The 115,343-nt window shown below is 35.4% G+C and carries 116 protein-coding genes and 1 other annotated feature (2 of these 117 cut by a window edge); of the genes, 102 read left to right on the top strand and 14 right to left on the bottom strand.

Annotation, left to right across the window (positions count from 1 at the left end; translation table 11 throughout):
• On the bottom strand, window positions 1–113 hold the start of the coding sequence (locus tag AXY_RS08315) for a YkyB family protein (protein WP_015010359.1). Its footprint begins 346 nt before the window's first position; the window shows 113 of its 459 coding nt (coding positions 1–113); its start codon is at window positions 111–113; the stop codon falls past the left edge of the window.
• Between the two features lie 203 nt (window positions 114–316).
• On the opposite strand from AXY_RS08315, the gene cbpB reads away from it, so the two are divergent.
• Entirely contained in the window at window positions 317–790 is a 474-nt protein-coding gene (gene cbpB, locus AXY_RS08310) for a cyclic-di-AMP-binding protein CbpB (RefSeq protein ID WP_015010358.1), read from the top strand.
• A gap of 148 nt (window positions 791–938) precedes the next feature.
• Here the strand turns inward: cbpB and AXY_RS08305 are convergent, their stop codons facing one another.
• Entirely contained in the window at window positions 939–1,760 is an 822-nt protein-coding gene (locus AXY_RS08305) for a mechanosensitive ion channel family protein (RefSeq protein ID WP_015010357.1), read from the bottom strand.
• 265 nt (window positions 1,761–2,025) lie between these two features.
• On the opposite strand from AXY_RS08305, the gene AXY_RS08300 reads away from it, so the two are divergent.
• The 3 genes from AXY_RS08300 (at window position 2,026) to AXY_RS08290 (ending at window position 6,424) form a co-directional block, all read left to right on the top strand.
• A complete protein-coding gene (locus tag AXY_RS08300; protein WP_015010356.1) occupies window positions 2,026–3,774 on the top strand; it encodes an ABC transporter ATP-binding protein in 1,749 nt (582 codons plus the stop codon).
• Window positions 3,775–3,794: 20 nt separating this feature from the next.
• Window positions 3,795–5,624 carry an ABC transporter ATP-binding protein gene (locus tag AXY_RS08295; RefSeq protein WP_015010355.1) on the top strand — a complete coding sequence of 610 codons (1,830 nt, stop codon included), beginning with the start codon at window positions 3,795–3,797 and terminating at the stop codon, window positions 5,622–5,624.
• 128 nt (window positions 5,625–5,752) lie between these two features.
• Window positions 5,753–6,424 (top strand): potassium channel family protein, encoded by a 672-nt coding sequence (locus AXY_RS08290; RefSeq protein ID WP_015010354.1) that lies wholly within the window; start codon window positions 5,753–5,755, stop codon window positions 6,422–6,424.
• Between the two features lie 39 nt (window positions 6,425–6,463).
• On the opposite strand, the gene rnjA is transcribed toward AXY_RS08290, so the two are convergent.
• The 3 genes from rnjA to def all read right to left on the bottom strand — a co-directional run bounded on the left by rnjA (window position 6,464) and on the right by def (window position 9,244).
• Entirely contained in the window at window positions 6,464–8,131 is a 1,668-nt protein-coding gene (gene rnjA, locus AXY_RS08285) for a ribonuclease J1 (RefSeq protein WP_015010353.1), read from the bottom strand.
• A 2-nt stretch (window positions 8,132–8,133) separates the two neighbouring features.
• Window positions 8,134–8,343, bottom strand: coding sequence for a DNA-dependent RNA polymerase subunit epsilon (locus tag AXY_RS08280; protein ID WP_015010352.1), 210 nt, complete (start codon window positions 8,341–8,343; stop codon window positions 8,134–8,136).
• Between the two features lie 334 nt (window positions 8,344–8,677).
• Window positions 8,678–9,244, bottom strand: a complete 567-nt coding sequence (def, locus tag AXY_RS08275; RefSeq protein WP_015010351.1) for a peptide deformylase — start codon at window positions 9,242–9,244, stop codon at window positions 8,678–8,680.
• Between the two features lie 208 nt (window positions 9,245–9,452).
• Here def and AXY_RS08270 point away from each other — a divergent pair, with 208 nt between their 5' ends.
• The 8 genes from AXY_RS08270 to AXY_RS08235 all read left to right on the top strand — a co-directional run bounded on the left by AXY_RS08270 (window position 9,453) and on the right by AXY_RS08235 (window position 17,700).
• Window positions 9,453–10,103, top strand: coding sequence for a YkyA family protein (locus AXY_RS08270; RefSeq protein WP_015010350.1), 651 nt, complete (start codon window positions 9,453–9,455; stop codon window positions 10,101–10,103).
• A gap of 514 nt (window positions 10,104–10,617) precedes the next feature.
• Window positions 10,618–11,700 carry a pyruvate dehydrogenase (acetyl-transferring) E1 component subunit alpha gene (pdhA, locus tag AXY_RS08265; RefSeq protein WP_015010349.1) on the top strand — a complete coding sequence of 361 codons (1,083 nt, stop codon included), beginning with the start codon at window positions 10,618–10,620 and terminating at the stop codon, window positions 11,698–11,700.
• A gap of 3 nt (window positions 11,701–11,703) precedes the next feature.
• Window positions 11,704–12,681 (top strand): alpha-ketoacid dehydrogenase subunit beta, encoded by a 978-nt coding sequence (locus AXY_RS08260; RefSeq protein WP_015010348.1) that lies wholly within the window; start codon window positions 11,704–11,706, stop codon window positions 12,679–12,681.
• Between the two features lie 28 nt (window positions 12,682–12,709).
• On the top strand, window positions 12,710–13,993 hold the full coding sequence (locus AXY_RS08255) for a dihydrolipoamide acetyltransferase family protein (protein WP_015010347.1): 1,284 nt from the start codon (window positions 12,710–12,712) through the stop codon (window positions 13,991–13,993).
• Between the two features lie 5 nt (window positions 13,994–13,998).
• Window positions 13,999–15,405 carry a dihydrolipoyl dehydrogenase gene (lpdA, locus tag AXY_RS08250; RefSeq protein WP_015010346.1) on the top strand — a complete coding sequence of 469 codons (1,407 nt, stop codon included), beginning with the start codon at window positions 13,999–14,001 and terminating at the stop codon, window positions 15,403–15,405.
• A 103-nt stretch (window positions 15,406–15,508) separates the two neighbouring features.
• Entirely contained in the window at window positions 15,509–16,384 is an 876-nt protein-coding gene (locus tag AXY_RS08245) for a polysaccharide deacetylase family protein (protein ID WP_015010345.1), read from the top strand.
• A 21-nt stretch (window positions 16,385–16,405) separates the two neighbouring features.
• Window positions 16,406–16,675: a UPF0223 family protein gene (locus tag AXY_RS08240; protein ID WP_015010344.1), complete on the top strand. Its 270-nt coding sequence runs from the start codon at window positions 16,406–16,408 to the stop codon at window positions 16,673–16,675.
• A gap of 221 nt (window positions 16,676–16,896) precedes the next feature.
• On the top strand, window positions 16,897–17,700 hold the full coding sequence (locus AXY_RS08235; protein ID WP_015010343.1) for an inositol monophosphatase family protein: 804 nt from the start codon (window positions 16,897–16,899) through the stop codon (window positions 17,698–17,700).
• Window positions 17,701–17,713: 13 nt separating this feature from the next.
• Here the strand turns inward: AXY_RS08235 and AXY_RS08230 are convergent, their stop codons facing one another.
• Window positions 17,714–17,920 carry a YlaI family protein gene (locus AXY_RS08230; protein ID WP_015010342.1) on the bottom strand — a complete coding sequence of 69 codons (207 nt, stop codon included), beginning with the start codon at window positions 17,918–17,920 and terminating at the stop codon, window positions 17,714–17,716.
• 146 nt (window positions 17,921–18,066) lie between these two features.
• Here AXY_RS08230 and AXY_RS08225 point away from each other — a divergent pair, with 146 nt between their 5' ends.
• Both AXY_RS08225 and AXY_RS08220 read left to right on the top strand, forming a co-directional pair.
• Window positions 18,067–18,309, top strand: coding sequence for a hypothetical protein (locus AXY_RS08225; protein WP_015010341.1), 243 nt, complete (start codon window positions 18,067–18,069; stop codon window positions 18,307–18,309).
• A gap of 179 nt (window positions 18,310–18,488) precedes the next feature.
• Window positions 18,489–18,785, top strand: a complete 297-nt coding sequence (locus tag AXY_RS08220) for a YlaN family protein (protein WP_015010340.1) — start codon at window positions 18,489–18,491, stop codon at window positions 18,783–18,785.
• A 120-nt stretch (window positions 18,786–18,905) separates the two neighbouring features.
• On the opposite strand, the gene ytvI is transcribed toward AXY_RS08220, so the two are convergent.
• Entirely contained in the window at window positions 18,906–19,970 is a 1,065-nt protein-coding gene (gene ytvI, locus AXY_RS08215) for a sporulation integral membrane protein YtvI (protein ID WP_015010339.1), read from the bottom strand.
• Window positions 19,971–20,187: 217 nt separating this feature from the next.
• Here ytvI and AXY_RS08210 point away from each other — a divergent pair, with 217 nt between their 5' ends.
• From AXY_RS08210 to coaD, 6 genes are all read left to right on the top strand, one after another.
• A complete protein-coding gene (locus tag AXY_RS08210; RefSeq protein ID WP_015010338.1) occupies window positions 20,188–20,616 on the top strand; it encodes a CBS domain-containing protein in 429 nt (142 codons plus the stop codon).
• Between the two features lie 118 nt (window positions 20,617–20,734).
• The gene (gene ylbD / locus AXY_RS08205; protein WP_015010337.1) at window positions 20,735–21,166 is read left to right on the top strand and encodes a YlbD family protein; all 432 of its coding nucleotides are present in this window, start codon (window positions 20,735–20,737) and stop codon (window positions 21,164–21,166) included.
• A 58-nt stretch (window positions 21,167–21,224) separates the two neighbouring features.
• A complete protein-coding gene (locus AXY_RS08200; protein WP_015010336.1) occupies window positions 21,225–21,659 on the top strand; it encodes a YlbF family regulator in 435 nt (144 codons plus the stop codon).
• Between the two features lie 39 nt (window positions 21,660–21,698).
• Window positions 21,699–21,977, top strand: a complete 279-nt coding sequence (locus AXY_RS08195) for a YlbG family protein (RefSeq protein WP_015010335.1) — start codon at window positions 21,699–21,701, stop codon at window positions 21,975–21,977.
• A gap of 331 nt (window positions 21,978–22,308) precedes the next feature.
• Window positions 22,309–22,878, top strand: a complete 570-nt coding sequence (gene rsmD, locus AXY_RS08190) for a 16S rRNA (guanine(966)-N(2))-methyltransferase RsmD (protein WP_015010334.1) — start codon at window positions 22,309–22,311, stop codon at window positions 22,876–22,878.
• Window positions 22,871–23,359 carry a pantetheine-phosphate adenylyltransferase gene (gene coaD / locus AXY_RS08185; protein ID WP_015010333.1) on the top strand — a complete coding sequence of 163 codons (489 nt, stop codon included), beginning with the start codon at window positions 22,871–22,873 and terminating at the stop codon, window positions 23,357–23,359. Before rsmD ends, coaD begins: the two co-directional genes overlap by 8 nt.
• A gap of 24 nt (window positions 23,360–23,383) precedes the next feature.
• Here coaD and ylbJ read toward each other — a convergent pair whose 3' ends face one another.
• The gene (ylbJ, locus tag AXY_RS08180) at window positions 23,384–24,604 is read right to left on the bottom strand and encodes a sporulation integral membrane protein YlbJ (protein WP_015010332.1); all 1,221 of its coding nucleotides are present in this window, start codon (window positions 24,602–24,604) and stop codon (window positions 23,384–23,386) included.
• 203 nt (window positions 24,605–24,807) lie between these two features.
• Here ylbJ and AXY_RS08175 point away from each other — a divergent pair, with 203 nt between their 5' ends.
• Window positions 24,808–25,812, top strand: a complete 1,005-nt coding sequence (locus tag AXY_RS08175) for a SepM family pheromone-processing serine protease (RefSeq protein ID WP_015010331.1) — start codon at window positions 24,808–24,810, stop codon at window positions 25,810–25,812.
• 181 nt (window positions 25,813–25,993) lie between these two features.
• Here AXY_RS08175 and AXY_RS08170 read toward each other — a convergent pair whose 3' ends face one another.
• Window positions 25,994–27,205 carry a nucleotidyltransferase gene (locus AXY_RS08170; RefSeq protein ID WP_015010330.1) on the bottom strand — a complete coding sequence of 404 codons (1,212 nt, stop codon included), beginning with the start codon at window positions 27,203–27,205 and terminating at the stop codon, window positions 25,994–25,996.
• 139 nt (window positions 27,206–27,344) lie between these two features.
• On the opposite strand from AXY_RS08170, the gene AXY_RS08165 reads away from it, so the two are divergent.
• The 15 genes from AXY_RS08165 to AXY_RS08095 all read left to right on the top strand — a co-directional run bounded on the left by AXY_RS08165 (window position 27,345) and on the right by AXY_RS08095 (window position 44,712).
• Entirely contained in the window at window positions 27,345–27,866 is a 522-nt protein-coding gene (locus AXY_RS08165; RefSeq protein WP_015010329.1) for a YceD family protein, read from the top strand.
• A 75-nt stretch (window positions 27,867–27,941) separates the two neighbouring features.
• Complete coding sequence (rpmF, locus tag AXY_RS08160) at window positions 27,942–28,115, top strand: 50S ribosomal protein L32 (protein ID WP_015010328.1); 174 nt, start codon at window positions 27,942–27,944, stop codon at window positions 28,113–28,115.
• Window positions 28,116–28,363: 248 nt separating this feature from the next.
• Window positions 28,364–28,849, top strand: a complete 486-nt coding sequence (locus tag AXY_RS08155) for a Myb-like DNA-binding domain-containing protein (protein WP_015010327.1) — start codon at window positions 28,364–28,366, stop codon at window positions 28,847–28,849.
• An 83-nt stretch (window positions 28,850–28,932) separates the two neighbouring features.
• Window positions 28,933–29,343 (top strand): DUF3397 domain-containing protein, encoded by a 411-nt coding sequence (locus tag AXY_RS08150; RefSeq protein WP_155835484.1) that lies wholly within the window; start codon window positions 28,933–28,935, stop codon window positions 29,341–29,343.
• A gap of 196 nt (window positions 29,344–29,539) precedes the next feature.
• Window positions 29,540–29,971 (top strand): division/cell wall cluster transcriptional repressor MraZ, encoded by a 432-nt coding sequence (mraZ, locus tag AXY_RS08145; protein ID WP_015010325.1) that lies wholly within the window; start codon window positions 29,540–29,542, stop codon window positions 29,969–29,971.
• Window positions 29,972–29,991: 20 nt separating this feature from the next.
• Window positions 29,992–30,969, top strand: a complete 978-nt coding sequence (rsmH, locus tag AXY_RS08140) for a 16S rRNA (cytosine(1402)-N(4))-methyltransferase RsmH (protein ID WP_015010324.1) — start codon at window positions 29,992–29,994, stop codon at window positions 30,967–30,969.
• On the top strand, window positions 30,966–31,349 hold the full coding sequence (gene ftsL / locus AXY_RS08135) for a cell division protein FtsL (protein WP_015010323.1): 384 nt from the start codon (window positions 30,966–30,968) through the stop codon (window positions 31,347–31,349). Before rsmH ends, ftsL begins: the two co-directional genes overlap by 4 nt.
• A gap of 15 nt (window positions 31,350–31,364) precedes the next feature.
• Window positions 31,365–33,506, top strand: coding sequence for a penicillin-binding transpeptidase domain-containing protein (locus AXY_RS08130; protein WP_015010322.1), 2,142 nt, complete (start codon window positions 31,365–31,367; stop codon window positions 33,504–33,506).
• Window positions 33,507–33,607: 101 nt separating this feature from the next.
• The gene (locus AXY_RS08125; protein ID WP_015010321.1) at window positions 33,608–35,542 is read left to right on the top strand and encodes a stage V sporulation protein D; all 1,935 of its coding nucleotides are present in this window, start codon (window positions 33,608–33,610) and stop codon (window positions 35,540–35,542) included.
• Window positions 35,543–35,668: 126 nt separating this feature from the next.
• Window positions 35,669–37,144, top strand: coding sequence for a UDP-N-acetylmuramoyl-L-alanyl-D-glutamate--2,6-diaminopimelate ligase (locus AXY_RS08120; RefSeq protein WP_015010320.1), 1,476 nt, complete (start codon window positions 35,669–35,671; stop codon window positions 37,142–37,144).
• 17 nt (window positions 37,145–37,161) lie between these two features.
• Window positions 37,162–38,511, top strand: a complete 1,350-nt coding sequence (locus AXY_RS08115; RefSeq protein ID WP_015010319.1) for a UDP-N-acetylmuramoyl-tripeptide--D-alanyl-D-alanine ligase — start codon at window positions 37,162–37,164, stop codon at window positions 38,509–38,511.
• A gap of 55 nt (window positions 38,512–38,566) precedes the next feature.
• Window positions 38,567–39,550, top strand: a complete 984-nt coding sequence (mraY, locus tag AXY_RS08110) for a phospho-N-acetylmuramoyl-pentapeptide-transferase (protein WP_015010318.1) — start codon at window positions 38,567–38,569, stop codon at window positions 39,548–39,550.
• A 1-nt stretch (window position 39,551) separates the two neighbouring features.
• Window positions 39,552–40,898: a UDP-N-acetylmuramoyl-L-alanine--D-glutamate ligase gene (gene murD, locus AXY_RS08105; protein ID WP_015010317.1), complete on the top strand. Its 1,347-nt coding sequence runs from the start codon at window positions 39,552–39,554 to the stop codon at window positions 40,896–40,898.
• Between the two features lie 47 nt (window positions 40,899–40,945).
• Complete coding sequence (gene spoVE / locus AXY_RS08100; protein ID WP_015010316.1) at window positions 40,946–42,043, top strand: stage V sporulation protein E; 1,098 nt, start codon at window positions 40,946–40,948, stop codon at window positions 42,041–42,043.
• 296 nt (window positions 42,044–42,339) lie between these two features.
• Window positions 42,340–44,712: an ABC transporter ATP-binding protein/permease gene (locus tag AXY_RS08095; protein ID WP_015010315.1), complete on the top strand. Its 2,373-nt coding sequence runs from the start codon at window positions 42,340–42,342 to the stop codon at window positions 44,710–44,712.
• Window positions 44,713–45,018: 306 nt separating this feature from the next.
• On the opposite strand, the gene AXY_RS08090 is transcribed toward AXY_RS08095, so the two are convergent.
• Together AXY_RS08090 and AXY_RS12585 are read right to left on the bottom strand one after the other, a co-directional pair.
• Window positions 45,019–46,239, bottom strand: coding sequence for an IS110 family RNA-guided transposase (locus AXY_RS08090; RefSeq protein ID WP_015009078.1), 1,221 nt, complete (start codon window positions 46,237–46,239; stop codon window positions 45,019–45,021).
• Between the two features lie 376 nt (window positions 46,240–46,615).
• On the bottom strand, window positions 46,616–46,822 hold the full coding sequence (locus AXY_RS12585; RefSeq protein ID WP_081585442.1) for a transposase: 207 nt from the start codon (window positions 46,820–46,822) through the stop codon (window positions 46,616–46,618).
• Between the two features lie 274 nt (window positions 46,823–47,096).
• Between AXY_RS12585 and AXY_RS08085 the strand changes: the two genes are divergently transcribed.
• The 29 genes from AXY_RS08085 to AXY_RS07945 all read left to right on the top strand — a co-directional run bounded on the left by AXY_RS08085 (window position 47,097) and on the right by AXY_RS07945 (window position 74,811).
• On the top strand, window positions 47,097–47,936 hold the full coding sequence (locus AXY_RS08085; RefSeq protein ID WP_015010314.1) for a cell division protein FtsQ/DivIB: 840 nt from the start codon (window positions 47,097–47,099) through the stop codon (window positions 47,934–47,936).
• Complete coding sequence (locus tag AXY_RS08080) at window positions 47,917–48,612, top strand: DUF881 domain-containing protein (protein WP_015010313.1); 696 nt, start codon at window positions 47,917–47,919, stop codon at window positions 48,610–48,612. Before AXY_RS08085 ends, AXY_RS08080 begins: the two co-directional genes overlap by 20 nt.
• A 12-nt stretch (window positions 48,613–48,624) precedes the next feature.
• Window positions 48,625–49,341: a DUF881 domain-containing protein gene (locus AXY_RS08075; RefSeq protein ID WP_015010312.1), complete on the top strand. Its 717-nt coding sequence runs from the start codon at window positions 48,625–48,627 to the stop codon at window positions 49,339–49,341.
• Window positions 49,341–49,682 (top strand): small basic family protein, encoded by a 342-nt coding sequence (locus AXY_RS08070; RefSeq protein ID WP_015010311.1) that lies wholly within the window; start codon window positions 49,341–49,343, stop codon window positions 49,680–49,682. Before AXY_RS08075 ends, AXY_RS08070 begins: the two co-directional genes overlap by 1 nt.
• 191 nt (window positions 49,683–49,873) lie before the next feature.
• A complete protein-coding gene (gene ftsA / locus AXY_RS08065; protein ID WP_015010310.1) occupies window positions 49,874–51,163 on the top strand; it encodes a cell division protein FtsA in 1,290 nt (429 codons plus the stop codon).
• Window positions 51,164–51,232: 69 nt separating this feature from the next.
• Window positions 51,233–52,360: a cell division protein FtsZ gene (ftsZ, locus tag AXY_RS08060; protein WP_015010309.1), complete on the top strand. Its 1,128-nt coding sequence runs from the start codon at window positions 51,233–51,235 to the stop codon at window positions 52,358–52,360.
• A 446-nt stretch (window positions 52,361–52,806) separates the two neighbouring features.
• Window positions 52,807–53,721 carry a sigma-E processing peptidase SpoIIGA gene (gene spoIIGA / locus AXY_RS08055; protein ID WP_015010308.1) on the top strand — a complete coding sequence of 305 codons (915 nt, stop codon included), beginning with the start codon at window positions 52,807–52,809 and terminating at the stop codon, window positions 53,719–53,721.
• Window positions 53,722–53,745: 24 nt separating this feature from the next.
• Window positions 53,746–54,465, top strand: coding sequence for an RNA polymerase sporulation sigma factor SigE (gene sigE / locus AXY_RS08050; RefSeq protein ID WP_015010307.1), 720 nt, complete (start codon window positions 53,746–53,748; stop codon window positions 54,463–54,465).
• A 145-nt stretch (window positions 54,466–54,610) separates the two neighbouring features.
• Window positions 54,611–55,393 (top strand): RNA polymerase sporulation sigma factor SigG, encoded by a 783-nt coding sequence (gene sigG / locus AXY_RS08045; RefSeq protein WP_015010306.1) that lies wholly within the window; start codon window positions 54,611–54,613, stop codon window positions 55,391–55,393.
• A 662-nt stretch (window positions 55,394–56,055) separates the two neighbouring features.
• Window positions 56,056–56,283: a YlmC/YmxH family sporulation protein gene (locus tag AXY_RS08040; RefSeq protein WP_015010305.1), complete on the top strand. Its 228-nt coding sequence runs from the start codon at window positions 56,056–56,058 to the stop codon at window positions 56,281–56,283.
• 159 nt (window positions 56,284–56,442) lie between these two features.
• Window positions 56,443–57,255 (top strand): peptidoglycan editing factor PgeF, encoded by an 813-nt coding sequence (gene pgeF, locus AXY_RS08035; protein WP_015010304.1) that lies wholly within the window; start codon window positions 56,443–56,445, stop codon window positions 57,253–57,255.
• Window positions 57,256–57,280: 25 nt separating this feature from the next.
• A complete protein-coding gene (locus tag AXY_RS08030) occupies window positions 57,281–57,961 on the top strand; it encodes a YggS family pyridoxal phosphate-dependent enzyme (RefSeq protein ID WP_015010303.1) in 681 nt (226 codons plus the stop codon).
• An 11-nt stretch (window positions 57,962–57,972) separates the two neighbouring features.
• Window positions 57,973–58,410: a cell division protein SepF gene (locus AXY_RS08025; RefSeq protein ID WP_015010302.1), complete on the top strand. Its 438-nt coding sequence runs from the start codon at window positions 57,973–57,975 to the stop codon at window positions 58,408–58,410.
• Window positions 58,411–58,423: 13 nt separating this feature from the next.
• Entirely contained in the window at window positions 58,424–58,687 is a 264-nt protein-coding gene (locus tag AXY_RS08020; protein WP_015010301.1) for a YggT family protein, read from the top strand.
• Window positions 58,688–58,697: 10 nt separating this feature from the next.
• Window positions 58,698–59,480 carry a YlmH family RNA-binding protein gene (locus tag AXY_RS08015; RefSeq protein WP_015010300.1) on the top strand — a complete coding sequence of 261 codons (783 nt, stop codon included), beginning with the start codon at window positions 58,698–58,700 and terminating at the stop codon, window positions 59,478–59,480.
• Window positions 59,481–59,569: 89 nt separating this feature from the next.
• Window positions 59,570–60,067, top strand: coding sequence for a DivIVA domain-containing protein (locus AXY_RS08010; RefSeq protein ID WP_015010299.1), 498 nt, complete (start codon window positions 59,570–59,572; stop codon window positions 60,065–60,067).
• Window positions 60,068–60,156: 89 nt separating this feature from the next.
• Window positions 60,157–60,385, top strand: a binding site (T-box leader).
• An 86-nt stretch (window positions 60,386–60,471) separates the two neighbouring features.
• Complete coding sequence (gene ileS / locus AXY_RS08005; protein WP_015010298.1) at window positions 60,472–63,222, top strand: isoleucine--tRNA ligase; 2,751 nt, start codon at window positions 60,472–60,474, stop codon at window positions 63,220–63,222.
• 132 nt (window positions 63,223–63,354) lie between these two features.
• On the top strand, window positions 63,355–63,822 hold the full coding sequence (gene lspA / locus AXY_RS08000; protein WP_015010297.1) for a signal peptidase II: 468 nt from the start codon (window positions 63,355–63,357) through the stop codon (window positions 63,820–63,822).
• Window positions 63,819–64,733, top strand: a complete 915-nt coding sequence (locus tag AXY_RS07995) for an RluA family pseudouridine synthase (RefSeq protein ID WP_015010296.1) — start codon at window positions 63,819–63,821, stop codon at window positions 64,731–64,733. Before lspA ends, AXY_RS07995 begins: the two co-directional genes overlap by 4 nt.
• A gap of 216 nt (window positions 64,734–64,949) precedes the next feature.
• Window positions 64,950–65,504, top strand: coding sequence for a bifunctional pyr operon transcriptional regulator/uracil phosphoribosyltransferase PyrR (gene pyrR, locus AXY_RS07990; RefSeq protein WP_015010295.1), 555 nt, complete (start codon window positions 64,950–64,952; stop codon window positions 65,502–65,504).
• Between the two features lie 143 nt (window positions 65,505–65,647).
• A complete protein-coding gene (locus AXY_RS07985) occupies window positions 65,648–67,009 on the top strand; it encodes a solute carrier family 23 protein (RefSeq protein WP_015010294.1) in 1,362 nt (453 codons plus the stop codon).
• 88 nt (window positions 67,010–67,097) lie between these two features.
• Window positions 67,098–68,033, top strand: a complete 936-nt coding sequence (locus AXY_RS07980) for an aspartate carbamoyltransferase catalytic subunit (RefSeq protein WP_015010293.1) — start codon at window positions 67,098–67,100, stop codon at window positions 68,031–68,033.
• Entirely contained in the window at window positions 67,993–69,279 is a 1,287-nt protein-coding gene (locus tag AXY_RS07975; RefSeq protein ID WP_015010292.1) for a dihydroorotase, read from the top strand. Before AXY_RS07980 ends, AXY_RS07975 begins: the two co-directional genes overlap by 41 nt.
• A gap of 30 nt (window positions 69,280–69,309) precedes the next feature.
• Window positions 69,310–70,077: a dihydroorotate dehydrogenase electron transfer subunit gene (locus AXY_RS07970; protein WP_015010291.1), complete on the top strand. Its 768-nt coding sequence runs from the start codon at window positions 69,310–69,312 to the stop codon at window positions 70,075–70,077.
• Window positions 70,077–70,991: a dihydroorotate dehydrogenase gene (locus tag AXY_RS07965; RefSeq protein WP_015010290.1), complete on the top strand. Its 915-nt coding sequence runs from the start codon at window positions 70,077–70,079 to the stop codon at window positions 70,989–70,991. Before AXY_RS07970 ends, AXY_RS07965 begins: the two co-directional genes overlap by 1 nt.
• Entirely contained in the window at window positions 70,984–71,688 is a 705-nt protein-coding gene (gene pyrF, locus AXY_RS07960) for an orotidine-5'-phosphate decarboxylase (RefSeq protein WP_015010289.1), read from the top strand. The genes AXY_RS07965 and pyrF overlap by 8 nt, the downstream gene beginning before the upstream one ends.
• On the top strand, window positions 71,685–72,305 hold the full coding sequence (pyrE, locus tag AXY_RS07955) for an orotate phosphoribosyltransferase (protein WP_015010288.1): 621 nt from the start codon (window positions 71,685–71,687) through the stop codon (window positions 72,303–72,305). The genes pyrF and pyrE overlap by 4 nt, the downstream gene beginning before the upstream one ends.
• A gap of 676 nt (window positions 72,306–72,981) precedes the next feature.
• Window positions 72,982–73,917: a hypothetical protein gene (locus AXY_RS07950; protein ID WP_041450144.1), complete on the top strand. Its 936-nt coding sequence runs from the start codon at window positions 72,982–72,984 to the stop codon at window positions 73,915–73,917.
• 306 nt (window positions 73,918–74,223) lie between these two features.
• A complete protein-coding gene (locus tag AXY_RS07945; protein WP_015010285.1) occupies window positions 74,224–74,811 on the top strand; it encodes a hypothetical protein in 588 nt (195 codons plus the stop codon).
• 162 nt (window positions 74,812–74,973) lie between these two features.
• On the opposite strand, the gene AXY_RS07940 is transcribed toward AXY_RS07945, so the two are convergent.
• The gene (locus AXY_RS07940) at window positions 74,974–76,680 is read right to left on the bottom strand and encodes an Rqc2 family fibronectin-binding protein (RefSeq protein WP_015010284.1); all 1,707 of its coding nucleotides are present in this window, start codon (window positions 76,678–76,680) and stop codon (window positions 74,974–74,976) included.
• Window positions 76,681–76,767: 87 nt separating this feature from the next.
• On the opposite strand from AXY_RS07940, the gene AXY_RS07935 reads away from it, so the two are divergent.
• The 15 genes from AXY_RS07935 to spoVM all read left to right on the top strand — a co-directional run bounded on the left by AXY_RS07935 (window position 76,768) and on the right by spoVM (window position 92,857).
• Complete coding sequence (locus AXY_RS07935) at window positions 76,768–79,410, top strand: cation-translocating P-type ATPase (RefSeq protein WP_041450143.1); 2,643 nt, start codon at window positions 76,768–76,770, stop codon at window positions 79,408–79,410.
• A 101-nt stretch (window positions 79,411–79,511) separates the two neighbouring features.
• Window positions 79,512–80,393, top strand: coding sequence for a YicC/YloC family endoribonuclease (locus AXY_RS07930; RefSeq protein WP_015010282.1), 882 nt, complete (start codon window positions 79,512–79,514; stop codon window positions 80,391–80,393).
• A 106-nt stretch (window positions 80,394–80,499) separates the two neighbouring features.
• Entirely contained in the window at window positions 80,500–80,760 is a 261-nt protein-coding gene (gene remA, locus AXY_RS07925) for an extracellular matrix/biofilm regulator RemA (RefSeq protein ID WP_015010281.1), read from the top strand.
• Window positions 80,761–80,802: 42 nt separating this feature from the next.
• On the top strand, window positions 80,803–81,423 hold the full coding sequence (gene gmk, locus AXY_RS07920) for a guanylate kinase (RefSeq protein ID WP_015010280.1): 621 nt from the start codon (window positions 80,803–80,805) through the stop codon (window positions 81,421–81,423).
• Window positions 81,423–81,635, top strand: coding sequence for a DNA-directed RNA polymerase subunit omega (gene rpoZ / locus AXY_RS07915; protein WP_015010279.1), 213 nt, complete (start codon window positions 81,423–81,425; stop codon window positions 81,633–81,635). The genes gmk and rpoZ overlap by 1 nt, the downstream gene beginning before the upstream one ends.
• A gap of 109 nt (window positions 81,636–81,744) precedes the next feature.
• On the top strand, window positions 81,745–82,950 hold the full coding sequence (coaBC, locus tag AXY_RS07910; protein WP_015010278.1) for a bifunctional phosphopantothenoylcysteine decarboxylase/phosphopantothenate--cysteine ligase CoaBC: 1,206 nt from the start codon (window positions 81,745–81,747) through the stop codon (window positions 82,948–82,950).
• Window positions 82,947–85,355, top strand: a complete 2,409-nt coding sequence (priA, locus tag AXY_RS07905; RefSeq protein WP_015010277.1) for a primosomal protein N' — start codon at window positions 82,947–82,949, stop codon at window positions 85,353–85,355. The genes coaBC and priA overlap by 4 nt, the downstream gene beginning before the upstream one ends.
• Before the next feature lie 14 nt (window positions 85,356–85,369).
• On the top strand, window positions 85,370–86,323 hold the full coding sequence (gene fmt, locus AXY_RS07900; RefSeq protein ID WP_015010276.1) for a methionyl-tRNA formyltransferase: 954 nt from the start codon (window positions 85,370–85,372) through the stop codon (window positions 86,321–86,323).
• Window positions 86,316–87,674 (top strand): 16S rRNA (cytosine(967)-C(5))-methyltransferase RsmB, encoded by a 1,359-nt coding sequence (gene rsmB / locus AXY_RS07895; protein ID WP_015010275.1) that lies wholly within the window; start codon window positions 86,316–86,318, stop codon window positions 87,672–87,674. Before fmt ends, rsmB begins: the two co-directional genes overlap by 8 nt.
• A 48-nt stretch (window positions 87,675–87,722) precedes the next feature.
• Complete coding sequence (locus AXY_RS07890) at window positions 87,723–88,478, top strand: Stp1/IreP family PP2C-type Ser/Thr phosphatase (protein WP_015010274.1); 756 nt, start codon at window positions 87,723–87,725, stop codon at window positions 88,476–88,478.
• A complete protein-coding gene (gene pknB, locus AXY_RS07885) occupies window positions 88,472–90,526 on the top strand; it encodes a Stk1 family PASTA domain-containing Ser/Thr kinase (protein ID WP_015010273.1) in 2,055 nt (684 codons plus the stop codon). The genes AXY_RS07890 and pknB overlap by 7 nt, the downstream gene beginning before the upstream one ends.
• Window positions 90,527–90,528: 2 nt before the next feature.
• Window positions 90,529–91,410: a ribosome small subunit-dependent GTPase A gene (gene rsgA, locus AXY_RS07880; RefSeq protein WP_015010272.1), complete on the top strand. Its 882-nt coding sequence runs from the start codon at window positions 90,529–90,531 to the stop codon at window positions 91,408–91,410.
• Window position 91,411: 1 nt separating this feature from the next.
• Window positions 91,412–92,077: a ribulose-phosphate 3-epimerase gene (gene rpe, locus AXY_RS07875; RefSeq protein WP_015010271.1), complete on the top strand. Its 666-nt coding sequence runs from the start codon at window positions 91,412–91,414 to the stop codon at window positions 92,075–92,077.
• Window positions 92,061–92,726: a thiamine diphosphokinase gene (locus tag AXY_RS07870; protein WP_015010270.1), complete on the top strand. Its 666-nt coding sequence runs from the start codon at window positions 92,061–92,063 to the stop codon at window positions 92,724–92,726. The genes rpe and AXY_RS07870 overlap by 17 nt, the downstream gene beginning before the upstream one ends.
• 41 nt (window positions 92,727–92,767) lie before the next feature.
• Window positions 92,768–92,857: a stage V sporulation protein SpoVM gene (gene spoVM / locus AXY_RS07865; RefSeq protein ID WP_041450142.1), complete on the top strand. Its 90-nt coding sequence runs from the start codon at window positions 92,768–92,770 to the stop codon at window positions 92,855–92,857.
• Between the two features lie 694 nt (window positions 92,858–93,551).
• On the opposite strand, the gene rpmB is transcribed toward spoVM, so the two are convergent.
• On the bottom strand, window positions 93,552–93,740 hold the full coding sequence (rpmB, locus tag AXY_RS07860) for a 50S ribosomal protein L28 (protein WP_015010269.1): 189 nt from the start codon (window positions 93,738–93,740) through the stop codon (window positions 93,552–93,554).
• 315 nt (window positions 93,741–94,055) lie between these two features.
• Between rpmB and AXY_RS07855 the strand changes: the two genes are divergently transcribed.
• From AXY_RS07855 to rnc, 9 genes are all read left to right on the top strand, one after another.
• Window positions 94,056–94,421 (top strand): Asp23/Gls24 family envelope stress response protein, encoded by a 366-nt coding sequence (locus tag AXY_RS07855; RefSeq protein ID WP_015010268.1) that lies wholly within the window; start codon window positions 94,056–94,058, stop codon window positions 94,419–94,421.
• 50 nt (window positions 94,422–94,471) lie between these two features.
• Window positions 94,472–96,133: a DAK2 domain-containing protein gene (locus AXY_RS07850; RefSeq protein ID WP_015010267.1), complete on the top strand. Its 1,662-nt coding sequence runs from the start codon at window positions 94,472–94,474 to the stop codon at window positions 96,131–96,133.
• Between the two features lie 141 nt (window positions 96,134–96,274).
• Complete coding sequence (gene recG, locus AXY_RS07845; RefSeq protein ID WP_051007552.1) at window positions 96,275–98,341, top strand: ATP-dependent DNA helicase RecG; 2,067 nt, start codon at window positions 96,275–96,277, stop codon at window positions 98,339–98,341.
• Window positions 98,342–98,434: 93 nt separating this feature from the next.
• Entirely contained in the window at window positions 98,435–98,995 is a 561-nt protein-coding gene (fapR, locus tag AXY_RS07840; RefSeq protein ID WP_015010265.1) for a transcription factor FapR, read from the top strand.
• A gap of 17 nt (window positions 98,996–99,012) precedes the next feature.
• A complete protein-coding gene (gene plsX, locus AXY_RS07835) occupies window positions 99,013–100,023 on the top strand; it encodes a phosphate acyltransferase PlsX (protein ID WP_015010264.1) in 1,011 nt (336 codons plus the stop codon).
• A complete protein-coding gene (gene fabD, locus AXY_RS07830; protein ID WP_015010263.1) occupies window positions 100,020–100,955 on the top strand; it encodes an ACP S-malonyltransferase in 936 nt (311 codons plus the stop codon). Before plsX ends, fabD begins: the two co-directional genes overlap by 4 nt.
• Window positions 100,948–101,694 carry a 3-oxoacyl-[acyl-carrier-protein] reductase gene (gene fabG, locus AXY_RS07825; protein ID WP_015010262.1) on the top strand — a complete coding sequence of 249 codons (747 nt, stop codon included), beginning with the start codon at window positions 100,948–100,950 and terminating at the stop codon, window positions 101,692–101,694. The genes fabD and fabG overlap by 8 nt, the downstream gene beginning before the upstream one ends.
• 32 nt (window positions 101,695–101,726) lie before the next feature.
• Window positions 101,727–101,960, top strand: a complete 234-nt coding sequence (locus tag AXY_RS07820; RefSeq protein WP_015010261.1) for an acyl carrier protein — start codon at window positions 101,727–101,729, stop codon at window positions 101,958–101,960.
• Between the two features lie 95 nt (window positions 101,961–102,055).
• Window positions 102,056–102,745: a ribonuclease III gene (gene rnc, locus AXY_RS07815; protein ID WP_015010260.1), complete on the top strand. Its 690-nt coding sequence runs from the start codon at window positions 102,056–102,058 to the stop codon at window positions 102,743–102,745.
• Between the two features lie 108 nt (window positions 102,746–102,853).
• Here the strand turns inward: rnc and AXY_RS07810 are convergent, their stop codons facing one another.
• Window positions 102,854–103,075 (bottom strand): DUF1128 domain-containing protein, encoded by a 222-nt coding sequence (locus AXY_RS07810; protein WP_015010259.1) that lies wholly within the window; start codon window positions 103,073–103,075, stop codon window positions 102,854–102,856.
• A gap of 110 nt (window positions 103,076–103,185) precedes the next feature.
• Here AXY_RS07810 and smc point away from each other — a divergent pair, with 110 nt between their 5' ends.
• The 13 genes from smc to AXY_RS07745 all read left to right on the top strand — a co-directional run.
• Window positions 103,186–106,758, top strand: a complete 3,573-nt coding sequence (smc, locus tag AXY_RS07805) for a chromosome segregation protein SMC (RefSeq protein ID WP_015010258.1) — start codon at window positions 103,186–103,188, stop codon at window positions 106,756–106,758.
• Between the two features lie 12 nt (window positions 106,759–106,770).
• Window positions 106,771–107,754 (top strand): signal recognition particle-docking protein FtsY, encoded by a 984-nt coding sequence (ftsY, locus tag AXY_RS07800; protein ID WP_015010257.1) that lies wholly within the window; start codon window positions 106,771–106,773, stop codon window positions 107,752–107,754.
• Window positions 107,755–107,840: 86 nt separating this feature from the next.
• Window positions 107,841–108,167: a putative DNA-binding protein gene (locus AXY_RS07795; RefSeq protein ID WP_015010256.1), complete on the top strand. Its 327-nt coding sequence runs from the start codon at window positions 107,841–107,843 to the stop codon at window positions 108,165–108,167.
• A gap of 13 nt (window positions 108,168–108,180) precedes the next feature.
• A complete protein-coding gene (ffh, locus tag AXY_RS07790) occupies window positions 108,181–109,533 on the top strand; it encodes a signal recognition particle protein (RefSeq protein ID WP_015010255.1) in 1,353 nt (450 codons plus the stop codon).
• Between the two features lie 79 nt (window positions 109,534–109,612).
• Window positions 109,613–109,885 carry a 30S ribosomal protein S16 gene (gene rpsP / locus AXY_RS07785; RefSeq protein ID WP_015010254.1) on the top strand — a complete coding sequence of 91 codons (273 nt, stop codon included), beginning with the start codon at window positions 109,613–109,615 and terminating at the stop codon, window positions 109,883–109,885.
• A 14-nt stretch (window positions 109,886–109,899) separates the two neighbouring features.
• Complete coding sequence (locus tag AXY_RS07780) at window positions 109,900–110,127, top strand: KH domain-containing protein (RefSeq protein WP_015010253.1); 228 nt, start codon at window positions 109,900–109,902, stop codon at window positions 110,125–110,127.
• A gap of 105 nt (window positions 110,128–110,232) precedes the next feature.
• The gene (gene rimM / locus AXY_RS07775) at window positions 110,233–110,745 is read left to right on the top strand and encodes a ribosome maturation factor RimM (protein WP_015010252.1); all 513 of its coding nucleotides are present in this window, start codon (window positions 110,233–110,235) and stop codon (window positions 110,743–110,745) included.
• Complete coding sequence (trmD, locus tag AXY_RS07770; protein ID WP_015010251.1) at window positions 110,745–111,470, top strand: tRNA (guanosine(37)-N1)-methyltransferase TrmD; 726 nt, start codon at window positions 110,745–110,747, stop codon at window positions 111,468–111,470. Before rimM ends, trmD begins: the two co-directional genes overlap by 1 nt.
• A 138-nt stretch (window positions 111,471–111,608) precedes the next feature.
• Window positions 111,609–111,953 carry a 50S ribosomal protein L19 gene (gene rplS / locus AXY_RS07765; protein WP_015010250.1) on the top strand — a complete coding sequence of 115 codons (345 nt, stop codon included), beginning with the start codon at window positions 111,609–111,611 and terminating at the stop codon, window positions 111,951–111,953.
• A gap of 137 nt (window positions 111,954–112,090) precedes the next feature.
• Window positions 112,091–112,660 carry a signal peptidase I gene (gene lepB / locus AXY_RS07760; protein WP_015010249.1) on the top strand — a complete coding sequence of 190 codons (570 nt, stop codon included), beginning with the start codon at window positions 112,091–112,093 and terminating at the stop codon, window positions 112,658–112,660.
• Between the two features lie 10 nt (window positions 112,661–112,670).
• Entirely contained in the window at window positions 112,671–113,522 is an 852-nt protein-coding gene (gene ylqF / locus AXY_RS07755; RefSeq protein WP_015010248.1) for a ribosome biogenesis GTPase YlqF, read from the top strand.
• Window positions 113,523–113,625: 103 nt separating this feature from the next.
• Complete coding sequence (locus AXY_RS07750; RefSeq protein WP_015010247.1) at window positions 113,626–114,426, top strand: ribonuclease HII; 801 nt, start codon at window positions 113,626–113,628, stop codon at window positions 114,424–114,426.
• On the top strand, window positions 114,407–115,343 hold the 5' portion of the coding sequence (locus AXY_RS07745; protein ID WP_015010246.1) for a hypothetical protein. The gene runs 845 nt beyond the window's last position; the window shows 937 of its 1,782 coding nt (coding positions 1–937); the start codon lies at window positions 114,407–114,409; its stop codon lies off the right edge, out of view. The genes AXY_RS07750 and AXY_RS07745 overlap by 20 nt, the downstream gene beginning before the upstream one ends.

Genomic DNA, 115,343 nt, shown 5'->3' with positions numbered 1-115,343 from the left:
TTTTCGATTGCTTGTTTCTTCATTGAATAGAGTTCTTCAGGTTCAAGCGCTGTTTTTGCATGACGATTAATTACGAACAATGCTTTGGCAATTTCTTTAATTTCTTCACTCATAATATTTTACCTCCTTTCACTAAAAAAATGTCAATATAAAACTATTTTAGCATGAAAAATGGTTTTTAACTACATCTCTTTTATCAAGCGGACTAGAAAGCTCTATAACTGATTTCATTTCGCTAAACTGCTTTTTTATGGTAGACTAATAGATAGAGTGACGCATGAGCGCTGTCATATTTGTTAGACAAGGGGAGTGAAGTATGAAACTGACTAAAAATGATCATCTCTTATATAATTTGACTGCTGAGGATTTAATGATTTCTTCTGAAAAAGTGGCACATGTTCAATTGAATAACCCATTAGAGCATGCTTTGTTAATATTAGTGAAGTCTGGATATTCGGCCGTGCCAGTCTTAGATTCAAAATATAGATTTAAAGGGATTATTGGAAAAAGTATTATATTAAATGAAATTCTTGGCCTAGAACGGTTTGAGATAGAAAACTTGTCTACAACTACAGTTGAAAATGCTATGCAAACGAATGTACCATGCTTACATAAATCAGCAGACTTACTTTCATGTCTAAAAGCCCTGATTGATCATGCGTTTATTTGTATCGTAGATGAGGATCAATATTTTGATGGTATAGTAACAAGAAGAGCAGTATTAAAACAATTAAACAGGTTTCTTCACGTGAAGAAAGATGAACTAATTAAACTACAAGATCTAATCTGAATAAGAAATTGCTATATATATGAATGATAGCAAATTAAAGCAGGAGACAAGCTTTCCTGTTTTTTTATTTTGAATTGAATTTTTTGGTTAGCTTAAACATTATACGAGACTGATCAAAATAAACGTATCAGTCTCGTATTGTCGCCAATTAATTGTCTTTAATAATTCGTGTTGTTTGCTGTGGATAAGGATTTTTGATTTTATCCTTAGTTAATGCTAACTTGACAGCTTTTCTAATATCTCGCTCTGCACTCCATTGTTCCATATTCTTAGTTTGGCCGACAATTCTAATCGTTATATTTCTTTCGCCTAACTGATTAACGCCTAGCACATTTGGTCCTTCTACAAATCGTTGATCAGCTTGAAATTGTTTACACACGGTGTCTAGTATACTAAGTGTTTGATCAAGGTCAGATTCATAATTAATATGAATGTCTACTAGTGCACGCATTGTACCACGTGAGTGATTACTAACACTTTCTATATGGCGATTGGGAATAAAATTTAATGTCCCATCAAAACTTCGGAGTTTTGTCGTACGTAAGCCGATCTCTTCAACAATACCACTGTAGCCTGCAACTGTTATATATTCACCGACCTCAATTTGTCTTTCTAATAAAATAAAGAAACCAGTCACAACATCACTCACTAATCCTTGGGCACCGAATCCAATTGCTAAGCCAAGTACACCGGCGGATGCGATGAGTGGTCCGATTGGAACCTTGAAGATTGAGAACAACATTGAAATAAATAAAAATAATAATACATAAGAAAAAATATTTAGGATTAATTTTTCCAATGTTAGTAACCGTGATTTGGATAAATTATGTCTGTTTGTAGAATTGTGCAACAGTTTTGTAATCAGCTTATTACCTAATGTTCTTGTCACAATATAGGCTACGATTAGTATCAAAACGCGAAGTCCAGTACCAATTATGACATCGAGCATTGAAGTAAAATTAAGAGACATAATAAACACTCCTTTCATATGGAAACAATAACGCATCTTAGCTCTGAATTCAATAAATTAGATGCCTGTTATTAAAAAACTAACAAGCTTAAAAAGTCTACTAAGATAAGTAATTAACGCTATTGGACATTTTATTAACTACAACTTCAGCCTTAAGGCGGATTTTATAAAAATATAACTTAAACTAAGCGAAATGGCTAGCAATTTATTTCGTAACTCGATATATTAATAGTTATGAAAAAGAGAAATTGGGGAGGGGAGCAAAATGGAAACTTTTAAAAAATTGAAGCAATACTATTGGCCATATAAAAAGTACTTTATTGCGTCAATATTTTTTGTGTTAATTGTTACTGGAATTACAGTAATTTATCCAATGGTCTTGCAATTAACAATTGATGAGGTCATTACAGCGGGGAATTATAATTTAATCCCAATCTTATCAATAGGCTTTATTATACTAATGATTATTAAAGGTATTACGAACTTCGCGCAGCAATATTTAGGTGACTTATTTGGCATTAAATCAGTTTACTTATTGCGTGATAGCTTATACAAAAAGCTTCAACGCCTATCTTTCACTTATTATGATAATGCTCGTACAGGTGACACGATGTCACGACTCACAATGGATGTCGAAGGGTTTAAGTTTTTCTTAGCGGCAGGTCTTAAAGAACTTGTTCGTGTTGTATTCTTAATTGTAACAAGTTTATTTGTTATGTTTTATTACTCAATTCCACTTGCGCTATTAACAATGGCTGTTATGCCGTTTTTAATTGTTGTCGTAAAGAGGTTTGATCAAAGAGTACACCCTGCATTCCGAAGTGTCCGTAAATCTTTAGGTAATTTGAACACACGGATTCAAGAAAACGTTAGTGGAATGAATACAGTTAAATCATTATCTAAAGAAGATTTTGAGATTAATCGCTTTACTGTCGATAATAAAAAATATCGAGAAGTGAACATTGAAACAGCAGGCATTTGGGCTAAATACTTCCCATTAATGGAGCTAATCGGAAATATTGCGATGGTATCGTTATTAATCTTTGGTGGATGGTTAGTAATTGAAGGAAAACTTCAATTAGGTGAACTAGTTGCATTCTTCAGTTTAGTTAGTTATATTATTGGGCCATTGATGTTTTTAGGTTTCATTGTAAACCAATTTTCTCAAGCAAAAGCTTCTGGAGAACGATTGTTAGAGATTCTTGAACAAGAAGAAACAGTGACAGATCAAGAGGATACTGTTAAAGTTGATAAACTTGAAGGTCATGTAGAATTTAAGGATGTCACATTAAGATACTATGAAGATGATGACGAAGCACTTAAGAATCTTAACTTCGAGGTCCCTGCAGGGAAAATTGTTGGTTTGATCGGTGCGACTGGATCTGGGAAGACGAGTATTACACAATTGTTGGCAAGATTCTATCAGCCTTCAGAAGGTGTTGTTTATTTAGATGGAAGACCGACTACGGATTATCCATTATCATTTATCCGTAAGCAAATTGGGTACGTATTCCAAGAGGCTTTCCTATTCTCAACAACGATTAAAGATAATATTGCATTTGGTAATCCGCATGCAACGATGGAAGAAATTATTGAAGCAGCAAAACGAGCTCAAGCACACGATTTTATCATGGAAATGCCTAGAGGTTATGATACGATGCTTGGAGAGCGTGGTATGGGACTTTCAGGTGGCCAAAGACAACGGATTTCAATCGCGCGAGCGCTATTAATTGATCCGACTATCTTAGTCTTAGATGATGCAACGTCAGCTGTTGATATGGAAACAGAGCAACGTATTCAACTAGCTCTTAAAGAGGTCATGAACGATAGAACGACTTTTATTATTGCACACCGTATATCTTCATTAAAGCATGCTGATGAAATTTTAGTCTTAGATGAAGGAAAGATTGTCGAAAGAGGAACACACGATCAATTAATTGAAAATGGTGGACCATATCAACGAATTTATGAAATCCAATATAAAGATAGAGAAGCAATCGCAGGTATTAATTAATTTAGAAAGGAGTGAGATGATTGAGTCAAAAAGAAGCACAAAAGAAAAAGAACGTCTATACAAATCGGTTTTATTATCCTCAAGATGAGGTAATTGAGAAACCTTTTAACTGGAAACAGATGACCCGTCTGTTGAAATATATTAAACCTTATTCCAAAACACTTTTACCAGCAGCTTTTGGAGCGGTCTTTATTAATATGATCGTTCGATTACTTGTCCCAATCTTAATCGGACAATATGTTGTTGATCGTGCGATTATCAATTCAGATTATCGACTTTTAATTTATTTAATTGTTATTGTAGTTGGACTATACTTTATTAACTATTTAGCTAACCACTTTAGAATCAAAATCGTCAACGTTTTGGGTCAACGAACAATTCATGATTTAAGAAAACAATTATTTACGCATGTACAATACTTATCTCACGATTTCTTTGATAAACGTTCAGCGGGATCAATTCTCGTTCGCATTTTAAATGACGTAAACTCTTTACAAGAATTATTTACAAACGGGATTATTAATATTTTGATGGATGCATTCATGCTACTAGCCATTATCATTATCCTGTTTTCATTAAGTGCACAGTTAGCACTAGCAGTTTTAGTTATTTTACCAATCATGTTTTATATCTCTACTAAACTTCGACGAGACATAAGAAGAACATGGCAAAATGTTCGAAGTATTCGTTCTAGATTAAACTCTCACTTAAATGAAAGTTTACAGGGGATGAGAATTACACAATCATTTGCACAAGAAGAAGAAAATGCTGCCTACTTTGATGGTGTAAACCAAGAAAACTTCGAACGTGAAAGAATTGCAATGAAGAAAAGTGCTTACTTCGGTCCGTTTATTGAAATGAGTAATGCAGTTGGAACGGTGATTCTAATTGCTTATGGAGCGACATTAATTATTAACGGTTCAATGGGGATCGGTACGTTTGTCTCATTTGCATTCTTCCTAGGAATGTTCTGGGAGCCTATTTCACGATTAGGTCAAATTTATAATCAATTGTTAGTAGCAATGGCTTCATCTGAACGGATTTTTGAATTTTTAGATGAACGTCCTACAGTTAAAGAAAGTGATAATCCAATTGTATTAACGGACATTAAAGGTGATATTCAATTCGATAAAGTTCAATTCTCTTATGATGATGAACGAATTGCTCTACATGAAATTTCAATTGATGTTAAAGCAGGTCAAACTGTAGCACTTGTTGGACACACAGGTTCTGGTAAATCAACAATCGCTAACTTAATTAGCCGATTTTACGATCCAACTGATGGTGCAGTTTATGTTGACGGTCATAATTTAAGAGATGTTAGTCTAGCTAGTTTAAGAGAGCATATCAGTGTAGTATTACAAGATACATTTATTTTCTCAGGAACTATCATGGATAATATTCGATTTGGTCGTCCTGGTGCATCTGATGAGGAAGTTATTGAAGCGGCTAAGGTTGTTGGAGCTCATGATTTCATCGTGCGCTTAGCTAATGGCTATGATACTGAAGTAGAAGAGCGAGGAAGTATCCTATCTGCTGGAGAAAGACAATTGTTATCATTTGCTAGAGCACTCCTTGCAGATCCGAAAATCTTAATTTTAGACGAAGCAACTGCAAGCATTGATACAGAAACAGAAATGAAAATTCAAGCAGCGCTTAGAGAATTATTAAAGGGCAGAACATCAATCATGATTGCCCACCGTCTTTCAACAATTCGAGAAGCAGACAATATTATTGTATTAGAAAATGGTCGAATTCTTGAACAAGGTAACCATGAACAATTAGTGGAAAAACAAGGCGAGTATTATAAACTTGTTAAATCACAATTTGATATGTTTGAAGCATTATAATCGAACGGTTAAAGTGGTATCCCCGCTTTAACCGTTTTGTTTTTTTTACTTGCTTATCGATAGGATTTTTGCGAAGATAAGTATAAATTGATCAACTATTGATTAGAGACTATATGAGGTGTATAGATTTGAAAAGAGAATTTGCAGTAATCGGGCTAGGCCGTTTCGGTGCAAGTGTATGTCAAGAATTAAGTGCAGAAGGCATGGAAGTATTAGCAATCGATAAAATGGAAAGTAAGGTAAATGATTTTCGTCATATTGCCTCTCACGCTGTCATTGCTGATTCAACAGATGAGAAGGCATTAAAGGAACTTGGCATTAGAAATATCGATCATGTGATTGTCGCAATTGGTGATGATATACAGGCAAGTATTTTAACGACATTAATTTTAAAAGAGTTAGGGATTAAAAAGGTAACTGTCAAAGCACAGAGTAACCACCATGAGAAAGTTCTATTAAAGATAGGTGCTGATCATGTTATCCATCCCGAGCGAGACATGGGGAAAAAAATTGCTCATAGTCTGATCTCGAATAATTTCCTTGATCATTTAGAATTATCAAATGAGCATAGTATTATTGAGATAAAAGCAAGTAAAAAAATGATTGGAAAGACGTTGGTTGAATTAGACATTCGTGCTCGTTATGGTTGTAACGTTGTCGCGATCAGATCAAAAGCGACAAATAAAATGAACATTTCTCCATTAGCAACTGACAAGATAGAGGCAGGGGATGTACTAATCATTATTGGAGCGGACAAGGATATTTCAAAATTTGAAAAGCATTTAGTAATTGATGAATAAAAATAAGTAAAAGCCGAGCAGTTGAGCTCGGCTTTTTGTTTATACTTCCATAATAATTGGAAGAATCATTGGACGACGTTTTGTTTTTTCAAATAGGAACGGTGCAATGGTATCAGTAATTTCATTTTTTATTTCTGACCATTGTGTTGTCTTACGTTCCATGATTTTTTGAACATGTTTGCTAACTAATTTTTGTGCTTCGTTAATTAAATCCTCAGATTCGCGCATATAGACAAATCCTCTTGAGATTATATCTGGGCCTGCAGCAATTTTAAATTCTTTCATATTAATGCTGACGACGACGATAACAAGACCTTCCTCTGATAAGATACGGCGATCTCGTAAAACGATATTACCAATATCTCCAATACCACTACCGTCAACATATACAGTTCCAGCAGGTATTTTCCCAGCAACTTCAGCATGATCTTTAGTTAAAGCAAGAACATCTCCATTATCCATAATAAAGTTATGCTCAGGCTTAACACCACATGCCATCGCTAATTTCGTGTGTTCTTTTAACATACGATATTCTCCGTGGATCGGTACGAAGAATTTAGGACGCAATAGGCGAAGCATTAACTTTTGCTCTTCTTGGCTACCATGTCCAGATGTATGGATATTGTTTAATGGTCCATGAATGACATCTGCACCAGCACGTGATAAAGCATCGATAATTCGACTAACACTTACTGTATTTCCGGGGATCGGTGATGAAGAAAAGACTACTGTGTCATCAGGGATAATTTGAATCTGACGGTGTGTACCATTGGCAATTCTAGATAAAGCCGCCATCGGTTCTCCCTGAGAGCCTGTACAAAGTATAGTCACTTCATTTGCTGGTAATCGATTAATTTCATGTCCTTCAATAAAGGTGTCATCTGGAGCGGTGATATAGCCTAATTCACGCCCAATTGCGATTGCACCTTCCATACTACGGCCAAACACAGCAACTTTACGATTATGCTTAACAGCACTTGCAACCATCTGTTGTAATCTGTGAATGTTTGAAGCAAAAGTTGCGAAAATTAAGCGACCGTCAACGCGATTGAAAATATCATCTATATTTTCACCTACTACACTTTCGGACATTGTAAAGCCTGGTACTTCACTATTTGTACTATCAGATAGTAAGCAAAGTACTCCTTCGTTTCCGATTTGTGCCATTTTGGCTAAATTAGCAGGTTCTCCAACTGGAGTAAAGTCAAATTTAAAATCTCCAGTATGAACGATATTTCCTGGTGGTGTTTTAATTACAATACCGTAGGAATCTGGAATGCTATGAGTTGTTCTAAAAAATGTCACTGATGTCTTTCTAAATTTTATAATATCGTCTTCTTTATAGGTATGGAGTTTTGCATTTCGCAATAATCCATGCTCTTCTAATTTGTTTTTTATTAATCCGAGCGCTAATTTTCCAGCATAAATCGGGATATTAATTTCCCTCAACAGATAAGGGATGCCACCGATATGATCCTCGTGACCATGTGTAATAAATAACCCTTTAATCTTATCTTGATTTTGAACTAGATAAGTGTAATCAGGAATAACATAGTCAATACCTAATAGATCATCTTCAGGGAACTTAATTCCAGCGTCAATTAAAATAATTTCATCTTGAAATTGTACGCCGTAGGTATTCTTACCGATTTCCCCAAGACCGCCGATTGCGAATACTGCAGTTTGATCATTTTTAACAAATTTCATACTTACAGGTTCTCCACGACAAAGTCTTCAGATAATTTCTCATAGGCCAAGTGTTCTTCTGTTAGTGGTTGAATAAATTCAATATTAATTTCTCGACCTTTTAGCGCTTCTCGTATTTCTCGTTCGTTATTTGCTTCTAAATACATTGTTCTTGTATTTTCTCTTACAGGAACTTCACTTTTATTATCTTGATAAAGTACTTTAAAAATCATTTAATCTCTCCTTAATTCCATCCTAGTGACATAGCATTGTCATTCCGTACGTCTGTCTATTGACTTTTATTTAATCGATCATATTTATGCGTTCGTAACCCGGTCTTGTTTTAGCCATTTTCTTAACTTTCGTTTTAGTTTCTCCTTTAGCCGTTTTAACATGATTATTCAGTTCCTTTCAAAAAAACTAAATATAATCCGATCCGATCCTGTTATATATAGTATAGTATGAAATGGTTACTTTGAAAACCTATATATTAAAAAAGCTAAACAATCGATGTTTATCATATTTTTCACTTAATCAAAAAAAGATATACATGATTAGAGTTGATAACTAGTCAAGATCTACGACATCACATGGTTTTGCATTATTCGGAATGCTAAAAGGTTCCTCTTTATTAATATGATCATAAAACATAATTCCGTTCAAATGATCAAATTCATGTTGAAAAACAACTGCTGCATAACCACGCAAGCGTAGTTTGACTTTTTCACCAGCTAAATTTGTTGCAGTTAACGTAATTCTTGCGTAACGAGGTACATAGCCTGGAACTTCACGCTCAACTGACAGACAACCTTCTCCACTCGACAAGAATGTTTTTTCAACTGAATGACTAATTATTTTTGGATTAAAATAGCCGTCACTATATACCTTGCCGTCTAAATCTTCAAAATGAACTGCAAACATACGTTTAGAGAGGCCAAGTTGTGGTGCTGCTAAACCAACACCAGCTCTTAATTTATATTTTTCAGCTATTTCTTCATCTTGACTGTTTTTCAGGAATTGCAACATTTTTTTTAATAGTTCTGTATCCTCTTCAGTAGGGGGCAATTGTACTTCTTGAGCTACTTGTGTAAGAACAGGGTGCCCTTCAAGGACGATGTCTTTCATTGTAATCATTTTATTCACTCCTTAATCATTCCCTGTGATTGACTATAAATCATTGTCGATTTACTGTAGCCTAGTGTAACATAAATAAATAAAAAGAGCATAATTTTAAAAACATGAACATTTATTAATGATTATACTTTAGCTTGCGCTTTTAATTGTGTTATACTTAGTTAAAATATATTATTAACAATGAGCAAGAATGAATGGAGGCAACAACGTGCGTTATAAATCTATAATTTTATTCCTTATTAGCACATTATTTCTAGTAGCATGTACTGGAGAATCAGTTGAAGAACAAATGTATCAACATATGGAGGAATCTGTACGATTAGAAAGTGAATTTGTCGCACAACAAGAACCACTTAGTGAATTAGAGCGTAAAGAGCAGGAAATTTATCAGGAAATTAGTGAGCTAAGTGTGGAAGAGTTTGACCAAATCAAAGAATTAGCTGATTTAGCTATTGAGTCAATTGAACAAAGAAAAGAATTGATTGAAGCTGAATTATCTAGTATTGAAAATTCTAAAAAAGAATTTGATAAGATTACACCATTAGTTGAAGGTTTAGTTGATGAGGAGCTTAAAGCAGTTGCGATTGAGTTATTAGATATGATGGAAGAAAGGTATCAAGCTTACTTGACATTACATGAAGCATATCAAACATCACTGAATTATGATACAGAGTTATACGAGCTACTTAAGAAAGAAGATTTAGAAGAACCTGAGTTTACAGAACAAATCGAAAAGGTAAATGGACAATATCAAGTGATAATTGATTCAAACGGAGCGTTTAATGATGCGACGGAATCATTTAATAGTATGAAGAGAGAATTTTATAATTTAACCGACTTAAATATTACATATAACTAATATTAATTAATGTAATTTTTATAACGAGTAAACAGCAGTATATTAAGAACTTAAAAATATGATCTGATTTTCAGGTCATATTTTTAATATAAAAAGCTTTTAATGCTATCATTGAAATAAAGAAAAATGTAAGCGCTTATATTTTCGGTGTGTGAATTCACGATTGTAATAATACACAACTAGTTTTTATGGTACAGTTTATAAAAATCATTAAGACAGTTTCTAGTTTTGGACTTTCGATACCATTTAGTTTAAATATATTTAAACATATTTGAGCAAAGGTGTTGACCGTTTCGATTTAATGAGCTACACTATGGTTAGAAATTAATTGTACTACTCATTGCAAGTGGATTCAGTGTAACAGTTTTATTTGAACAATAAATAAGATTAAAACTTTTGCTGAAGGGTATTGTAATGGTAAGTACTTTTTCTCTCCATTAAATCTTTAAATGATTTAATTCAATAACATGAAAAAATAAAACTTTTGTAAACAAAGAAAGGGTAGGTGAGTCTTTTGAAACGTATTAATGATGCAATCGAAGAACAATTTCAAACGTTTCAAATTCTGGATGAAGATGGTAAGGTCGTAAATGAAGAAGCGATGCCAGAACTTTCAGACGATGAATTGAAGGAATTAATGACAAGAATGGTTTATACGAGAATTTTAGATCAACGATCAATTGCGTTAAACCGTCAAGGTCGCTTAGGTTTTTATGCTCCAACAGCTGGGCAAGAGGCTTCTCAATTAGGAACTCAATTTGCATTGGAGAAAGATGACTTTATTTTACCAGGATACCGTGATGTACCTCAGTTAATTTGGCACGGATTACCACTATATAAAGCGTTCTTATTCTCAAGAGGTCACTATGTAGGGAATCAAATGCCTGAAGGTGTTAATGCATTCAGTCCTCAGATTATTATCGGTGCACAGTATGTTCAAGCAGCAGGTGTTGCACTCGGAATGAAAAAACGTAATAAAAACGCAGTAGCAATTACTTATACTGGTGATGGTGGAACATCTCAAGGTGACTTCTATGAAGGGATTAACTTTGCTGGAGCGTATAAAGCACCTGCAATCTTTGTAGTACAGAACAACCGCTTTGCGATTTCAACACCAGTTGAAAAACAAACTGCTGCAAAAACATTAGCGCAAAAAGCTGTTGCAGCTGGAATTGAAGGTATTCAAGTTGATGGTATGGACGTCTTAGCTGTTTACGCGGCTACTAAAGAAGCTCGTGAACGTGCAGTAAGAGGCGAAGGACCAACATTAATTGAGACATTAACTTATCGTTACGGACCTCATACAATGGCTGGTGACGATCCTACACGTTATCGTACTAAAGATTTAGATAGCGAATGGGAGAAGAAAGATCCACTTGTTCGTTTCCGTAAATTCTTAGAGGCTAAAGGTCTTTGGTCAGAAGAAGAAGAGAATAAAGTAATCGAACAAGCAAAAGAAGACGTAAAAGCTGCGATTAAAGAAGCAGACAACGTACCAAAACAAAAAGTTACTGATTTAATTAGTAACATGTATGAAGAACTTCCATTTAACTTGAAAGAGCAGTATGAAGAATATAAAGCAAAGGAGTCGAAGTAAATCATGGCTCAAATGACAATGATTCAGGCTATTACTGATGCCTTACGTATTGAAATGAAAAAAGATGAGAATGTATTGATTTTCGGAGAAGACGTTGGTAAAAACGGCGGGGTTTTCCGAGCTACTGAAGGCTTACAAGCTGAGTTTGGTGAAGAACGAGTATTTGATACACCACTTGCAGAGTCAGGTATTGGAGGACTTGCAATTGGTTTAGCAACACAAGGATACCGTCCTGTTCCTGAAATCCAATTCTTCGGGTTCGTTTATGAAGTTATGGATTCAATCAGTGGTCAAATGGCACGTTATCGTTACCGTTCAGGAAATACTGTAAATATGCCAATTACAATCCGTTCACCATTTGGTGGTGGGGTTGCTACTCCTGAATTACACGCGGATTCACTAGAAGGTTTAATGGCACAACAACCAGGATTAAAAGTTGTTATTCCATCAAACCCATATGATGCTAAAGGTTTATTAATTTCAGCAATCCGTGATAATGACCCTGTTATTTTCTTAGAGCATATGAAATTATATCGTTCATTCAGAGAAGAAGTTCCTGAAGGGGAATATACAATTGAACTAGGGAAAGCTAAAGTTAAGCGCGAAGGAACTGATATTACATTAATCGCATACGGAGCTATGGTTCAAGCTTCAATGAAAGCAGCTGAAGAATTAGAAAAAGAAGGAATTAGCGCAGAGGTTATTGACCTTCGTACAGTTGCTCCACTTGATATCGAAACAATTATTGAATCAGTTAAGAAAACAAATCGTGCAGTCGTTGTTCAAGAAGCACAAAGACAAGCGGGAATTGCTTCACAAGTTGTCGCTGAAATCCAAGAACGTGCAATTTTACACTTAGAGGCACCAGTTTATCGCGTAGCTGCACCTGATACTGTTTTTGCATTTACACAAGCAGAACAAGTTTGGTTACCGAACCACAATGATATTGTTGAAAAAGCAAAAGCAGCAATTAACTACTAAGAAAGTAATGATTAGGAGGTAAGAGATAATGGCATTTGAATTTAAATTGCCCGACATTGGCGAAGGTATCCATGAAGGTGAAATCGTCAAGTGGTTTGTTAAAGAAGGCGAAGTAATCAATGAAGACGACGTATTATGTGAGATTCAAAACGATAAAGCAGTTGTAGAAATCCCATCTCCAGTAGAAGGTCCGGTATTGAAGATTCACTTTGAAGAGGGAGAAGTTGCAACTGTAGGTCAAACAATTATCACTATTGATGCAGAAGGTTATGAAGACGAAGGTGGTAGCGATACAGAAGAGCCGGAAGTAGAGAAATCTCAAGAAGCTGAAGCTACACCTGCAAAAGCCGAAGAAAGTAAAGCACAAGAAAAAACGACAGAAGTAGAAGATCCTACAAAACGTGTAATTGCAATGCCATCTGTACGCAAATTTGCTCGTGATAATGATGTAGATATTAGACAGGTAAAAGGTACAGGTAAGAATGGCCGTGTATTAAAAGCGGACATTGAAGCATTTATTAATGGAGACCAACCTGTAGCTGAAACAGCTCAAGCAGAAACAGTTGCTGAAGCAACTTCAGCACCAAAACAAGTTGTACCTACTGGTGCTTTACCAGAAACTAGAGAGAAGATGTCAACTGTTCGTAAAGCAATTGCTAAAGCAATGGTTAACTCTAAACATAAAGCACCTCACGTTGTACTACATGATGAGGTTGATGTAACTGAATTAGTTGCTCACCGTACTAAGTTTAAGACAATTGCACAGGAACAAGATGTGAAGTTAACATACTTACCTTATGTTGTTAAAGCACTTGTTTCAGCATTGAAGAAATATCCAATCTTAAACTCATATATTGATGATGAAACTGACGAAATCGTTACAAAGCATTACTATAATATTGGTATTGCTGCTGATACAGAGAGAGGTCTACTTGTTCCAGTTGTTAAGGATGCAGATCGTAAGTCGCTATTTGACATCTCAAGAGATATTAGCGAATTAGCTCAAAAAGCACATGACTTTAAGCTATCACCTGAGGAAATGTCAGGAGCTTCAAGTACAATTTCTAACATCGGATCAGCTGGTGGACAATGGTTTACACCGATCATCAATTATCCTGAAGCAGCTATTTTAGGAATTGGTCGAATTGCTGAAAAACCAATCGTTAGAAATGGTGAAATCGTGGCTGCGCCAGTATTAGCTATTTCACTTAGCTTTGATCATCGTATCGTTGATGGAGCGACTGCACAGCATGCTTTAAATCAAATTAAACGATTATTGAATGATCCACAATTAATTATGATGGAGGCGTAATCGATATGGTCGTAGGAGATTTTGCAATTGAATTAGATACATTAGTAGTTGGTGCGGGACCTGGTGGCTATGTAGCTGCCATCCGCGCTGCTCAAACAGGACAAAAAGTAACAATAGTAGATAAAGGAGCACTTGGTGGTGTGTGCTTAAACGTTGGCTGTATTCCGTCAAAAGCTTTGATTGAAGCTGGTACACGTTATAGCCAAGCGAAGAACTCTGAAGAAATGGGTATTATCACTAAAGAAGTATCAGTTGACTTTGAGAAAGTTCAAGAGTGGAAAGCTGGTATTGTTAACAAGTTAACTTCAGGTGTTGAAAGCTTATTAAAAGGTAATAAAGTTGATATTGTTAAAGGTGAAGCATATTTTGTAGATCGTAATACTGTTCGTATTATGGATGATAAATCTTCACAAACATACACATTCAAAAACTGTATAATCGCAACAGGATCTACACCAATTGAAATACCATCATTTAAATTCTCTGATCGAATCTTAGACTCAACAGGTGCTTTAGCACTTAAAGAGATTCCTAAGAAATTGGTTGTTATCGGTGGAGGATATATTGGTACTGAACTAGGTGCAGCCTATTCTGACTTCGGTACAGAAGTAACGATTTTAGAAGGTGCAAGTGAAATCTTAAGTGGTTTTGAAAAAGATATGACTGCAGTTTTAAAACGTAACTTGAAGAAGAAAAATGTTCAAATCATTACTAATGCTATGGCTAAGAGCTCTGAAGAAACAGATACAGGAGTTAAAGTCACATATGAAGCTAAAGGTAAGGAAGAGACAATTGAAGCTGATTATGTTCTTGTAACTGTAGGCCGTTATCCAAATACGAGAGAAATTGGTCTGGAAGAAGTAGGTATTGAATTAGATGAACGTGGTCTAGTGAAGATTGATAAGCAATGCCGTACAAATATTGATAACATCTATGCGATCGGTGATATTGTTGCTGGTCCACCACTAGCTCATAAGGCATCTTATGAAGGGAAAATTGCTGCAGAAGCAATCGCTGGAGAAAAATCTGAAATTGATTACAATGGTATTCCAGCAGTTATGTTTGCTGCTCCTGAAATTGCTTCAGTTGGTTATACAGAAGCAGAAGCTAAAGAAGCAGGATTTGATGTTAAAGCATCTAAATTCCCATTTGCAGCTAATGGTCGTGCATTATCATTAGGTAATACTGATGGATTTGTCCGTCTAGTTACACGTAAAGAAGATGGACTGATCTTAGGTGGTCAAGTGGTAGGTGCGAACGCAAGTGATATTATTTCAGAAATTGGCTTAGCAGTTGAAACAGGTATGACAGCTGAGGACTTAGCATTAACAATCCATGCTCACCCAACTTTAGGTGAAGTGACAATGGAAGCAGCTGAAGTTGCAACTGGACGTCCAATTCATATTATGTAATTTATCCCCAATGCCAGTCGTTCATTTCGAACGACTGGTGTTTTTTTGTCTGTAAATCGTTTATAATAGTGAATATAATCGAAAGGAAGAGGGAGTGCAGCTAATGAAATATGGCAAAATGATGTTCATCGTTAGTCTTTTATTCATCCTATTTTTAGTCGGATGTAATGAAAAACAAACGATAAAGGATGATGAAGTAATTGATGAACCTGAAGTTGAAGTAGAAACAGATGAATCAGACAACGAAGATTCAACTGATGACTTGGATGAATCAGAAGTTGATGATGTTACTCAAGATGATTCATTAGAAAATCTTGATGATGATGATTCTGAAGTTGAAGTGATGTATCAAATTAATCAAGCAAATTGGGCTGTGGAGCCAATAACTGATGAAGCAGATAGTAATGTTGTCTTGCTTACTATTGATGATGCGCCTGACAAGTATGCATTAGAAATGGCTAAAACTTTGAAGGAATTAGAAGTTCCAGCAATCTTCTTTGTCAATGGTCACTTTATTCAAACAGAGGAAAAGCATGAAATTCTAAAAGAAATTTATCAAATGGGCTTTAGTATTGGTAACCATACATATACACATCCTAATCTTGGTCAAATCTCAGAAGAAGAGCAAAAACAAGAAATTATTGAACTGAATGATCTTATTGAAGAAATCATTGGTGAACGTCCGAAATTTTTCAGAGCACCATTTGGTGTGAATACTGACAATACGAAACAGGTTGTTGAACAAGAAGGTATGGTATTAATGAACTGGACCTATGGTTATGATTGGGAATCTGCATACATGGAAGCAGATGCATTAGCAGATATTATGGTTAATACTGAGTATTTGCGTGACGGTGCTAACCTTTTAATGCACGATCGTGAATGGACAAGCGGTGCATTAGCTGATATCGTAACTGGTTTAAGAGACAAGGGTTATGACTTTGTCGATCCTAACCAAATTCAACGACCTTCAAAATAGAGTGAAGGGTAGCGTGGTATTGTGAATTATCATTATCCAATCGATCCTAATTGGACTACTGAAGAGACGATTGCTGTAGTAGAATTTTTAGCATTAATAGAGCAAGCGTATAACGGCTCTGTTTCAAGGCAAGCATTATTAGATCGATATCGGAAATTCAAAGAAATTGTACCAAGTAAAAGTGAGGAAAAAACAATTGGTAACGCATTTGAAAAAGCCTCAGGCTATTCACTTTACCGTACAATTCAAAAGGCAAGAAATGAAGAAAAAAACAAAATAAGTATAAAATAGTTTTGAATAACGTTGTGACAAAACGATATACGAAAACGGAAAAGAATTCAGTTAATACTGGATTCTTTTTTCATTATAATCATTTAAAATAACTTCGAGCTATTTTCCTGTAGATTCTATTCTAGGTGGCACTTATTTTAAAGTGACTAATGGAAAAGATAACGTAGGGTGCATATTTCGCTAATATTTGCTAGACTAATATTAGCGAAAGGATGATTACTTTGGTATATTTTGAAAAAGATTCTGTTTATCAATCTGCACGCGAATGGGTATTAGCGGCAGGGGAAATCATACGTTCAACGATTGACGATCCAAGAGAGGTTGATACAAAGAAGAATGCAAATGACCTCGTTACAGAGATGGATCGTAAAGTTGAAGCATATTTTGCAGAAAAAATAAGAACCACGTATCCGGATCACTTGATTTTATCAGAGGAAGGTTTTGGCGATCAGGTTGATGATTTAAAGGGTACGGTCTGGATAATTGATCCGATTGACGGTACGATGAATTTCGTCCATCAAAAGCGAACATTCGCAATTTCTTTAGCGATATTTCACCAAGGAATTGGAGAAATAGGCTTTATTTATGATGTAATGGCAGATATCATCTATGAAGTAAAGAAAGGCGAAGGAGCATATAAAAACGGTCAAAAACTAGCTCCACTGACAGATAAGAAAAATTTATCTGAATCAATATTAATGCTGAATCATTTATGGTGTACACCTAATGATCAGGTTAATCATCTGAAGCTAGGTGAGTTAGTAAGAACAGTAAGAGGAGCAAGGTCTTACGGATCTGCTGCATTAGAATTTGCTTATTTATCTGAAGGAATTGTTGATGCCTATATTTCATTTCATCTGCAACCTTGGGATTATGCGGCAGGCGTTATTCTTTACGAAGAGGTTGGCGGACAAATCGTTCAAGCTACTGGTGAACCGTTAACTTATCTAAAGCAAGAGCCGACAGTTGCTGGACATCCTAATATCGTTAATCAGATAATTGAAGATTATATTGAGTTAAAATAGAAAAGCCGATCCATTACTGAATGTATGGATCGACTTCTTTTTTTTCTTGATATAAACGAAACTTACCAGTAGCATGTCTTGCTCTTGTTTTAATCGCGATACGCTCATCACAAGTCGGACATAAATAGAGATGTTTACGTCGGTTAAGCATATGCTTGGCTAAAATTGAATTATTGTCAATATAATTTACTTTATCACAAAGTGGACATTTTACATCCATGTGGATCTCACCCCAATGGCCAAATTAAAACTTATTTATCTACTATAGTTTAACATAAAACAACAAAAATTAATAATTGTATTATTTTGTTTATATTATCTGAAATTAGGGGATATTTTTAGTATAAATAAAAGGGGTGATTCAGATTGAAAAGAAACGCCATTTTAATTGCAATGATTTCAGCTATATGCAGTGTACTATTGATTATTGGTATGCGCCGTGATGTATTGGGTCGGTTAAATAATTTAAAACGATCCATGCAGTTAAGGAATAACACGTATTTTCCGATTCAAGAGGCAGGCCATCCTTATTCTGATAACCTAGAAAATTCAAAGATGGTTAGTGAAGGTTCTCAATACGGTATTGATTACTACAATCGCCTTCAATAAGACGCGTTCGCCCTTCGACATTTTTCTTAATTTAGATGTCTATAGTTGGTTTGAGGAAAAATTACTAAACCGTTGTTACGCGTTGGTGAAGGTAGTTTAATAATGGCTATATAACTTGCTTTTTCACTGATAAAGCTTTAATATGGTAAGAGTAGACATTATGGGGAGGGATTTCATTGATGCAAAAAGCAGTTGTTAATAATGCAAATAAAGCTTATGCCCTTCTTAAGGCTGATGCAGATAAAATATTAAAGCTTATTCAGGTTCAAATGGATAATTTAACAATGCCTCAATGCCCTTTATACGAAGAGGTTTTAGATACTCACATGTTTGGATTGTCTAGAGAAATCGACTTTGCCATCCGAATGGATCTTATTAAAGAGCATGAGGGCAAGGCGTTACTGGATAATTTAGAAAAACAGCTTAACAAAATTCATGAAAGCCATAATAAAAATAATAACAATATCTTATATTAATAAAATCATAACGATTTAGATTGATAATTTTATTTAATAAGATAACTAGACCATAAATCAAAGGATTAGCAGACAATTGCTAATCCTTTTTTAATGCCATAATTTATTTTGCTTTCTGGATTAAATTTTAAAGTTAAATTTAATAATGCCGAGCTCTTTTGCAGATGTAAAGACAATAGATACAACTGGTCCAATTATAAAGCCAAATAAGCCAAATAATTTCAAACCAATATACATCGATATTAATGTCGTTAACGGTGATAATCCCATTTGAACGCCCATTACCTTAGGCTCAACTGTTCGACGGATAGCAAGTAAAATTAATGCCAATACAGCTAATTGAATCCCAACAAGAGTCGATCCAGTTAAAAACATATAAATTGACCATGGAGCTAAAATAACGATTGAACCAATAATTGGTATTAAATCAATAATCCAGATCACTAATGACATAATCAAAGCATACTCAGGAACAATAATAAATAAACCAATCAAACTGACAGCAAAGATTATTAAACTAACCAAAAACTGTCCTTTAAGGAATCCGAATAATACACTCTTTAATCGATTACTTACATATTGAATCTTTTCAGCACTTGCTTGACTGAACATTTTATAAAAGTTAGCAATAATTAACGGTAAATCTAACATGAATAAAAATAATCCAATTAAATAAACGATAAAACTAACAATATAAGTCGGAATCGTTGCAACAAAACTAGCGACTCGGTCTACACGAAACGTATTTCGAAGCGAGTCAGTCAATGCATCTGCACTAGTGCGGATCCCTGCATTAACCTCATTAACAAATTCACTTGGTAAATCAGCCATGAACCGTTCAAGTGAATTACCCCAATCGACTAAAATGTTATTAATCTGAATGATGTATGTTGGTGTATTTTCAGCTAATGATACGAGCTGTCTCACTAAGCTTGTAATCGAATAATAACCAACTAAGATAATTAATAGCATAAAAATTGTAAAAACTATTGTTACACTTAATTTCCGTCCAATTCTTAAAAACTTTTGACTTAAACGTACCAGTGGGTTCAAAGATAATGCAGTAACAAATGCTACTACTAAAGGAACGGATATAGGTAAGATAAAGAAAAATAAGAACAAACCAACTATCGTTAAGATAATTAATGTCCATATTTTTTTATTAAAAAAATTAGCCACTTGCATCCCCGCTTTCTAATTGTTTCAAAATAATCTGTTTTTATTAGTGTGTAATACTATGAAACGCTTACTTACTTTACAGAACTATACCATGTTTTCAACTTTAAGAACAGAACTTTATCATAAATTATTATGAACATAACATAAAGAATTGTTGACTAGATCATACTAACCAGTGTAGACAAAAATGTCTAAAAATAAAATAGTGGAGGTTATTTAAACAGTGGTAAACGTAAAAGATATTATGTCTTCTGATTTAGTAGTTTGCACACCTAATGATACGATTCGAGATGTAGCGCTATTGATGGCGAAAGAAGATGTCGGAGCTTTACCTGTATGTGAGGGTGATCATGATTTAATAGGCATTGTTACTGATCGTGATTTAGTCATTCGTGGTTATGCGCAAGGCATGACGCCAGAAGACCAAGTAGAACAATGCATGACAGAAGATTTGATTACTTGTCATGAAGACACATCGTTAAGTGAAGTTGGTGAATTAATGAGTGAGAATCAAATTCGCCGTGTTCCTGTTGTGAGTAATAATCGTTTAATCGGCATGGTTTCATTAGGAGATCTTGTAACAGAGGAATATTCCGACCATATAGCAGCAGAGGCATTACAAGATATATCAGAACATGATCATTTTCATTAAAGAGATACAAGTAAAGTTGGCCGATTGGCCGACTTTATTTGTATCCATTTATTTTAGGTGACATGCTGAGTTACATAGGCATAGATTATATAAAAAGACTGTTTAGGAGGTGACAAAATTGTCTAAATTAGAACTACACCCAGATGTTAAAGCATTTAAAGAATTCGCTGAAAAACACCCGAAATTGATTCGATCTGTACGATCTGGCGAGCATGATCTTAAATACTACTTTAAACATTATCAAAAATATGGAGAAGCCGATTCGTTTTGGGATCAATTTCGTGATGAAGCAAAAGAATCCGAGAGTAAAGCTAGCCAAGATAAAAAGAAAAAGTGGTCAGATCAACTAAAAAACTTACTAGATAAGATAGAACTTGATAATATCGATCAACACCTAAAACAAGCAGACTCTGCAATTACTGAACTCAAAAAGCTCATTACTCATTTTTCTGAAATTAAAGCAAGTGCTGCTCAAAATCAAGTACAAACACCACATATTCCACAGCCTCCACAGTTTCCACCTGGAGGGATGAACCGGCGCTTTTTTTGATCTCGGACTTTTAATATCTTAAATAACTGATATAATTGTGTTCATGGAGGTGCTGATCATGTTGGCAACTGTAGAAATAATTGAGTTACTAGATTTAACAGATGAATTATCAGATATGATTAACCAATCAGAACAAATGATAAATTATATAGAGAAGAAAAAACAGCTTAAAGAGGATGAAGCGGCACAAAAGCTAATCAAAGCCTTTGAAGAGAAAAAACAGCAATATGAAGAAGTTCAAAGATTTGGTCGATACCACCCAGATTATCGTCAGATTACAAAGGAAACGAGATTACTAAAGCGAGACGTTGATATGCTTGATGCTGTTGCTAAATTTAAGATTGCAGAACGAGAACTACAAATGCTCTTAGACGATATTAGTGAAAAAATAGCTCATAGTGTGAGTAAGCAAATTATGGTCCCACGTGATGGCGCATTATTTACAGATGTAGGTTGTGGTCACGGTGGTAGCTGTGGATGTAATGCTTCATAAATATTAGAATGTTCATCAGTAGAAAAAGAGAGGGTTAATATGATAAGAACAAAACGTCAAGGTTTAATCGTCTGGTTTAAGCAGATGAAAAACGTGAAACAATTAAAACGACATGGTCACCTTATATCTGTATCTCGTAAATTAAGATACGCAGTTATTTATGTAGATCAAGATCAATTAGAAGATCGGGTTCAAAAGTTAGAGAGATTACCTTTCGTTACGAAAGTTGATCGTTCATACAAACCTTTCATTAAGCAAGAATTTGATAAAACAAAAATTGATGAAGCAAAAGAGTACGACTATAAAATGGGAATTTAATTCAAATAAATATTGCGATAAAAAAAGCCTGCAGAACATTAGTCTGCAGGCCCTTTTTAGTTCTTGATAGGAACTAAAAAGGCAAAGGGAGAGGAGAAACCGGAAAAAGCGCCTATGGGGAAACGTAGGCTGATTCCGTCTTCCTGAAGTGGTTAAATCTATAACGGCACTTCATTAGCTAAGATTACCCTAAATCACACAATTTTATTCAAAATTATTATAATTTTTATTTTTTATTGAATAATTGTCGATCTTGGTTTTTCGACTCTTTTCATGTTAAGATTGGAAAGTACCAAAGTCAATAATTGAACGATGCTAATGAGGTGATGATATGCGTGTCATATCTGGAAAATTGAAAGGGCGATCAATTGAAACGATCAACGACCATTCAACAAGACCAACATCTGATAAAGTAAAAGAGTCTTTATTTAATATTATCGGACCATATTTTAGTTCGGGGAAAGTTTTAGATCTTTTTGCAGGTAGTGGTGGATTGGGAATTGAAGCAATAAGTCGAGGGGCCGATCATGCCATCTTTGTCGATCAACAAAGGCGAGTAGTTCAGGTTATTAAAAAGAACTTAGCATCATTAAATATCACTGAACAAGCAGAGGTATACCAAAATGATGCATTTAGAGCGCTTAAAGCACTTGGGAAAAGGAAGGTTAAATTTAATTATATCTTTATTGATCCCCCTTATAATAAAAACGTTTATCAGCTTTTAATGGAAGAGATTGTTAAGCAAAATATTATCTCAAATGATACAATCATCGTTTGTGAGCATGATCAAAAATTAAACCTAGCTGATCAGATCGCCCTATTTAAGAAAACAAGAACTGAAAAATATGGTAGCTCTATTGCCATATCATTTTACAAGAGAAAGGACGAAGAAAATGAGTAGTCGATTAGCAATATGCCCAGGAAGTTTTGATCCGATTACATACGGACACTTAGATATTATTGAAAGATCAGCGAAAGTATTTGATCATGTGATTGTTGCAGTATTTCATAATGAATCTAAATCTCCGCTATTTTCAATCGAAGAACGTATGGATTTAATTAGTGAAGCCACTAAACATTTGCACAATGTATCTGTTGATAGTCACGGTGGATTATTGATGGATTATGCAAAAAAGAAAAAAGCCAATGCCTTAGTTAGAGGTTTACGTGCCATTAGTGACTTTGAGTATGAATTGCAAATTACATCAATGAACCGAAAACTATATGAAGAAATAGAAACATTTTATATTATGGCAAATAATAAGTATTCATTCCTAAGCTCTAGTGTTGTAAAGGAAGTTGCTAAGTTTAATGCTAATGTGTCTGATTTAGTCCCAGAAGCAGTTGAGAAGGCATTAAAAGAGAAGTTTAATTTAAATTAAGTACTAAAGAGAGAGTCAAACAAATTATTGACTCTCTCTTTTTACCGTTAATTGACGATATATTTTGATGATTAAGTAAGTCCATAAGCCCAATATTGTTATTAACGCACCGTAATTAGCTAATACATGAACGACAAATTGCCAAAAATGGTTGGAGATTATATTTAGTACTGGAACTGCTTCACCAATCGGTAGGTCGCTTGTTAAATTAATTAATGGGAAAATTAATATGACTAAAATTGTCGCAAATCCAATTTGAATAAATCGACCAAAAAGGTACGCTTTATATCGAATATCCGTATCCGCTAAAATACTTGCTACTTGTGCATGAACACTTAACCCATTGAATGCTAGTAAAATGCTAATAAGCAGTGTTTTAACGATGAGAGGATGATTAATAAATTGGGAAATTTGCTTAATACCTAATGTGATTTCAACAATACCAACTGAAAATGGTAAAGCAAGTATGTCTGGAAGCCTGATTAATGTAAAAATTCCCTTAGCAAGCTCACTGACCCAAACTAAAAGATTCGTTTCAATTAAAATTGTTGATACGACTGAAAAAATAAGAATAAATCCACCTATCATTAATGCCGATTCAATCGATTTGACCACAGCATCTCCGAGTAATTTTCCAAATGGCTTGTGTTGCTTTAATCTTGTATCGTGTAAAGTGTTAAAAGCTTTTTTGAAAATATTTCTACTATTATCTACATATCTAACACGTTCATCATTTTGTTGATAAAATCGCATGATAATACCAACACATAAGTTACTACCATAGTGCACAGTCGCAAGTAAAAGTCCTAATCTAGGTTCGTTTAAAAAACTGACAGCGACTACCGCGATTATAAAAATCGGATTAGACGCATTAGTAAATGCGACAAGTCGCTCAGCTTCTATTCTACTAATATAACCTTCTTGCCTCATTCGAGCAGTGAAATTAGCTCCAGCAGGATACCCACTCGATAATCCGATTGCCCATACGAAACCACCAATCCCAGGAACGTTAAATAGTGGTCGCATGACCGGTTCAAGTAGTACACCGATAAAATGAACGACACCAAAACTAATTAATAGTTCTCCAGTAACGAAGAAAGGGAGTAGTGAAGGGAAGACAGAGCTTGCCCATATATCTATACCACGTTTACTTGCTTCAACGGTTTCAGTAGGCATGATCAGAAGACAAACTGCAAATAATAATGTTCCTGATGCAAATAGAATCGATTTAATTTTTGCCCTCATAATATCCACTCCTTGAATGAATTGTTAACAATTGTCTATACAATTAATCTAAAAAAGAGTAAAATAACACTTATGTAGATTCTAATAGTCTCTGTTTACTATACGCTTGTCCTTAGTCAGAATATGATAAAAGATGTGAATTTGCTCATTACGAAGAAGTTATGAGCATAGCTATATCTAAATCTTAAAGGGGGTTTTTAAACTTGCACCAACAAAAAAGATTTGTAAGATTTATTCTACTTATTGGATTAATAATTGTATTAACGAACATACCTTTACCTTATTACATATATAGTCCAGGTACTGCAGAACCTTTAAATCCAGTTGTACGTGTTGCTGAAGCAACTGAAAGTGAAGGAGATTTACACCTTGTAACAGTTAGAGGTGGCCGAGCAACGCCTATTTCTTTTCTTATGGCGAGTTTTTCGAAGTATCGAGATATTCATCATCTAGATGACCTCTTTCCGGAAGGTTATGATCGCCAAACTTATATAGAAGCACAATTGCAACTAATGGAAAGTTCTCAGGAGGCTGCTCTTGTTGTTGCTTATCAAGCGGCTGGTGAAGAGATTGATGTTCAATACGAAGGCGTTTATGTCGTATCAGTTTTAGACGATATGCCAGCTGAAAAGGTCTTGAAAGCGGCTGATAAAATTATTGAAGTAGAAGGTATCACGATAATTGATGCAGATCATCTAATAGAGACAGTAGATCAGTTTGAAGTAGGGGATGAAGTTAGTTTTCTGATTGAACGTGATGGAGATCGATTTGAAACGAAGATTGAACTTGTTCCATTCCCTGATCAACCAGAGAAGCATGGTATTGGCATTCAGCTCGTTACAAATCGCGAAATTGAGTATGAGCGTGAAATTGAATTTGCTAGCGGTGATATAGGTGGCCCAAGCGCAGGACTTGTAATGGCACTAGAAATATATGATCAATTAGTTGAGGAAGATTTAACTAAAGGGTTAAAAATTGCCGGCACAGGTGAGATAGATTATAACGGTAATGTGTATCGAATTGGTGGAGTAGATAAAAAAGTAATTGCCGCGCATCGAAGAGGTTGTGATATTTTCTTTGTCCCATATGAGCATGGAAGAGAAAATTCAAACTATGAGGTAGCTAAAGCTACTGCTGAAGATATTGGAACGGATATGGATATTGTTCCAGTAGATCATTTTAATGATGCTTTAGACTATTTGAAGTAATCGCATCTATTGGATGAAAATCAAAGTACGTTATTTTCTAGATAGTAATATAATAAAATCTATTTTTCATAAACAAACAACCTGAACGAATATGTTGAGTTAATCCTTGTCGAGTACAGCGGAGTTTACTCAAACAATTGATTGTTCAGGTTGTTTTTTACTTTTGGTGTTGTATTCTTAGTTACACTTTAAATGGCGGAGTAAGTTCCTGTTTCCATAATAACTGTTGAGCTTCAAATTTTAATGGCAGATAGTAAATGGATGATGCTTTTTCATCAATTGCTAACTGATCAGATTGTTTTTTCTTTAATTGACTAATGAAATTTAGTTCAGGTGTATTTTTTAATTGATTTAGATAGCTTTGTCCAGCATGATTCATCGCTAGTATGCGAATGTCATTTATTTCGTCAATCGTCTTTAGTTGTCTAGATACTTCATCTTTAGTTAATTGTAATAACAGATGGACAAATAATCGTTGTAGCCTCGTTTTGGTATAACGTTTAGTTTGGGTTTTTTCGATAAATTGTGCAAATGAATGACTAGCGATAATCATTTTCTTTAATCGATGCTCGATACCTTCCTCCATACCATGTATTTGATTAAGTTGTTCGAATGAGTCACTCATTATTCGGTATTTTAATAACGGAAAGTATAATTCCCAATCATGAAACAAATCGGTTATTTTATAATAGTTCAAAAGCAACTGATAACTCGATTCTGGCATCGATAATGATTCGTGAGTTTCTCCGGTAAAAGACTGAGAAAGTTGCTGACGAATACTTGTTGCACTAGTAATTGGATAAGATAATTGTGTTTGATGATAATTTGCCTGAATTCGTTTAATTGTATCAATCTTAAGATTAGGATTGATTTGCTGTTGTGCCTTTATGTAACTAAGTCCTAAAATATTGTTAGGCATTTTTAGATCTAATGTCTGATTTGATCCAATTACTTCTAATGCGATGGTGTGAGCTGTAGGATAATTCGCGCCTTTTTGCAATTGTCGTTTTAACTCTTGATCATAACGCGTTTGATTTTTCTTGATTTGATCATATGTGTTAATAAAGGGCTCAATCTGCCCCTGTTCACTACCAAAGATAATTTGATCGACTTTCATTGTATTCAATATACTGATAGCTCCGTAAGCAAATATATCGCTATGTTGAACCGTATAGACAGTTGGTAGTTCAATGACAAGATCAACACGTTGCTTCACTGCCATTTTTGCACGGGTAAATTTATCTACAATTGCTGGCTCACCACGTTGCAAAAAGTTCCCGCTCATTACAGCAATTACGAGCTCAGCGTTTGACTTTAACTTAGCTTGTTCGATATGATGTAAGTGCCCATTATGGAGGGGATTATATTCAACAATTAAACCGACAGCTTTCATACAAATCACTCCTATCTTAAACATTGTACCACAATCATTTAGCCTGATTAAAAAACTTATTTTTAAACTGTAAAGAAATTATATTGACAAATGACTTGTTTCCTTTTAAAATAAACTTTGTGCTTTCGAGGTGATCGCAATGAAAATTCCACTTCAAAAGTTGATTCATTCGGATGGTTTAACGATTGAAGCTACTGTTGATTTATCTGAGCTCGAACAACAAAATAACGATATACGAAAAATAGGACCTGTTAATGTCAAATGTGAGTCCTTGAAGCAAGATGGTTTATTCCATATTAACTTGCACATCACAGGGGAAATGATTTTACCTTGTGCGAGAACTCTTATTGATGTACCTTATCAATTTGACATTCAAACACTAGAACTATTTTCTGATGATCAGTATTTTGAAGAGAGTGATGAATCAGATATTCACAAAATTGAAGGAGAAATCCTTGACTTAGAGCCCTATATCAAGGAAAATGTTATATTAGAGATTCCATTTAGAGTCTATGCTTCTGAAGATCAAATTGAAGAAAATGCATTGTCATCTGGTGATGGCTGGTCTGTTATGACAGAGGAACAAAATGCTGATAAGATTGATCCGAGGATGGCGAAATTACAATCATTATTAAATGATCAGAAAAATGAAAATCAATAAAGATAAATGTAGACAAGTCACTTCCATTCTTTATCTAATGGGATTTTCGTTTTGGAAGTGAAGGAGGTGTAGGAAATGGCAGTACCAAAGAGAAGAACATCTAAAAAAGTTAAAAATCAAAGACGTACACATAAAAAACTACATGTACCAGGAATGGTTGTATGTTCAAACTGTAACGAACTAACTAAACCTCATCATGTTTGTAAAGCTTGTGGCCATTATGATGGTAAAGAGGTTGTTGAAGCTTAATATTACCAATCTAAAAGAATGTCAACTCAATTATGAGTTGGCATTTTTTTATATGCATATCTATTCCAGTTGTTTATAAAATCATTATTCTATCATTGACTGATTTAGCATATAGATAAACTAAACCGATAGATCGATCAAATGATTAGTCAATTCCATTGATTTTTGATTTCTATAAGACGACAAGTTCAAAAGATAGAAATTGAAAGTATAAGGATAAAGTAAACTGGAATAAGGAGCGAGAGTATATGAGAGTGAATCGACAAGATGCGTGGACTAAAGAGGAAGATTTATTACTAGCAAATACTGTGATTGATTATATTAAAAAAGGTAATACACAGTTAGAAAGTTTTAAACATGTAGCGGAAAAATTAAATCGAACCCCAGCGGCGTGTGGCTTTAGGTGGAACGCAACAATTAGGAAACGCTATACTGATGAGATTGATGCTGCTAAAGAAGCGCGTAAAAAAGTTGATATTGAAGTTCCAGAACTTGATGTGCAAGACGATAAGTTAAGCTCGATTAAATCTGTAGATCAAGCAATTAAGTGGTTAGAACAACTAAAACAAGACACGAAAAATCAACTCTTAAACAATCAAGATCAGGTGCTTACGTCATATATTGATGAAAATAAAAAAATGAAAGAAGAGCTTGCTAACTATCAGCTGTTAATTAAGAAGATTAAATCATTAATTGATGAGTTTGTCATTATCGAAAATGAGCTAATGAAATAATTTTTAATCATGATTAAATTTATTTACAATCAGGTTTTGACGAATTCACAAACATAGGATATGATTTTTATGAAGTTAAAAAATTGTCATATAAAGAAATTGCAGGGGATCATATGTCGAAAATCATAGCCTATTTGATTGCTTTCTTAATTACATGTCCAATTATTGCGACGGTCATTATTTATTTTATCTTAAACTACTTTATTAAACCACGTAAGAAAGTCATTCATAAATGTATGGAGTATACTGCATTTATTTATCTTTTATCAACGATCATTATATTTAATGTCATATTTAAAATTAACTTAATCGGTCCAATGGTTCTTTTATTGTTAGTCATATTTTTTGCACTTATAGTTATACAATGGCGATTAATTCGTGATGTTAAAATCGTTCGACTATGGAAAATATATTTGAGATTTGTTTTTCTATTATTTTTCACGGCTAATTTTATTTTAACGTGTGTCTCGATATATTCATTAGCCATTAATTAAAATGAATAGCTAATATTTCTAGATTTCATCAACTAATTTAATCTAGTAAAATCCAAAACCAGTTTATCACTGGTTTTTTTATTTTTCAGAAATACGAACATATGTACTATTTTACAAGTTTTCAAAAAATTATCCAAAAAAGAGTGGTGAGAAGTGGGGGATTGTGGTAAACTATAAAAAAAGGTGGGCGATTATTATGTTTATGGGAGAATACAAACATAATACCGATGAAAAAGGTCGGATGATTATGCCGGCTAAATTTCGTGAGACATTGGGCGATAGCTTCGTTGTAACACGCGGATTAGACCAATGTTTATTTGTATATCCTATGGATGAATGGCGCATCCTTGAAGAGAAGATAAAAAAACTCCCACTAACTAAAAAAGATGCACGTGCCTTTTCACGGTTCTTCTTCTCTGGTGCTACAGAGTGTGAACTTGATAAACAAGGTCGTGTGAATTTGCCAGCACCACTTCGTAAATATGCTCAAATTGAAAAAGCCTGTGCAGTAATTGGTGTTTCAAATCGAGTTGAGATTTGGGCAGAAGATATTTGGAATGATTACATGGAACAATCGGAGTCAACATTTACTGAAATAACGGAAAATATGATGGAATTTGACTTTTAGTATATAAGGAAGGTGATCACTTGTTTGAACATATTAGCGTATTACGTAATGAAACGATTGATGGCTTAAATATTAAACCAGATGGCATTTATGTTGATGGAACATTAGGAGCTGGTGGACATTCTGAACAAATCGTAAGTAAATTGACAACTGGTCGTCTAATCGCATTTGATCAAGATGAAGAAGCACTTGAAGCAGCAAAAAAACGATTATCACCTTACCAAGATAAAATTATATTTGTGCATTCGAATTTTAGACATCTGAAGCAAGTGTTAGATGATAAAGGTGTTGAACACGTAGATGGTTTTTTATTTGATTTAGGTGTATCATCGCCGCAATTAGATCATAAAGAACGAGGATTTAGTTATCAACATGATGCTCCACTAGATATGAGGATGAATCAACAGCAAGAGTTATCTGCTTATCATGTTGTAAATGAATGGAGCTATCAAGATTTAGTTCATATATTTTTTAAATATGGTGAAGAGAAATTTGCCAAGCAAATTGCTAGGAAAATCGAGTTAGCACGAAAAGGTAAACCGATTCAAACTACTTACGAGCTTGTAGACATTATTAAAGATGCAATTCCTGCTGCATCAAGACGTAAAGGTGGACATCCTGCAAAGCGTGTTTTTCAAGCGATTCGAATAGCAGTAAATGATGAGTTAGAAGCATTTTATGATGTATTACACCAAGCTGCCGAAAAAGTAGCTGTTGGTGGTCGCATAGCTGTTATTACGTTCCACTCATTAGAAGATCGACTATGTAAGCAAGCTTTTAAAAAGTGGAGTACATTACCACCACTACCTAAAAACCTGCCAATAATTCCAGAATCAAGTCAACCACCGTTTAAGTTAATTACCAGAAAGCCAATTGTGGCAACAGAAACGGAGCTCGATTCGAATCGTCGAGCTAGATCTGCTAAATTAAGAATTGTAGAAAAAGTAAAAACATGGGATGAACAATTTTTCTATCAAGAAGGGCGGCATAAAATATGAGCTTAAGTGAAGCCAGAAGTTATCAGACATCAATCCCGCAACGAACAAGATATGCGGATCATGATTTACAACCTAAAAAAGTCATCAAAGTTAAATCACGTAAGATTACGTTAGGCGAAAAAGTCTTAGCTTGTTTTTTTGCAATAGGTATGGCAGTAGCATTAGTCTATATGGTTTCTTATAATGCCAATATTGATTCATTAAATCGAGAAGTTCAAAGATTAGAACGAGAAATATTAGAACAACAAACCATTAATGAGAACTTAAGCCACCAAGTGATGGAATATAGCAATCCGGAACGAATCCTGATGATTGCTAAACAAAATGGCTTAAATATTCAAAATACTCAAGTTAAACAAGCAACCTCTTACGTTGAGTAATCGAGGTGGTTGATTATGAAGGATAGTAACAACGGGAATTGGAAATTAAATTTACTTTTCGGTATATTTGTCGCATTATTTTTATTTATAGTTGGACGGTTTGCATTTATTCAGGTTACAGGTGAGGTACAAGGAGTAGATTTGCAGGAATGGGCAAATCGACAGCGAACCAATTACAGTGAAATTCCTGCTCGTAGAGGTTACATTGTAGATCGAAATGGCATGCAACTTGCACAAGATTTGACGATTTATCGATTATACGCAATCGTTGATGAAGATTTTTCACCCAACCCTGAAACAAGAATAAACCATGTGGCAAACTTAGAAGAAACAGCTAATGGAATAGCACCGATTATTGGTATGGAAGCAGAAGAGGTCTATTCAATTCTGAAATCTGGAGTTGATAAAGGCCTTTTTCAAGTTGAATTCGGAAGAAATGGCAGTCAATTAAGTCGAGAACAAAAAGAACAAATTGAAGCCTTAAAGCTACCAGGTGTTCATTTTATTGAAGAAGCAAAAAGATATTATCCGAATGGGATTTTTGCATCACAAGTGATTGGCTTAGCTCAAACAAATGATGAACATCAGATTACGGGAATTACCGGGATAGAGGCACAACTTGATGATTATCTAAGAGGAGAGAATGGGTCAATTTCTTTTCATCGTGATAAGTATAATACGAAGTTGCTTAACTCAAATGAAGTAATCGTAGAGGCTAAGGATGGATATGATGTCAAATTAACGATTGATCAAAAGATCCAAACGATCTTAGAAGATGCGATGTCTTATGTTGAAGAGATGTACGAGCCTGAGCGTATGACTGCGACTGTAATTGATCCGAAAACTGGAGAAATCCTTGCAATGAGTAATCGGCCATCCTATAACCCAAACAATCTAGGAGAAGTCGAAAACTGGTATAACGATGTTGTTTCAACACCAATTGAGCCAGGATCAACGGTAAAGGCATTCACTATTGCAGCAGCGATTGAAGAAGGTGTGTATAATCCGAATGAGACATTTAAATCAGGCTCATTTAAAATTGATCAGATCGAACGTCCGATTACAGACTGGAACCAAAGTTGGGGTATGATCACATACGATGAAGGTTTTCAGCGTTCATCAAACGTTGCTATGTCTAAGATTGTCTGGGATAAATTAGGTCCGGATCGATATTTAGAATATTTAAGAGCCTTTCATTTTGATCAGCCAACTGGAATCGATCTTCCAAGAGAACAGGCTGGGACATTATTGTACCGCTACCCAGTTGAACAGCTAACGACATCATTTGGGCAAGGTTCAACAGTGACTCCGATCCAAGTGGTAAAGGCAGCGACTGCGATAGCTAATGATGGGAAAATGATGAAACCATATGTCATTAAGCAAATTACTGATCCTAATACAGGTGAAATTGTATTAGAGAAGGAACCTGAAGTAGTTGGTGAACCCATTTCTAAGGAAACTGCCGATCAAGTGTTAAAAGCAATGGAATCAGTCATAACATCGAATGTAGGTACGGGTCGAAATCGTTATAATTTAGAATCCTATACTGTAGCAGGAAAAACTGGAACAGCTCAAATTTCAGGAGGATCATCTGGTTACTTAGTTGGACATGAGAATTATATCTTTTCATTTTTAGGAATGGCACCTAGTGATGATCCGAAGTTAATCATGTATATAACAGTTAAGCAGCCTAAATTAGAACCATACGAATCTGGTTCGGATCCAGTTTCATATATTTTTAAACATGTTATGGAAAATGGACTTCATTACTTAAATATTCAACCTGATAAAGAGCGTAATGAGACATATCACGATTTTGAAATGCCAGATTGGAAGACTATGTCTAAGGATGCTTTATTATCAGAATTAGCAAATCATGAACTTGTACCAATTGTGATTGGTAATGGTAATCAAATTGTAGATGCAAATATTGAACCAGGTAAACAAATTCTATCGACGCATAAACTAATTTTAATGACAGATCAACCGACAATGCCTGATTTGACTGGTTGGTCAGTAAGGAATGTAAATGAATTTGTTCAATTAGCCGGGTTAGATTTTGAAATGATTGGTTCAGGCTTTGTCTCTAGTCAAAGTATCCTACCGGATGAAACGCTAGAATCCGGACGTTATCTCTTTGTCGAATTTAATAATTAATATTCAAACTGAGTGAAAAATAAATACAGTGTACTATTCAATAATACTTGTCATATATTTAGATACAATCAGTCATTATTTTATAGGTGAGGTGTTAAATAATGAAACATGTATCACATATGACAATTCGAAAGCGAATAGTCACTGTATTTTTCATTGCTATAACGATCTTAATGGTTGTTTTGATTAGACTGATGTATGTCCAATTTGTTAAAGGTCCAGAATTAACGGAATTAGCAGAAATGTCGTGGACTAGAGATATAAAATATGAAGCAGAGCGTGGTAGAATTCTAGATCGAAATGGAGAAGTTTTAGTAGAAAATAAATCAGCACCTACAGTGATGATTGTTCCCAGACAGGTTAATGACAAAAATGAAACAGCGTCAATACTTGCCGAAATACTAGAAATGGATCCTGAAGTCATGCTCGGCTATTTAGAACAAAATATTAGTATTGTTCGATTTAGTGAGGGACGTAAATTAACAGATGAACAAGCACGAAAGATTATTGATCTAAATTTAGATGGCGTCTATTTAGCTGAAGATTCAAAACGTCATTATCCGCATGATACACTACTATCTCATGTATTAGGGTTTAGTGGAATTGATAATCAAGGTTTAGTTGGTTTAGAACTGTTTCATAATCAAAAATTAACTGGAACACCAGGTCGTCTGTCGTTTTATTCTGATGCTAAAGGAGGCCGTTTGCCTAATCTATCAGATACTTATCAAGAGCCAATCGATGGAGATGATTTAAAGCTAACAATTGATCTTAATGTGCAAACTATCGTTGAACGAGAACTTGATATCGCCGAAGCCACTTATCAACCTGATGGTGCCTGGGCATTGGCGGTAGATCCAAATACAGGTGCAATTTTAGCAATGGCATCTCGCCCAACGTTTCACCCTGAACATTATCAAAAATTCGATGCGGAAGTCTATAACCGAAATTACCCGATTTGGAGTACGTATGAACCAGGGTCAACCTTTAAGATTATTACGCTAGCTGCTGCTTTAGAAGAAAAAGTGATTGATTTGGAAAAAGACCGTTACTTTGATAAAGGACACATTGAAGTAGGTGGAGCACGACTGCGTTGCTGGAAGCATGGAGGGCATGGTAGTCAAACCTATTTGGAAGTAGCACAAAATTCCTGTAACCCCGGATTTGTCGATTTAGGACAGCGTTTAGGGGTTGATAATTTATTTGATTACATTGATGCGTTTGGTTTTGGTGTTAAAACAAATGTTGATTTAGCCGGAGAAGCGAGCGGAATTTTATTCTCGCGTGATCGAGTTGGTCCGGTTGAGTTAGGTACGACTTCCTTTGGACAAGGTGTATCAGTCACACCGATCCAACAGGTGATGGCTGTATCTGCAGCGGTTAATGGTGGAAAGCTTTATCAACCGTATGTCGTCGATAGCTGGATTGACTCTAGAACTGGAAAAACTATTGAACAAATTGAGCCGGTATTTAAAAATCAAGTAATATCTGAGCAAACTTCAATTGAGCTCCGTGAAGCGTTAGAAAGTGTTGTTGCACAAGGAACGGGACGAGGCGCGTATGTTGACGGTTATCGCGTAGGAGGTAAAACAGGAACAGCCCAAAAGGTCGGAACTGATGGGAGATATTTGGTCAATAATTATATTGTTTCATTTATTGGCTTTGCACCGGCAGATGATCCTCAAATCGTTGTCTATGTTGCAGTTGATAATCCGAAAAACGTATCACAATTTGGTGGCGTTGTAGCAGCACCAATTGTCGGTAATATTATTGAAGACAGTTTACAATCAATGGGAGTAGAGAGACGCAAAGACGGTTTAGATAAAGAGTATCGTTGGCCAGAGCAACCGCTTGTTGAAGTACCTAACTTGATTGGTTTAACCAAAAAAGATTTAATGAACTATTTAACTCAGCTGTCAATTGAATCGGTTGGAACAGGAGATATCATTGTTGAGCAAGCTCCTGGACCAGGAGAAAAAATCCCAATGGGAGAAACGATTCGCTTATTGTTCGGCAATGAATATAATCAGGAATAATCGTGCCAGTTTAACATTAATTTGTTATAATGTTTACTGTGTGTTTATTCACGTTTTAGTGATCGGCACTCCAATTAGAGTGTCGACTTTTTTCATTCACAATATATAAAAAAGTAGGGATTGTATATGAAAACCTTAAATGAAATTGCTAGTTACTTATCAGTCATTAATCAACCTAAATTTAATGTGAATCCAGAAATTAAAGGTATCCAGGTCAATTCTCAAAAAGTAACAGAATCGGATTTGTTTGTCTGTATTAGTGGTTATACTGTTGATGGACATGATTTTGTCGATCAAGCCATTAAAAATGGTGCAGTAGCAATTATTGCTGAGAAAGAACTGAACAGAAATGATGTCCCTGTTTTATATGTTAAAGATACTAAACAAACATTAAGTTTAATAGCAAATTACTTTTATGATTTTCCATCAAATCAACTACACCTTATTGGTGTAACAGGTACAAATGGAAAAACCTCTGTAACGTATTTACTAGATGAGATTTTCAGATGTAACGAAGAAAGTACTGCTGTAATTGGTACAATCCAAATGAAAATCGGTGATCAGGTTTACCCAATTGCAAATACAACACCAGAACCATCATATCTCCAGCATAGCTTTAGAAAAATGGTTGAACAAAATATTGATCACTGTATGATGGAGGTTTCTTCTCACGCCCTTGAACTAGGTCGTGTGAATGGGTGTGACTTCGACATCGCTGTCTATACTAATCTGAGCCAAGATCATTTAGACTTCCATGAAACAATGGACGATTATTTAGCGGCTAAATTACGCTTATTTAGTCATTTAGGCAATCGCTATCAGTTAGAGCAGCCTAAATTTGCTATTATTAATCAAGATGATCAGTATGCAAATGATTTCATTAATGCGACAAGTCAGCGTGTTATTACTTATGGAATTGACCAAGAAGCGGATTTCACCGCTAGAAACATACAACTAACTGCAAATGGAACCCAATTCACACTTGATACAGGTGAACAGCAGATTGACATTACAACACCTTTAATCGGTAAATTTAATATTTATAATATGCTAGCAGCGATTGCGACTGCATATATATCTGGCGTATCATTAGCAACAATTAGACTGGCATTATCACAATCAAATGGTGTCCCTGGTCGCTTTGAAACTGTTAAAGGTGATCATGATTTTAGTGTCATTGTTGATTTTGCTCACACACCAGATTCATTGGGGAATGTATTGACGACAATTCGCACGTTCGCAACTCAAAAAATATATTTAGTAGTTGGTTGTGGAGGAGATCGCGATCGCACGAAGCGACCGTTAATGGCTAAAGTTGGAGAGGATCATGCTGATTATTTAATTTTGACGTCAGATAATCCAAGAACTGAAGATCCACTCACGATTATATCCGATATGGAAGCGGGTTTAACAGGCAAGGAATATACTGTAGAAGTGGATCGTAAAAAAGCGATTGAATATGCGATAAATTTAGCAAAATCCGGTGATGTTGTCTTAATTGCTGGTAAAGGTCATGAGACAACTCAAACGATTGGAAAAGAAACGTTACCATTCAATGATTATCTAGTTGCTCAAGAAGCAATATTAAATAAATTACAGTGAAATAGAGGTGGAGTCAGGTGCCATTTGAAAAGATAATTGAACAACTCCCGCATAAGCTTGACGGAGATTGGGTAAATGTTACCGGAATTGAAGGGGTTGGAACAGATACACGTCAGTCACTCGAGGATAAATTGTTTATCCCATTAGTAGGAGAAAGTTTTGACGGGCATGACTTTATTGATACAGCAGTCAAACAAGGTGCGAAGGCAGCACTGTGGCAGGAAAGTTATCCGCGACCGAAAGGAATTGATCCTAGCTTCCCGTTAATTCGAGTTGCAGACACATTAATTGGATTACAAGAGTTAGCTAGAATTTATTTGAGATTTGTTAATCCTAAAGTAGTCGCTATAACAGGATCTAATGGTAAAACAACAACAAAAGATTTAGTATATGCGATTTCTCGCCATTACTTTAAATCTCACTGTACAAAAGGTAACTTTAATAATCATATCGGTTTACCTTTAACAGTATTAGCGATGCCGGAAGCTACTGAAGTCCTTATTTTAGAGATGGGTATGAATCATTTCGGTGAGATCGAGGATTTAACGAAGATTGCTCAACCAGACATCGCGATTATTACAAATATCGGTGAATCCCATATTGAACATCTTGGATCTAGAGAAGGGATTGCCAAAGCTAAATTAGAAGTTACTTCTCAATTTAAGACTAAGGGTCTGTTAATTTATGATGGCGACGAGCCACTATTAGCTCGCGAGTATCCATTTGAAGCGAAGTCAGTTGGGTTTAATAGATCAAATGACTATTCTATTAGTCAATTTAAACTATTGGAACATGAAACTGAGTTTGTGATCAATGATTATAGTCATTGCTTTACCGTTCCATTACTAGGAAAACACCAAGCGAAAAACGCAACCTATAGCTTTGTTGTTGGTCTTTCACTCGGTTTAACTGTTGAACAAATCCAAAAAGGCTTAGAACAAATTGAAGTGACACAGATGCGATTTGAGAAACAGACAGGGAAAAACGGTGTCACAATTATAAATGACGCCTATAATGCTTCCCCGACATCAATGAAAGTGACAATTGAAACGTTAGCACAATTAGAAGGCTATCATGAAAAAGTACTTGTTTTAGGGGATATGTTTGAGTTAGGTGAAAATGCTGCTAGTTATCACAAGCAAGTTGGTCAAATAATACCACCTGAAATTAATTGTCTATATACAATTGGTGAAAATGCAAAGAACATCAGTCAAGCTACGTCTATTCCGTCACAGCATTTTGACTCAGTTGATGAACTTATTAAACAATTAGAAGCAAAACAAAGAGAAGGAACAGTTATTCTTTTTAAAGCATCAAGAGGAATGAGACTAGAAAAAATTGTTGATGCACTATTACAGGATAATTAATGAAAGAAGATTTATCGTTTGGGCGGTTAATCGGTTATTTTAGGAGGAACAGAAAATGAATGAGAATTTTTTAGTTTTTACAATTGGGATTGCATTTTTAATCACCGTCCTTGCTTCACCAATCTTTATTCCATTTTTGAAACGATTGAAATTTGGTCAAAGTATTCGTGAAGAAGGCCCTAAATCTCACCAGAAAAAATCTGGAACGCCAACAATGGGTGGGATCGTCATTATTTTAAGCACTGTACTAACTTCATTGTTTGTACTAAATTATTTTCTTGACGATCTATTTACAGTCGAAACAACTTTAATTTTACTCGTCTTGTTAGGATATGGATTAATCGGCTTTATTGATGATTTTATCATCGTTGTTCTAAAAAGAAATTTAGGACTAACATCAAAACAAAAGTTATTCGGTCAATTGGCGATTGCGATTTTATTCTATTTAATTTTGCGAACGCAAGATATTTCAACTGCTTTAGCAATTCCAGGAACAAATTTTGAATTAGAATTAGGTTTTCTTTACCCAATTTTCGTCGTATTCATGATGGTTGGAACATCTAATGCGGTTAATTTAACAGATGGTTTAGATGGACTAGTGTCAGGAAATGCTGTCATTGCTTTTGGTGCTTTTGGTATTTTAGCAGCTTCAGTAGTCCCGCAATTCGAAGTAGCTGTTTTTTCATTGGCAATCGTTGGAGCATTGTTAGGATTTCTAATGTTTAATGCTCACCCTGCAAAAGTATTCATGGGAGATACAGGCTCACTAGCATTAGGTGGTGCTTTAGCAGCTATCGCGATCATTCTTCAATTAGAAATTTTACTTGTCATTATTGGTGGTGTTTTCGTTGCTGAAACTTTATCTGTGATGATCCAAGTTGTTTCATTTAAAACACGTGGAAAACGAGTTTTCTTAATGAGTCCTTTACATCATCATTTTGAATTAAAAGGCTGGTCCGAATGGAAAGTCGTCATGACATTTTGGTTAACGGGCTTTATCTTAGCTGCATTGGGACTATTCTTAGAGGTGTGGCTATAAAATGAGACAGTTAAATAATTTCCCATATAAAAATGTATTAGTATTAGGGTTGGCTAAAAGTGGTATTGCAACGTGTCAGGTACTTTTACGTAATGGACTAAATGTGACTGCGAATGATTTAAAAGCTGATTTGTCCAATCCCGAATTGATAAAGCTCAAAGAACAGGGTGTTCAAATCACTGTCGGTGAACACCCACTATCTTTATTAGATGGCATTGATTTAGTCATTAAAAGCCCTGGAATACCATATCATAATGAATTAATCTCAAACGCTCTAGATAGAAATATTCCAGTAAGAACAGAAATAGAGCTTTTGAGTTACTTAATCTCACAACCAGTGATTGGCATTACTGGCTCTAACGGAAAGACAACGACAACAATGTTAATCGATGATATCTTATCAAATAGTAAGATGAAATCGAGAGTTGCTGGTAATATTGGTACAGTAGCTGTCGAAGTTGCCGAGCAGCTTCAAGAAGATGAAACATTAGTATTAGAGTTATCTTCATTTCAATTAATGGGGATTGACCATTTCAGTCCGAAAGTATCTGTACTACTGAATTTATTTGAAGCCCATTTAGATTATCACGGTGACTTTAATAACTATCAAGAGGCTAAAGCGATGATCTTTAATCAGCAAACAGAAGCTGATTATTTAGTGTATAACGCTGATGACCCAAGAGTGTGTCAACTGATTCAATCGGCTAAGGCGACCTTAGTTCCGTTTAGTATCAAAGACAAACAGTTAGAGGGAGCTTGGGTAGACGAGCAGTATGTTTACTTTAAAGATCAACAGATTATTAAATTAACAGATATCCGTTTAGTCGGTGAACACAATTTAGCCAACTGTTTAGCTAGTATTGCTGCATCTCTACTAGTTGGTGCGAATCTTGAGGGAATTAATCAGACGTTAACAACATTCGCTGGTGTTAGGCATCGATTACAATTTGTTACTGAAAGAAACGGACGACAATTTTATAACGATTCAAAAGCAACAAATATATTAGCAACTTCAAAAGCATTGGCTTCATTCAAACAACCTACAATGCTTATTGCTGGTGGTTTGGATCGAGGTAATGCTTTTGATGATTTGGTCCCGTTTTTAACGAATGTTAAAGGCATGTTTTTGTATGGTGAAACTGCAAGCAAATTAGCTGAGGCGGCTCATAAAGCCGGAGTTGAGATAATAGAACAAGCAGAAACCCTTGATCAAATGGTTCATGCTGCGTATGCTGCATCAGAAAATGGTGACGTGATTTTACTCTCCCCAGCATGTGCGAGCTGGGACCAGTTTAAAACTTTTGAAGAACGTGGCGACATGTTTATTGAGCTTGTGCATACACTTTAATAAGGACATGCAGGTAAAGTCACCTGCTTAAATTAGGAAGTGAATGCATGAGAAAACAACAACTTGCTGATTGGAAGCTTGTCATTGTAATTTGTTTGCTAGTAACAATGGGGATTTTAATGGTTTATAGTGCATCAAGTATTTGGGCGAACTACAAATTTGATGACCCATTGTATTTTGGGAAACGACAGTTTTTATTTGCTACAATTGGATTGATTGCCATGTTTGTTGTTAGTCATATTCCCTATCATACGTGGCGTAAATATTCAAAGCATATTTTGATTACGTGTATTGTACTATTGGTGCTTGTCCTCATTCCTGGTATCGGTTTAGTTAGAGGTGGTGCTAGGAGCTGGATTGGGGTGGGCGCATTTAGTATTCAGCCTGCTGAGTTTATTAAACTTGGTTTATTAATCTTCTTGTCTGATCGAGTGGCAGAACGACAAAAAGAAATTACATCCTTTAAAAAGGGACTTGGACCATTATTGCTTTTAATCTTTTTTTGCTTTGGTTTAATTATGTTACAACCAGACTTAGGGACTGGATTAATACTAGTTGGTTCATGTATTATTTTATTATTTATCGCAGGTGCGCAAATAAAGCATTTTGTTTTCTTGGCAATTTTGGGACTAGCAGGGTTAACGGGCTTAATCGCATCGGCACCATATCGAATTAATCGAATTACTGCTTTTATTAATCCGTGGGATGATCCTTTAGGTAATGGATTCCAAATCATTCAGTCATTATATGCGATCGGCCCTGGTGGGTTATTTGGTTTAGGATACGGTAATAGTTTACAAAAGTACTTTTACTTACCTGAACCCCACAATGATTTTATTTTTTCAATTATTGCTGAAGAATTAGGCTTTATTGGCGCAACAATTATATTGTTACTATTCTTATATTTATTGTGGAAAGGTGTCCAAATTGGCATTAATGCACCTGATAAGTTTGGCTCACTGCTATCAATAGGTATTGTCCTACAAGTGAGTCTTCAAGTGATTATTAATATTAGCGTCGTGATTGGATTAATTCCTGTAACAGGTATTACATTACCATTTTTAAGTTATGGAGGCTCATCGCTAACATTAACATTAGCTGCAATGGGCATTGTATTAAATATTAGTCGCTATGGACAATATTAAATTGAGTGTTTTATCAACCGTAATTCTAGACCCGAACAATTTTCAGCTAGATTGTTCGGGTTTTATATGTAAAAAATAGGATGTAGTTGTTTTAACTAGATTGATAAAACGTTAAAGGTTGATCTCTTTTTCGACTTATCCTTATTAATTGACTTGTGAATTTGTCTCATTTATCATTTAGTCTAGGTCAATTTATAAGTACACTATAATATAACAGGATAAAGTAATGAGTAGTTGTTTTTTGATTCTGATTTAAAATTACAGAAAAAAATCGAAGAGAGTAAGGGGTAAATCTATTGGGAAAATTGCAATTAGTCAATATTGAGAAGTCTTACAAGACAGGAAATAGTTCAATTAAAGTCCTAAAAGGAATTTCGTTAGAATTTAGAGAAAGTGAATTTGTATCGATTCTAGGTCCTTCAGGATCTGGTAAAACAACTTTACTAAATATTATTGGTGGGCTCGACCAATACGATGCGGGTGATCTTGTCATCAATAATCTTTCAACGAAGCACTTTAAAGATCGAGACTGGGATGCATACCGTAACCGTTCAATTGGTTTCGTATTCCAAAACTATAATTTAATTAGCCATCAATCAGTGCTTCAAAACGTTGAAATAGCTATGACACTTTCTGGTGTATCAAATAGTGAGCGAAAAGCTCGCGCAAAAGAAGCCCTAGCTGATGTTGGCTTATCAGATCATATTCATAAGAAGCCGAATCAATTATCAGGAGGACAGATGCAGCGTGTTGCCATTGCGCGAGCATTAGTTAATAATCCTGACATCATTTTAGCTGATGAGCCAACTGGCGCCCTAGATTCAAAAACAAGTACACAGGTTATGAATATATTACGTGAAATCGCCAAGAAACGATTAGTCATAATGGTTACGCATAATGAGGAAATTGCTAATGAATATAGCTCGAGAATTATTCGCTTTTTAGACGGTGAAATTCAATCAGATAGTGATCCAATCGAGAAGAAAGATTCAGCGAGTATTAATCAACCAAGGACTCCAAAGAAACGTGATAAAACATCGATGTCATTATTTACTGCATTATCACTATCATTTAAAAACCTATTAACGAAAAAAGGTCGAACGATTTTAACATCATTTGCCGGAAGTATTGGGATTATCGGTGTAGCACTTGTACTAGCTCTATCTAGTGGTTTATCTAACCAGCTGGATGTGATGCAAAGTGATACGTTAGCTAACTTCCCGATTATGATCGACACAAATGAACAATTTGTTGATTTTTCAGAATTAGGACCTCCAGGATCAGAGAAAAGCAATAGCAAATATGAAGAGTTCCCTGAGGACACAACGATCTATGCATATGATTATTCAGAATCATTTATTATGCATAAAAATGTTTTCACTGATGACTTTTTAAGTTATGTAGAGAATATCGAAAATGAATTACCTGAAGCAGTTAATAATATTAGTTTTACACGTGGCGTCGGAGTGAATTTATTAGCAGAAGGAACTGATGGAGTAGTTAAATTCGAAACAATGTCACAAAATTCAATGATGGGTGGTTTCTCTGGACCATCTATGGGGTTCAGTCATTGGTATGAGATGCCAAAAGATCATCAATTTATTTTGGAGTTGTATGATCTGATCGGTGAGAATAGTCGCTTACCTGAAGCTGAGAATGAAATTGCAATCGTCGTTGATGAATATAATCGATTAAGCACATTATTTTTAGAAAAGTTAGCACTTACAGAAGAAGAATATGATGTAACCGATTTTGTCGGTAAAACAATGCTGAAGTTATTACCAAATGATGTGTATTATACTGAGGCTGAGAATGGTCTCTTTACACCTGCAAATCCAATTGAATATCGAACACTGTATGATGAAGCAGATGGTTTAGATTTAGTCGTTACGGGGATTTTACGTGTGAAAGAAGATGCAGCAACAAGTTATTTCTCAGAAGGTTTTATCTATACACAGGAATTAACTGAACGAATTATTGCTGAAGCACAAGGATCGAAAATTACACAAGCACAAAAAGATTCAGATATAAATGTATTAACAAATACACCATTCCAATCAGACGAAATGAAGGAGCAACTATTAATTCATCTAGGTGCTACTACAACACCAATCGGGATTAATATATATCCAGTTGACTTTGAAGGAAAAGATGCAATTAAAGAGTATTTGGATCAATATAATGACGGTTTGGATGAAGAAGAACAAATTGTCTACAATGATTTAGCAGAAATGGTAGGAGACATTATGACAGATATGATTAATACTGTCACATATGTACTTGTAGGATTTGCTGCAATTTCATTAATTGTTTCAACAATTATGATTGGGATTATTACTTATGTTTCAGTTATTGAACGAACGAAGGAAATTGGTATTCTTAGAAGTGTTGGAGCACGCAAAAAAGACATTTCAAGAGTATTTAATGCCGAAACAATTATTGTTGGATTTATTTCTGGTTCATTAGGTATATTGATTTCATACCTGTTAATTATTCCAATTAACAGATTGATATATCAGTTAACGGAAATTGAAAATGTAGCAAGCTTATCTGCGACAGCTGCGATTATATTAATTTTAGGAAGCATGGCACTGACATTAATTGCAGGTGTCATTCCATCAAGAATGGCAGCTAAAAAAGACCCAGTTGTAGCATTACGAACTGAATAAAACTAAAATCAACCAGATCAATTTTGATTTGGTTGATTTTTTTGGTTCATTGTCAAATAGTGTTGGTAGGTTTTATAATTAGTTGAGAATAAATTTATATTAGTTTTAATAAAGATAGAACTTGTTCACCGCAGGTGAAATACACTCGCTTTCTTACGTTTAGTCAAGTGTTTAAATCCCTTTTTTTAATTAATTCCCGGAGGGGTACCCCTCCGGGAATTAATTAAAATTTTGCACTTCGAATAGACCTTGTGTTTTTTGTCTTTTTTTCAAGGTCTATTGTGTTATAATTAAATCATAGTATGATTATTGTTGGCTTGAAGCTTTCTCATAATCATACAATAGGTCGTTTTGAATAAGATGAAATGCGACTTTCAAGAATTTATTCATACAAGCGACTACTGCAACCTTATGATGCTTATTATAGGGTTGTTTTTTTAATTTATAATAATAATCAACTAAATGATTTATTTGTTTTCCTTTAGCAGAAAGCATTGAGACAATCATAAAATACAAAATACCACGCAGTCTACTATTACCGCGTTTATTTATACGATCTTTATACTCCATATTTCCAGACTGATATCTTACGATATCTATACCGGCGTATGCATTTAGTTGTTTATTATTTTTAAAACGTGTTAAATCCCCTAGTTCAGCTATGATTCTACAGGCTAATTTATCTTTTATTCCGGGAAATGACCGAAGGATCCTGTATTCTTTACGGTCTTTTGACATTTCTGTCATTCTTTGAATGATTTCATCTTGCTCTTCCTCCATCTCTAATATTTTCTTGGCATAATCCCTTACTAACTCACAAGAATAGTCTGTTTCATCAACTGCTGGAAATGAATCCTTTGCGATTTCAATCAATAAAATTGCTCTTTCCTCTAACTTTTTTAATGAATAGTTTTTCTTAGTGCATTTTTTAATACGATTTTTAATAACTGTTTTAGATCGTTTTAATATCAAGTTTGGGTGAGGGAATACTTGTACAAGATTATAATAAAGTTTTGATTTGTTAATAAAAGCCGTATCAAAGTCTGGGAAAGATAATTGTAATGATGCATGTAGTCGATTTTTGTACTGAATCCTCTCTTTCATAATCTCATCATAGCGACGTGACATTGTACGCATCTGTTCGTAATAAGAATCTTCGCGATAAGTTTGGAAATAATCGTTTTTAAAATGATTCTTAGCCAGTTGATGCGCATCACTTATATCTGTTTTGTTTCTTCTTAGAGATTGGGTGTTAAGGTGTGCTAATAAAGGATTTAAAGAATAATAAACGAGATTATTCTCTCGTAAGAATCGTTCTAAAGCAGCCGAATATACTCCAGTCGCTTCAAAAACAAATTCTAAGGTATAATTATTCTTTTCACTTAGATCTTTAATGATTTTACTTAAATTAGAGAATCCCGTTTTTGAATGAATTAACCTCCCTTCAAATTCACAGTTACCTTGCTCGTTGTAAGCGGCCATGGTACTACTCTTTCGACTAACGTCGAAAGCAATAACGCATCTCATTTTCTTCTCCTCCTTAATATTTTTGTAGAAGTCTCCACTTTACCTTATCGATTCCACTTTCTTATACACGGTCTCTGGGGACCCAACATACTAAGCTGATTCAAATAAGGGAGTGAAGTTAGCCAGTTTCCGATCGTCGAACTCAAGGTCCTTAGCGTGATTCGGCTTTACTTCACTTCTACTATAAAAAAATAGTAGCACAAAACCTGGCCTAGGTCTTGTACTACTAATCTTAGTATGTTTCCGCGGGCACGGCTTTTAGCTAACTAAGGCAAGCAAAGAGCGCTTGCCTTAGTGGATCTTCAGCTCGTGCTTTTCCCGCAGGAGTCTCGTGTATTTCACCTGCTGTTTTTCATTTTTAAATTAAATGGCTGCTTCATATCGTGTTTTTGTGCATTTTTTTACTCGAATTTGTTTCTATTGATTTATACTTGAAGTGAATCATAATTCGTTTCTTGAAATTATAAAAATTTTGATAACCGTATGCGACTTTACTTAGTACCTTGATCTTGTTATTAATCCCTTCAATTCGACCGTTGTTGTATATGTGAATAAAACTATTCTGAATATATGGTAAATGCATACTTAAAATAAAAAAATAACGTTAGTGAGTTTTAAACTCACCAACGTTATATATTGTACAACCATTTTTTGTAAAATGTCTAAACATGTCGGGAAAATAAAAATCGATTCACTAAACAATGTCATTACTTAAGATCTGGGTATATATGACGTTTTTTAGTTTATCGAAAGTAATTTGAATTGAATTATGCTATAATTTATCTAATATATATATTAGCTTATTATTCAGCTATTTTAACATATTTTTTAGCGAACTAATAAAGGAAGAATGCGAGATGGTAGAAGAAAAAGTAGTCTCGATAGAGGACCGAATTCCAAAATTAAGAGAAGCACGTCGAAAAAAGTCAAATCGACGGTTAATCTTTTATATTTGTCTATTTTTCTCCTTGATTTCAATTGTCGTTTATTTACAATCTCCGTTAAGTTATGTTAACCAAATTAAAGTAGTCGGACTCGATTATTTAAATGTTGATGATGTCATTAGTTATTCTGAATTAACAACATCAACTAATTTATGGAGTTTTAAGATAACTAAGATCGAAGAAAAAATAGAAAAAATGAGTCACATTAAAACCGCAACTGTTAAACGGGAATTTCCTAACCATGTCCTGATTGAGGTTGAAGAATTTCAGAAAATTGGATACATAAATAATGGTGATTCCATTCAACCTATCTTAGAAAACGGTACAATTTTAAACTCATTTCCGTTGAGTGATTATCATGGTGATGCCCCGCTTTTATATCAGTTTAGCGATGATGAATACTTACAATTACTAATTGAACAAATGGCTCAATTACCTGAGGCAATCGCTGACCATATATCGGAGATTTATTGGGAACCAACTGAATCCAATCCGTATTTGGTTCGATTAAATATGAATGATGGATTTAATGTAGTAGTCAGCATTCGTCAATTTAGTAATCAAATGCCAAGTTACCCATCGATTGTTAGTCAACTAGAAGGTACAACAGGAACAATTGAAATGGGTTCAGGTGGAGCAATTTTTTATGATGAAAATAATGCTACCAATCAAAATAATGAAACTGAAGAAGATGAACAGCAGTCTGATGTTGTAAACGAAGAGGAAGTGATTAATGATGAAAGTGAAGGGTAGGCATGCGATTTTATCCCTCGTATTATTTACATTTGGTTTTTTAATTGCCTTCAGCTATCAACATACAAAATCACTCCCCAAAGATGACCCTGCCTTAGCAGAAGATTGGGATAAAACGTTCTACTACCGACAGCAGTTAATACAATTCGAGGAAAATAATCATCAACTTCAACAAGAAATTGATCAAGTTAGGCTCAATCTTTTACAGCTTGAAAATGAAATGGTTGAGCAGGTTGACCATATGCGTGATATGGTTGATGAAAAATTAACATTACAAGCATATACAGGCGAATTACCGATTAAAGGTCCAGGAATATTTGTATCGTTAAAAGACCAGGAATTTATCCCAACTGAAGCGCAGATTGATGAGTATATTGTGCATGATCGGCACATTCAAATGGTGATTAATGAGTTGATTGTTTCCGGTGCAGAAGCCTTAGCTATCAATGGACAGCGGATTTTTGCTGATAGTCATATTACTTGTATTGGTCCAGTCATATCAGTAGACGGTAACCAGTACCCAGCTCCCTTTGTTATAGAGGCAATAGGTGATCCTGATACATTAAAGAAAAGCCTTGAAATCTCAAATGGAATTATTGATATTCTAGTTAATGAGCAAATTGAAGTTGAGATAGGTAAGAAAAATGACATCAAGATGAGTGCGAGAATGAGTTAATAGGTGATAAACATGCATCGAAATCAAATTATCGTTTTTTCTATAGCGACATTTATTATTGGATTAATGTTAGCTATTTATTTTAATAAAACCCCAGATCAACCGTTAAGAGAAACGAGAGATATGTGGGAAATACGTATGCAATTACAAGAAGAGCAGAATACACAACAAGCATTACAAAATGAATTAAATGAACTTAAATCGATTGAAAGCCAATACTTATCCAGATCTGAGAAAGTGCAAATAGAGGCTTTAAGTGAATCGATGGAGAACTTAAAAGAAAAAGCCGGAATTGTAACTATTAATGAACCTGGTGTCATTATTCGTCTTGATTCCATGAATGGGTATGAAGATGATGCGTTTGACTTCGGTTTGACACCAGAATTACTCAATCGGTTAATTAATGAGTTAAATTCCTATGGTGCGAAGCATATTGCGATTCAAAATGAACGTGTAACTAACTTCACGGCTATTCGTTACGTAGGTGACCGTATCCACATTAACCAACGACCAATTCCTGACCTCCCACTCACTGTAAAAGTGGCTTCAGATGATCCAGATCGTTTATTAAGTTATATCGAAGTCAGTCAGTCACGTGACGAATTTGCAATGTATAATATTCAATTTAACCTAGAAAAAAGAGAAGATATTAATATTCCAGCATATGATAAAAAAATTCAATTAGATTATGTTGAAGTTGTTGAAGAAGACAAAGTAGGTGGAGAATAATGTGGGTTCCATTGTTATTTTTACTAGTTGGTGTGGGTTTAGGATTATTGACAGACTTCTCAATTCCACAACTTTATTCAAATTATTTATCGATTGCTATTTTAGCAGCGATGGATACCCTTTTTGGTGGTATAAGAGCCCATTATGAAAAGAAATTTGATCAACGAGTATTTTTATCTGGTTTCTTTTTTAATATCAGTTTAGCCGTAGTATTAACGTTTATTGGTCAACAACTGGGGGTAGATTTATACTTAGCCGCAATTTTTGCTTTTGGGCTACGATTATTTAAGAACATTTCAATAATTAGACGGCATGTTTTTAAAATTCAGAGTAAAAAGTAACTATTTTCGAAAGAATAAAGGAAATTCGTCGATCTATGTAGAATAATGAAATATAATATATTTTGCAAGTTAGTATTAATCGACTAGCAATTAAATGGTATACTAGTAGAAAGAACTTAAAAATTGTTTAATTATTTATAGAAATTGTGAAAGTCATTTATTGATAGAGTAGATTGGGAGGTGCCTTATTGATGAATAGCAATGAAATATTAGTCAGCCTAGATATAGGTACATCGAAAATAAAAGTGATTGTTGGGGAAGTATTATCAGATTCTTTAAATATTATTGGTGTAGGTCATGCAGATTCTAAGGGTATGAAAAAAGGAGCCATAGTAGATATAGATCAAACTGTGCAGTCGATTCGTACTGCTGTTGAACAAGCAGAGCGAATGGTCGATATGAAAATCCATCGTGTGATTGTTGGGATTAATGGAAATCAGGCACAGCTCCTTCCATGTCATGGAATTGTTGCGGTATCAAGCGAAAACAGAGAAATTGGTGATGAAGATGTTACGCGAGTCATTGATGCTGCACAAGTGATCTCGATTCCACCAGAGCGAGAAATTATCGATGTCATTCCAAAGCAATTTATTGTCGATGGACTTAGTGAAATTACAGATCCACGTGGAATGATTGGTGTAAGACTAGAGATGGAAGGTACGATCATTACAAGTTCAAGAACAATGTTACATAATATCCTTAAGTGTGTTGAGAGAGCAGGCTTAGAGGTTACTGATATTTGTTTACAACCATTAGCAACAGGATCTATTGCTTTATCAAATGATGAAAAAGAGTTAGGTGTTGCTTTAATTGATGTTGGCGGTGGTTGTACAACAATCTCAATCTTTGAAAATAGTCAACTAGTAGCAACTCGTGTTATACCACTAGGTGGAGATAATATTACTAAAGATATCTCTATTGGATTAAAGATAAGCTCTGAAGATGCTGAAAAAATTAAATTAAAACACGGCCATGCTTTTTATCCTGATGCACGTGAGGAAGATGTTTTTAAAGTTACAACAATAGGTAGTGATCAACAGCAAACATATAATCAACTTGATCTTGCCGATATTATTGAAGCGCGTATGGAAGAAATTTATACATATGTTGCGAGAGAAATTAAGAGAATGGATTACGCTGCATTACCAGGTGGTTTTGTATTAACTGGTGGTTGTATGAGTATGCCGGGTACACTGGAATTAGCTCAAGACCTATATAATGGTCAAGTAAGAATGGCAGTACCTGATTATATTGGAGTACGAGAGCCACAATACACTTCGGGTGTAGGAATTTTGAAATTTGCTTATTCTAATGCTAAAATCCAAGGGAAATCACTAGCACAATCTGTGTCTAAACTTAATGATGTTGATATTAAGCCTAAGAAGAAAACAACAAGACCAAAACCTACTAAGGAAAACCCATCAACGAATAAAAAGAAAGAATCTAGTTTTGCTAATTTATTTAAATACTTTTTTGATTAATACAAATTTGAAATTATGATTTAATAGAGCATCTAGCGATTGTATACTGTTTTTATAGGAGGAACGAATATGTTAGAATTTGACACAGAATTAGATCAATTAGCAACAATAAAAGTAATAGGAGTCGGCGGTGGAGGAAATAACGCTGTAAACCGTATGATTGAACATGGTGTTCAAGGTGTTGAGTTCATCGCTGTTAATACTGATGCACAAGCACTAAATTTATCAAAAGCTGAAGTAAAGATTCAATTAGGTAATAAATTAACTCGTGGCCTAGGAGCAGGGGCAAATCCTGAAATTGGCCGTAAAGCAGCTGAAGAAAGTAAAGAACAAATCGAAGAGGCTTTAGCAGGCGCTGATATGGTTTTTGTTACAGCTGGTATGGGTGGAGGTACTGGTACAGGTGCAGCTCCAATTATCTCACAAATTGCTAAAGAACTTGGTGCATTAACAGTAGGTGTAGTAACACGACCATTTATGTTTGAGGGTAGAAAACGTTCAACTCAAGCAATGGCAGGAATCGAAGGATTAAAAGAAAATGTTGATACACTAATTGTTATTCCAAACGATAGATTACTAGAAATTATTGATAAAAATACACCAATGCTTGAAGCTTTCCGTGAAGCAGATAATGTACTGCGTCAAGGGGTTCAAGGTATTTCAGATTTAATTGCGACTCCTGGATTAATTAACGTTGATTTTGCCGACGTTAAGACGATTATGTCTGATAAGGGATCAGCTCTAATGGGAATTGGTGTTGCAACAGGAGAAAATCGAGCAACAGAAGCTGCCAAAAAGGCTATCTCATCACCATTACTTGAAACGTCAATTGACGGAGCACGTGGTGTCTTAATGAATATTACAGGTGGAGCTAACTTAAGCCTATACGAAGTTCAAGAAGCAGCGGATATTGTGACTTCTGCAGCAGACCAAGAAGTTAACGTAATTTTTGGTTCAGTAATTAATGAAAATCTAAAAGAGGAAATCGTTGTTACAGTTATTGCAACTGGATTTGATGAGTCAAAAGCACCTCTAGGTCAACAAAGACAGCGACCAAACGTTAATAAACCAGGTCAACCAAAAGAACAAGTAGGACAAAGAGTACCACAAGATAATTTTCAACAGTCAAACTTCCGCGAAGAAGAAGACACATTAGACATACCTACATTTTTAAGAAATAGAAATAGAAGACGATAAATAAATAATATTCAATCCAAAATGGTGTTATCTAGTTCAACAAGAACTAGATAACACCATTTTTCATTTTAATGATTAAGACGGTTCAATGTCAAATAGTTTTGGTAGTTTTATAATTAGTCAAGAATAAATTTATTTTAGTTTTAATAAAGATACAACTTGTTCACCACAGGTGAAATACTTTCGCTTTCCATGGGCACGGCTTTAAGCTAACTGCGGTTTATAACGTGAGTTATAAAATTAAATATACTTAAAATAAAAAAATAATGTTAGTAAGTTTTCAAACTCACCAACGTTATATATTGTACAACCATTAAGACAAGTATTTTTAGGTATGGGTGACAAAATCGTTTAAAAGAAGCTAAAAATTGTTGCCAAGCTCTGACAGACTTTTTGAAGAATTATTTTTATAATATAGTCAGAGTAAAAAAGAAAGGAAACAAAAAGTGACGTTATATCTTGATGCAATCTGGCTGCTCAATTTTTTAATTGATTTAATGATTTTAAGATTAACGGGTTATTTAAGAAAAAAGAAAAATAGTGGTATTAGATTACTTCTAGGTTCAGTCTTTGCATCACTGATTGTTTTTGTCGTTGTGTTTTTTCCAAATAGTATCCTGCTCTATCCTTTAGGGAAAATCATTTTTTCAATCTTTATTATTGTCATTGCATTTAGACATAAGTCGTGGATAGAACTCCTTAAGACATGGCTATCCTTTTACTTTGTTTCATTTGCGATCGGGGGAATTTTATTAGGTGTACATTTCATCATGCAACAATCGATTCAATTTGAAAACGGGAGTTTACTGACGATTACATCAGGATACGGTACGCCTATTAGTTGGCTATTCGTTACCATTGGCTTCCCACTATGTTGGTATTTCACCAAGCAAACAATGGACAAGCAAGCATTAGTTAATTACCAAGAAGACCAGCTATTTGATTGTGAGCTTATCATCCTAAATAAAACAATTCCATTACTCGGTTATTTAGATAGTGCGAATCACTTAATTGATCCTATTAGTAAAAATCCAGTTATTATTATTGATCCAATTATAATTAAACAAATATTCAGTGAAGACGTTTATCAAAAACTTGAGGAAATGAGTCACACATTAGATATAAGTGCATTAGATCAACCACTGGCAAAATTTATTCGGCTGATACCGTATCAAGACGTGTCAAACAAAGCTGGAGTGCTGATCGCATTAAAACCAGATCAATTTACCTTTAGCTATCAAAATCAAATCATTCAGTCAAAACATGTTTTAATAGGCCTTCGTTTCTCACCGCTAGCTACTGAAAAGGAGTACAACTGTCTGTTAAATCCACAACTTTTTAAATTAGCTCAAATTAATTGAAAATCTTAAAAGGGGTGTCGTTTAGTGAACAAATTTTGGTTAGAGTTAAGAGTATTCTATTATAAACTAAGATTAAAATTAGGGATAAAGCCTAAAGAAGTCTATTACATAGGTGGAAGTAGTGCATTACCACCTCCACTTACTCGTGAAGAAGAATATCAATTACTACTGAAATTACCTAATGGTGATAAAGCAGCTAAGGCGATGTTAATTGAACGAAATTTACGCCTTGTCGTTTATATCGCAAGGAAATTTGAAAACACAAGAATAAACATCGAAGATTTAATTAGTATAGGAACGATTGGTTTAATCAAAGCAATTAATACATTTAATATTGATAAAAATATAAAACTAGCCACATATGCATCACGCTGTATTGAAAACGAAATTTTAATGTATTTACGCAAGACAAGTAAATTAAAGTCTGAAGTGTCGTTTGATGAACCGTTAAATATTGATTGGGATGGAAATGAGTTATTACTATCAGATATTTTAGGAACTGAAGAAGATTTGATTGAACGTGATATCGAAGCGTCAGTCGATAGGAAATTACTAAATAAAGCTTTAGATCAGTTAACAGGAAGAGAAAAACAAATAATGGAGCTCAGATTCGGATTGGTAGGGGAAGAGAAAATGACCCAAAAGGATGTCGCTGATCTATTAGGTATATCACAATCTTATATATCAAGATTAGAAAAGAAAATTATTAAACGGCTCCAAAAAGAATTTGAAAAAATGATTTAGACTTAAAGTAATCAAGTGATTGCTAAGAAAAAGAGCATTTTTTAATGTAATTCAAAGAAGAGTTCGGAAATTATTACCTGAATAAAACGGTCTAGCATTGGTGATACTGTTCCATGTACAGTTGGACAACATGGGAGGGTCACATATGGTTAGACATAAAGTAGAAATATGCGGTGTAGATACTTCAAAGCTACCGGTCCTCAAGAATGAAGAGATGCGGAAATTATTTCGACAATTACAAGCAGGTGATCGATCAGCAAGAGAAACTTTAGTAAATGGGAATCTAAGATTAGTATTAAGTATTATTCAACGATTTCAAAATCGTGGAGAATACAGTGATGATCTGTTTCAAGTTGGCTGTATTGGATTAATGAAGTCAATTGACAATTTTGATCTCGGTCAGAATGTTAGATTTTCTACATATGCTGTACCGATGATTATTGGAGAGATACGTCGCTACTTAAGAGATAACAATCCCATTAGAGTATCTCGCTCGTTAAGAGATACTGCATATAAAGCCCTACAAGCAAGAGAAAGAATAATTAGCAAGACATTAAAGGAACCAACTGCAGAGGAAATTGCCAAGGAATTAGGAGTTGAACAATCAGAAATTGTGTTTGCACTTGATGCTATTCAAGATCCTGTATCATTATTTGAACCCATTTATAATGATGGTGGTGATCCCATTTATGTAATGGATCAGATTAGTGATGATGCAGACGATGAAGATGATTGGATTGATCATTTATCACTAAGAGAAGGTATCAAACGATTAAATCCTCGTGAAAAGTTGATTTTAACTAAACGCTTTTTCCAAGGGCAAACACAAATGGAAGTAGCAAATGAAATCGGAATCTCTCAAGCTCAAGTATCAAGGCTTGAAAAAGCTGCTATCCAAGAAATGAATCAGGAAATGTTTAAAGGTTAAATTGAGGTTCAATGTCAAATAGTGTTGGTAGGTTATATAATTAGTCGAGAATAAATTTATATTAGTTTTAATAAAGATACAACTTGTTCACCCCAGGTGAAATACATTCGCTTTCCGCGGGATAGGCGTCAACTTTTATTGCTCCACTACCGTGTCGCAATAAGGGTTTTCTGACTTGATCTTTTCCCGCAGGAGTCGACACCCGCCGTTTAAATCACTCGATAGGCGCTCGTTAAATAAGCAAACAGGCGCTATCTATCGGAAAACGTAAAATAGATGTTGAGCCATTCTTCGGGTTTCACTCGTTTATCATTAAGGGGGAAATCCAAAGCACACAATCAACCAAAACGATCACAAAAATAAAAATGGTTCTATTTACGAAAAATTCGTACATAGAACTATTTTTTTACTTAGTGAGACTACTTATGTCCCAGCCTCATTGAACGCGGAGGTTCGGCTAACTGCGGTTTATAACGTGAGTTATAAAATAAATATACTTAAAATAAAAAAATAACGTTAGTAAGTTTTCAAACTCACCAACGTTATATATTGTACAACCTAAATTGATAAAATAGCCGATTGCATCTAGCAATCGGTTTTTAAATTGAGAAAAGTAATGTGAAGGGGTGATGAGTCATATAGTTAAATAGGGTGGTGATGATATGGAAACTTTATTAAATTTGCAAACAAAGGAAATTGTCTCTGTAGAAACAGGTGCTAGGATGGGCTATATTATCGATTTGGAGATTGATGTAGATTCTGGGTTAATTACTGATATCATCGTTGGAAATCGGTCGAGTTTAGCTCATTTATTTAATAAACGTGATGAGATTATCATACCGTGGGAAAAAATTATTACTTTAGGCAATGATGTTATATTGGTCAAATAACAGTATATTTTAGCGGGTTAAAATAGAGAATTTTCTAACAAAATGTGATAAACTATTCTTTAGAATACAGTAAAATTATATTTTATCAATTTGAAAAGAATGAACGGTCAATATAAAGATAATTTATATTTGACCGATTTTTATAATGAGGTGTTGTCCGTGGACCATTTTCAGCAAGAACATCCGACTTATCAAGTAATCAAAACGTGGAAAAAACAATTTCCAAATTTAACGGCAGGAATAACGACACGTCATGGGGGGACAAGCTCACATCCATATGAGTCATTAAATCTGGCTTTTCATGTTAATGATAATCCGCAAGATGTCATAAATAATCGAAAAATCTTAGCTAATCAACTTGGTTTCTCATTAGATCATTGGATTTTAGGTGAACAAGTTCATGGTGCAAATGTTGAAACAGTCAAATCAGATTCAGCATATGTAGGTGCTGGTTCAACACCAGACATACCTGCAATTGCTAATGTTGATGGTATAATAACGAATAAACGAAATGTATTGTTATGTGCTTTTTTTGCTGATTGCGTACCGTTATATTTTTATGATCCATCCAGCGGCTGGATAGGTATTGCACATGCGGGTTGGAAAGGCACTGTTTCTGGAATAGCAAAAGAAATGGTGAAAAGACTTAATCAAGAAGGCGTTTTGTCTAATCGTATCCACGTTGCAATTGGTCCTTCGATCGGGCCTCAACATTATCAAGTAAATCATCTCGTAATTGATCAAATTCCACAACAATACATAGAACACGTATGTGTAAAGCTAGATCATGTTGAAGATCAATATTTATTAGATCTTAAAAAGTTAAATTATCTAATGTTAATCGATCAAGCGATTAAGCCAGAGCAGATCACCATTTCACAACAATGTACGTTTGAACAAGATTACTTTTATTCACATCGACGTGATCAAGGTAAGACTGGAAGAATGCTTGGATTTATCGGATTATCGTAATTGGTATTGCATAAGGGGGAGTAATGTGTCAATCGAAGAAAATATTATCGCACTAAATCAAGAGATAAAAGAAATCTGTAAAAAAGCTGGTCGAGCAAAAGATGAAATTACACTGATAGCTGTGACAAAATATGTTACAATAGAACGAACAAAAGAAGTTGTTAATGCAGGTGTTGCAGATATTGCTGAAAATAGATTAGAAGGCTTATTAGAAAAGCAAGCTGCTCACTATGATCACCCTGTAACTTGGCACTTTATCGGAAATTTACAATCACGTAAAGTAAAAAGTTTGATTAATCAGATTGATTATTTTCATGCTTTAGATCGAATATCAATTGCAAAAGAAATTAATAAGCGAGCTGAAAAAGAAATCAAATGCTTTGTCCAAGTTAATGTAAGTGGTGAAGCAACAAAAAACGGGTTAAAGCCTGAAGAAGTGATTCAATTTATTGATGAACTAAAAGCATTCAACAAGATAAAAGTCGTTGGATTAATGACAATGGCTCCTCATACAAAGGATGAGGCAATAATCCGATCTGTGTTTCAAAAACTAAGAGCGCTGCGAGATGAAGTTATGAATCAACAGTGGGAGCACGCACCATGTCAAGGTCTTTCAATGGGGATGAGTAATGACTATCAAATTGCTATTGAAGAAGGCGCTACACATCTTCGGATTGGATCACTGATCGTCAATGAAGAAGGGTAAAGGTGATAATAATGAGTATTAAAAACAAGTTTCGCACTTTGTTCTCAGTTGAAGATGAAGAATATTATGAAGAATATCAACCTTATCGACCAAGTGAACCTGAGGAACAATTAACCCGAAGTGAAAAATACGAAAAGAAAGATAGGAAGAATGTTGTTAGTCTGCAATCTGTCCAACCACAAATTAAAGTTGTCCTTTCTGAACCTAGATCTTACGATGAAACACAAGAAATTGCAGATCATATTGTAAACAGACGTTCAGTTGTTATCAACCTACAACGGGTCGACTACGAGCAAGCAAAGCGAATTGTCGATTTTCTTAGTGGAACAGTTTATGCAGTATCAGGCGATATTCAAAAGCTGGGTCCACATACGTTTTTGTGTACACCAGATAATGTAGAGATAACTGGTAATATAACTCAAATGATTGAAGACGATGAGTGGAATTAAAGGTGGTAAATAAATGGATTATTTAGAATTGCTAGTATTAAGATTGGTTAATTTATATCAATTTGCGGTCATTATTTATATTTTAATGTCTTGGTTTCCTGGTGCTCGAGAATCTTCTATTGGTCAATTTTTAAAAAACATTGTCGAACCATACTTAGAGCCATTTAGAAAGATCATTCCACCACTTGGTATGCTTGATATTTCAGGTGTTGTAGCACTTATTACATTGGAATTCGCTACACAAGGCGTTAGAGTCTTGTTTAGCTTCTTTAGATAAGGTTAAGTAGATGGGAATTTATCAACACTTTCGTAAAGATGAAGCACCGTTTATTGATCAAGTATTAAGCTGGAAAGACCAAGTAGAGAAACAATATATTACAAAATATAGTGATTTCTTAGATCCAAGAGAGCAATATATTTTTCAAAATATTATTGGACAAGATGAACAGTTTAAGTTAGTCTTTTTTGGTGGTATTCCAAATGCTGAACGAAAACAAGCTATTTTAGCTCCTTTTTATGAAGAAATTGATAGTAATAGCTTTCCGATTAGTGTGCTAACAACGAAATACCCTGCAAAGTTTGTAACGATTGAACATCGAGATGTCTTGGGTGCTTTTTTATCATTAGGACTTCTGCGAAAGAAATTAGGGGATCTTTCAATTGATCCAGATCAAGGGATCATTCAACTCATTGTTAGTGCGGATATTAGTGACTTTATTATTGCGCAATTTAATTCAATTAAGAATGCTAATGTACAATTTCAGCCAATACCATTAAGTAAAGCGATCGATTCAAAAGATGAGTGGAGTAATCACGAAACAACTGTCAGTTCGCTACGGTTAGATGTGATGATTAAACATATTTACCGATTTTCTAGAACACAAGCGTTAGAATTGATAAAAAAAGGGTATGTTAAAGTAAATTTTAAAACTGTAGAAGATCCGGCATTCATTGTCGAATCTGGTGATATGATATCTTGTCGTGGTAAAGGTAGGAGTCGATTTAATGACATTATCACGTTAACAAAGAAGCAAAATTATCGAATTTCCTATGCTCTATTAAAAAGTTGATAAATTGATTTTTTTTGCAGGAAGTTTGACTACTTATGTCGAATATAAACATAAATGACAGAAATACAATGAATGAGGAGGTGGCCATTGTGCCATTGACACCGTTAGATATTCATAATAAAGAGTTTACTAGAGGATTAAGAGGCTATGATCAAGATGAAGTAAATGATTTTCTAGATCAAGTGATTAAAGACTTTGAAATTGTAATTCGTGAAAAGAAAGAACTTCAGCGACAAGTTGAAGATTTACAAGAAAAATTACAACACTTCAATAATATTGAGGAAACTTTAAATAAATCTATTTTAATTGCTCAACAGACAGCAGAAGAATTAAAGGGTAATGCAACGAAAGAAGCACATTTAATTGTTCGTGAAGCAGAAAAAAACGCAGATCGAATTATTAATGAAGCATTAGAGAAGGCGCGTCGAATTGAAATTGAAGTTGAGGAATTGAAAAAGCAAGGTAAAGTATTCCGAACGAGATTAAAGATGCTTGTAGAGGCTCAATTGGAGTTAGTTGAGAATAATGATTGGGATAAGTTGTTACAATCTGATGAAATTACAGAGCAGATTCAAGAAAGTGATTAATTTGGTCAAGTAAAAAAACTTGACGAATTAAAGATGATTACATATAATTCATTATCATAGATAACAATTATGATTAATGAATTAATATTATACAGGCAATGCGAGAAAGAGTAGGCTATGAAATCTTTTTAAAGCGAGCTAGGAAATGGTGTAAGCCTAGTAAAAGAACTTAGTTGAAGATCATTCTCAAGCTTCCTATTTGAACACATCTGTAAGTAAATTAGGACGGTAGCATCCCGTTATGATGAAGAGTGAGTAATATATTATTTATTAAGTATTGCTAACTAGGGTGGTAACGCGAGTTCTCTCGTCCCTTTTGGGGATGGGGGAACTTTTTTTATTTGTTGATTTAGTCTAAACAACGAGAATATTGTACACAATTAGAAACTAAGGAGGTTTTCTTAATGGATTATAAGGAAACATTATTAATGCCAAAAACTGAATTTCCAATGCGAGGAAATTTACCAAACAAAGAACCTGAACTTCAAAAAGCATGGGAAGAGGATAACCTATATCAACAGGTACAAGAAAGAACAAAAGGTCGACCGCTTTTTGTCTTACATGACGGACCTCCATATGCTAATGGTGACATCCACATGGGTCATGCACTTAACAAAGTGTTAAAGGACTTTATTGTTAAGTATAAATCTATGGCAGGCTATCATGCACCATATGTACCAGGTTGGGATACACACGGATTACCAATTGAAACGGCTTTAGCTAAGAAAAAGGTTGACCGTAAGAAAATGACAACAGCAGAATTCCGTCGCTTATGTGCGGAGTATGCATTAGAGCAAATTGACAATCAACGTGCTCAATTTAAACAATTAGGTGTACGCGGTGATTGGGATAATCCTTACATTACATTAAATAAGGAATATGAAGCGGCTCAAATTGAAGTATTTGGTGAGATGGCTAAAAAAGGATATATCTATAAAGGATTAAAACCAGTTTATTGGTCTCCGTCGTCAGAATCTGCATTAGCAGAGGCAGAGATTGAATATCAGGATAAGCGTTCACCTTCGATTTATGTAGCATTTGATGTTAAAGATGGTGGCGAACTATTATCAGGTGATGAGAAATTTGTTATTTGGACAACAACACCATGGACATTACCTGCAAACTTAGCGATTGCACTTCATCCGAATTTAGACTATGTCGTTGTAAATGTGAACGATAAGAAATATATCATTGGTGAAGAACTGTTGGAAAAAGTGGCAACAAAATTAGAGTGGGCTGATTATACAATTACTAAGAAATTTAAAGGTATTGAAGCAGATCGTCTTGTAGCTAAACACCCATTCTATGATCGAGATTCATTAATCATTGTTGGTGACCACGTAACAACTGAAGATGGTACAGGACTTGTTCATACTGCACCGGGTCATGGTGAGGATGACTTTATTGTTGGTCAAAAGTATGACTTAGATGTCCTTTGTCCGGTTGATTATAAGGGTGTCTTTACAGATGAGGCTCCAGGTTTTGAAGGGGTATTCTATGATAAAGCGAATAAGATGGTTACTGATCTATTAGAAGAGAAAGGTGCACTTCTTTCACTAGACTTTATTACGCACTCATATCCACACGATTGGCGAACAAAACAACCAGTTATCTATCGCGCAACACCACAATGGTTCGCTTCGATTAAAGATTTCCGCGAAGAAATTCTAGAGGAAATCGGTAATGTTGAGTGGCTACCTAAGTGGGGAGAAACAAGATTGTATAATATGGTAAGAGATCGTGGTGATTGGGTCATCTCTCGTCAACGTGTTTGGGGTGTGCCGATTCCAGTATTTTATGCTGAGGATCAAACACCGATCATTACGGATGAAACAATTGCTCATGTGGTGAAGCTATTCAGAGAACATGGGTCTAACATTTGGTTTGAATGGGATACAAAAGATTTATTACCAGAAGGATTTACATCAGAACATAGTCCAAATGGTATCTTTACAAAAGAGACAGATATTATGGACGTTTGGTTTGATTCAGGATCTTCACACCAAGGCGTATTAGAAGATCATCCTGAATTAAGACGACCAGCTGATCTTTACTTAGAGGGATCAGATCAATATCGTGGTTGGTTTAACTCTTCAATTTCTACAGCTGTTGCTGTAACTGGGAAAGCACCATATAAGGCTGTATTAAGTCATGGTTTTACTTTAGATGGCCAAGGTCGCAAGATGAGTAAATCGATAGGAAACGTTATCGTTCCAGCTAAAATTATGAAGCAATACGGGGCAGATATTTTACGTCTGTGGGTTGCTTCTGTAGATTATCAAGCAGACGTTCGTGTATCTGATGATATTATCCGTCAAACTACTGAGGGTTATCGTAAAATCAGAAATACATTTAGATTCTTGCTTGGTAATTTAGCAGATTTTGATCCTGAAGTTAATAAAGTTGAGGATCAGCATTTAGATGAGCTAGATCGTTATATGCTTGTTAAGTTACAACAATTGATCTCAAGAGTTCTAAATGCATATGATAATTATGATTTTTCAACTGTATTTAATTTAATTCACCAATTCTGTTCTCAAGAATTGAGCTCATTCTATTTAGACTATGCTAAAGATATTCTTTATATCGAACAGGAAAACAGCCAGCGCCGTCGTGCGATTCAAACGGTTTATTATGAAAATATCGTTACAATTGTTAAATTGATTACACCTATTTTGACACATACAGCAGAAGAGGTTTGGAGCTATATTCCAAATCAAACTGAAAAATATGTTCAATTAACTGATATGCCTAAAGCTAGAGAAATCGAACAAAGTGAAGGCTTGCTAGAAAAGTGGGATCACTTCGTAAATGTACGTGACGACATTCTGAAAGCATTAGAAGAAGCTAGAGCGGATAAAGTGATTGGTAAATCACTAGAAGCAAAAATTCTTTTATTCGGTAAAGAAGATCAAACGAAAAAGCTACTATCAGAGATTGAGCGACTTGATCAGTTATTCATCGTATCTAAGGTTGAACTTTTAGATCAAGCGAATGATCAATTGAAGGATTATGAATATGTTCAAGTTCATGTAGAAAAATATGATCAGGAACGCTGTGAAAGATGCTGGGTTGTTTCTGAGACAGTTGGTCAACATGAGTCACATCCAGATCTATGTGCAAGATGTGCTGACATCGTTGAAACATATTATTAAACAAAATTCAGACAGTTTCGGCTGTCTGAATTTTTTATCGCTAAATCAAATTAGTATAATTAACGATTAGTTGAGTTTTAGTTAATAAATATGCTAAAATTTAGTTATTACATTCAAGTATGGAGGACGTATATGTTGTATTTTCTGATAGCTTTAGTTGTCATTATTATTGACCAAATTACAAAGTGGCTTGTATTAACGAATATGGAGCTTCGAGAAAGCATTACAATTATTGAGAACTTTTTATACATAACATCACATCGTAACCCTGGTGCAGCTTGGGGGATTTTAGCTGGACAGATGACATTCTTTTATATCATCACCGCAATTGTGATTGTTGTGATTGTATATTATATAAGGAAGTATGCTCATGAAAGCCGATTGCTTGGTGTAGGTTTAGGATTAATTTTAGGTGGAGCGATCGGAAACTTTATTGATCGATTAGCTTATCAAGAGGTAGTTGATTTTATTGACGTCTATTTCGGCTCTTATAGCTATCCAATATTTAATCTAGCTGATTCGGCATTAGTGATCGGTGTCATTATGATAGGAATTGTCGTAATTAAAGATGAGTTCGGAAAGGACGCAAGGAAAAAATGACTAAATACACACATGTAGTTGATTTGGAGCAAGCGAATACTAGAATTGATAAACTATTAAGTGATATCATTAACGACACTTCAAGAGCCCAAATCCAAAATTGGATTAAATCAGGGCATGTAACGGTAAATGGTAGTGAAGTTAAAGCTAATTATCGCGTCCAAGAAAATGATCAAGTTGTTTGGGAACTACCGGAGCAAGAAAGTATTAAGATTGAGCCTGAAGCGATTCCACTTGATATTATTTATGAAGATGACGACATATTAATTGTCAATAAACCAAAAGGAATGGTTGTTCACCCATCAGTAGGACATCATTCAGGAACATTAGTTAATGCATTACTACATCATACGAAACAATTAACCACGATAAATGGTGAAGATCGTCCCGGAATAGTTCACCGAATTGATCGCGACACGAGTGGCTTGCTTATTATTGCTAAGACAGATCAAGCATATGAGTCATTGGCACAACAATTAAAGGATCGAGAAGCGCAGCGAACTTATTTAGCATTAGTTCATGGTGCTATTCCACATGAATACGGAACAATCGAGGCACCAATTGGACGAAATCCAAAGGATCGCCAAAGCATGGCTGTAGTGAACAATGGAAAAGAAGCGATTACGTATTTTGAAGTTATCGAAAGAATTAATCAAAAGTATACGCTAATAAAGTGTAGCTTGAAGACAGGTCGAACACATCAGATTAGGGTACACTTAAAATATATTGGTTTCCCAATTGTAGGGGATCCAAAGTACGGTAGAAAGAAGACTTTTCAAGAAGACGGTCAGGCCCTGCATGCTTGTGAGCTAGGGTTTAGACACCCTAAGACAAATGAATGGATGCATTTTGAAGTTGAGCCTCCACAATCTTTTATTAATTATTTAAATAAAGCAAAAGAAAGTTATTGACTTTCCTGCGAAACTCTGAAATAATGTTAATAACAAAATAACCTTTAAGACAGTCCCGTGAGGCTGAGAAGGAACAAGATACGTTATATTTGGATACGTGTATTCAAATCCCTTTTCTCGCGCGGAGAAAAGGGTTTTTTTATGGGTATGGTTATTTTGGAACGTTTTGACGATACTTACGAGTTCGTCAATAGTTAATCATAGGGGGTGTGAGTGATGAAGGAAAAAGCCGTCGTACTTGATCAACCAGCAGTCAATCGTGCTTTAACAAGAATTGCACATGAGATTTTAGAATATCATAAGGGTGTTGATGATGTCGTATTAGTAGGTATCAAGACACGCGGTATACCTTTAGCAGAACGCCTTCAAAGAAAAATAAAACAGATTGAAGGTGTTGATGTACCAATAGGGGAGATAGATATTACGCTATATCGTGATGACTTATCACATGTGAGTGATCAAGCTGAGCCAACTGTCCATACAACTGCTTTCAAGCTGGATATCAATAGAAAGAAAGTCGTTCTTGTTGATGATGTCCTTTATACAGGTCGAACAGTTCGTGCTGCAATGGATGCTTTAGTGGATTTTGGCCGTCCAGCTCAAATTCAGTTAGCAGTATTAATTGACCGTGGTCATAGAGAGTTACCAATTCGAGCTGATTATATTGGCAAAAACATTCCTACTGCTCAATCAGAGATTATAACAGTTCAGCTAGAGGAAACAGATTCAAAAGATTTAGTGAGTATTTTTCAAAGAATTACACATACTTAAATAACCTTTAAAACAAGTCCAGAGAGGCTTGCAAGGTTGTACGGGGGGATATTTGTGTGCTTATCTGCATACAAATATGGGTCTCTTTGCAACCGTGCAAAGAGACTTTTTTATTTGAGAAAATGACTGAGAGGAAGAAAAAAATGAAAAGATTAGATATGGTTATGGACGTAAGGGACGTTCCGAAAAAATCACAGTGGTTTATGTTAAGCTTACAGCACTTATTTGCAATGTTTGGTGCCACTGTACTTGTCCCATTTTTAACTGATTTACCACCAGCGGTTGCATTAATCTCGAGTGGTACAGGAACGCTAGCTTACTTATTAATTACTAAAGGTAAAATACCTGTTTACTTGGGTTCTAGCTTTGCTTTTATCGCACCGTTAGTTACTGCCATTGGAGATTCAGGTGTTCCCGGTGCGATGGTTGGTAGTTTCTTTGCTGGATTAGTTTACGGCGTACTTGCTATTTTAATTATGGGCTTTGGTACGGACTGGTTAATGAAAGTATTACCACCGATCGTTGTTGGTCCAGTAATTGTCGTTATTGGTTTAGGTTTAGCACCAACTGCAATTAATATGGCGATGAATGTTGACGGAAATTATAGTGGTCTACATTTCTCAGTGGCGATGGTAACATTAGTCGTAGCGATTCTTGGTTCATTGTTCTTTAAAGGATTCTTAAGTGTTATTCCTATTTTAGTCGGGATAGTAGTTGGCTATATTTATGCACTTATTGTAGGAGTAGTTGATTACTCAGGTATCGTTGAGAGCTGGAATCAGATTGTCTCAGCTGGTTCAATTGGTGAATTCTTTAGTGCCATCTTTGTCGCACCAAAGTTTGTCATTCCGTTTGTTCACTATTCACCATTTGAGGTATTTAATTGGAGCTTACTTGCTTTAATGGTCCCTGTTGCATTAGTTACGATTGCTGAGCATATTGGTGATCAAATGGTTGTTTCAAACGTTGTAGGTCGTAACTTTATCAAAGATCCTGGTTTACACCGATCAATTCTAGGTGATGGTGTTGCAACGATGATTGCTTCATTCTTAGGTGGACCACCTAATACTACTTACGGTGAAAATATTGGTGTTCTAGCGATTACGAGAATCTTTAGTGTATTTGTCATTGCAGGTGCTGCAGTACTAGCGATTATATTTGGTTTTATTGGCATAGTCTCTGAGGTTATTATGTCAATACCAGAGCCTGTAATGGGTGGGGTTTCGATTCTGTTATTCGGAATTATCGCTTCAAGTGGATTAAGAATGTTAATCGATAATCAAATCAACTTTGCAGAAAACCGTAACTTAATCATCTCTTCAGTTATTTTAGTCATTGGTATCGGTGGTGCAATGGTTAAGTTCTCAATCGGTGAAGTAAATATTGAGATTGCTGGAATGGCTTTAGCTGCAATTGTTGGTGTTGTCTTAAATCTTGTGTTACCAGGCAAAGAAGTAGGTCGTGGTAAAGGTGATATGTTCGAATCAGATGTAGATTCAAAATAATATAAACAGACTAGCTATTAATCAAGCTAGTCTTTTTTATAAAAAAAACTAGCAATAAGTAAAAATTATAACGAGGTGAATTAAAAAAATGAATAACTTTGTCTCTATGAAAACAATGACTCAAGCGGAAATTTTCCATTTAATTAAAAGAACAGATTGGTTTGCAAATAGTAAAGAGAATAATCAATCAACTGCGAAGAAACGATTTGTGTCAAATTTATTTTATGAACCAAGCACGAGAACAAAATTAAGCTTTGAAGTTGCAGAGAAAAGGCTTGGCTTTGAAGTAATCGATTTTCAAGTGGATTTCTCAAGTGCTGTAAAAGGCGAATCTGTTTATGACACGGCGAAGACGATCGCTGCAATTGGAGCAGAGGCAATTGTTATTCGTCACCCAAAAGAGAATGCTGTACAAGAGCTAGCCGAACAGTTAGATATACCAGTTATTAATGCTGGTGATGGTGCAGGGGAGCATCCAACTCAGTCATTATTAGATCTTTACACAATGTATAAGGAGTTTCGTAGTTTTAAAGATTTAAATGTACTCATTGTTGGGGATATCGTTCACAGTCGGGTAGCTCGATCAAATGCTTATGCACTGCGTACATTAGGTGCAAATGTATCGTTCGCAGCAAAACCAGAATGGCAGGATCAGAGCTTAGATTTTCCTTATGTAGATTTAGATGCTGCAATTGAGACAGCAGATGTTGTCATGCTACTCAGAATTCAAACAGAACGTCATCAGGATTCTAGCACTGACGTTAAAGAAAACTACTTGGATAAGTACGGTTTAACTATTGAACGTGAGAAAAGAATGAAAAAGCAAGCGATCATAATGCATCCTGCTCCGGTTAATCGAAACATTGAAATTGCTGATGAACTTGTTGAATGTGATCGTTCAAGAATATTTAAACAAATGGAATACGGTGTCTATGCAAGAATGGCTGTATTAGATCATCTGCTGAATTGGGAGGCGCACCATTATGGGGATAATTATCAAGCAATCTACGCACGGGTTAACTGAATATAATTCAGACACAATAGATATCAGAATTGAAGATGGAAAAATTGTTGCAATTTCAGAAGAGTTAATGATAGAAGAAAATGATCAAGTAATTGACGCAAATGGTCAATTTATTGCTCCTGGTTTTATCGATGTTCATGTTCATTTGCGTGAACCAGGTGGAGAAAAGCAAGAAACCATTCGGACGGGGACAAAAGCAGCGGCAAGAGGTGGTTATACAACCATTTGTGCAATGCCAAATACGAACCCAGTCCCTGATCATAAGGATCATGTCATTGCACTTAAAGAGAAGATTGCCCAAGATGCTATCGTGAATGTTTTGCCATATGGTTCGATTACAAAAGAGTTAAAGGGTAGAGAGCTCGTTAATTTTGCGAGTCTAGTAGATCATGGCGTGTTTGCCTTTACTGATGATGGTGTTGGAATTCAAACAGCCCAGGATATGTTGGCAGCCATGACAAAAGCACAACGACTAAATAAAGCAATTGTTGCGCATTGTGAGGATAATTCATTAATTAACAACGGCTGTGTTCATCAAGGAGAGGTGAGTCAGAGACTAGGAGTCAATGGAATTCCTTCTGTTGCTGAATCGACTCAAATCGCACGCGATGTCTTGCTTGCAGAGGCAACGGGTTGTCACTACCACGTCTGTCACGTGAGCACAAAGGAATCTGTTCGTGTCATTCGTGATGCGAAGCGAGCAGGAATAAAAGTAACGGCAGAGGTGTCACCACATCATCTATTATTAAATGAAACAGATATTAAGACAAAAGATACGAACTTTAAAATGAATCCACCTTTAAGGTCAATCGCTGATCAGGAAGCATTATGGAACGGTTTATTGGATGGCACAATTGATTTTATTGCAACTGATCATGCACCTCACACGGTAGAAGCAAAGGCAAAACCAATTGAATTAGCTCCATTTGGTATCGTCGGTTTAGAGACAGCTTTTGCGTTACTATACACGCATTTAGTCCTTAAAGGAAAATGCACATTAGAGCAATTAATCAAATGGTTAAGCACGAAGCCTGCCGAAGTTTTTCAGTTAAATAAAGGTAGGATCTCTATTGGAGCTGATGCAGATCTAGTCTTACTAGACTTAGATCAGAATTGGACTATTAATCCAGAAGCATTTGTGTCCAAAGGAAAGAATACACCATTTGGTGGTTGGAAGGTTAGTGGAAAACCAGTATTAACGATGGTCGGCGGAAAAATAGTCTATCAACAAATATTAGCCCCTTAAATTTAAAATTTGTTAGAAGGGAAGAGTTCGATGAAACAGTTGAGCGTGCCAATTTTATCAATTGAAAAAATAGCAAAAGCGACATATCAAATAGATATGAGGCTAGAAAAAGACCATTTAGAGAAAATTAAACCAGGTCAATTTATCCATATACGTGTTCATCAAGGTTCAGAATTTATGCTTAGACGCCCTATATCGGTTGCAGATGTCGATTTAAAGCTAAATAAATTATCGGTAATTTTTAAAGTGTTTGGTAGAGGGACAGAACAGCTGACACAGTTAAAAGCGAATGATTTAATTGATCTAATTATTCCATGTGGGAATGGTTATCCAATTGATACGATTAATTATAACCATGCACTGTTAGTTGGTGGCGGAGTCGGAGTCCCACCACTTTATTATTTAGCCAAATCACTCGTTGCAAGAGGTGTCAAGGTCACAACGATTATAGGCTTTCAAACGAAGGAAGAAATTTTTTACCTCGATAAATTTTCGGAACTTGGAGAGGTATTTGTGACTACAAATGATGGTAGTTTTGGGACTCAAGGTTATGTTACGGATATTTTAAAACAAGAAGACTTAAATTTCGATTATTATTTCAGCTGCGGACCAGCCCCGATGTTAAAGGCTGTCAAAAATTATTTACATTATTTCCCGGGCTATATTTCCTTAGAAGAACGTATGGGATGTGGAATTGGAGCCTGCTATGCTTGTGTGGTTAAAACGGAAGATGGTAAAGCACAGAAGAAAATTTGCACGGATGGACCGGTATTTCAAGCAAATGAGGTGATGATCTAATGGACTTATCAGTCAAATTACCTGGATTAAACTTAAAAAATCCAATTATGCCAGCATCGGGATGTTTTAGCTTTGGTAAAGAATATAGTCAGTTCTATGATTTAAGTTTACTAGGTGCTGTGGTGATTAAAGCCGCAACTCTAAATGAACGATTAGGTAATCCTACACCTCGCGTTGCTGAAACCTATTCAGGTATGTTAAATGCCATCGGATTACAAAATCCAGGTGTTGAAACAATTATTGATCAGGAGCTGCCATATTTGAAAGATTATGATGTTCCGGTTATTGCAAATGTGGCTGGTAGTACGGTTGAAGAGTATGAGCAAGTCGCAAAAGCATTTCGCCGAACAGATGCGATTTCAGCAATTGAATTAAATATTTCCTGTCCGAATGTGAAAGAAGGTGGCCTTCAATTTGGGACCAATGCTGATGTTGCCGCTGAAGTTACACGGAAAGTAAAACAAGTGAGTCAAGTACCTGTTTATGTGAAATTAACACCCAATGTAACAAATGTAGTTGAGATCGCTCAGGCTGTTGAACAAGCTGGAGCTGATGGTTTAACAATGATTAATTCACTAACAGGAATGCAAATAGATCTGCAAAACCGTCGTCCACTGCTTGCTAATAAAGTCGGTGGCTTAACTGGTCCTGCAATTAAACCAGTCGCAATTCGGATGGTCTATCAAGTGTATCAAGCTGTTAAAATTCCGATTATCGGTGTTGGTGGTATTATGACGGTTGAGGATGTATTAGAATTTTTATTAGCTGGAGCAAGTGCTGTTCAGGTTGGAACAGCAAATTTTCAAAATCCGATGATCTGTCCGGAACTGATTGAACAACTACCAGCTTGTTTAGCGAAATATGGTTTTACATCAGTTGAAGAAGCGATTGGAAAGGGGCACCCAAGTGAATAAACCGATATATATAGCATTAGATTTTAATGATTGGCAAGAAACAGAGCGCTTTCTAGATTTACATAATTTTAATAATGAGGCTGTAAAAGTAGGAATGGAGCTTTTTTACCGAGAGGGTCCAGATGTTGTTAAACGATTACGCGATCGAGGCCATGAGATTTTCTTAGATATTAAGCTTCACGATATTCCAACAACAATTTATAAGGCAATGAAAAATATTGCGAAGCTCGATATTGCTCTAACAAACGTCCATGGACTTGGTGGTGGTGAAATGATCCGAGCTGCTAAAGAAGGTTTACTTGATGGATCAGACGGAGCTAAAGCGCCAGATTTGTTAGCCGTCACTTTATTGACCTCGATGCATGAAGAGACGCTTCAATCGGAATTAAAAATCAATCATTCAATTGAGGATACAGTCGTTCATTTGGCAAAGCTGTCACAAATAAATGGGGCGGATGGTGTCGTTTGTTCCGCTCATGAAGTCAGAGCATTAAAACAGATTTGTGGCGAAGAATTTTTAGCAGTCACACCAGGGATTCGTTTATTAAGTCACGGTTCAGATGACCAAAAACGAGTAGCGACACCAAAATTAGCTAAGGAATTAGGTGCTGATGCACTTGTGATTGGTCGAAGCATTACTTTAGCAGATGATCCGAAACAAGCTTATAAATTAGCCAAAGAGGAGTGGGAAGCATGAGTCAGCAAGCAGAACAAATTTTATCCGGATTAATTGAAATTAACGCGATTCAAATTAAACCAGACCGCTCATTTACTTGGACATCAGGGATTAAATCACCGATTTATTGTGATAATCGCTTGACCATTTCATATCCTGACTTGCGCAATCAAATTGCTGAAGGGTTTACTGAAGTGATTGCGGAGAAAGAGTTAACAGTTGACGTTGTCGCAGGCTGTGCAACGGCAGGGATTCCACATGCAACATTACTTGCGGATCGTTTAAATAAACCAACTGTCTACGTGCGTGGTAAAGCGAAAGAACATGGACAAGGTAATCAAATAGAAGGCGTGATCAAGCCAGGAGACTCGGTCGTCATTATTGAAGACTTGATTTCAACAGGTGGATCGGTACTTTCAGTTGTGAAAGCCGTTGAAGAAGCTGGAGGGGTTGTTTCAGCAGTTTTAGCAATCTTTAGCTACGGTTTGGAAAAAGCAAGCTATGCATTTAGAGAAGCGGGCGTTCCGTATTATACATTGGCTAACTTTGACCAACTTGCAGAGCTATTGATTAAAAGAAATGAAATTACCGAGCAAGAAGCAAGAAGCTTACTTGAGTGGCGAGCGGAATTAGGTTAAATAGAGTTGTATGAACACCTTCACTAAATATATGAAGGTGTTTTTTTGTTTAAAAATATCGGTATTGCAAATTCGACAAAATTAGATTATTTTCACCGTTGTTTAAATATGCTGTTTTGTTAGTATAAGAGTATAGTAAGATTTTGAGAGGCAGAATAAAAAATACTACGATAAACATAACAGAATTATAGTATTTGTCCATTTGGTTTAATTTTTACGGGAGAATTAAATTTACATCTTTAATAAAATAATTCATCAAATTTCCCCCTCCTCTCTCAACTTGAATTTTAATAAGTTCATTTTAATTAGACAAAGGACAACATTTAACAAAGATTTCAAAGCTTTATTGTACTTTTGTTCTTTTTAGTCATCAATACTCCGTCAGTGCTTCACATTTAGGAGAGTTAGGTTATTGGTCTTCTCCAATTTCACAAAGATATCAATCTTACCGCATAAACGGATATAAAGTTGGAATCGTATACGAAGGTAAAATTGATGTTAATTTATATCGTAATACGATGACGCATGAGCTAGGGCACGCCTTGGCATGGTTTGGCCATTCTGGTAATGCATCAGACATCATGTATAGTGCTCGATCTACAAAAACCACAATTTCGACTAGAGACGGACGTCACTTAAGTCAGATTTATTCATATTAAATCAGGGAGGTTTAGCTATGATGCATAAAAAAAGGTTTATTGTTTTGGCCAGTATAAGTCTTATCGCATTAATTGTTATATTCGTGCCATATGTCGTAGATATAGCCGGAATGATTGAACAAGAAGAATCGTCGGAGGTGGAATCGTCAGAGTCTGTAACTGATCATAGCCATGGGTCAGGTCATGCACAGACATCTGTAGAGTTTAAAACTATCGATGATTATGTCCTCTATTCCGATGTGATCATCACCGGTCATGTAGTAGATATTTCATCTTATAATAGTGGGACTGATGAGGTCGTTGTGGAAGTAGTCGATCAATTAAAAGGAAATTCAGATACGTATATAAATGTTTATACTTTTAGTGGGGATCTGAGGGAAGGACAGCACTATTTAATGTTTTTATCAAAATCTGATAATAAGCTTTTTCCTGCTCCAATTCATGCCTTAGTAGGGGAGCCTAATTTATTTATTATAGAAGATAATAAAGTCTTACACAGCAATCGCAATTTAGAAAGCAATCTGGACCTTTCAAAACTTAAAAAAGCAATCGTTCAATCTGAATTTATTGATGCACCACACCCGCTTCGTGAACCAACGTTAGAAAAGAGAATAAATATTGCAGTAGAGAATCCAACAATTGATGTTTTATTGGAGCAATCAGATTTTGTCGTATATTTACGCGTTGATGATATCATTGAAGAACATCGATATTTTAACGCATTAGAGGCAAACATTTTAAACCAAGTAAATATAAATGATGATGTTACTTTCAAACTTGAAAAAGACACATACTTGTATTTACCAGGTGATGTTAAAGAGGGTGAAAAATACCTCGTTTTTTACCAACTTGTTGAAGGCTCTTTTGATTTGACGTCAAGAGAAGGTAGTGTCATTAGTGAAAAGGATGCAGCATTTGATGAGGTAGCAAAACAACTAAATATCACAAAATAACAAACTATTAAATCTGCATTTTAGTTAATTTAATTGAATTTACTAACATGTTTATTATAGGCTTGGTAAATATTTTTCATGTGCATATTAAAGAAATGCTAAATTTACAGTTTGCTATCTTGCTTTGCTTATTGAAGTTAATAATTTAATTATTTATGGGAAACTAATGAATAATTATGTAAATAATTCTACGGTAAAATTTATTAAATACACTATATTATCACTGCTTTCTTTAACTGAGTAGATAGGTTTTTTCTTTAACAAACTTATTATGTCAAATCAATAAAATAGAGAGGAGGTACCTCAATGAGAAAATTATGCTATATCATTTTATTTTCTATCTTCTTGTTATCAATCATGATAACAAGTAAGACAGTTTCCGCTAGAAGTTGGGTTGAATTAGAGCCACAAGAAGTATTAGATAGAGCGGAAGTAATTGTTACAGGTAAATACGATTTTACAGGTGAGCCAAAGCTCGGTGAATCTTCATTTATTGGTTATGAATTCAATGTTAATAATGTTTACAGAGGAGATATTTCTGATCAAACAATTATAGTGGGAATAGACCAAAATGATTCAGGTTGGGCCGAGGGATTTCAAAGTGAAGGTGGAGAATTTCTCTTATTTTTAGAAAGTAGTGAAGAAGTTGAGTTCCTAGTACCAGTTGATGGTCCAAATGGTATGGTTGAACTTTCCAATGGAAAGGTTAATGCAATAAGTGAAGAAAAAAGTGAATTTTACAATGATTTTTTAATAGCACATTCAGAAAAAACAACTGAAAATGATAGCAATAGTCAGATTAATATATCTCATGTTGTTTTATCTGTGAGTGTGGGTATTTTAATTGGTGTGGCAGCAACATCTCTCTTTTATCGCTATAAAGGAAAGAAATAATACTTACTTGCAATATTTGAATAATAACTTTCTAAGCATCAACAGGTAGCTGCATAATTGTTGTAATTGGCACATTTCAAATTTATACTCACTTCAAAATGTGATAAAAAAAGCCTGAAGCGGATAATATCTGCTTTAGGCTTTGTTTTTTCAGTAATGGATTTATTGTTTCAACAGATCAATTATCTTTCGATCTGGTGTAACAAATAAAGTCTTCTGCTGATCATAAATCACATAACCAGGCTTTGCGCCATTTGGTTTTCGGACATGACGGACTTCGGTATAATCAACAGGTACACTTGACGATGCACTCGCTTTTGAAAACAGTGCAGCTAGTTGTGCAGCCTCCAGTAAAGTCGCTTCACTTGGTGAATGAGAACGAATGAGAACGTGTGATCCAGGAATATCCTTAGCGTGGAGCCAGATATCCTTTGCGTGTGCCATTTTTGTTGTTAAATAATCATTTTGCTTATTATTACGGCCAACATAAATTGTAGTTCCATCTGTCGCAACAAATTTTTCTGGACTAGGTTTAGTTGCTTTCTGCTTTTGCTTGTTGGCTTTTCGCTTCTCTTTTAAATAACCTTCCTCACGTAGCTCAGCTCTGATTTCTTCAATATCATCAAGTCGTGCAGTCTCTAGTTGTTGCAGTAATCGTTCAAAATAATCGATTTCTAGCTTAGCTCTTTGAATTTCTTTCGCTAACTTACTCTTAGATGTCTTTAATTTTTGATATGTTTTAAAAAAGTTCTGTGCATTTTCACTTGGTGTTTTATTAGGATTGAGTTCAATGATTATTTCAGCCTGATTTGGATCATAATAATCAACGACAGTAACTTGATGATCACCTTTTTTCACTAAATGCAAATGAGCTGTTAATAATTCGCCTTGTTTTTGGTAAAAATCAGCTCTTTCAGCTTTTCTTAAACTTTGTTCTTGTTTTTTTATTTTACGAATATTTTTATCTAACTCATTTTTAATCAGCCTAGTTAAGTCACCTACTTGTTGTTTAACTCGATCTCGTTCAGCTTTATCTGCGTAAAAATAATCAAGTAGTTCACTAACTTGTTTAAAGTACTGTTTGTTACCTTTAAATTGAGTTAATTCCATTACGTGAAAATCTTCTTTATTAGCTGAATAAAGTACTGGTGAAAATTCTTTGTTTTTAGTTTTATTAATTAGCTTGATAAATTGATTAACAATAGCTTGGATTGAACGATCATCAGCACGCAAAACAACTTCTTCAGCAATTAAAGGGGAAATCCCCATAAAGTGTTGAACCAAGGTCTTAGCTGACATATCCTCAGCTTCATTTAATATCGATTCAATTTTAGCTTGATCTAAATTAAACGGATTTTCTTTGTTTTGACTTGGTGGGTAAATATAGCTGTGACCAGGTAAGACTGTTCGATAGCGACTTTGATAAGGAGATATGTGTTTAATACTATCGATAATATGCCCCTTATCTTCATTAAGCAAGATTATATTACTATGCTTACCCATGATTTCGATGATTAATTTTTTGTTTTCTTGATCACCAATTTCATTAACTCCGCTAAAATTTATTTCAATAATTCGTTCATTTTCGTATTGGTTAATATCTTCAATAAAATTGCCAATTAAATATTTTCTTAAAACCATACAAAACATTGGTGGCTGTGTTGGGTTTTGAAGTTTAGTCTCTGTTAAGTGAATTCGAGCATAACTAGAATGTGCCGACAACAATAAATGATGATTTATTCGATTATTTCTAATTTGAAAGATTAATTCTGTACTTGTTGGTTGATAGATTTTTAGAATTCGACCTCCGAGTAGTAGTTGCTTTAATTCGTTCGTTACTGCATTTGTTACTATACCGTCAAATGCCATGATTATCACCTCATTTCTGATATTATAGCATGATTTGAATCGGACATGCATAAAATCATACGAACGTATAGTATTGGGGGGATGCAGGTGAACTGGTATGAAATGACTGTTAATGAAACGATTAAGCGACTAGGAAGTCAGGCTGAAACTGGACTATCCTCATCAACAGCAGAAAAACGATTAAAAAAATACGGTAAGAATCAATTAACCGAAGCAAAGCCACCATTAGGGATTGCACTCTTTTTTAAGCAATTTAAGGATTTTATGGTCATTATTTTATTAATTGCAACTTTTATAGCAGCTTATTTAGGAGAAGCTGTTGATGCGATTGTGATTGTAGTGATTGTCTTGATTAATAGTGTGCTTGGCTACCTTCAAGAAAATCGAGCAGAAAAATCACTTGCAAAGCTTAAACAGATGGCAAATCCTGTTGCGCATGTAAAACGTGATGGGCAGTGGGTCTTGATTCCGTCTTCTGAAGTTGTCATAGGGGATATCGTTCGCTTGAAAAGTGGCGACCGGGTTGTTGCAGATTTAAGGATTATCACAAGTACGCAATTATCAATTGAAGAATCAGCCATCACTGGTGAAACATTACCGATTCCGAAAGTAAGTCAAGCGATTAAGCAACAGCAATTAAATATTGGTGATCAAATAAATATGGCCTTTATGAGCTCGCTCGTAACTTCTGGTCACGGAATCGGGGTTGTTGTCGCAACGGGAATGGATACTGTCGTTGGACAGATAGCTGATTTAATTGTACAAGCACCAACTCAAAAGACTCCGTTAGAAAAGCGACTTCAAAATCTAGGGAAAATTCTTATCTTTGTTTCAATATTACTCACATCATTAGTTGTGGCTGCAGGTATTTGGCAAGGGCAGCCTGTTTATCAAATGTTTTTATCAGGAATTTCATTAGCTGTTGCGGTTATTCCTGAAGGGTTACCTGCAATTGTAACGGTTGTATTATCTCTCGGTGTACAACGCATGATTAAGCGAAAGGCTATTGTTCGTAAATTAAGTGCTGTCGAAACATTAGGTAGTACTTCTGTTATTTGTTCAGATAAAACAGGAACTTTAACTGAGAACAGAATGACAGTAGTTGAAATATATCTTAATCAACGGCTTTTTCAAGTTAGTGGAGGATATAGTTTTACTGGCGATATAACAGGTGCGCGCAATCAAGCTGAAGATAAGATGTTAAATCGCTTCTTAAGATACGGCTCAATTTGTGGCGATGCTGAACTGTTAGAGCAGAATGGTGAAATATCTATTCAAGGGGATCCAACAGATGTTGCAATTATGATGGCAGCAGCAAAAAAATCTACTTCAATAATTGAGAGACAACAAGTTACTAAAATTACTGAATTTCCGTTTGATTCAAATCGTAAAAGAATGTCTGTCGTGATTAATGATGGAAATCAATATTATTCAATTGTTAAAGGGGCTCCAGATATCTTATTAAGCCGTTCCGATCGGATAGAGGAAAATGGGCGAATATTAAGAATGGATCAAGTAAGACGAGCGAAAATTGAACAGGTTTTAAATTCAATGGCAAGTAAAGCTTATCGAACAATTGCGCTTTGTATTAAGCCGCTTCCACATGGCAATCAAATTAAAGCAGAACATGCTGAAAATGATTTAGTCTTTATCGGACTAATCGCTATGGTAGATCCTCCTAGACCGGAAGCAAAAAAAGCAATTGAACAATGTAAAAAAGCAGGAATCAAAACAGTGATGATTACAGGCGATCACGCTGGGACTGCACATGCGATTGCAAAGGAGTTAAATATACTGCCTCAACATGGACAAGTTATAACAGGTAGTCAATTAGATCAAATGACAGATCAAGAGTTAATTGATCAAGTCGATCAAATCTATGTCTTTGCTCGAGTTACGCCTAAAGATAAGCTTAGAATTGTCAAAGCATTACAAGCAAATGGGCATGTTGTTGCTATGACAGGTGATGGAGTCAATGATGCCCCAGCGCTAAAAAATAGCGATATCGGGGTCAGTATGGGTAAAACCGGTACGGATGTAGCTAAAGAAGCGTCAGATCTTATTCTATTAGATGATAATTTTGCTACGGTTGTTAGTGCGGTTGAAGAGGGACGACATATCTATGAAAATATTCGTAAATTTATTCGTTATTTACTTGCTTCTAATGTTGGAGAAATATTGGTTATGTTATTTGCAATAATACTAGGCTATCCACTTCCATTATTACCTGTCCAAATTTTATGGATCAATCTTGTTACAGATGGATTGCCGGCATTAGCGTTAGGTATGGATTCTGCTGAAAGTAATTTAATGGAACAACCACCTCGACCAATTAATGAAGGGATTTTTGCCCGGGGGTTAGGTTTTAAAATTATATCTCGTGGTTTACTAATTGGTAGTGTGAGTTTTCTAGCATTTATTCTCGCTTACCAAAATGGTGCGCAATCACTGGAATACGCACGAACTGTTGCTTTTATGACGCTAGTAACGTCACAATTAATTCACGTATTTGATTGCAGAAATGAAAAATCAATTTTTGATCGTCATCCTTTCGGTAATCGATATCTGATTGTTGCGGTGTTATCGTCCTTTGCACTAATGATTCCTGTAACATATGTAGCGATGTTTCAAGCGGTGTTTTACACTGTTGCTCTATCATTAAGAGATTGGATGACAATTATTTTACTAAGCTCAATCCCTACGATAGTTTTTGGTTTTACAAAACGATGAAAAATTGTGTATACTAATATATAAAGTAAGGATAGTTGCCAACTATCCTTTTTTTGCGGTTTACTTTATTTCATTAAAATATTTTATAAGGATGTGAGTATATGGTACATAGTATGACAGGTTATGCTCAAATTGAAAGCTGGTACAATCAGACGAAAGTTTCTTTAGAAATAAAAACAGTTAATCATCGTTTTTTAGATATATCACTCAATATTCCACATTTACTCAATCCTTATGAAGACAAATTAAAATCAGTTATTCGTTCATTTTTCCATCGTGGTCGTATTGATTTGTATTTATCAATAGAAGGTAATGATGTCAACCAACAGAAAATCGAGGCAAACTGGGAGCTGATAAATCAATATAACGAAATTATTCATCAGATTCAAGATCAGTATCCTCAGACATCTGATCAATTGCTACGTGGCTTACCAGCATTTTCAGATCTATTACAAGTGACTGAAATAGCTGACGCTAGCGATGATTTCTTAAACTTTATTTTAGAGCTGCTCCAATCTGCTTGTCAGTCAGTAAACGAGATGCGACAAATAGAAGGAAAACGATTAGCCCAAGATATTCATGAACGTGTATACACAATATATTCACTCGTTCAGAAGCTAACTAATCAACGCGAGATAGCTAAAGATCAGCATTATCAACGAATGGTCGATCGATTAAATGAACTGTTAACCAAGAATAATCTCACTCAAGATGATCGCTTTTATCATGAACTTGCGATCTTAGCTGAAAAAGGTGATATCTCTGAGGAAATTACACGGATTCATAGTCATTTAAAACAAATCGAGTTATTATTAGACCAACAAGGGGAAATTGGTCGGAAAATGGACTTCATTACTCAAGAATTGATTCGGGAATCAAATACAATTGGTTCTAAGGCAAATGATCCATTGATTAGCGAATACATAGTTGAATTAAAGGCAACGGTTGAAAAAATTAAAGAACAAGTTCAAAATATTGAATAACCGTTTTAAAAATCATTCGTTTATACTATAATAATGAAAATGAGATTAAATCGCGAGGTGTTTGGATAAACAACTATTACTCATTTAAAATGAGGAGGAAGCTCGATTGAATTTAAAATTTATCAATATCGGTTTCGGTAATGTTGTTTCTGCCAATCGTATAATTACGATCGTATCACCAGAATCAGCTCCGATTAAACGGATTATTTCAGTAGCGAGAGATAATAATAAATTAGTTGATGCTACTTATGGTAGACGGACGCGCGCAGTCATTTTAACAGATAGTGATCATATCATTCTATCTGCAGTACAACCTGAAACGGTTGGACAACGTGTCTTAACATATGAAGAAGAGCTGGAAGAGTAAAGATAGCTTAAAAGGATAATGCGAAGTAGGAGGAATTGCGCGTTGATAGAACAGAAAGGAATTTTATTTATTTTATCAGGCCCCTCAGGTGTAGGGAAAGGGACTGTAAGGAAAGCCCTATTTGAAAAGGATACGAGTTTACAATACTCAATATCTATGACAACACGTGATAAAAGACCAGGTGAAGTAGAAGGCGTTGACTATTTTTATCGAACTAAAGAAGAATTTGAAGAAATGATAAATAAAGGTCAGTTGCTAGAATACGCTAAGTATGTTAATAATTATTATGGCACACCTCGTCAATATGTCGAAGAAACACTTGAACAAGGTAAGGATGTATTTTTAGAAATTGAAGTTCAAGGAGCACTACAAGTAAGAGAAAATTTCCCTGAAGGTGTGTTTATTTTCTTATGTCCACCTAGTTTGGATGAATTAAAGAATCGAATTATTAATCGAGGCACTGAGACTGAACAATCAGTGATGAATCGTTTAAGAGCAGCGAAGGATGAAATTGAGCTTATGGATGCATATGACTACGTTGTGGTAAACGATTATATTGACAATGCTGTTGATAAAATCCAGGCTATTGTAGCAAGCGAGCATTGCAAACGCGAGCGAGTGGCAAGTGAATATAAAAAATTGTTGGAGGTGACCCAATTATAATGTTAGAACCATCAATTGATCAGTTACAAACAAAAATTAATTCTAAATATACATTGGTTACTTTATCTGCTAAAAGAGCACGTCAAATTAAAGACCATAATATTTTACAAATTGAAGATCCAAAATCAAAAAAACCTGTTGGTATTGCTTTAGAAGAAATTTACGCAGATAAATTAACACATATCCCAGCTGAGATGAATAAGAGACAGTGAGAGACTCGTCTAAAAATGAACCCCTCGTTTGCCATTTGACAGACGAGGGGTAAATTTATCTATTTATAAGTATGATCACTTCATTATATTTAGCAAAGGATGCGATCAAATGTTAACAAATAAAAAAATTGTATTAGGTGTAACTGGTGGTATTGCTGCATATAAAGCAATTGCCTTAACAAGTAAACTAACCCAAGCTGGGGCAACTGTAAAAGTAATTTTAACAGCAGGCGCTCAAGAGTTTGTTACACCACTCTCATTTCAAGCTATTTCTAGACAACCAGTCTTTGTTGATACGTTTAAAGAACTAGATCCAGGAAAGATCCAACATATTGACTTAGCTGATTGGGCAGATTTATTTATTATTGCACCTGCAACTGCAAATATTATTGGTAAATACGCAAACGGGATTGCAGATGATATGCTATCAACGACATTATTAGCAACGAAAGCGCCAGTATATATCGCACCTGCCATGAATGTTGATATGTATCACCATCCAGCAGTACAAGAAAATATGTCTGTACTAAGTAAGCGTGGTGTAGATTTTATCGATCCTAATGATGGTTTTTTAGCATGTGGCTACACAGGAAAAGGTCGACTTGCAGAGCCTGAGGAAATCGTTGCTTACCTTAATAAGAAAGTCGCTGAAAAACAAGTGCTAGCAGGTAAAAAGATCTTAGTTACTGCTGGGCCAACACAAGAACGAATCGATCCTGTTAGATACTTAACAAATTATTCATCCGGGAAAATGGGTTATGCAATAGCTGAAGCTGCGGCACAAATGGGTGCGGAAGTAACGCTAATTTCAGGTCCTGTTAGTTTAGCTACACCAAATCGTGTTAAGCGAATTGATGTTGAGTCTACAAAGGATATGTACCAGGCAGTTATGGATCATTTCCCGAGTCAAGATATTGTTATAAAATCAGCTGCTGTAGCAGATTATCGCCCAACAATTCAGGCTAATGAAAAAATTAAAAAACAATCTGAACAAATGACGATTGCATTAGAGAAAACTGAGGATATCTTAAAAACGTTAGGTCAGAAAAAAACGTCTCAATTTTTAGTTGGTTTTGCTGCTGAGACGACAAATGTTAGACAATATGGTAAGAAAAAACTAGTCGAAAAAAATCTTGATGCCATTGTAATTAATGATGTATCAAAACAAGGAATTGGCTTTGGTTCTGATGATAATGAAGTGCTGATTTTAATTAACGACGGTAGTGAAATTCAGATTAATAAGACAAGTAAGGTAGCCATCGCAAGACAACTATTAACGGAAATTTCTCATCGATTAGAGGGCGAGAAGCAGTGAAAATTGCTAAAGTAGTTGTTGATATTCCTGCATCACAGATTAACAGGATTTTTGATTATTCGATTCCTGATCATATGCAGGCTTTAATCGAGGTTGGCATGCGTGTTATCGTACCATTTGGTTCTCGAACTATTATGGGCTACGTCTTAGAACTAACTGATCACTCAGATGTTAAAACGCTAAAACCAATTCAAAGTTTAATGGACTTTGTGCCGATTTTAACAGAAGAGCTGGTTGAATTAGGTAAATGGTTAGCGAAAGATACGATGAGCTTTTATATCTCAGCATTTCAAGCGATGCTACCACAAGCGTTAAAAGCAGAATATCATAAGTTAATCCATCGACTAACAACCGCGCCCCTATCAGATTCATTGGAACAAGTCTTTGCTGGTCGTGATTATATTGACTTTAGTGAAGTTGAAGCTAGCTCTGTTCCCCTTTCAGAGCTTAAACAATTATTAAATGATGGAGATATTGAAATTATCTACTCAGTTAAGCGGCGAGATGCGATTAAGAAGCAGACATTTGTAAAAAAGATTTGTACGAGTGCTCAATTAGATGAATACGCTGCAGGACTATCAAATCAAGCAAAAAAACGAAAACTATTAGTTGAGTTTTTACACGAATTAAATCAACCGATGCTATTAAATACATTTTTAAAGAAAATGCAAACAACTAGACAAACAATCAAACCTTTAATTGAGCATCAGTTGATTGAGCTTGTTGAAGAAGAGGTATATCGCGAGCCATATGATGATACTCAAATTGAGCGGACTCAACCCCTTCAATTGAAAGAGCAACAATTAAATGCATTATTAGCGATTAATCAAGCATTTGATCAAAGAAACCATGAAGTATTCGTCCTGCACGGTGTAACAGGGAGTGGGAAAACCGAGGTATATTTACAAGCAATTGATCATGTTATGAAGCAAGGGAAAGAAGCGATTGTACTTGTACCAGAGATTTCACTCACCCCGCAGATGGTAAACCGATTTAAAGGTCGTTTTGGCAAAGATGTAGCGGTGATGCATAGTGCATTATCAAAGGGTGAGCGGTTTGATGAGTGGAGAAAGGTTCATCGTAAAGAAGTTAAAGTTGTTGTCGGAGCTAGATCAGCCATCTTCGCACCGTTTGAGAATCTTGGATTAATTATCATTGATGAAGAGCATGAGGCTAGCTATAAACAAGAAGATCATCCTCGCTATCACGCAAAAGATGTTGCGATTAAGCGTGCTAAGTATCATCAATGTCCAGTTATTTTAGGAAGTGCAACACCTACGTTGGAAACATATGCACGGGCAAAAAAAGGGGTCTACCAACTCTTGGAGATGCCTGATCGATCAAATTTAAGTGCCATGCCACAAGTAGAGGTTGTCGATATGCGAGAAGAGCTTCATTCAGGAAATCGGACGATGTTCTCAACGAAACTAATTGAGGGCATCAAAGAACGTCTTGATAAAAATGAACAAATCGTCTTATTTTTAAATCGGCGCGGTTATTCAACCTTTGTTATGTGTCGTGATTGTGGTCAAGTGATTGAATGTCCGCACTGTGATATATCCTTAACCTATCATCAAAAGCAAAATCGTTTGAAATGTCATTATTGTGATTACTATGAACAAGTTCCACATCAATGTCCTAGCTGTGAAAGCGATACGATCCGCTATTTTGGTACTGGTACACAAAAGGTTGAAGAGTCACTAAATAAATTAATTCCTGAAGCGCGAATTATTCGAATGGATGTTGATACAACAACTAAGAAAGGTTCTCATGAAATGCTACTGACAAAATTTGCTAAGAAACAGGCAGATATCTTACTAGGTACGCAGATGATTGCAAAAGGTTTAGATTTCCCTGATGTTACGTTAGTTGGTGTATTAGCTGCTGACAGTTTATTTAACTTACCTGACTTTAGAGCATCAGAGCGAACATTTCAATTAATTACTCAAGTAAGCGGAAGAGCTGGACGTCATCATTTAGCTGGTGAAGTCATCGTTCAGTCATACACGCCTGAACATTATAGTATTGAGTATGCTAAAAACTACGACTATCAAGGCTTCTTTGCAAAGGAAATGGCGATTCGCAAGGCTTTTCAGTATCCACCGTACTTTTACTTAACATTAATCACAGTTTCACATCCTAATCGATACCAGGCAGAAGAAGTCACTCGGACGATTAGTCAGCTATTATACAAGCATTTGTCAAAGCAAGCAAAGATCCTTGGTCCTACACCTTCACCGATCGAACGGATTAAGAATCGCTATCGCTTTCAATGCATGATAAAATATAAATACGAACCTTATCAGCGTAATGTACTTGCGCGAATCTTACAATATTATGAAGATATGATGCGCAAGGAAGATCTTATGATTCAAATTGATCTTCAACCGTATCAATTAATGTAGAAAGAGGTTTTTTGATGAAGAAAATAGTTTTTATGGGAACACCAGATTTTTCTGTTCCAGTTTTGCAAAGTATTATTAGTGAAGGTTATGAAGTGGTATTAGTCGTTACCCAACCAGACCGACCAAAAGGAAGAAAGCGAATTTTATCAGCTCCTCCAGTAAAAGAAGAGGCGATAAAACATAATATACCTGTATTCCAACCAGAAAAGATCCGCCAATCATATCAAGAAATATTAGATTATCAACCAGACCTAATTGTTACGGCAGCATTTGGTCAAATTTTGCCTAAAGAATTATTAGATGCACCTAAATATGGCTGTATTAATGTCCATGCATCATTGTTACCAGAGTTAAGAGGTGGTGCACCGATTCATTATGCAATCATGCAAGGGAAGAAAGAAACAGGTATTTCTATTATGTATATGGTTGAGGCATTAGATGCTGGTGCGGTTTTATCTCAAGTTTCAGTACCAATAGATGTCAAAGATCATGTCGGTAGTCTACATGATAAACTTTCAGAAGCAGGTGCGAAATTATTAATTGAGACTTTGCCAAAGCTATTTGATCAGTCAATTGAAGCAGTTGAGCAAGACGACGAGCTCGCTACTTACGCACCTAACATAAAGCGTGAGGAAGAAATGCTCGATTGGACAAGGTCAGCAGAGGAATTATACAATCATGTCCGAGGTCTGCATCCATGGCCAGTTGCAAGCACAACGTTAGACGATAAAAATCTAAAGGTTTGGTGGGCAGAACCAGGTGAAGACAAAGCGCCAAGCGACAGTCAGCCAGGAGAAATTATTGCCATTGAAAATGGTACAATTGACGTCGCATGTGGAAACGGGGATATTCTGAAATTAGTCGATATTCAATTAGCAGGAAATCGACGTATGTTAGTTAAAGACTTTTTAAATGGTAATACTGATGTATTTAAGATTGGACAAAGATTGGGGTTAGCAAATGAGTAAATTTCAATTACGGACAAAAACATTAGATGTACTAGTAAAAATAGGAGATAGTGGTGCATTTAGTCACCTAACGATTGATCAGACAATTGAAAAAATGGATTGGGCACACAAAGATCAAGCACTATTTACAGAACTTGTTTATGGTACCCTTCAGCGTAAACTGACTTTAGACTATTTTCTAAATCATTTTGTCGATCCGAATAAAAAGGTAGAAAAATGGGTGAAGTGGTTACTATATTTATCTTTTTACCAAATGCACTATTTAGATAAAATTCCAGATCATGCAATTATTCATGAGGCTGTTGAGATTGCTAAGCAAAAAGGCCATCAAGGTATTGCTAAATTTGTCAATGGTGTCTTAAGAGAAGCACAGCGTCAAGGTTTTCCATTATTTGATACAATCAAGGACCCAATTGAACGTCTGTCAATCGAGACAAGCCACCCTTATTGGCTCGTTGAACGATGGATTGACTCATACGGTGAAGAACAAACTGAAGCCATGTGTAAAGCTAACTTAGAAACTAAACCGATTAGTGTTAGAGTTAATTCACTTAAACTAACAAGAGATGAGGCGATTGAGCAATTAACTCATGATGGATTCGAGGTTAAAGCGTCTCTATTCTCAAATCAAGGAATCATTATTGAAAAGGGACATATTCTTGATCATCCATTATTTAAGTCTGGTTCATTGACAATCCAAGATCAAAGTTCAATGCTTGTCGTTGAAATGTTGGATATTAAACAAGATCAGATTGTTCTAGATGCATGTAGTGCACCTGGTGGTAAAGCTACACATATCGGAGAGAAATTAAACAATACGGGAAGAGTTTATGCATACGATCTCCACCAGAAAAAAGTTAATCTCGTTAAAAGAAAAGCAGAACAACTAGGACTAATTAATATTAGTACAGCTGCAATCGATGGGCGACAACTAAACCAAAAATACGAACCAGAAACTTTCGATCGAATTTTAGTTGATGCACCATGCTCTGGTTTTGGTGTAATTAGAACAAAACCAGATATTAAATATGCAAAAACAGCTAAAGATGTTGATAATCTAGCACATGTACAATATGAATTATTAGAAAAAATTGCCCCATTACTCAAAAAGAATGGTAAACTTTTATATAGTACATGTACGGTTGATCCGACAGAAAATGAAGTCGTTGTCACGGAGTTTCTCATTAACAATCAAAGGTATGAGGTTGACCCTGATTTCTTTAAAGAGCTACCTGAATTTTTAAATAAGGAAATTGAACATTTACAGGTTGGAATTCAAATTTTCCCTAATGAATTCAATTCCGATGGCTTCTTCCTAACACGAATTAGAAGAAAGCAAGATGAGGATTAGTTCTGTTACATGATTAACTTTAGTTAAGGTAAAGAGGTGAGTCACCGTATGGAGCAGTTTTTTATTACGGATCGAGGTAAAGTTAGAAAACAAAATGAGGATGCTGTTGGTTTATTTGAGAATCAAGCAAATCAGACTCTAGCTATCGTCGCAGATGGAATGGGTGGTCATAGAGCTGGAGATGTAGCTAGCGAAATTGTATGCTCATTCTTTAGAGATGAGTGGAAGGACACGCCTGAAATCACAACACCAAATGAAGCGGAAGAATGGCTTGATGATCGAATCCGATTAGCTAATCAAAAGGTTTATCAATATGCGCAAGAAAATATTGACTGTCAAGGTATGGGGACTACTGTTGTTGTAGCAATCCTTTTAGATCAACATATTTCAATTGCGCATATCGGTGATAGTAGATGTTATTTGTATAGTGATAAGTTAACTCAAATTACAGAAGATCATTCTCTTGTTAATGAGCTGGTGCGGACTGGTGAAATAACAAAAAGTGAAGCGAATGTTCATCCACGCAAGAATGTGCTGATGAAGGCATTGGGAACTGATGGATCTATTGCACCGGATGTATTTTCGATTGAATGGCAATCGGGTGATCGATTTCTAATGTGTAGTGATGGTTTATCTGATAAACTATCAGATTTGGACATCGAAGAATACTTAGCGGATGATTTATCAGTTAAGGAAACTGCTGAAAAATTGGTTAATCGCGCCAATGAATTAGGTGGAGAAGATAATATTACTGTTTTATTAATTGAATTTAATCATGGAGAGGAGGCTGATTCCTCTTGTTAGAAGGACGCTTATTAAATGAAAGATATGTGGTGAAGAAATTAATTGGTGGCGGTGGCATGGCGAATGTTTATCTTGGATTTGATAACATTCTTGAACGTGAAGTTGCCATTAAAGTGCTACGACTTGAATATTCGAATGATGATGAATTTATCACTCGATTCCACCGTGAAGCACAATCTGCTACAAGCTTATCGCATCCAAACATCGTTAATATTTATGATGTCGGTGAAGAAGATGATATTTATTATATGGTCATGGAGTATGTCGATGGCTTAACGTTAAAGGAATATATTCAACGATATGGGCCAGTCTCAGTAGATGAAGCAGTTGATATTATGCTACAGATGACATCTGCAATTGAGCATGCCCATTCAAATCATATTGTACATCGTGATATTAAACCGCAAAATATTTTAATAGACCGTAATCGAACAGTAAAGGTAACGGATTTTGGTATCGCTCTAGCATTAACCGCAACCTCGTTAACCCAAACGAATTCAGTATTAGGTTCGGTACATTATTTATCGCCGGAACAAGCGAGAGGTGGAACTGCAAATCGCAAGTCTGACATATATTCATTAGGTATTGTCATGTATGAATTATTAACAGGTAGAATCCCATTCAATGGGCAGTCAGCTGTATCAATTGCATTGAAGCATCTTGAATCACCAATACCGTCAATGCGTAAGTGGGATCCATTAATTCCACAAAGCTTAGAGAATATTGTCCTAAAGGCAACAAATAAAGATCCATTTCAACGTTATCAACGCGTAACTGATTTTGAAAAAGATCTTGAAACAGCATTAGATCCAGATCGAATTAATGAGTCGCCATATTATCCGCCAGTAGAACCTGGTGATGAGACGAAGGCGATACCGGTTATAAAAAATGATCAATTAACTGGCCAGCATACGAACGTTTCAGATCACGTGAATCAAGAGACGACAAGGCCAATTAATTTTAGTCAAGCTAATAGTGAACAAGAGCCAAACAAAAAGAAAATGTCCAAAAAGAAAAAGGCTGTCATCTGGTTAACGAGTATATTTGCTTTCATATTTGGCACGATATTAGTTGCGTTATTTGTTTTACCAACATTACTTAAACCAGATGAAATCGTATTAGAAGATTATACTGGAATGCATGTCGATGAAGTAATCGAAGCATTGGAAGAACTTAACCTTGAGTATGAAATTGAAGATATTTATTCAGAAGAGATTGAAGCAGATCATGTTGAAAGTACCGATCCTGAAGCGGGAGAGGTAGTTGAAGAAGGAGCTGTTATTACTCTGTTCGTGAGTCAAGGTATTGAGCCAATTATTTTTGAGGATTATGTTGGTCAATCATTTAATCAAGTAGAGCGACTATTGATTCAAAAAGGCTTTAATCCAGAAAACATTAAACGAGTAGATACTCATTCTTCAGAATTTGCAGAAGGCCAAATTGTTAGCCAACAGCCTTTACCAGATAGTGAAGTTATCCCATCAGAAACTTTCATTATCTTTGAAGTAAGTATTGGTAAAGAAAAGGTTGTACTTGAAGATCTTACAAATATGACTGTCCAAGCTGCAACGAAGTATTTAGAAGATAAAGATTTAATTGCAAGCATAACGGAAGAACATTCGAGCACAGTTAAAGAAGGGTTGGTCATTCGTCATTCTCCACAAGCTGGGGATGAGATAGAGCCTGGCTCATTTGTCAATCTAGTTGTATCACTTGGTGAAGAAGAACTGTCACCAATTACTCATACATTGACAATTACTGTTCCATATACAGGTGATCAGGGTCAACCTGCAACGGTTGATAATGATGAAGATGAAACAGAAGATATTGAACCACAGACTCCAGTAGCTCAACAAGTAAGAATTTATATATCGGATATGAATAATAATCTAACAGATCTGTATGAGCAAAGCTCAATCACTTCTGATACTGAATTTACAATCCGATTAGTTATTGCACCAAATTCTACAGCAACTTATAAAATAGAACGAGATGATCAAGTTATTGTTCAAAAGACTATTGCTTATGACGAAGTGGACGGAGGTTGATGATGCAAGAAGGTCAAATAATAAAAGCTCTTAGTGGCTTTTACTATGTTTTATCAAATGGTGTCACTTATCAATGTAAAGCGAGAGGGTTGTTTCGAAAAACGAAAGAAACACCTCTCGTTGGTGATTTTGTAAAATTTGAAGCAGATAATCTGACTGATGGTTATGTGACTGAATTACTTCCAAGAAAGAATGAGTTGGTTCGACCACCAGTTGCAAATATTGACCAGGCTTTAATCGCAGTATCTGCAAAAGAACCAGAATTTAGTGCTAAGTTACTTGATCGATTTTTAGTGCTTGTTGAATTTAATCACATTGATGCAATTATATTGGTAACAAAGATGGACTTATTAGATGAAAATGAGCGTCCAAAGCTAAACCAATATATACAAGATTATCAGCAATTAGGTTATCAAGTTGAACAACTATCAACCGAGTGGCCTGTTCAACATGAGGTATTTACGCAATTGTTAGAAGGTAAGACTTCTGTAATTGCAGGTCAATCAGGTGTAGGAAAATCATCATTTTTAAATTTATTGAAACCAGAATTAAAGATTGAAACAGCAGAAATATCTCAATCTTTAGGCCGTGGAAGACACACGACTAGACATACAGAACTAATCCATGTATATGGTGGCATGATTGCTGATACACCAGGATTTAGTTCGTTGGATTTTGATCAAATTGAACTTGAACAACTTCCATTTTGTTTTCGTGATTTCGAATCATACCGCGAGGACTGTAAATTTAGAGGATGTATGCACGTTAACGAACCAAATTGTGCAGTGAAAAAGGCAGTCGAGCAACACGATATTAGCGAATATCGTTATCAACATTATTTAGAGTTTTATCATGAAATTAAATCAAGAAAGCCGAGGTATTAGTATGAAGAAAATTGCACCTTCTATTTTATCAGCAGACTTTTCAAAACTTGCAGCAGAGATTAAAGAGGTAGAAGAGGCAGGCGCAGAATATATTCACGTTGATGTCATGGATGGACATTTTGTGCCTAATATAACGATTGGTCCTCTAGTTGTAAGTGCCATTAGACCAACTACGAACTTAACTTTAGATGTACATTTAATGATTGACAATCCAGATCAATATATTGCAGACTTTGCTTCGGCTGGTGCAGATATTATTACCGTTCATTTGGAAGCTTGTACACATCTACATCGGACAATTTCAGCGATTAAAGAACACGGTAAAAAAGCCGGTGTCGTGATAAATCCCGCTACACCAGTAGAGCTTGTTAAACCGATTTTAGCAGATATTGATCTGCTACTATTTATGACGGTTAACCCAGGTTTTGGTGGTCAAACGTTTATCCCGTCAGTATTAGAGAAAATTAAACTTGCTGATCAGTGGCGAAAAGAGAAGAATTTGGACATTGAATTTGAAGTTGACGGAGGCATTAACGCTGAGACAGCTAAATGGTGTGCAGAAGCTGGAGTTGATGTATTTGTAGCAGGTAATGCTATTTTCGGACAACCAAATCGTAAAGAAGCAATGGATGTTATTAGGAAGGCAATTAATGAGGCAGGAAAGTAAGACAGCTAAAATTGGTATTGTTGCAGGTGGACCAGCTGAGCTTTTAGCTGATCTGTCTGAATATCAAATTGATTTTTGGATTGGCTGTGATAGAGGAGCACTCTATTTAATCAATAATCATCTGCCGCTAGATCTTGCAATTGGTGATTTTGACTCCGTATCTAGTCAGGAAAGAGAATTGATCGAACAAAAAGCGAAAACATTTATACAACACCTAGTTGAAAAAGACGAGACTGATTTGGAGTTAGCAATTAATGAGGCATTAAAACGCCCTGTTTGCGAACTATTTTTGTTCGGCGTGACAGGTGGAAGAAAAGATCATGAGCTTAGTTCACTATTCTTGCTCGAAAGATTGATTGATCAACAAATTAAAGTAAAATTAATCGACAAACAAAATAGCCTGTCAATGTACCGCCCTGGTTGTTATCGTTTGAAACGGTTAAATCATGATCAAAAGATCTCATTCTTATCGTTAACAAGTCTAGTGACTGGACTTACTTTAGAAAACTTCTATTACCCCTTAGAAGACGAAACGATCAGACGTGGTGATTCACTAACAATATCTAATCACTTGATTGCAGAAACAGGTTATTTTTCATTTGACTCTGGCATATTAATAGTGATAAAGACTAGTGAACGTAATGCGTAAGCAGTTCACTGAGCTGTTAGATATCGTTAGGAGGGGTTCAGATGCGTTTTTACACGATAAAACTCCCAAAGTTTCTCGGAGGCATTGTACGATTCATTGTTAACCTATGGCAAGGAAAAGAAGAGAAGTAGCAATTCCAAACAAAGCCGAGCAAAAACTCGGTTAATTGAAAAAAGAATTCAGTTAATACTGGATTCTTTTTTCATACTTATAACATTTATTGGTTGTACAATTTATAACTTTGGTGAGTTTGAAAACTTACTAACATCATTTTTTTAATTCAAGTATATTTAATTTTATAACTCACGTTATAAACCACAGTTAGCCGAACCTCCGCGTTCCATGGGCACGTCTTTTTGCTAACTCAGTCAAGCAAAATCGCATACGGTTATCGTAATTTTTATAATTTTAAGAAACGAATTATGATTCACTTCAAGTTTAAATCAATAGAAACAAATTCGAGTAAAAAAATGCAAAAAGAAACACGATATGAAGCAGCAATTTAATTTAGAAGTGAAAAACAGCAGGTGAAATATACGAGACTCCTGCGGGAACAAATCTTTTCGTTGGGACGAGTAATCGCAGTCCCAGCACGAGCTGAAGATCCACTAAGGCAAGCGCTCTTTGCTTGCCTTAGTTAGCTAAAAGCCGTGCCCGCGAAAAGCGAGTGTATTTCACCTGCGGTGAACAAGTTGTATCTTAATTAAAAATAATTCTCGACTAATTATAAAACCTACCAACACTATTTGACATTGAACCCATTTATATAGAAATAAAAAACCCGAATTCACTAAGAAAATGAATTCGAGTTTTTATGTGTGTAGTTTAAACACGTTCAACTTTACCTGATTTAAGTGCACGAGCAGAAACATAAACACGTTTTGGTTTTCCATCAACCATAATGCGTACTTTTTGTACGTTAGCTTTCCATTTACGTTTATTAGCGTTTAAGGCGTGTGAACGATTGTTTCCAACACCTGTTTTACGGCCAGTTACGACACATTTACGACTCATATTTAATCCCTCCCAAATAACGACTATCTCATTTCATACCTATATAATTTATCATAAGTAGTTTTTAAAAGCAATTATTTTTTTCACGAGAAACAAAAAATCCATTTTTAGGACAAGGATTAGCACTTGACAGTAAATCAATTTTAAGTCAAAGTATTAGTGTGAAGATTTAATCAAACTAGCCAGTATTTAAGGCTAATTTGTTAAAAACCTTTTATAATTACGAAAAGTATTGTAAAATGTTTAGAGATTATTATTGTTTGTTCTAAAGTTAATTTAGTAATCAGATTGTAATTTATCAAGGAGGATATAAAGATGGCAATTGAGTTGACGACTAAAGAAGGTCGGGTAACAATTACAAACGAAGTGATTGCAACGGTTGCAGGTGGTGCAGCTATTGAATGTTATGGCATTATTGGTATGGCTTCAAAAAATCAATTAAAAGATGGCATTGCTGAAATACTTCGTAGAGAAAATTTCTCAAAAGGTGTCGTTGTTAAGCAGGAAGATAATAAAATCTCAATTGATATGTATATTATCGTTAGTTACGGAACGAAAATCTCCGAAATTGCGCATAATGTTCAATCCCAAGTTAAATATAACTTAGATAAAACATTAGGTTTAGCAATTGATGCTGTCAATATATATATTCAAGGCGTTCGCGTCCAAAATGACAATTAATAACTGAAATGATATGAGGATTTTTTTGAATGATAAGGGAGGAACCAGTTGTGGGATTAACAAATATAGAAGGTGCTAAGCTTGCTGAAATGATTTTATTAGGCGCTAACCACCTATCTAATAATGCAGATATGATTGATGCATTAAACGTGTTTCCGGTTCCCGATGGAGACACGGGTACCAATATGAATTTATCGATGACATCAGGAGCTAATGAAGTTAAAAAAGTTTCATCTGGCACAGTTTCTGAGGTAGCTAGTGCATTTGCAAAAGGATTACTAATGGGTGCTAGAGGAAACTCTGGTGTTATTCTTTCGCAATTATTTCGCGGATTTTCAAAAGGTGTAGAAGGACTTGACCAATTAACAACAAAAACCTTAGCAAAAGGTCTACAAAGTGGTGTTAAAACGGCTTATAAGGCTGTTATTAAACCAGTAGAAGGTACGATTTTAACTGTTGCTAAAGATACAGCTAATGCAGCTGAGAAAATTGCTGAGGAAACAGATGATTTAGTTGTATTTATGGAACGTGTTTTAGAAGCTTCTAAGGCATCGCTAGATCGAACTCCTGAGCTTTTACCTGTTTTAAAAGAAGTAGGTGTTGTTGATAGTGGTGGACAAGGATTAGTTATCATATATGAAGCATTTGTTGCTTCATTAAAAGGTGAAGCACTTCCAGAAGTTGATCTAGATCTTAATTCAATGGATGACTTAGTTAGCGCTGAGCACCATAAATCACATCAAGATTTTATCAACACTGAGGATATTGAATTTGGTTATTGTACAGAATTTATGGTTAAATTTGAACAAGATAAGTTAAAAGATAATCCATATAATGAAGAAGAATTTCGTAATGAACTCAGCAAACTCGGTGACTCTTTACTAGTCGTATCTGATGAAGATTATGTACGAGTTCACGTTCACGTTGAATATCCCGGAGAAGCAATGAATATTGCTCAACGTTATGGTAGTTTTGCACAAGTTAAAGTTGAAAATATGCGTCAACAACATAGTGATATTGTAGGTGAACAACCGAAAAAAGAAGCAAAACCAAAAGCAGAATATGGTATTGTTTCTGTTGCAATGGGTAATGGAATCGAAGAGCTATTAAAGAGCTTAGGTGCAACAGTTATTATTACTGGCGGCCAAACTATGAATCCAAGTACACAGGACATTAGTGACGCCATCGAAAAAGCTCATGCTGAAAAAGTAATCATCCTACCAAACAATAAGAACATTGTTATGGCGGCAGAACAAGCAGCAGAACTATCTGAGGTTGATGCGATCGTAGTCCCTACAAAGACAATTCCTCAAGGAATGAGTGCATTACTAGCATTTAACCCTGAAGCAAGCTTAGCTGATAATCAAGAGAACATGAAAGACGCTTGTAATTATGTTAAGACTGGTCAATTAACGTATGCCGTTAGAGATACACAAATTGATGGTCTAACAATTGAAAAAGGTAATTTCATGGGTCTTGTTGAAGGTGATATTAAAGCAACAGATCCTGATAAGCTGACAACAGCTAAGCAATTGTTAGAAGCTCTAATTGATGAAGATGACGAAATCTTAACGATCCTACAAGGTGAAGATGCAACGAACGAAGAAGTTGAAGAACTTACAGAATTTGTTGAAGAGGCTTTCCCAGAAATTGAAGTTGAGGTTCATGAAGGTAACCAACCTATTTATTCATTAATCTTGTCTGTGGAGTAATGATAAAAAAATAAAAAGTGTTTCGAAGAATGACTTCGGGGCACTTTTTTGTTGTTATAATACAATTACAGCAATAGGCTTCAATGCTGAAAATGTGTATAATTAAATCGATTGAATCGCAAGTCACAATCGAAAATCATGATGTTAATTTTAATAAAGGGGGTGAATGCTATTTTGAACAGGAGATTAGTCACTGATATAAAGGGAGTGGGACCTGCCTTAAAGGAGAAATTAGCACAACTTGATATACATACTGTGGAGGATTTATTTCATACATATCCTTCAAGATATGAAAATTTTGAAGTATTACCGATTACGGAGCTGGTACATGACCAAAAAGCCACGCTTGAAGCAATCGTCTTAAGTCAACCTGTTGTCACATTCTATGGCCGTAAGAAATCACGACTAGTTGTCCCGCTTCAAGTTGATCAAGTCGTTGTAAAAGGGATTATGTTTAATCGACATTTTGCCAAAGATCAAATGGTCGAAGGCAAAAAGGTGACGGTGACTGGAAAATGGGATCAACATCGTCAACAAATAACGATTAGCCATTATCGGATTGGGGAGAATTCATCAACTGAAATAGAACCGTCATATGGATTACGTCAAATCATTACGCCGTTTCAATTTAGAAAAGTTCTAAAGCAAGCATTTACTCAATTCAGAGAAGAAATCGTAGAAATATTACCTAACCGATATCTCACAGAATATAAACTGCTAAGCCGAGGAATGGCCCTTGAGCAAATTCACTTTCCACAAGATATTAATCACTTAAAACAAGCGAGAAGACGGCTAATCTATGAGGAGTTTTTACTGTTTCAGTTAAAAATGCAAGGATTACGGCAATTGAATATTGACAGGACTCAAGGTCAACGGAAGGAATTTTCAGAGACTGATTTAATTGAATTTATTAATCAATTACCATTTCAATTAACAGAAGCACAAAGTAAAGCAAAACAGGAAATCCTTGATGATATGAGATCACCTCATCGGATGCATCGATTATTACAAGGTGACGTTGGTTCCGGTAAAACAGTTGTAGCTGCGATTGCTTTATATGCAGCATTTTTAGCAGGTTTCCAAGGTGCTATTATGGTTCCTACTGAAATTTTAGCTGAACAGCATTATCAATCGCTTACTAAACTATTTGAAGGTAAATTGGTTGTTGAATTTTTGACAGGATCAGTTAAAGGTAAAGAACGAAAACGCAAATTAGCAGCAATTGAAAGTGGCGAAGTCAATGTGATTGTTGGTACACATGCTTTAATTCAAGATGATGTTTCTTACGCTAATTTAGGCTTAGTGATCGTAGACGAACAACACCGTTTTGGTGTTAATCAGCGAAAAGTATTACGAGAAAAAGGCATTGATCCTGATGTGTTGTTTATGACAGCAACACCGATTCCACGAACATTAGCAATTACAAGCTTCGGTGATATGGATATGTCAATGATTGATCAAATGCCAGTCGGCAGAAAGTCAGTCGAAACATTTTGGGTAAAAGAATCGATGATGCCACGAATTATTAACTTAATTGAAAAAGAAGTGAAAAGTGGAGGACAAGCCTACATCATTGCTCCGTTAATCGAGGAATCAGACAAGCTTGATATTCAAAATGCAGTTGATCTGTATCAAAACCTATCAAATACTTTCTCAATTCCGATTGAAATCGGACTTTTACATGGTCGATTAACCCCTAGTGAAAAAGATGAGGTCATGCAAGCTTTTGCAGAAAACAAAGTACAAGTGCTCGTATCAACAACTGTTGTTGAGGTTGGTGTTAACGTTCCTAACGCCACAATTATGGTTATCTACGATGCAGAGCGTTTTGGCCTGTCGCAATTACATCAATTGCGTGGTCGAGTTGGACGTGGTGACAAGCAAAGCTATTGTATCCTAATTGCTGATCCGAAGGGTGAGACAGGCAAAGAGCGCATGCAAATTATGACGGAAACGACAAACGGTTTTGTATTAGCAGAGCATGACTTAAAGCTAAGAGGGCCAGGAGAATTTTTCGGCAAAAAACAAAGTGGTTTACCAGAATTTAAACTAGCTGATCCTATTCATGATTATCGAGCATTAGAAACTGCTCGTAAGGATGCAATAGAGATTGTGACGAATAATTATCTTGAGGAAAATCAAGAATTTCAGCAATTGAAACAACTGATGGATCACGTTTTGATGGAATATCAAGTAGGTTTTGATTAAAAAAAGGGTTGCAAAGATAAATATTTTTCGATATATTACTATTAGTACCTAGTCTTAATATTAAACGTCGATTGTAGCATAGGTGGTGAGAAAATGAGATTACCAAAGCGAATTAGACAAGAGCGTCTTAAAGCAAAGATTGAAGAAACGCCATTTATAACAGATGAAGAATTGGCTAAGACGTTTTCTGTTAGTATTCAAACGATTCGGTTAGACCGGATGGAATTAGCTATTCCTGAATTACGAGAAAGAATTAAATCTGTTGCAAAAGATCAGTGGAATGAAACAGTTAAATCACTTCCTCTTGATGATGTGATTGGGGAAATTATTGATCTTGAATTAGATAAACGAGCAATTTCTATCCTTGATATTAAGAAGGACCATGTGTTCACTAGAAATGATATTGCAAGAGGGCATCATTTGTTTGCTCAAGCGAACTCATTGGCTGTTGCTGTAATTGACGATGAGCTTGCACTTACTGAAAAAGCAGATATTCGATTTATTCGACAAGTTAAACAAGGCGAGCGCGTTATCGCAAAAGCACATGTACAACCAAGTGAAAGACGTAATCGAACACTTGTGATGGTTGATAGCTTTGTCGACCAAGAACTCGTATTTTCTGGTCAATTTACGATGTATCGATCAACAGAATAAAAAAGGGGTTTTATAAAATGAAAATTGTAATAGATGCAATGGGTGGAGACAATGCTCCGCAATCAGTTGTAGAAGGTGCAATGCTTGCAATTGAATCACTCAAACAAATTGATGAAATTATTTTAGTGGGTGATCAAGATAAAATTAAACCTTTTTTAAGCAATGATAATAAAATTTCAATTTTACATACTACTGAAGTGATTACTGCTGATGATGAGCCAGTTAGAGCAGCACGCCGTAAGAAGAATTCATCGCTTGTATTAATGGCTAAAGAAGTTAAAGAGGGTAGAGCTGACGCATGTTTATCCGCAGGAAATACAGGTGCATTAATGAGTGTAGGCCTGTTTCAAGTAGGTCGAATTAAAGGAATTGAGCGCCCAGCATTAAGCCCGACTTTACCAACCATAGATGGAAAAGGTTTTGTTTTCCTAGATGTAGGAGCGAATGTTGATGCAAAGCCAAAACAGCTACTACAGTATGGGATTATGGGATCGATTTACAGTGAAAAGGTTAGAGGTATTTCTAATCCGCGAGTTGGCTTATTAAATGTCGGCACTGAAGAAGGTAAAGGTAATGAATTAGCTAAGCAAGCATATGAATTACTAAGTCATGCACCGATTAATTTCATTGGTAATGTCGAAGCAAGAGATTTACTTGATGGTGTAGCTGATGTTGTCGTAACAGACGGATTTAGTGGTAATGTCGCCCTTAAAACGATTGAGGGGACAGCGCAAATGATGTTTGGTTTGATTAAAGAAACATTTATGTCATCACTCAAAACGAAGCTTGCAGCTGCTGTCTTAAAGAAAGATTTAAAACAGTTAAAAAATAAATTGGATTACTCTGAATACGGTGGCGCTGGTTTATTTGGATTAGCTGCTCCAGTTATTAAAGCACATGGATCATCTAATGCACGTGCGATTTACAATGCGATTAAACAGACTAGTCATATGGTTGAAAACAATGTTACTGAAGTAATTGAAACAACGGTAAGAGACATGAAAGAAACTAATGGGGGACAAGAATGAAAAAATTAGCATTTGTTTTTCCAGGTCAAGGCTCACAACAAGTTGGGATGGGTCAGTCATTTTTAGAGGCAAGTGATGAAAATAAGCTCGTGTTTAATGAAGCTGATCAATTACTTGGATACTCATTGTCAGAAATGATAGCGTCAGGTCCAGAATCAGAATTAACAAAAACGATTCACACACAACCTGCATTGTTGCTCGTCAGCACAATCGTCAGTCGAGAATTATCAAAAGTAGGCATTAATCCAATAGTAGTTGCTGGTCATAGTCTAGGTGAATATAGTGCGCTCGTAGCTGCAGGTGTGCTTTCATTAGAAGATGCCTTACTGCTTGTCCAAAAGCGTGGAGAGCTAATGGAGGAAGCATATCCAAAAGGTAAAGGCGCTATGGCAGCCGTATTAGGCTTAGATCGACCTGAGATTGAACAACAATTAAAAGAGCTTGAAGAACCTGTTGATTTAGCAAATCTAAATTGTCCTGGACAAATTGTTATTTCTGGTACAAAGCTAGGTGTCGAACAAGCGATACCTAAATTAATTGAAGCAGGGGCGAAGCGTGTTATTCCACTTAATGTTAGTGGGCCATTTCACTCAAGATTAATGAAGCCAGCTGCAGAGAGATTTCAAACTGTGTTAGAGCAAATGGAATTCCAAGATTCAGCTATCCCTGTGTTTTCAAATGTTACTGCAAAAATTGTTCATGATAAAGATCAAATTAAAGAGCTGCTTGTTAAGCAACTTTACTCACCTGTTAGATTCCAGGAAATAATTGAAGATCTACTCGCTCAAGATTATGATGCGATTGTTGAGGTTGGTAATGGTAAAGTATTATCAGGTCTCATTAAGAAAGTATCGCGACGAGCTAAAGTCTTTGCAGTCTCTGATCAAGCAACGTTGAAAAAGTTAATTGATTGGTACCAGGAGGATGAATAAGATGACACAAAAAGTAGCATTAGTAACAGGAGCTTCTCGTGGAATTGGTCGTGCAATTGCATTAGAACTTGCTCAAAGAGGATATGATGTAGCGATCAATTATGCCGGAAGTGAAGATAAGGCAAAAGAAGTTGCAGCATCGGTACAACAACTTGGACGAAAAGCTATTGTTGTGAAAGCTGATGTCACGAACGAAAGTGACGTTAAATCAATGGTTAAGTCTGTTATAACAGAGCTAGGATCAATAGATATATTGGTTAATAACGCTGGCATTACGAGAGATAATTTATTGATCAGAATGAAAGAAGATGAATTTGATCAAGTTATTAATACAAACCTTAAAGGCGTATTTCTTTGTATGAAAGCCGCTAGCCGTCCAATGATGAAGCAAAGAACAGGGAAAATTATTAATATTTCTTCAGTAGTTGGTATCAGTGGTAATCCAGGTCAAATGAATTACGTTGCTGCTAAGTCAGGTGTTATTGGAATGACAAAAACGGCTGCAAAAGAGCTTGCATCACGTAATATCTTAGTAAATGCAGTTGCACCAGGTTTTATTGATACAGATATGACAGAACAGTTAGACGATTCAATTAGAGCTGAGTTATTAAAATTGATCCCGCTAGAACGACTTGGTAAGGCAGAGGATGTTGCAAAAGTTGTAGCATTCTTAGCTTCAGACGATGCTAATTACATAACTGGTCAAACAATTCAAGTAGACGGTGGTATGGTTATGTAATTTTAATAAAACATTTAAAGGAGGTGAAAATTATGTCAGATACATTTGAAAGAGTAAAGCGCATTGTCGTTGATCGATTAGATGTTGAGGAGGACAAAGTTACCCTAGATGCTTCATTCCAAAAAGATTTAGAGGCAGACTCACTTGACGTTGTTGAACTTGTAATGGAATTAGAAGATGAGTTCGACATGGAGATCGCTGATGATGAAGCAGAGAAAATTGAAACAGTAGGCGATGCTGTTGAATACATAGACAGCCAGTCTTAAGTATAGTAAAAAAGGTCTCGTGATTACATACGAGACCTTTGCATTTTTAAATAAGAAAAGATAATATATATTTAGAGAGGGAGGTATAATATGCAATGAATTTTGATGAATTAGAAAAGAAATTAGGCATAACATTTAAAAATCAAAAACTATTAATTCAAGCATTTACGCATTCATCGTATGTCAATGAGAATAGGAATAAGATTCAGCAAGACAATGAGCGCTTGGAGTTTTTAGGCGATGCAGTTTTAGAGCTAGGTATATCACAATATTTATACCGAACTTATCCGAACAAACCAGAAGGTGAACTGACAAAGTTGAGGGCAACAATTGTTTGTGAACCTGCGTTAGTTAAATTCGCACTTGATCTAAAATTTGATCAATATGTTCTTTTAGGTAAAGGTGAAGAACGAACTGGTGGTAGAAAGAGACCTGCACTTTTAGCAGATGTATTCGAAGCGTTTATCGGAGCGTTATATTTAGACCAAGATTTTAATGCTGTTGTAAACTTTCTACATAAGTATATTTATCCAAAAATTAAAAACGGTTTTATGATTAAGGAGATTGATTATAAGAGCCAATTGCAGGAGCTGATCCAACAAGACAAGCAAGGTGAGATTAACTACGAGATTATTTCAGAAAAAGGACCAGCGCACGATCGAGAATTTATTGCACAAGTAAAAATTAACAATAAAGTAGTCGGAATCGGGCACGGTCGAACAAAAAAAGAATCGGAGCAACGAGCAGCTAAAATAGCATTAGACAAACATCAAACTTCGATTTAGTTGGACGTTGGCTTGTTTTTATGAAAGAGCTTCGTAAAAACGAGCCAACGTAATATCAATCTTTCTTTTTAAAATAAAATGAAAGTTATGTCAACTATAACGACATCTTTATTTACGTATTGTGGCTAGTTCTTCAATAAAAGCCTCTTTTTCAGCAATACTGATATTGTTTTTATTTACCACAAAATCATACAACCACTTAAGATCATCGTATTTATCAATATTATAATCTTCAGGATCAAGCAAGCTAGGATTAGCTACATCTAATTGTTTACCGATGCTATCTAACATATATGCTAAATTTTTTTGATTGGCTTCTGATAAATTCATGATTTTCCCCCTTAATAATCTAACCTACTAACAAGACTGTCTTTATGATAAAATATATAGGTTGAAATATAAAGTGATGATTGTTATTTTTAACGAAATAGGTGAAAAATATGTTTTTAAAAAGATTAGAGTCTGTAGGTTTTAAATCATTTGCTGAACCTATTACAGTAGACTTTGTACCAGGTGTAACAGCTGTTGTTGGACCAAATGGAAGTGGAAAAAGTAATGTAACCGACGCGATCCGTTGGGTATTAGGTGAACAGTCAGCTAAGTCATTACGAGGGTCGAAAATGGAAGATATCATTTTTCAAGGCAGTGACACCCGTAAACCACTTAATATTGCAGAAGTCACATTAATTTTAGATAATCATGATCGTACATTACCGATTGATTACCAGGAAGTAAGTGTGACAAGACGAGTCTCTCGTTCAGGAGATAGTGAATTCTTCTTGAACAAACAACCTTGTCGTCTAAAGGACATTATTGATTTATTTTTAGATTCAGGTTTAGGCAGAGAAGCATTTTCAATTATTGGTCAAGGGAAAATCGAGGAAATCTTAAGCTCAAAAGCAGAAGAACGACGAACAATTTTTGAAGAAGCAGCTGGTGTGCTCAAATATAAAAACCGCAAGAAAAAGGCAGAGTATAAACTTGCTGAAACACAAGAGAACTTAAATCGAATTGAAGATATAATCTATGAAATTGATGGACAGTTAGAGCCTTTAAAGGAACAATCATCTAGAGCAAAAGAATATTTATCATACAAAGACCAACTTAAAGGTGCTGAAATTACTTTATTAAGAACAGAGATAGAAGACTTACATAATGATTGGCGGGAACTTTTAAGTCAAATTGAACAATTAAAGCAAACAGAGAATGATTATACGGGCCAAATTCAAATTGAAGCTGCTCAAGTTGAGAAAGAAGATCTTCAAATTGAACAATTAGATCAAGTTATTGAATCATTACAACAGAAACTTCTGGAGCTTACTGAATCATTTGAGAAATTGACTGGAGAAAGAAATGTTATTTTAGAACGCTCAAAACATACCACTCAGAGCAAAGAAAAACTATCTCAGCAACGAGCCATTCTACAAGATCAATATCTAAAGACTGAAACCGAACTTAAATCTGAACAAAATAAATTAACTGAGATAACTGTGAGTGTAAAACAAACAAATTCAAAATTAATCGAGCTTGAAAAACGTTTAACGCATAATCAAGATGAGCTAGATCAACAAATCGAGTCATTAAAAGCAGATTATATTGACCAACTCAATCAACAAGCAACGACACGTCATGAGATTAAGATTATTGAGCAACAACGAAATCAAATGATTGCCCAAAAAGAACGTAGTCAAACAGAACAAACATCTGAGCATGCAGACTATGATAAATTACATCAGTTAAAAGTAAAATTAGCCGAAGAAGTGAATGCTTTAAATGACCAACAATCGATTATTCATGAATCACTCAAGCAAGCTGAATTAGAAAAAGAACAAGCAAATAAATTGTTAAAAGATATGCAAGCTAGATTGGAAAAAGGTCAACGTCAAATCGACTTAATGCAATCTCGAAAAGACATGCTTGAAGAAATGAAGCAAGATTTTCAAGGATTTTATTCAGGCGTAAAGACGGTATTAAAGGCTAGAGAGGTTGGAAAGTTATCAGGAATCCATGGAGCAGTGATTGAGTTGATTGATATTCCAGAGCGCTTTTTAATAGCACTTGAGACAGCCTTGGCTAATCAAGCACAGCACGTCGTTGTAAGTAATGAACAAGCAGGTAGAAAAGCAATCGCCTACTTAAAGCAACAAAATAATGGGCGGGCCACATTTTTACCGCTTGATGTTATCCAACCGAAAAAAATTACTAATCAGTACCTAGAAAAAGTTAAGGGTCATACTGGTTTTGTTGGACTAGCTAATGAAGTCGCACAGGTAGATCCAACATACAAATTAGTTGTGGACTACTTATTAGGTCATACAATTATTGCAGATCAATTAAAAGATGCCAATGAAATCGCTCGACTCGTTGATCGCAGGTTCCGAATTGTGACATTGGATGGCGATATTGTTAATCCAGGCGGTTCGATGACTGGTGGTGCACGGAAAGTAACGAATCAAAACATCTTTACTCGCGATAAAGAATTAGAAAAATTAACAGAGAAAATTAATCAATTCAAGCATCGTGCCGAAAAGTTTGCAGGAGAAATTAAACAACAATCACTTCTCGTCGCTGAAATTGAACGCAAGGTTGAACATTTACGGGTAAAACGAGAAGAAATTCAGCATCAGCTTCACGAGAAATTAGCCGAACAGCAAACAAATCAAATCCGGCTATCACATATTGAAAAACAAATTCAAATGATAGAACGCGAGAGAGAAACTAAAAAAGCCGAATTTAATCGTCTTGAATCTGAAAAAGAGAAGAATGAAACTAAATTAAAACAGTTACAAGCTCAAATAGATGAGATACAAGCAGAAATCGCAAAGTTAACACAAGAGAAGGATAACTTTGAAGAAAATAAAGCAAGCCTAGAGACTGAATACCAATCACTCCAAGTTAAAATTGCTGAGCAGAAAAAAGAACGCATGTATCAAAATGAAAAAGTTGAACAAAAAGACCAGCAATTAACGCAACTGAGTGAGTCAATTGAAGCGGTCGATCAGGAGCTTGAATTAATCAAGAACACCGAAGCAAGTGCTGAGTTTATCACTGTACTTGAACAAAGAATTCAAGAGAATGAAGCGGAAAAACTACAAGTTACGAAGGAGATTCAAGTTAAAAGGCAAGAACGATTGCAATTAACACAACGCCTAGGAGAGCGCCAAGCAAAATATCGTACATTACAAAGTAAGAAGCAGGCGTTAACAGAAGAACGACAACTATTAGAAGTGAAAGCGAATCGTTTAGATGTTGAACTTGAAAATCGACTCTTACAGCTACAGGAAGATTATGAACTAAGCTTTGAAAAGGCAAAAGCAGATTATGAAAAATCGGATGATTTGAAGTCGCTTAGAAGACAAGTTAAACTGATTAAGCGTACAATAGAAGAATTAGGTACAGTCAACTTAGGGGCTATCGATGAATATGAGCGCATCTCAGAACGATACGAATTTTTAACTAGTCAACAAGCAGATTTACAAGATGCTAAGGATACGTTATATGCTGTTATTCGTGAAATGGACCAAGAGATGGAGCTTCGATTTGATCAGACATTCTCTAAGATCAGAGTCGAATTTACTGAAGTATTTCGTCAATTATTTGGTGGCGGACACGCTGAATTGACCCTAACCGACCCTAATCAATTGCTGACGACAGGTGTAGAGATTAAGGCACAACCACCTGGGAAAAAAGCGCAGCAATTAGCTTTATTATCTGGTGGTGAACGAGCATTAACAGCAATTGCATTGTTATTTGCCATTCTTCGTGTTAGACCTGTTCCGTTTTGTGTATTAGATGAAGTTGAAGCAGCGCTGGATGAAGCTAATGTTGAACGCTTTAGTCGTTATTTAAAAGCATTTAGTGAACAAACCCAATTTATTGTGATTACACATAGAAAAGGTACAATGGAAGGTGCTGACGTCTTATACGGTGTAACGATGCAGGAATCTGGTGTATCACGTTTTGTGTCAGTAAAGTTAGAAGAAACAGATGAATTATTAGAAACAAAATCTTAAGAGGTGAACAGAGTGAGTTTTTTTAAAAAGTTAAAAGATAAATTTTCATCATCTACTACGAGTGAAAAAACATCAAAGAAGTATGAAACAGGTCTAGAAAAAACCCGACAATCTTTTTCAGCGAAGCTAAACGATCTCATCGCTCGCTACCGAAAAGTAGATGAAGATTTCTTTGAAGAATTAGAGGAAGTCTTAATTTCAGCAGATGTTGGCGTAAATACCGTTATGGAATTGATTGAAGAGTTAGAGATGGAAGTTAAACGTCAAAATATTAAAGATACTGATAAAGTAAAAGAAGTCATATCTGAAAAACTAGTCGCAATCTATATGGATGGTAATGACTCAATCCCATCATTAAATCTCCAAGAAGGAGAACTATCTGTCATTTTATTTGTTGGGGTTAACGGAGTTGGTAAAACTACAACAATCGGTAAGCTTGCCCATCAATTAAAAGAAGAAGGCAAGAAAGTTGTTCTAGCGGCAGGCGATACATTTCGCGCTGGAGCAATAGAACAATTAGAGGTTTGGGGCGAGCGTGTCGGTGTTGACGTCATTAAGCAAAGCGCTGGAAGTGACCCAGCAGCAGTCGTTTATGATGGTATTCAAGCAGCTAAAGCTAGAGGTGCAGATATCTTAATTTGTGACACTGCCGGACGTCTACAAAATAAAGTGAACTTAATGAATGAATTAAGTAAGGTAAATCGAGTCATTAGTCGTGAAATTCCAGGCGCACCACATGAAGTATTACTCGTCTTGGATGCTACGACTGGTCAAAATGCACTAAGTCAGGCAAAAGTCTTCTCAGAAGCAACTAATGTTAGTGGCATTGTCCTAACTAAGCTTGACGGCACTGCTAAAGGTGGCATTGTGTTAGCGATCAGAAAAGAGTTAAATATCCCAGTGAAATATGTTGGTTTAGGTGAGCAAATCACTGATTTGCAAATCTTTGATCCAAATGCCTTTGTCTACGGACTATTTTCCGATATGATTGAGTAAGAAGTAATAAATAATTGACATAGGCTCACAATCTCAACTGTTATGCAAATTGTATTGGTGCTATGTTTAATAAGGAGTGCTCTTTAATGTTAGAGAAAACAACACAAATCAATTTCTTATTTGATTTTTATCAACCATTATTAACACCAAAGCAACGAGATTATATGAACCTTTATTATTTGGAGGATCATTCATTAGGTGAAATAGCCGAGCAATTTGACGTATCTAGACAGGCTGTTTATGATAATATTCGCCGAACAGAAGCGATGTTACTTAATTATGAAGAAAAGTTAAAATTACATGAGAAATTTATGGAACGTCAACAATTACTTGATGAATTGAATAAGTTAATTGTTGAAGAAGAACAAGATAAAGCAATACAATTAATCAAAAGACTGAAAGAATTAGATTAGGAGGTCGTCCTTAATGGCTTTTGAAGGATTAGCAGATCGTCTCCAAAGTACTATTAAAAAAATGACGGGTAAAGGGAAAGTATCTGAACAAGATGTAAAAGTCATGGCTCGAGAAGTACGATTAGCACTACTCGAGGCAGACGTTAACTTTAAAGTAGTTAAAGAATTTGTTAATAATATTCGTACACGAGCTGTTGGTGCTGAAGTTATGGAAAGCTTGACTCCAGGCCAACAGGTTATCAAAATTGTAAAAGAAGAATTAACCGCATTAATGGGTGGTGAGCAAAGTAAAATAGCTGTTGCTGACCGTCCGCCAACTGTGATCATGATGGTTGGTCTACAAGGTGCTGGTAAAACCACTACAACAGGTAAGTTAGCTAATTTATTACGGAAAAAACATAACCGCAAGCCACTTTTAGTCGCTGCTGATGTTTATCGTCCAGCTGCAGTTGATCAACTTAAAACAGTTGGTAAACAGTTAAATATTCCGGTCTTCGAAAAGGGGACTGATGCAAATCCAGTTGAGATTGCAAATGAAGCAATTCAGTATGCAAAGGAAGAACACTTGGATTATGTCATTATAGATACCGCTGGTCGACTCCATATTGATACTGATTTAATGGATGAGCTATATCAAATTAAACAGAATCTGTCTCCTGATGAAATATTTTTAGTTGTTGATTCAATGACAGGTCAAGACGCAGTAAATGTTGCTGAGAACTTCAATGAACAACTAGATATTACAGGCGTGATTTTAACCAAGTTAGATGGTGATACGCGTGGTGGTGCCGCTCTATCAATTAAGTCGGTGACAAATAAACCGATTAAATTTATCGGTATGGGGGAAAAACTAGATCAGTTAGAGGATTTTCACCCTGATCGAATGGCTTCACGAATCTTAGGTATGGGTGATGTCCTAAGCCTGATTGAGAAAGCTGAAGCAACAATTGATGAAAAGAAAGCAAAAGAATTAGAAGATAAAATGCGCTCAGCCAGCTTTGATTTCGATGATTTCCTTGAACAGATGGAACAGGTTAGAAGTATGGGCCCATTAGATGAGTTATTAAGTTTACTTCCAGGCGCAAATAAGATGAAGGGACTAAAAAATGTCCAACTTGACGATAAGCAATTGGTTCATGTAGAAGCAATTATTAAATCAATGACAAAGCAGGAACGTAAAGATCCTAGCTTGATGAACCCAAGTCGCAAAAAACGTATTGCACAAGGATCTGGACGCCCAATTGCCGAGGTAAACCGACTGATTAAACAATTTAATGAAATGCGTAAAATGATGAAGCAAATGTCTGGTATGACAGGTGGTAAAAAAGGAAAACGAAGAAAAGGTTTTAATTTTCCGATGATGTAATGTAAAAACACTTTACAGACTAAAACTTTTCTGTTACAATCTTAAATTGTGAAGATTAATAGTAATGGAGGTGCAAATAATGGCAGTTAAAATTCGTTTAAAACGTATGGGATCTAAACGTAACCCTTTCTATCGTGTAGTTGTAGCTGATTCACGTTCACCACGTGATGGACGTATTATCGAGCAAATTGGAACATATAATCCGGTTGTTAATCCGGCTGAAGTTAAATTAGATGAAGATAAAGCATTAGACTGGATGGCTAAAGGTGCACAACCTAGCGATACAGTTCGTAACCTTTTCTCTAAAGAAGGCATCATGCAAAAGTTCCACGATCAGAAAAATCAAAAATAAGGTAGCGTGATAACATGAAGGCCTTAATAACAACGATTGTAAAGCCATTGGTCGATTATCCAGAAGATGTTGTAGTGACTGAAAATGAAGAGTCAAATAAAATTGTCTATCATTTAACAGTTCATCCAGATGATATCGGGAAAGTAATTGGTAAAAATGGTCGAATTGCTAAGTCAATTCGTACAGTTGTTTATGCGATCGGTTCTGATGTTAAAAAACGTATTTATCTAGATATTATGTAAAACAGGGGGAGCATGTCTTTCCCTGTTTTTATCTATTAATGGTAAACTGAGAAATTATCAAATGACAGCATTTTGTTGAAATATAATAAAGTAGGTGAATAACAGATGGAATTTTTTAATGTGGGTAAAATCGTTAATACTCATGGCATTAAAGGGGAAGTTAAGGTTGTGCGTATTACCGATTTTGATCAACGTTTTCAACCCGGAAATCAACTTTATTTATTCCTGCCAAATCAAACGACACCCATTAAACTAATGATTGAAAGACATAGAAAGCATAAACAATTTGATATGCTAACCTTTAAAGGCTACTACTCCATTAATGATGTTGAGCATTTTAAACAAGGAATGCTTAAAATTTCAGAAGCAGATTTACATCCATTAGAAGAAGGTAGCTATTACTATCATGAAATCATTGGCTGTGAAGTGGTTACGACTTCTGGTGAGAAGCTTGGTCCTGTAGCAGAAGTGCTTGCGCCAGGTGCAAATGATGTATGGGTTGTTAAACGTAAAAATCAAAAAGATCTATTAATCCCATATATTGATGATATCGTTAAAGAAGTTAACATAGAACAGAAACAGATCACGATCGAACCAATGGAAGGGCTGTTATCTTAATGAAAATAGATGTATTAACATTATTTCCAGACATGTTTGAAGGTGTGATGGGTTCATCAATTATGAAAAAAGCACAAGATAAGGAAGCGCTCCAGTTTCAAGCAATTGATTTTAGAAATTATGCTGATAATAAGCATCAAAAAGTTGATGATTACCCTTATGGTGGTGGAGCTGGAATGGTCTTAATGCCGCAGCCGATTTTTTCTGCTGTTGAAGCGATAGAAAAAGTATCTCAAAAGTCACCACGTATAATCTTAATGTGTCCACAAGGAAAACGTTATGATCAAAAAAAGGCTGAAGAATTAGCCAAGGAAGACCATTTGATTTTTATTTGTGGCCATTATGAAGGTTATGATGAAAGGATTCGAGAGCATCTCGTAACAGATGAAATCTCAATCGGTGATTTTATTTTAACTGGTGGAGAGATTGGTGCGATGGCAGTGATTGATAGTGTTGTTCGGTTGCTTCCAGATGTACTAGGGAATGAAGATTCCGCAGTTGAAGATTCTTTCTCTACTGGCCTGTTAGAACACCCGCATTATACAAGACCTGCTCAATTTAGAGGCTATGAAGTTCCAGAAGTATTACGTTCTGGCCACCATCAGAAAATCGTCGATTGGCGCAGAAAAGAATCGTTAAAAAGAACGAAGCAACGCCGTCCAGATTTATTAGAAAATTATCCTCTAACTGATGAGGAAAAGCAATGGTTAGATGAAATAGATTAAAACATAATTTTACTTGAAAGTGATGTTCATTTATGATATAGTTACTTTCGGACAAAAGGTAAAACTTTTGGATAAAACGATGTTCCGCTGACATAATCAGATGAGTCATGAGCATTAGTTAAGAAGGAGTGTATACACATGCAACAATTAATTGCAGACATTACTAAAGATCAATTACGTACAGATCATCCAGATTTCCGTCCAGGGGACACTGTAAAAGTTCACGTTAAAGTTGTTGAGGGAACTCGTGAGCGTATTCAGATTTTTGAAGGTGTTGTCATTAAGCGCCAAAACGGTGGAATTAGTGAAACATTTACAGTACGTAAGATTTCTTATGGTGTTGGTGTAGAACGTACTTTCCCAGTACATTCACCACGAATTGAAAAAGTTGAAGTTACTCGTCGTGGTAAAGTTCGCCGCGCTAAACTTTACTACTTACGTAATCGTCGTGGTAAAGCAGCACGTATTAAAGAAATTCGATAATCAAAAGAAAGTAAAGGGGGCTTGAATTATTCAAGCTCCTTTTTTCAATGTGTGGTAAAATATATAGTATAAGTATCATTGTCTGTATTACGCTAATAGATAGTGATAATATAAATCTAAGTCTTGGTGGTGAATGTATGAAAGGCGATCAACTAAATGAGCTGAAAAGCTGGATAAAGTTAGTTTTAATAACATTATTAGTATCATGGTTTGTAATTAACTTTATCGTAAGTTCTACGAAGATAGAAGGTTCATCGATGGAACCCACATTATCAAATTCAGACTATTTACTCGTTGAAAAAGTCTCTTATCGATTTACCAATCCTAAAAGATTTGATGTCGTAATTTTTCATGCCACAGAAGAAAAAGATTACATAAAACGAATTATTGGCTTACCTGGAGAAACGATTGAATTTAAAGACGATCAATTATATGTAAATGGTCAATATATTGAGGAACCATATTTAACTGAAGCAATCATCCAAAGCAATAGCCAATATACTCATGATTTCACATTATCTGAAGATATTGATGGAAACTATCAGACCATACCTGAAGGTTACTATTTAGTATTAGGTGATAATCGGCCTAACTCTTCTGATAGTAGAAAAGGAATTAAAAGTGTGGGTTTAATTTCAGAGAACGATATAGTAGGTAAAGCCATGGTAGTTTATTGGCCGTTTCAACGAATTAAACTCATTAAATAGAGGTGATCAAATGAAAACAATACAATGGTTTCCAGGCCATATGGCTAAAGCGAGAAGAGAGGTACAAGAGAAACTAAAGCTTGTTGATTTTGTAATAGAGCTCGTTGATGCACGTGCGCCACTAGCATCACAAAACCCGATGCTACAAGAAATTTTACAACAAAAACCTAAAATGCAAGTATTAATGAAGAAAGACTTAGCAGATCCAGAATTAACAAATATATGGTTAGAAAAATTAAGAGAAGATGAGATTGAAGCAGTAGCTGTTGACGTACAAAATCGTCAAGATATTCAAAAGGTAATCGAGACAGCAAAAAAGATGACTGCTGAAAAAATGGAACGACTAAAGAAAAAAGGTGTTCGTCCAAGAGCGGGCCGAGCGATGATTATTGGTATTCCAAACGTAGGTAAATCAACCTTAATCAACCGCCTAGCCAATAAAAAAATAGCCAAAACAGGAGACAGACCAGGGATTACAACTGCACAACAGTGGATCAAGGTAAAAAAAGATTTTGAATTATTAGATACTCCGGGAATTCTGTGGCCTAAATTTGAGGACCAAAATGTTGGCTATCAATTAGCTGCGATTGGAACGATTAAGGATCAAATCTTGTCAATAGAAGATATTGCTCGTTTTACGCTGAAATTTATTCAAGAAGAATATCCGCAATTATTATTAGAAAGATATCAGCTGCTTGATCCAGAGGCTGATTATATTGAGATAATTGAACAAATCGGTAGACAAAGAGGTGCATTGGCTCAAGGTGGGTCAGTGGATCTTGAAAAAACTGCTGAATTAGTGATTCGTGACTTTAGAACAGGTAAATTAGGACCTATTACATTAGAAAAACCTAACCCTTAACCTTGAAAGAAGCGCAACTATAGAGTTTGCGCTTTTTTTATGATTAAAATCGATATAATTAATGACGATATTATTGATAAGAGTAGATAAGGAGCTTTTTATAATGAAAAATCAATCAATTGCTGAAATAAAACAAATCTTAAAACAAGATACAGTCGCTGACGATATTTTAGAATCATTGAAATTAGATACTAGAAAAGGTGTTCAACAAGCCTTAAAAGTTTATTATAATCGTCTAGCAAAAAAACAACTTTTACTAGATCAGCTTTATGAAATGAAATCATACGAAAGAAATTACTATCAGCAAGGAAAAACGTTAATTGCCGGCATTGATGAAGTAGGTCGGGGTCCTTTAGCAGGTCCAGTAGTTGCGGCAGCGGTTATTTTACCTGTTGATTTTAATTTAATTGGTTTAACAGATTCTAAGAAACTATCAGTTGCTCAAAGAGAACAATACGCTGAAATCATTAAGGAACAGGCAATTGCAGTTGGAATTGGGGAAGTTAGTCATGAAGTCATCGATGACATTAATATTTATCAAGCTTCAATATTAGCGATGGAAAAAGCCGTTCAGCAATTGGGGATTGAACCAGATCATTTATTAATTGATGCAGTACCATTAGATAACCTGCCTTATTCAAGCGATGTTATCATTAAAGGAGATCAAAAAAGTATCTCTATTGCAGCAGCTAGTGTGATTGCGAAAGTACATCGTGATCGAATTATGGCTACAATTCATGAGCGCTATCCATATTATCAATTTGATCAAAATCAAGGTTACGGTACTACTGCTCATTTATTAGGGCTTGAGGAACATGGTATTACACCATATCATAGAAAGACATTTGCACCGATCAAGAATTACTTAAAAGGAGAAAATGACGATGGAACCATTATTGTCTAATTTGTCACCTCAAATTCGGTCATTACTAAACGATCAACAATCGCAGACATTAGTATTGAAGCAAGGTCAGGTCATGCTTGGTAGGGTAAAAGAAATCTTACCGAATAACGTAGCCCTGATCCAATTTGGCAATCATCAAGTTACTGCCAAATTAGAGGTTCCAATTAATATTAATGAAGCTTACTTATTTGAAGTCACCTCAATAGGTGAAATGCCTCAATTAAGTGTCGTATCACAATCGTCAACAACTATTTCATTAGCTGAACAAATCCAAATGGTTTTAGCCAATTTAAATATCGCCCCAACTAAAGTGAATAAGCAATTTTTGCATGAAATTTTCTCAAATGACATTCCAGTACGACAAGCTGATTTAAAGCAAGCATTAGAGTTACTAAAGAATGATCAAAGCCAAGAAACAAAAGAGATAATCATCCATTTATTAAAAAAACAGTTACCGATCTCAGAAACAACACTTCAATCATATAAAACTGTTCAATCAAATCGAACAATTACTGAGCAAATTAATCAATTATATCAGGCTGTATTAAAGGAACCAGTCACAAATGAGACGACTGATCAATTATTGAAATCATTATCACAATTTATTGATACTGAGACAGTACAAGAGCCAATGCAACCACTAAATCAAGAGCAATTCGATAAATTGACCGAATTGCTACAACATAAGCTAGTAAGCCGTCAAATCGATCATGAGAGCTCAAGTCAAAATGAAGTAAAAGCCAATCAAGATCCTAAAGAACTAGAAATAAACTCTCAAGTAGATGAAAAAGCAATAGCAAATCGACTAGAAAGACAGTTAGCATTATCCGATAAGCAGTTGTTTCAATTTGAAAAAGTATTAAGTCAAATTAATACTCAAGGTCAAGCGGTAACTTCTCGAACCCTAAGTCAATTAC

This window comes from Amphibacillus xylanus NBRC 15112, assembly GCF_000307165.1.
GTDB classification, from domain to species: Bacteria; Bacillota; Bacilli; order Bacillales; family Amphibacillaceae; genus Amphibacillus; species Amphibacillus xylanus.
Note: the sequence above shows the minus strand (reverse complement) of the source record. Positions and strands in the feature narration are given on the sequence as shown.

Coding starts and splice junctions, on each gene's coding strand:
- cbpB (WP_015010358.1), top strand. CDS start 317: ATGAAACTGACTAAAAATGATCATCTCTTATATAATTTGACTGCTGAG.
- AXY_RS08305 (WP_015010357.1), bottom strand. CDS start 1,760: ATGTCTCTTAATTTTACTTCAATGCTCGATGTCATAATTGGTACTGGA.
- AXY_RS08300 (WP_015010356.1), top strand. CDS start 2,026: ATGGAAACTTTTAAAAAATTGAAGCAATACTATTGGCCATATAAAAAG.
- rnjA (WP_015010353.1), bottom strand. CDS start 8,131: ATGAAATTTGTTAAAAATGATCAAACTGCAGTATTCGCAATCGGCGGT.
- AXY_RS08280 (WP_015010352.1), bottom strand. CDS start 8,343: ATGATTTTTAAAGTACTTTATCAAGATAATAAAAGTGAAGTTCCTGTA.
- def (WP_015010351.1), bottom strand. CDS start 9,244: ATGATTACAATGAAAGACATCGTCCTTGAAGGGCACCCTGTTCTTACA.
- AXY_RS08260 (WP_015010348.1), top strand. CDS start 11,704: ATGGCTCAAATGACAATGATTCAGGCTATTACTGATGCCTTACGTATT.
- AXY_RS08255 (WP_015010347.1), top strand. CDS start 12,710: ATGGCATTTGAATTTAAATTGCCCGACATTGGCGAAGGTATCCATGAA.
- lpdA (WP_015010346.1), top strand. CDS start 13,999: ATGGTCGTAGGAGATTTTGCAATTGAATTAGATACATTAGTAGTTGGT.
- AXY_RS08245 (WP_015010345.1), top strand. CDS start 15,509: ATGAAATATGGCAAAATGATGTTCATCGTTAGTCTTTTATTCATCCTA.
- AXY_RS08230 (WP_015010342.1), bottom strand. CDS start 17,920: ATGGATGTAAAATGTCCACTTTGTGATAAAGTAAATTATATTGACAAT.
- AXY_RS08220 (WP_015010340.1), top strand. CDS start 18,489: ATGCAAAAAGCAGTTGTTAATAATGCAAATAAAGCTTATGCCCTTCTT.
- ytvI (WP_015010339.1), bottom strand. CDS start 19,970: ATGCAAGTGGCTAATTTTTTTAATAAAAAAATATGGACATTAATTATC.
- AXY_RS08200 (WP_015010336.1), top strand. CDS start 21,225: ATGTTGGCAACTGTAGAAATAATTGAGTTACTAGATTTAACAGATGAA.
- AXY_RS08195 (WP_015010335.1), top strand. CDS start 21,699: ATGATAAGAACAAAACGTCAAGGTTTAATCGTCTGGTTTAAGCAGATG.
- rsmD (WP_015010334.1), top strand. CDS start 22,309: ATGCGTGTCATATCTGGAAAATTGAAAGGGCGATCAATTGAAACGATC.
- coaD (WP_015010333.1), top strand. CDS start 22,871: ATGAGTAGTCGATTAGCAATATGCCCAGGAAGTTTTGATCCGATTACA.
- ylbJ (WP_015010332.1), bottom strand. CDS start 24,604: ATGAGGGCAAAAATTAAATCGATTCTATTTGCATCAGGAACATTATTA.
- AXY_RS08170 (WP_015010330.1), bottom strand. CDS start 27,205: ATGAAAGCTGTCGGTTTAATTGTTGAATATAATCCCCTCCATAATGGG.
- AXY_RS08165 (WP_015010329.1), top strand. CDS start 27,345: ATGAAAATTCCACTTCAAAAGTTGATTCATTCGGATGGTTTAACGATT.
- rpmF (WP_015010328.1), top strand. CDS start 27,942: ATGGCAGTACCAAAGAGAAGAACATCTAAAAAAGTTAAAAATCAAAGA.
- AXY_RS08155 (WP_015010327.1), top strand. CDS start 28,364: ATGAGAGTGAATCGACAAGATGCGTGGACTAAAGAGGAAGATTTATTA.
- mraZ (WP_015010325.1), top strand. CDS start 29,540: ATGTTTATGGGAGAATACAAACATAATACCGATGAAAAAGGTCGGATG.
- ftsL (WP_015010323.1), top strand. CDS start 30,966: ATGAGCTTAAGTGAAGCCAGAAGTTATCAGACATCAATCCCGCAACGA.
- AXY_RS08130 (WP_015010322.1), top strand. CDS start 31,365: ATGAAGGATAGTAACAACGGGAATTGGAAATTAAATTTACTTTTCGGT.
- AXY_RS08125 (WP_015010321.1), top strand. CDS start 33,608: ATGAAACATGTATCACATATGACAATTCGAAAGCGAATAGTCACTGTA.
- AXY_RS08120 (WP_015010320.1), top strand. CDS start 35,669: ATGAAAACCTTAAATGAAATTGCTAGTTACTTATCAGTCATTAATCAA.
- mraY (WP_015010318.1), top strand. CDS start 38,567: ATGAATGAGAATTTTTTAGTTTTTACAATTGGGATTGCATTTTTAATC.
- murD (WP_015010317.1), top strand. CDS start 39,552: ATGAGACAGTTAAATAATTTCCCATATAAAAATGTATTAGTATTAGGG.
- spoVE (WP_015010316.1), top strand. CDS start 40,946: ATGAGAAAACAACAACTTGCTGATTGGAAGCTTGTCATTGTAATTTGT.
- AXY_RS08090 (WP_015009078.1), bottom strand. CDS start 46,239: ATGAGATGCGTTATTGCTTTCGACGTTAGTCGAAAGAGTAGTACCATG.
- AXY_RS12585 (WP_081585442.1), bottom strand. CDS start 46,822: ATGCATTTACCATATATTCAGAATAGTTTTATTCACATATACAACAAC.
- AXY_RS08085 (WP_015010314.1), top strand. CDS start 47,097: ATGGTAGAAGAAAAAGTAGTCTCGATAGAGGACCGAATTCCAAAATTA.
- AXY_RS08080 (WP_015010313.1), top strand. CDS start 47,917: ATGATGAAAGTGAAGGGTAGGCATGCGATTTTATCCCTCGTATTATTT.
- AXY_RS08075 (WP_015010312.1), top strand. CDS start 48,625: ATGCATCGAAATCAAATTATCGTTTTTTCTATAGCGACATTTATTATT.
- AXY_RS08070 (WP_015010311.1), top strand. CDS start 49,341: ATGTGGGTTCCATTGTTATTTTTACTAGTTGGTGTGGGTTTAGGATTA.
- ftsA (WP_015010310.1), top strand. CDS start 49,874: ATGAATAGCAATGAAATATTAGTCAGCCTAGATATAGGTACATCGAAA.
- ftsZ (WP_015010309.1), top strand. CDS start 51,233: ATGTTAGAATTTGACACAGAATTAGATCAATTAGCAACAATAAAAGTA.
- sigG (WP_015010306.1), top strand. CDS start 54,611: ATGGTTAGACATAAAGTAGAAATATGCGGTGTAGATACTTCAAAGCTA.
- AXY_RS08040 (WP_015010305.1), top strand. CDS start 56,056: ATGGAAACTTTATTAAATTTGCAAACAAAGGAAATTGTCTCTGTAGAA.
- AXY_RS08025 (WP_015010302.1), top strand. CDS start 57,973: ATGAGTATTAAAAACAAGTTTCGCACTTTGTTCTCAGTTGAAGATGAA.
- AXY_RS08020 (WP_015010301.1), top strand. CDS start 58,424: ATGGATTATTTAGAATTGCTAGTATTAAGATTGGTTAATTTATATCAA.
- AXY_RS08015 (WP_015010300.1), top strand. CDS start 58,698: ATGGGAATTTATCAACACTTTCGTAAAGATGAAGCACCGTTTATTGAT.
- ileS (WP_015010298.1), top strand. CDS start 60,472: ATGGATTATAAGGAAACATTATTAATGCCAAAAACTGAATTTCCAATG.
- lspA (WP_015010297.1), top strand. CDS start 63,355: ATGTTGTATTTTCTGATAGCTTTAGTTGTCATTATTATTGACCAAATT.
- AXY_RS07995 (WP_015010296.1), top strand. CDS start 63,819: ATGACTAAATACACACATGTAGTTGATTTGGAGCAAGCGAATACTAGA.
- pyrR (WP_015010295.1), top strand. CDS start 64,950: ATGAAGGAAAAAGCCGTCGTACTTGATCAACCAGCAGTCAATCGTGCT.
- AXY_RS07985 (WP_015010294.1), top strand. CDS start 65,648: ATGAAAAGATTAGATATGGTTATGGACGTAAGGGACGTTCCGAAAAAA.
- AXY_RS07980 (WP_015010293.1), top strand. CDS start 67,098: ATGAATAACTTTGTCTCTATGAAAACAATGACTCAAGCGGAAATTTTC.
- AXY_RS07975 (WP_015010292.1), top strand. CDS start 67,993: ATGGGGATAATTATCAAGCAATCTACGCACGGGTTAACTGAATATAAT.
- AXY_RS07970 (WP_015010291.1), top strand. CDS start 69,310: ATGAAACAGTTGAGCGTGCCAATTTTATCAATTGAAAAAATAGCAAAA.
- AXY_RS07965 (WP_015010290.1), top strand. CDS start 70,077: ATGGACTTATCAGTCAAATTACCTGGATTAAACTTAAAAAATCCAATT.
- pyrE (WP_015010288.1), top strand. CDS start 71,685: ATGAGTCAGCAAGCAGAACAAATTTTATCCGGATTAATTGAAATTAAC.
- AXY_RS07950 (WP_041450144.1), top strand. CDS start 72,982: ATGATGCATAAAAAAAGGTTTATTGTTTTGGCCAGTATAAGTCTTATC.
- AXY_RS07945 (WP_015010285.1), top strand. CDS start 74,224: ATGAGAAAATTATGCTATATCATTTTATTTTCTATCTTCTTGTTATCA.
- AXY_RS07940 (WP_015010284.1), bottom strand. CDS start 76,680: ATGGCATTTGACGGTATAGTAACAAATGCAGTAACGAACGAATTAAAG.
- AXY_RS07930 (WP_015010282.1), top strand. CDS start 79,512: ATGGTACATAGTATGACAGGTTATGCTCAAATTGAAAGCTGGTACAAT.
- rpoZ (WP_015010279.1), top strand. CDS start 81,423: ATGTTAGAACCATCAATTGATCAGTTACAAACAAAAATTAATTCTAAA.
- coaBC (WP_015010278.1), top strand. CDS start 81,745: ATGTTAACAAATAAAAAAATTGTATTAGGTGTAACTGGTGGTATTGCT.
- fmt (WP_015010276.1), top strand. CDS start 85,370: ATGAAGAAAATAGTTTTTATGGGAACACCAGATTTTTCTGTTCCAGTT.
- rsmB (WP_015010275.1), top strand. CDS start 86,316: ATGAGTAAATTTCAATTACGGACAAAAACATTAGATGTACTAGTAAAA.
- AXY_RS07890 (WP_015010274.1), top strand. CDS start 87,723: ATGGAGCAGTTTTTTATTACGGATCGAGGTAAAGTTAGAAAACAAAAT.
- rsgA (WP_015010272.1), top strand. CDS start 90,529: ATGCAAGAAGGTCAAATAATAAAAGCTCTTAGTGGCTTTTACTATGTT.
- rpe (WP_015010271.1), top strand. CDS start 91,412: ATGAAGAAAATTGCACCTTCTATTTTATCAGCAGACTTTTCAAAACTT.
- AXY_RS07870 (WP_015010270.1), top strand. CDS start 92,061: ATGAGGCAGGAAAGTAAGACAGCTAAAATTGGTATTGTTGCAGGTGGA.
- spoVM (WP_041450142.1), top strand. CDS start 92,768: ATGCGTTTTTACACGATAAAACTCCCAAAGTTTCTCGGAGGCATTGTA.
- rpmB (WP_015010269.1), bottom strand. CDS start 93,740: ATGAGTCGTAAATGTGTCGTAACTGGCCGTAAAACAGGTGTTGGAAAC.
- AXY_RS07855 (WP_015010268.1), top strand. CDS start 94,056: ATGGCAATTGAGTTGACGACTAAAGAAGGTCGGGTAACAATTACAAAC.
- recG (WP_051007552.1), top strand. CDS start 96,275: ATGTTAATTTTAATAAAGGGGGTGAATGCTATTTTGAACAGGAGATTA.
- fapR (WP_015010265.1), top strand. CDS start 98,435: ATGAGATTACCAAAGCGAATTAGACAAGAGCGTCTTAAAGCAAAGATT.
- plsX (WP_015010264.1), top strand. CDS start 99,013: ATGAAAATTGTAATAGATGCAATGGGTGGAGACAATGCTCCGCAATCA.
- fabD (WP_015010263.1), top strand. CDS start 100,020: ATGAAAAAATTAGCATTTGTTTTTCCAGGTCAAGGCTCACAACAAGTT.
- fabG (WP_015010262.1), top strand. CDS start 100,948: ATGAATAAGATGACACAAAAAGTAGCATTAGTAACAGGAGCTTCTCGT.
- AXY_RS07820 (WP_015010261.1), top strand. CDS start 101,727: ATGTCAGATACATTTGAAAGAGTAAAGCGCATTGTCGTTGATCGATTA.
- rnc (WP_015010260.1), top strand. CDS start 102,056: ATGAATTTTGATGAATTAGAAAAGAAATTAGGCATAACATTTAAAAAT.
- AXY_RS07810 (WP_015010259.1), bottom strand. CDS start 103,075: ATGAATTTATCAGAAGCCAATCAAAAAAATTTAGCATATATGTTAGAT.
- smc (WP_015010258.1), top strand. CDS start 103,186: ATGTTTTTAAAAAGATTAGAGTCTGTAGGTTTTAAATCATTTGCTGAA.
- AXY_RS07795 (WP_015010256.1), top strand. CDS start 107,841: ATGTTAGAGAAAACAACACAAATCAATTTCTTATTTGATTTTTATCAA.
- ffh (WP_015010255.1), top strand. CDS start 108,181: ATGGCTTTTGAAGGATTAGCAGATCGTCTCCAAAGTACTATTAAAAAA.
- rpsP (WP_015010254.1), top strand. CDS start 109,613: ATGGCAGTTAAAATTCGTTTAAAACGTATGGGATCTAAACGTAACCCT.
- AXY_RS07780 (WP_015010253.1), top strand. CDS start 109,900: ATGAAGGCCTTAATAACAACGATTGTAAAGCCATTGGTCGATTATCCA.
- rimM (WP_015010252.1), top strand. CDS start 110,233: ATGGAATTTTTTAATGTGGGTAAAATCGTTAATACTCATGGCATTAAA.
- trmD (WP_015010251.1), top strand. CDS start 110,745: ATGAAAATAGATGTATTAACATTATTTCCAGACATGTTTGAAGGTGTG.
- rplS (WP_015010250.1), top strand. CDS start 111,609: ATGCAACAATTAATTGCAGACATTACTAAAGATCAATTACGTACAGAT.
- lepB (WP_015010249.1), top strand. CDS start 112,091: ATGAAAGGCGATCAACTAAATGAGCTGAAAAGCTGGATAAAGTTAGTT.
- ylqF (WP_015010248.1), top strand. CDS start 112,671: ATGAAAACAATACAATGGTTTCCAGGCCATATGGCTAAAGCGAGAAGA.
- AXY_RS07750 (WP_015010247.1), top strand. CDS start 113,626: ATGAAAAATCAATCAATTGCTGAAATAAAACAAATCTTAAAACAAGAT.